The following is a 96,884-nucleotide window of genomic DNA, read 5'->3' as shown; positions in this document are numbered from 1 at the left end:
GGGAGGAAAAAGGGAACACCATACGGGGGAGGGGTGGGGGTCCCCTCCCCCCCCCCCCCCCCCCCCCCCACCCCACCCCCCCCCCCCCCCCACCCCCCCCCCCCCCCCCCTCTCCCCCCGCCGGGGCCACCGCGACCCCCGTACGCGGTGACCCCTTCGACCGCCCGCCGAACCACCGGGACCGGTCCTGGCCTCCGAAGGGCCAGGACGTGGTCCTAGTCGGTGGCGATCGCGTTCAGTACGTTCATCCGGCCCGCCCGGAACGCCGGGATCAGGGCGGCGAACAGGCCCACGAAGGCCGATCCGACGAAGACCCCGATGATGGTCGGCCAGGGGATCTCCAGGACCTTCAGTCCCTCCAGGGCGAGGAGCTGCTGGGCGGTGGCGCCCCAGCCCATGCCCAGACCGAGGCCGAGCAGCGCGCCGAAGAGGGCGATGACCACCGACTCCATCCGGATCATGCGGCGGAGCTGGCGGCGCGAGAGGCCGATGGCCCGCATCAGACCGATCTCCCTGGTGCGCTCGACCACGGACAGGGCGAGGGTGTTCACCACGCCGAGCACCGCGACGATGATCGCGAGGGCCAGCAGGCCGTAGATCAGGTTCAGGAGCTGGCCGATCTGGTCCTTCATGGCCTGCTTGTAGTCGGTCTGGTCGCGGACCTGGTACTGCGGGTAGTCGTGCAGGGAGGACTTCAGGGCCTTGTACGCGCTGTCCTGCTGTCCGTCCTTGGCGGAGGCGAAGACCATCTCGTCCAGCGGCATCTTGTCGGCCGGCACGTACTTGGCGAGCGTGGCGATGGAGATGTACTTCGAGCCCTTGTCGATGACGGCGTCGCTGCTGGTGATGGCGCGGACCGTCAGGTTCGCGGTGGCGCCGTCCTTGAAGGCGATCCTGATCTTCGATCCGAGGTGGATGCCGTGGTCCTTGGCGAACTTCTCGTGGACGGACATCGAGTCGGGCAGGTAGGCGTCCTTCAGATCGCCGGCGACGGTCTTGGTCCGCAGGTCGGTGGCGTACGAGGGGTCGGCCGCCGTGATGTCGGTGTCCTTGAGGGTCTTGCCGTCGGGGGTGGTGTAGTCGCCCTCGGTGACCCGGTACTCGGTGACCCGGGCCAGCCCCGGCGTCTTCTTCACGGCCCGCACGGCCTGCGGGGTGATCGGCTGGCCGCCGTCGTTCTGGATGATGAAGTCGGTGCCGACGGTCTTGTCGAGCTCGTCGGTCGCGGAGGCGACCATGGAGGAGCCGACCACCGACAGGCAGGCGACCAGCGCCAGACCGATCATGAGGGCGGCGCCGGTGGCACCGGTGCGGCGCGGGTTGCGCAGGGCGTTGCGCTCGGCCAGGCGTCCCACCGGGCCGAAGCCCCGCAGCAGGACCGCGCCCAGGACGCGCACCACACCGCTCGCGAGCAGCGGGCCGATGATGACGAACCCGAGCAGGCTGAGCACCACGCCGAGGCCGAGCCACATCGAGCCCTCGCTCGCCTTGGTGGCGTCGGCGGCCAGGTAGAGGCCGAAGCCTCCGGCGCCGGTGAGGAGCAGGCCGAGCACGGCCCGTACGACTCCGGCCTTCGCGTCGGCGGGGGCGCCGGCGTCGCGCAGGGCGGCCATCGGGGAGACCTTGCCGGCCCGGCGGGCGGGCAGATAGGCCGCCAGGACCGTGACGACGATGCCCAGCACCATGCCGATCACCGGGGTCGTCCAGGCCACCGTCAGGTCGTCGGTGGACAGGTTCATGCCGGTCATGCCCATCAGCTTCATCAGGCCGACGGCGATGCCGATGCCCGCGCCGACACCGAGAGCGGAGCCGACCGTGCCGAGGAGCAGCGCCTCGACGAGCACCGAGCGGTTGACCTGCTTGCGGCTGGAGCCGATGGCCCGCATCAGACCGATCTCGCGGGTGCGCTGGGCGACCAGCATCGAGAAGGTGTTGATGATCAGGAAGATGCCGACCAGGAAGGCGATCCCGGCGAAGCCGAGCATCGCGTACTTCATGACGTCCAGGAAGCCGCTCACGTCCTGGCTGTTGGCGTCGGCGGTCTCCTTGGCGGTCTGCACCTTGTAGTGGCCGCCGGTGGAGGCGATCACGTCCTGCTTGAGCCGGGCGTCGCTGACTCCGGCGGCGGCGGTGACGTTCACGTTGGTGTAGACGCCGCTCTGGCCGACGAGCGTCTTCTGGGCGGTCGGCGTGTCCAGGTAGAAGATGGCCGCGCCGGGGTTGGTGACGGTGAAGGTGGCGATGCCGGAGATCTTCGCGGTGTGCGTGCCGACCGCGCTGATCACGCCGATCTCGTCACCGAGCCCGAGGTGGTGCTTGTCCGCGGTGTCCGCGTCGACCATCACCTGACCGGAGCCCTTGGGCGCCGAACCGGAGGTGACCTTCATCGTGCGGGCCTCGTTGGCGTTCCAACTGCCGACGATGGTGGGCGCGCCGCTGGAGGGCGAGAGGTTGTCCTTGTCGGCGTCGACGACGGTCACGGCGCTGGAGAAGACCGCGCCCTCGGCCGACTTCACGCCCGGCGCCTTCCGCACCTTGTCGAGGACCGAGGCGGGCATGACCGGCGGCTTGCCGTTGCCGGACGTCGTCTCGCCGGTGTCCGAGGCGCTCTTCGCGCTCACGGTCACATCGGAGGAGGTGGCGGCGAACAGCTTGTCGAACGTCGTGTTCATCGTGTCGCTGAACACGAGCGTCCCGCAGACGAAGGCCACCGACAGCAGGACGGCGACGGCCGACAGGGCCATGCGTCCCTTGTGCGCGAAGAAGTTGCGCATCGAGGTCTTGAGGACGGTCATGACGTCCGCCCGCGGGAGTCGAAGTCCTTCATGCGGTCCAGGACCTGATCGGCCGTGGGCTGGTGCATCTCGTCGACGATCCTGCCGTCCGCGAGGTACAGCACCCGGTCCGCGTACGAGGCCGCCACCGGGTCGTGCGTGACCATCACGATGGTCTGGCCCAGCTCGTCGACCGAGCGCCGCAGGAAGCCCAGCACCTCGGCGCCGGCCCGGGAGTCGAGGTTTCCGGTCGGCTCGTCGCCGAAGATGATCTCGGGGCGGGCGGCCAGCGCCCGCGCCACGGCGACGCGCTGCTGCTGGCCGCCGGAGAGCTGGGTCGGACGGTGCTTGAGCCGGTCCTTGAGCCCGACGGTCTCCACGACCTGGTTCAGCCAGGCCCGGTCGGGCTTGCGGCCCGCGATGTCCATCGGGAGCGTGATGTTCTCCAGGGCGTTCAGCGTCGGCAGCAGGTTGAACGCCTGGAAGATGAAGCCGATCCGGTCCCGGCGAAGCTGCGTCAGCTTCTTGTCCTTGAGCCCGGTGATCTCGGTCTCGTCGAGGAAGATCTGGCCGGAGGTGACGGTGTCGAGCCCGGCGAGGCAGTGCATGAGAGTGGACTTGCCGGACCCCGAGGGGCCCATGATCGCGGTGAACCGGCCCCGCGCGATGTCCACGTCGACCTGGTCGAGGGCCACGACACGGGTCTCCCCGGACCCGTACGCCTTGACGACCTGTCGCGCCCGCGCGGCGACGGCCGTACGCCCTCCAGTGCCCTCGTGCCTGGGAATGCTTACAGCCGATGTCACGGTATGTCTCCTAAGTCTGCCGACAGGGGGACCTGCCGGGCTGCGAAAGTCTGAGCGGGTGCGACAGGCCGCGGACGTCCACACCGTTGCGGGGCGGTACGCCGGGCCGTGCCTTCAAGTCTGGTGTCGGGAGGGGGTCGGACGCGCTGGTGCACGGCCCCGTCTTCTGCTGGGGAAAACCCCACCCCCGGAGGTGCGGTCCGTACGACCGGAGCGCGACCCCGACGACGTAAAACCAGGTTAAGAACGGCTTCGGCCCGTCTCCTCCTCCGGCGGGACGAACCCTCCCCGACCCCTGGTGGGGAGGTCCCCCTAGGGGTTCTCCACCCTCCGGTGGACAACCCCTCGGGGTCCGGTCCACCCCCGGGCCCACACAGCGTCCACCCTCCCCCGACGTGAGGCTCAAGTGGGAAGCTGGCCGCGGCAGATGGATGCAGGGGGAAGGAATCCCGTGGGCGAGCGGAACACCGGGACACCGGTCGTACGGGAAGACGCCGTCCACGCCGAGCGGACCGAGACCCGGCGGCGGCGCGCCGTCGTCGCCGCGCTCATGCTGGCGATGGGGCTCGCCGCCCTCGACTCCACCGTCGTGTCCACCGCCGTCCCGCAGATCGTCGGCGACCTCGGCGGCTTCTCGGTCTTCTCCTGGCTGTTCTCGGGCTACCTGCTGGCCGTGACGGTCACGCTCCCCGTCTACGGCAAGCTCTCCGACACCTTCGGCCGCAAACCGGTCCTCATGGCGGGCGCCGCGCTCTTCCTCCTCGGCTCCCTGCTCTGCGCCGGCGCGTGGAACATGGCCGCGCTCATCGCCTTCCGCGTCGTCCAGGGCCTGGGCGGCGGCGCCCTCCAGGGCACCGTGCAGACACTCGCCGCCGATCTGTACCCGCTCAAGGAACGCCCGAAGATCCAGGCCAAACTGTCCACGGTGTGGGCGACCTCGGCCGTCGCGGGCCCCGCTCTCGGCGGACTCCTCGCGACCTACGCAGACTGGCGGTGGATCTTCCTCGTCAATCTGCCGGTCGGCGCCGTCGCGCTGTGGCTGATCGCCCGTCATCTGCGCGAACCGCAGCGGACCGTCCCCGGCCGGCGGCCGCGCATCGACTGGGCGGGGGCCCTCGCGGTGTTCGCCTGCGGCGGTGTCCTGCTGACGGCGCTCGTGCAGGGCGGTGTCGCCTGGGACTGGCTCTCGGCCCCCTCGATCGCCCTGTTCACCGCGGGAGCGTGCCTGCTCGCCCTCGTCGTGGCCGTGGAACGGCGCGCCGCCGAACCGATCATCCCCGGCTGGGTGTGGCGCCGCCGGACGATCGCCGCGGTCAACCTGGCGCTCGGGGCACTGGGGCTGCTCATGGTCGCGCCCACGGTCTTCCTGCCCACCTACGCGCAGGCGGTCCTCGGCCTCGCCCCGGTCTCCGCCGGATTCGTGCTCTCCGTATGGACGTTGAGCTGGCCGGTGTCCGCGGCGCTCAGCCAGCACGTCTACCGCCGCATCGGCTTCCGCGACACCGCCGTGCTCGGCATCGGCGCGGCGGCCCTGCTCCTGCTCGCCTTCCCCTTCCTGCCCACCCCGGGCGAGCCGTGGCAGCCCGTCCTGCTGATGCTGCTGCTGGGTGGCGCCCTCGGACTCTTCCAGCTCCCCCTGATCGTCGGCGTCCAGTCCACCGTCGGATGGGCCGAACGCGGCACGACCACCGCCTCCGTCCTGTTCTGCCGGCAGACCGGACAGACCCTCGGCGCCGCACTCTTCGGCGCCGTCGCCAACGGGGTGCTGGCCGCGCGGCTCGGCGGAGCCGGAGACCTCGACGCGGTGACCCGCGCGCTGAACTCGGGCGCCCCGGACGGACGGTTGCGCCACGCGGTCGCCGACGCGGTGCACGCCGTCTATCTGGGCGCCGCCGGTGCCGCCGCGCTCGCCTTCCTGGTCCTGCTGCTCGTGGCACCACGCCGCTTCCCCCTCCTGGACGACCCGACGGACTGACGGCTGAACCCTCGTCGGCCGGTGCTGGAAGGGTCAGGATCACGCACCCGCAGTCGGCATCCGGCGGAAGGGGCCGTGCCGGTACACCGATGCCTGTCGCCACCACGACGCACCCGCAGTCGGCATCCGGCGGAAGGGGCCGTGCCGGTACACCGATGCCCGTCGCCACCGACGCCCACGCCTCACCCAACGGCGACGGGCTGATGCACCGGCACGGCCCCGACCCACCCACCGGACCCGAACCGCGACCACCCACCGGCCGAACCCGACGCCCCCACCGGCCGAACCCGGCCCACCCACCGGCCGAACCCGACGCACCCACCGGACCGAACCCGGCCCTCCGCCCCGCACCCGCTTCCCCACACGAAGACCGGAGAACCTCCAGGGCTGCTCCAGGAGAACTCCACAGGTAAACGCGGGTAACACCCCAGGTCGCCGGAGTAAGCGCGTACCGACCGCCCAGTTCGGCGAAACGGTCGCGCCGCCCCGCTACCTACGAGTAGCGTGCGCGCTGCTCACCCCCCGCTCCCTGCGGTCCCGCCCCGGACCCGAGCCACGCAAGGAGAACCGGGATGCCCGACGCGTTCTCGTCCCCCGAGCACCCAAGGCCACGCCGGCAACAACCGCACCAACGCCCCTACTCACCGCCCCCGTCCCCCCGAGCCCCCCTGTACCAGCCGTACGAGCCCTACGCGGACGACCCCCTGCACCCCGGTTTCCCGCCGCCCGAGCCGACCCCCGACCCCACCCGGCTGACCTACCCCTGGCAGCCCCGGCCCCGCCCGCCCGAGCCCCCGCAACCGCGCAGGCCCCGCCACCGCCCGCTCGGACAGCACAGCGACATCCGCGTCCTGCGCGGCGCCTACCGCCGCCAGCGCCGTGTCGCGACCCTCACCGCCCTCGGCTACTTCACCCTGTTCCTCGTCCTGTCCGCCTTCGCACCGTCCCTGATGACGAGCACGGTCTCCGGCGGCCTGTCGACGGGCCTGCTGCTCGGCCTGCTCCAGGTCCCCGTCACCTGCCTGGCCATCGCGCTGTACGAACACTCCGCGCGCCGGCGCCTCGACCCCATCGCGGACCGGATCCGCAGACAGAGCGAACTGGACGCCAAGCGGGAGGCCGCACGATGACGGGATTCACCACCTCCGCCCAGACCATGTCGCTCGTGGCGTTCACGGCCGTCGCCACGGTCACCCTGCTGCTGTGCGTGATGACCGGCCCGGACCGCGACGACCTGGACGAGTTCTACACCGGCTACGGATCGCTCTCCCCGATGCGCAACGGCCTCGCCATCGCCGGGGACTACATATCCGCCGCGAGCGTGCTCGGCACGAGCGGCGTCATCGCGCTGGCCGGCTACGACGGCGTGGTCCTCGCCCTGAGCACGGCCCTGTCCCTGATGCTGCTGATGTTCCTGCTGGCCGAACCACTGCGCAACGCGGGCCGGTTCACCATGGGCGACGCCCTCGCGCGCCGCATGCCCGGCCGCGCCGTCCGCAACACGGCCTGCGCGGTGACCATCGTGGCCCTGCTGCCCCTCATGCTGGTCCAACTCGCGGGCGCGGGCGACCTGCTGGCGTTCATCCTCGGCTTCTCCGCCGACTCCCTGAAGACCGGCTGCGTCATCGGCCTCGGCGCGCTGATGATCAGCTACGCGGCGATCGGCGGCATGAAGGGCACCGCCCTCATCCAGATCCTGAAGATCGTGATGCTGCTCGGCTCGGGCACCGTGATCGCCGTCCTCGTCCTCCAGCGCTTCGACTGGAACCCCGGCACCCTGCTGGCCGCCGCGGCCGGCCACAGCGGTGTGGGCGACGCCTACCTCCGCTCCGGGCTCCAGTTCGCGGGCGGCGCCAGCCCCCGCCTGGACATGATCACCTCGGAGCTGACGGTCGTCCTCGGCGGTGCCTGCCTCCCCCACATCACCATGCGCATGTACACCGCGGACAGCGCCCGCCAGGTCCGCAGGTCACTGTCCTGGGCGGTGCCGTGCGTGGCCCTGTTCGTCCTCATCGTCAGCGTCGTCGGCTTCGGCGCCACGGCCCTGATCGGCCGTGAAGCGATCGCGACGGCCGACCCGCAGGGCAACACCGCCTACCTGCTGGGCTCCCAGGCCGCCTTCGGCACCTCGGTCTCCGCCGCCGAGACCCTGCTGTTCACCACCGTGACGACAGCGATCTTCCTCACGCTGCTCGCGTCCGTCGCCGGGATGATCCTGGCCTGCGCCAACTCCCTCGCCCACGACGTCTTCGCGCACAGCCGGCTCTTCCGGGGCCGCCGCCGCGACGACGAACTCTCCCCGCGCCGCGAGATGCTCCTCGCCCGCATCTCCGCGCTGGCGGTGGGGGCACCGGCCATCCTGCTCGCCACCCTCGTCCAGCATCACAGCCTTCAGCCCCTGGTCACCCTGTCCTTCTGCCTCGGCGCCTCAGCGATCGCGCCCGCGCTGGTCTACGGGCTCTTCTGGCGCCGCTACACCCGCGCCGGCCTCCTCGCCACCCTCATCGGCGGCACCCTCACCGTCCTGGTCCTCATGCCCGGCACCAACCTCGTCTCGGGCTCCCCCACCGCCGCGTTCCCGGACGCCGACTTCAACTGGTTCCCGTTCACCACGACCGGCATCGTGTCGATCCCGCTGGGCTTCGCCTACGGCTGGCTCGGAACGGTGGCCTCGGGCCGCCGCAAGGCGGGAGAACAACGCAAGCAGTACGAGGCGGTGGAGGGCTGGATCCTGGCGGGGGCGATACGAAGAGGAAGATAGGCCCGCCCAAGACGAGGACCCGGCGGAACTGGCCGGGACGAGGACCCGGCGGAACAGGCCGGGACGAGGACCCGGCGGAAACGGACCGAGACGGCGCCCCGGCGGAAACGGGCCGAGACGACGCCCCGGGGGAAACGGGCCGAGACGACGCCCCGGGGGAAACGGGCCGAGACGGGTGGGCGGGTGGGAAAGGCGCCGCGGAGCGGCGAAGCAACACCGCGGAGCGGTGGAAGCCAGGGGCCGCGGAGCGGCCCGGAACCCCCGCGGAGCGGGGGAGAGAAACCTGGTGTCACCTACTCCGCCGGCGCCCGCCCGGTGAGAGAAGTGAGACTGCTCCGCACATGATCCATGTGCGCCCGCACGTGATCCCACCGCTCCCCGTGCTCCCGCAACACCCGATCCGTCTCCCGGGCGATCCGCTCCTCACTGACCCGCGCCTCGGCGACCAGCTCCGCGGCCCGCGCCCCCGCGTCCTCCTGCCGGTGCCGGTCCCACTCCTTCGCCTCCGCCAGCGCCCGCTCGGCCCGGGCGAGCGTCTCCCCGGCGCGCGCCTCGCGGTCGAGCAGCCCCGCCTCGGCCTCGGCCTCGCGCTCACCGGCGGCCCGCTCGAACTCCGCCCGCCGGGCCGCGTGCTCCGCCTCCTGCGCGGCGACCAAGACCTCCGCCCGCCGCCGCACCTCGCGCAGCGCGGTGAGCACCTCGCCCCGGTCCTCCTTGATCGCGCGCCGCGCGGAGACCCGTACCTCGTCGGCCTCGGCACGCGCGTCGACCAGCCGCGCGAGGGCCCACTCCTCGGCCTCGCCGCGCACCTCGTCGGCGTACGCCCGCGCCGCCTCCCGTACGTCGCAGGCCACCGCCTCGGCCACCTCGGCCTCCGCACGAGCCTCCCGCCGGGCCTCCTCCCGCAGGGTCTCGGCCTCCTCCTCGCCGAGCTCGAAGATCCGCCGCGCGCGCTCGCCGAGTTCCTCGTACGTCTGCGGGGCGAGCCGGGTCACGGCCTCCCGCAGCCGTTCCGTCTCGGCCTCCATGTCCTTGGCCAGCACGGTGAGCCGGGCGGCCCGCTCCCAGGCCGCGTCCCGGTCCCGGGAGAGCGCCACGGCGTACGCGTCGACCTGTTCGGGACGGTAGCCACGCCCCCGTACGGCCACGAAGCCGTGCGGCGACACCCGTGTGCTGCTCATCCTTGGACCCCTCTCCGCCCGACCCACACGAAAAGACGATTTCGCGCACATCTTGATGGATCACGCGGAAGTGTTCATAACGCGACACTCCGCCCGCCCGATCGGCCGAAGACGGGGCACAGGCATGTCATTCGAGGTCGGCGACGGCGTCACGGACGAACGAACGAGGCGCCCGGCCCGTGACCCGGGCCGAGCGCCTCATCCTTACCGCCGTCGTCGTGTCCGTCCCGCGGTCCCGCGGGAGGCCGCTCCTAGAGCAGCCCGTCCCACATCTCCTCCAGCAGGACCGACCACCAGCTCTCCGGCGAGGCCAGGGCCGCCGGGTCGAGCGAGGCGAGCTGGGCCTGGAAGTCGACCGTCCAGCGGCCCGCCTGCTCCTGGTTGAGACCGAACCGCAGCCGCCACATCCGGCCGAGCAGCGCCAGACAGCGCGCGAACTCGGGCAGACCGGTGTTCACGAACTGCGGCGGCACCGGAGCACCCCCGGGACCGGCCTCCACCGGCACCGCGACGATGTTCGCCGTGCCGTACTGGACACAGATCGCCTTGCCGAAGTCGCTGCCCATGACGAGGTACGAGCCCGCGTCCTGGGACGCCGCCACCCCGCGCTCCTGCGCCAGTTCGGCGAGCGTGGGCACCGGACGGCCCGGCTGCGCCTGCGCCCAGAAGAACGGGCCCATGTCGACCGGCAGCCCCGCCACGACGAGGGTGTGCGCCACGATCGGCGGAACACCCTGCCGCGACACGGCCGCGTGGTCGAACCGGAAGACCCCCGGCCCGAACGCCGCCGCCAGCTCCTGCCCGATCGCCTCCGGCGGGACCGGCGGCACGGGCTGCACCGGCGGGATCGGCGCCCGCACCGGCGCCGGACGCGCCGGACCGTCCGCGACCTGGTGCAACTCGCTGTGGTGCGCGAGAAGTTGGTGCATGCCCTGCTGCCGGCTCGCGTGATCGGTGCCGTACGGCGCGATGCTCGTGATCCGGGCCTGCGGGAAGGTCTCCCTGATCATCCGCGCGCAGTAGGCGCCCGGCAGCTCACAGGACTCCAACTCCGTGTGCAGCTCCAGCACTTGCTGCGGCGGCACGTTCATCGCGCGCAGCTCGTGCAGGATCTGCCACTCCGGGTGCGGCATGCCCGGCGCGGACCGCCGGATGAGCTGCTGCTCGGACCCGTCCTGCGCCCGGTAGCGCAGCACGGCCTGATAGCCGGGTCCGACGGTCGGCTGCCCCGTCTGCGGATAGCCGTACGCGGGCTGCTGTCCCCCCATCGGCTGCCCGGGCAGAGGCTGTCCCGGCAGCGGCTGAGGGACGCCCGGCGCCATGCCGGGCCCCTGCGGGGGCTGCGGCGCACCGGGGCCACCGGACGGAGGGGCGAACATCGTCGCCGCGTGGTGCACCTCACCGGGGGGCGAGCCCCCGGGAGCGCCGGGCGCACCCGGCGGCTGCGGCGCACCGGGCCCGCCCACCGGGGGCCCGGCCAGCATCGTCGCGGCGTGGTGCGCACCGCCCGGAGGAGGCGTGGCACCCGGCGGGGCCGGCACACCGGGAGCGGCCTGCTGCCAGGGCGCGCCCGGGGCACCGGGGGCACCCGGCGGCTGCGGCGCACCGGGGCCGCCCACCGCGGGCCCCGCCAGCATCGTCGCCGCGTGGTGGACACCGCCCGGAGGCGGCGTGGCACCGGCAGGCGTGGGCGCGCCGGGAGGCGCCTCGGGCCCGTCAGGCCCGAGCTGGGAGACGAGCTGGGTCGGCACGTAGCCGCCCGCGGGCGCGCCCGGTCCGGGCGGCGGCGGAGGCGTACCGCCCGGCCGCGCTCCGGGCACACCCGGGGCGCTCGGCGGATGCGGCGTGCCCGCGGACCCACCGCGCGCCGCCCGGGGCGGCTGTGCCTTGCTGGTCGCGGCGTCGGCGATGTCCCCCGCGTTCGGCGGCAGCGGCCGCGACGGCACGGCGGGCGGCGGCGTACCGGGGGCAGACGGAGCGCCGGGCGGCGGAGTGCCCGGTCCCGCCCCGGGGCCCTGCGGATAACCGTAGGCCGAGGCGTCCGGCACCCCGTGACCCGAAGAACCACCGGACGGCACGGGCGGGTTGGGGCCTCCGGCGACGGGCGACAGCGTCGTGCGCGGGAGCTGGCTGCCCCCGGACATGAGGGCGGTCTGATCGTGCGCGGCCACCGGCGGCGGAGTGTGCGCGTCGTCGGCGTCCGTCAGCGGCGGCGCGAACACGGTCGCGGGCAGCGGTACGGAACGGTCGTCGCCGGGATCGGCGTTCGTGTCCGTCCCCGCCCACGGGGTCGCGTCGGCGGGAACCGGCGGCCTCATGTCCTGCCGGTCCGGGACCTCGTCGTCGGTCGGGGCGTCCGGCCACGGCGTGGCACCGCCGGGAACCGGAGCGGGAGAGGCGGCGGCCGGCGCGGGCACACCCGGCGTGGTCGGCGGGGAAACGGCGTGCACGCCCGGCGCGGCCGCGGCCGCGTGCTCCCCGGAGTCCCCCGGCGCACCGGAAGGCGAGATCCCGGCCGCGGCGGCCCCGTTCGCGGAACCGCCCGCCGCGGCGGCGGGACGCGACCCGGCCCCGTCGGAGCCGGACGATCCCGACCCGGCACGCCGGTCCGGGATCCCCATCCTGTCCGCGGCCTCCTGCAGCCACTCCGGAGGGCTCAGCAGGAACGACGTCTGGTTCAGATCGACCCGGGCCGCGGGCGCCGGCGCCGGTTCGGGCGCCCCGGCCGGCCCCCCGTACTCCTCCTCGTACCGGCGGATGACCTCACCGACCGGCAGCGCGGGCCACAGCGTGGCCTCCCCGCTGTCCCGGGCGATGACGAGCCGCTGCCCGCCGCCGTCGGAACGCGGTCCCTCGGCGCGGTCCTCCGCCCAGACGACGAAACCGAGTTCGAACTCGCGCACCCGCACCTCGCGGTGCTGGTATCCGGGCACATCCCCGTTGATCCACTCTTCCGCGCGCTCCTGCGCCTGCGCGAAGGTCACCATCGCAACCTCACTCCCCCACCGAAGAGACGGGCACGGCGTACGCGAAGCCGCCGTCCACCATCAGATTCGCCACCGTCTCCAACTCCGGCGGATTGCCGGCGAGCCGCGACAGGAACTGGTCGAAGTCGTCACCGCACGGCAGCAGAAGCCGCTCCACCCGCTCGGCCGCCGGCCACGCGTCCGTGTCACGGGCGTCGTCGAACGCGCAGAACCAGACCGAACCGATCCGGTCGCCCTTCACCTTCACGGCCAGCAGACCGCCCTGCACGAACCCGACACCCAGGTAGTCCTTGGTCAGATGGTCGCGCAGACACTTGTTGACGTACACCAGGTCGTTGACCGCGGCCTCGTCGCGCACGGTGAACAGCGGCTGGTCCACCAGGAGTCCGAGCTCCGCGTCGAGCGCGGCGCCGACCGGCGCGCATCCGCCCGCGGCCTTCAGGAACGACCGGTAGGCGCCGGGCAGCCGGTAACCGAGGTCCTCCTCGACCGCCTGCACCTGCTGCTCGGACACCGCGACCGACGACTTCGGCAGCCCGAAGTGCGCGGGCCGCGTCTCCTGCAACGGCCGCGTCCCCCGCTTGGAATGGTCGACGGCCGCGGTCGCGACACCGCCGTGGTGCCGTAGCAGCGCCTTCACCTCGACCGGCACCAACTCGAGCCGCCGGGTGCCCGCCACGTGGTGCCACGTCCAGCCGTGCGGAGTCGCCACCGCGGGAATCGTGTCCCACAGCTCGTGCCCGGACGCGGCGAGCGCGGCGTTCGCGGAGACGTAGTCCGTGAGCCTCAACTCGTCGACGCCGAAGCCCTCCGGAGGCTCCGCGATCTCCGCCGCGGCACGCGCGTAGAGCGAGAAGTCGGGATAGCCGCGCTCGTCGATCCGCACACCTCTGGGGTGGCGCGCTGCCCGGACCGGATCCGGGAAGTTCACGACTTGCCCGGCGTAGGCCGCGTTCGGCGGCGCGGCTTGTTGCCCGAGCCGACCTGTCGTCATGGCGGTTGCCCCCTGCGGCGTCTTCAGTAGCTGGATGGAGCGCGGATGTCGACAGCCTATTCGGTTGTACGACACCGGTCACCGGGCCTCCGGTTCCGTGACCAGCCGTCACCCCGCCGTGACCGTATGCCGAAGCCCTGGCGTGTCGCGGCGCCCCAGCTACCGCTCCCGCCATGGCATTTGGCAGTCTGTCTCCGCACCGGGGGATGCACGGGAGGGAAAGACGATCATGAACGCCACGCATACGGGCACGTCCGGGGACCCCCGGGTCGGCTGGAGCAGCGCCGAAGCGCTGCACGCCCCCGCCCTGCTGTACCGCCGCGACGGCATACTCCCCACCGTCGCCGCCGCCCTCTCCGTCCGCGGCGCCACCCTCACCGGCACGGCCGCCCGCGGCGACCAGCCACCCGCCCTTCACCCGCTGGTCCAGGACTTCCTCGACACCCTCACGAACGCGCAGCGCGACCGCTTCACCGGCCGCTGCGCCGAGGCCATCCTGATCTCGCGGCAGATCGCCTCCGCCGACGCCGAACGCAGCAAGCGCGCGGGCCGCAAGCCGATGACCAACGGTGAGGCCCGCAAAGCCCTCAAGGGAGCCAAGCTCACCGCGCGCCGCATCCGCGAGGACGGCGACCCGCTGCACGGCAGCTTCGCCCCGCCCTGCCGCTCCTGCACGGCGCTCAGCGGCCACTTCGGCGTACGCGTCGTCGACCCGGCCGCACCGGACGCCTGAACTCCCCCTCCCCCGCACACGTACGCATGACGGCGTCCCGCGACGCCGATGTCCCATCCCTCGACGAACGAAGGGCAGATGCACTCCGAACGCTCCTCCTCCAGCCTCTTCTCCCCTCCCGGGCAGGGGACACCCTCCACCCGTTTCCCCGAACCCGTGGACGCCGTGCTGCGCGCGGCGGGATGGCAGCCTGGACGCTGGGACATAAAGCAGGCCGAGTACTGGGCCGACGAGCTGCGCGGACACGCGTCTCCGGCCGGGCACCGGCACTCCGTGTTCCCGGCGGCGGTCGAGGCGTGGGCGGAGTTCGGGGGGCTGCGGGTCGGCGCCACGGGGCCCGGGCGTCAGGTCGCCCCCGCCCTGCTGCATCTCGATCCCCTGCACGGGCTGCACATGGCCCGCACCCTCGGCGATCTCGGGCGCGCGCTCGACACCGAGGTGTGCCCGCTGGGCGAGGAACCCGACTCCCACGCGCTGCTCGCCATCGACGCCGAGGGCCGTGTCTACACCCTCGACCACACCGGCGACTGGTACCTGGGCCCCCACATCGACGCGGCCCTGACCACCCTCCTCACCGGCACGGCCCCACCCCGCCTGACCACGACCTGACCCCTCCCGGGCTCCGCCCCTCCCCCGGGCCCGGGGCGCCTGCACCGCCTCCGGCCCAGTCACGGGACAGACGTTTCCCGCCCCCTCCGCCCCGACCCGTCCCCTACCTGGGGCTCCGCCCCAGACCCCGCTCCTCAAACGCCGGAGGGGCTGAAAATTTCGCCGGCCGGAGCTGAAAGCTTCGGCCGACCGAGCGGGGAAGCTTCGGCGGGCCGGGGTGGGAACCGCCTGGATCACGCACCCGCAGTCGGCCGCGCGCCGTCGGGGCCGTGCCGGTACATCAATGGCCGTCGGTCGCCACCGACGGTCACTCCTCACCCAACGGCGACGGGCTGATGCACCGGCACGGCCCCGACCCACCCACCGGACGGAACCCGCGCCCGGCGGACGGAAACGGCACCCGGCGACCGCCCGGAGGGCTACGCGGGGATGACCGCCGACACCCGGAACCCACCCGCATCCGTCGGCCCCGACACGAACACACCCCCGAGCGCGGCCACCCGCTCCTTCATCCCCAGCAGCCCGTTCCCCCCACTGGGCAACCCCACGGACGACCCCGCCCCCACCTCCGGCGGACACTCGTTCTCGACCTGCATCGCGATCTCGGACACCCGATGCGCCAGCCGGACATACGTCTTGGCCCCCGCCGCGTGCTTGTGGACGTTCGTCAACGCCTCCTGCACCACCCGGTAGGCGGTCTGCTCGATCTCGCGGGCGTACGCCCGCATGTCCCCCTCGACCGACAGGGCCACGACCATCCCGGCCGCCGCCGACTGCCCGATCAGCTCATCGATCTCGGCCAGACTCGGCCCCTCACCGCCCCCGGCGGAGTCACCGGCCGCCCGCGAGGCGGCGGCGGCCGCCGCGGCCCCCACAGCCGCCAGCGGCACCGACGGCACGCGCGCCGGCACCCCGTCCCCCGTGCGGAGCACACCCAGCATCTCCCTCAGCTCGGTCAGCGCCTGCCGCCCCATGTCCCCCACCAGCGCGGCGTTCTTCACGGCCTTCTCGGGATCCTTCCGCGCGACGGCCTGAAGCGCCGCCGCGTGCACGACCATCAGCGAGACCCGGTGCGCGACGACGTCGTGCATCTCCCGCGCGATCCGGGTCCGCTCCTCGTTGCGCGCCCACTCCGCCCGCTCCTCCGCCCGCTCCGCGAGAAGCTGCAGCTCCCGCTCCAGCGAGTCCGCCCGCTCGCGCAGGCTCTCCATGAGCCGGCGCCTGGCCCCCATGTACAGCCCGAGCAGCACGGGCGGCGCGGTCATCCCGATGGCCGTCGTGATGGAGGCGAAGGGGACGAGCCAGTTCCCCATCGGCACGTCCCCGTCCACGACGCTCTGGTGCGCGCGGACGAACGTGACGATCAGCATGCCGGCGAAGGACATCCCGGCCAGCGCCGCGGTGATGCGGCGCGGCAGCTCGGAGGCGGCGAGTGTGTAGAGCCCGACGAGTCCCATGAGGAAGCCCATCTGGGCGGGCGTGATCGCGATGGACACCAGCACGACCGCGATCGGCCACTTCCGCCGTACCAGCAGTACGGACCCGGCCACCGCCCCGAACGCGACCCCCACCGGAGCGGGCAGTCCCGCGTCGTGCGCGAAGCGGACCCCCTCGCCCCCGCACTCGAACGCGGACGCCAGAGCGAGCCCCGCGTCCAGCACCGCACCGCGCCATCCGACCCACCACCACGGCCCGTTCCCGGCCGCGGTGTGCTCTTCCCCCGTCGTGGTCATGCCTCCAGCCTACGGTTGCACCCCGAACCATTTCCGGTGAGTTTCACCGACTGGCCTACACCACACCCCGCCGGATCCGGCGGCCCCGCGAACACCCTCGGCGCCCGACCGCGCGAGCGCCACCGGCCCCCGGCCGTCCCCGGTCTGCAAGCACAGGAACGCAAACACCGGGCCGCCACGGACGCCTCGGACGGACTCGGGGACCACTCGGTCATCTGCCGCACGGGCAGCACCGAGTTGTACCGTCGCACGGAGGGCATCCGGTACGGCATAGTGTTGGGTGCCGACTCGACGAGCCGACCAAATGTCCGGTTCGATCGAGTTCATTCCCCCGTGGTGTAATTGGCAGCACTGTGGCTTTTGGTGCCATCTGTCCGGGTTCGAGTCCTGGCGGGGGAGCCTTGGTCGATCCGGCCCCTGACAGTGCCATCAGGCCCTCTCCCACATCCCTCCTGATTCGCCCCGGTATCCTGCGGATGTCCACACCCCGCCATCCGAAGCCGAAGGGCAACCCCGTGAGCGCCAATCGCCCGGCAGCCGTCGTCGTACTTGCAGCGGGTGAGGGCACCCGTATGAAATCGGCCACACCCAAGGTTCTCCACGACCTCTGTGGACGCTCTCTCGTCGGTCATGTGCTGGCCGCCGCGCGTGAGTTGGACCCCGAGAACCTGGTCGTCGTCGTCGGGCACGCCCGCGAGAAGGTCGTCGGGCACCTCGGGGAGATCGACCCGGACGTCCGGACGGCGGTGCAGGCCGAGCAGAACGGCACCGGGCACGCGGTACGGATGGGCCTCGAAGAGCTCGGCGGCGGCGTGGACGGCACCGTCGTCGTGGTCTGCGGCGACACCCCCCTGCTCAGCGGAGAGACCCTGCTCGCGCTCGCCTCGACCCACAGCGCCGACGGCAACGCCGTCACGGTGCTGACCGCCGAGGTCCCCGACGCCACCGGCTACGGCCGCATCGTGCGGGACGGCGCCAGCGGCGCGGTCACCGCGATCGTCGAGCACAAGGACGCCACCGACTCGCAGCGCGCGATCCGCGAGATCAACTCGGGCGTCTTCGCCTTCGACGGCCAGCTCCTCGCCGACGCGCTCGGCAAGGTGCGCACGGACAACAGCCAGGGCGAGGAGTACCTGACGGACGTCCTCGGCATCCTGCGCGAGGCCGGGCACCGCGTGGGCGCGGCCGTCGCCGCCGACCACCGCGAGATCGCCGGCATCAACAACCGCGTACAGCTCGCCGAGGCCCGCCGCATCCTGAACGACCGCCTGCTCACGCGGGCCATGCTGGCCGGCGTCAGCGTCGTCGACCCCGCGACGACCTGGGTCGACGTGACGGTCACCTTCGAGCCGGACGCGATCGTGCACCCCGGGACGCAGCTCCAGGGCGCCACGCACGTCGCCGAGGGCGCCGAGGTCGGGCCCAACTGCCGCCTGAAGGACACCCGGGTGGGTGCCGGCGCCCGCGTCGACAACACCGTGGCCGACACCGCCGAGGTGGGCCCGCAGGCGAAGGTGGGCCCGTTCGCCTATCTGCGTCCGGGCACGCGGATCGGCCTGAAGGCCAAGGTCGGCACGTACGTCGAGACGAAGAACGCGACGATCGGCGAGGGGACGAAGATCCCGCACCTGTCGTACGTCGGTGACGCGACGATCGGCGAGTACTCGAACATCGGTGCCGCCAGCGTGTTCGTGAACTACGACGGGCAGGAGAAGCACCACACCACGATCGGCTCGCACTGCCGTACGGGTTCGGACAACATGTTTGTGGCTCCTGTCACGGTCGGGGACGGCGCGTACACCGCGGCGGGCTCCGTCATCACGAAGGACGTACCGCCCGGTTCGCTGGCCGTGGCCCGCGGCCAGCAGCGCAATATCGAGGGCTGGGTGGCTCGCAAGCGTCCCGGAAGCGCCGCCGCGAAGGCCGCGGAGACCGCCTCCCGGGAACCGGAAGGCGAAGGCTGACCGGAAAACGGCACGTCTGGGACGGCGTACCGTGATAAGTGCACACCCGCACCCCTGCTGAGAAGCCCTCTCGCAACCCAGCTGAGAAGGCCTCTCACGCCCACTGAGATGACCTCTGAGGAGACAGTGCTGTGACCGGGATCAAGACGACGACCGGCGAGAAGAAGATGATGTTCTTCTCCGGCCGCGCCCACCCCGAGCTTGCCGAGGAGGTCGCCCACAAGCTGGGTGTCGGGGTCGTCCCGACGAAGGCCTTCGACTTCGCCAACGGCGAGATCTACATCCGCTACCAGGAGTCCGCGCGCGGCGCCGACTGCTTCCTGATGCAGAGCCACACGGCTCCCATCAACAAGTGGATCATGGAACAGCTCATCATGATCGACGCTCTCAAGCGGGCCTCCGCCCGGAGCATCACCGTGATCGTGCCCTTCTACGGTTACGCCCGTCAGGACAAGAAGCACCGTGGACGTGAACCGATCTCGGCGCGTCTGATCGCGGACCTGATGAAGACGGCCGGCGCGGACCGCATCCTCACGGTCGACCTGCACACCGACCAGATCCAGGGCTTCTTCGACGGCCCGGTGGACCACCTGTTCGCGCTGCCGATCCTCGCCGACTACGTGGGCGCCAAGGTCGACAGGTCCAAGCTCACCGTCGTCTCCCCGGACGCCGGCCGGGTGCGGGTCGCCGACCGCTGGTGCGACCGTCTCGACGCTCCGCTGGCCATCGTGCACAAGCGCCGCGACAAGGACGTCGCCAACCAGGTCACCGTCCACGAGGTGGTCGGTGACGTGAAGGGCCGCGTCTGCGTCCTCGTCGACGACATGATCGACACCGGTGGCACCATCTGCGCCGCCGCCGACGCGCTCTTCGCGCACGGCGCGGAGGACGTCATCGTGACGGCCACGCACGGCGTGCTCTCCGGCCCGGCGGCCGACCGTCTGAAGAACTCCAAGGTCAGCGAGTTCATCTTCACGGACACCCTGCCGACGCCGGGTGAGCTGGAGCTCGACAAGATCACGGTGCTGTCGATCGCCCCGACGATCGCCGACGCGGTGCGTGAGGTCTTCCAGGACGGTTCGGTGACGAGCCTGTTCGAGGAGCAGTAGGCCGCACCCCGCGGGCCGGTGACGGACCCCGTCGCCGGCCGGTCGCCTAGATCGATTTCTTGTACGGCCTCCCCGCCCCGTAAGCTGTCACAGTTGCTCGGCGAGGGAGGCCGCACTTTCATGTGCGGCGGTCCGTTATCGACGCGCTCTTCGTAGCAGGCCGATGGTTTGGCCGGGTGACCTTCTTCCCCAGTTCTACGAGGAGTGAACATGTCCGAGGTCAAGCTCGCCGCCGAGTCCCGCACCGAGTTCGGCAAGGGTGCCGCCCGCCGCGTCCGCCGCGAGGGCAGGGTCCCCGGCGTCGTCTACGGTCACGGCACGGACCCGGTCCACATCACGCTGCCGGGCCACGACCTGCTGCTCGCCCTGCGTACGCCCAACGTCCTGCTCTCCCTGGACCTGAACGGCAAGACCGAGCTCGCGATCCCGAAGGCCGTCCAGCGCGACGCCATCAAGGGCTTCCTCGAGCACGTCGACCTGCTCCTCGTGAAGCGCGGCGAGAAGGTCACCGTCGAGGTCTTCGTGCAGACCGAGGGCGAGCTGGCCCCGGGCAGCTTCCTCGTCGAGAACGTGCTCAACACCCTGACGGTCGAGGCCGAGGCCACCCACATCCCGGAGTCGGTCACCGTCTCCATCGAGGGCCTGGAGGCCGGCGCCTCCATCCACGCCAAGGACATCACGCTCCCCAAGGGCACCACGCTGGCGATCGACGAGGACGCGGTCGTCATCCAGGTCCTGTCGGCGCAGGCCGAGGAGCCGGCCGCCGAGGGCGAGGCCGAGGGCGACGCGGCCGCCGAGGCCTGATCCCCCCGGAATCTTCATCTGTGTCAGCCGCCGCTCCTTCTCGGGAGCGGCGGCTGCCGCGTATCAAGGACACATGGGAGACACGGACGTGACGACCGACGCCAACGCGCCCTGGCTGATCGTGGGCCTCGGCAACCCGGGCCCCGAGTACGCCATGAACCGGCACAACGTGGGCTTCATGGTGGCCGACCTGCTGGCCGGGCGGATCGGCGGGAAGTTCAAGCGGGCGGGCAAGGCGCAGGCCCAGGTGATCGAGGGGCGGATCGGGCCGCCCGGTCCGGCGAACCGCCGGGTGATCCTGGCCAAGCCGATGTCGTACATGAACCTGTCGGGTGGCCCGGTGACCGCGCTGCGGGACTTCTACAAGGTGCCGACGGCGAACATCGTGGCGGTCCACGACGAGCTCGACATCGACTACGGCGTGCTGCGGCTGAAGCTGGGCGGCGGCGACAACGGCCACAACGGTCTGAAGTCCATGACGAAGGCGATGGGCGCGGACTATCACCGGGTGCGGTTCGGCATCGGGCGTCCGCCGGGCCGTATGCAGGTGGCGGACTTCGTGCTGAAGGACTTCGGGTCCACCGAGCGCAAGGAGCTGGACTACTTCGTCGACCGGGCGGCGGACGCGGTGGAGTGTCTGGTGATCGAGGGCCTGGAGCGGGCCCAGAGCACGTACAACTCCTGAGGGCCGGGGCCCGCGAGGGCCCGGGGGACGCGGCGGGACTGCGCAGGGCCGGGACCTGTGGTCGACGTACGCGTACAACTGCCGACTTGTCCCCTGCCGGGGTTGACCCAGCGCGCGGCCATGGCCAATGATCCCCGCCATGCGTGCCGTCACCTCACGTCAGAGCGCGTTCGCGGCGCTCCGTTTCGGACAGCTCGCGGCGATGGGCGTGGTCACCGGGCTCATCCTGATCGCGGGTGTGTGGGCCTCCTGGGGCACCGCGCAGCACGTGATGCTGAGCAAGGGCCGGGAGCAGGGCACGATCGCGGTGCGGTCGTGCTCGGGGGACGTCTGCACGGGTCCGTACACCCCGGCGTCGCCCGGTTCGCGGGCGCGGGCCCATGTCGTCATCGACGAGTCGGTGGCGGTGGAGAAGGGCCGGACGTACACGGTCACGGTGAAGCCCGGCAGCGACGAGGTCGTCCGCAGCGGCCCGGCCGGTCTGCTCTACGCGTGGGTCCCGCTCGGGGGTGCCCTGCTGCTCGCCTCGGTGGTGGTGGCGGGCGGTCTGCGGCTGACCCGCGTGGCCTGGCTGATGGCGGGCACGGGGATGGCCCTGCTGACGGCGACGTTCCTGGTCGTGTGAGGGCACGCGCACGCGGACACGGCACGACCCGCGCGCCCCGACACACGGCACGGGCTCGCGCCACCGACGCACGGCACGGACCCGTGCCACGGACATGCCACGGACACACGAAGGCGCCCTCCCCCCTCGTACGGGTACGAGCGGGAAGGGCGCCTTCTCGTCTGTCCGCCGGTGTCCGGCGGCGCCGGCTCAGCCGGTGTTGCGCAGACCCGCCGCCACACCGTTGACGGTCAGGAGCAGGGCCCGCGAGAGCAGCGGGTCCGGCGTCTGTCCGGCCGCGGCCTCGTCGCGCTGGCGCTTGAGGAGCGCGACCTGGAGGTACGAGATCGGGTCCAGGTAGGCGTCGCGGATGGCGAAGGTCTGCTGGAGCACCGGGTTGGTGTCGAGCAGCTTGTCGCCGCCGGTGATGCGCAGCACCTCGCGCACGGTGAGCTCGTGTTCGGCCTCGATGACGTCGAACACGTGCTTGAGCTCGTCGGGGACGAGGGTGTCGACGTAGTGGCGGGCGATCCGCAGATCGGTCTTCGCGAGGGTCATCTCGACGTTCGAGAGGAAGTTCCGGAAGAAGTGCCACTGCTCGTGCATCTCGTCGAGCACGGTGTCCAGCCCGGCCTCGCGCAGTGCCTTGAGGCCGGAGCCGACGCCGAACCAGCCGGGCACGATCTGCCGGGACTGGGTCCAGCCGAAGACCCACGGGATGGCGCGCAGTCCGTCGAGCGAGACGCCCGAGCCGGGGCGGCGGGAGGGCCGCGAGCCCAGGTGCAGGTCGGCGAGCTGGTCCACCGGCGTGGAGGCGAGGAAGTACGTCGGCAGGTCGGGGTCCTCGACGAGCCTGCGGTAGGCGGAGTGGGCGGCGTCCGAGACGACGTCCATCGCCGCGTCCCAGCGGGCCAGCGCCTCGTCGGACTGGCGGGGCGCGGTGTGCAGGGCGGACGCCTGGAGGGTGGCGGCGACCGTCAGTTCCAGGTTCTCGCGGGCGAGCGAGGGGACGAGGTACTTGTCGGAGATGACCTCGCCTTGCTCGGTCACCTTGATCTCGCCCTCCAGGGTGCCCCAGGGCTGCGCGAGGATCGCGTCGTGCGAGGGGCCGCCGCCGCGGCCGACGGTGCCGCCGCGGCCGTGGAAGAGGCGCAGGCGTACGCCGTAGCGGTGGGCGACGTCGCGGAGCCGGCGCTGGGCGCGGTGGATCTCCCACTGCGAGGTGGTGATGCCGCCGAACTTCGAGGAGTCGGAGTAGCCGAGCATGACCTCCTGGACGTCCCCGCGCAGCGCCACGAGCCGGCGGTACGAGGGGTCGGAGAGCATGTCCTCCAGGATGGTGTCTGCGGCCTTGAGCTCGTCGGTGGTCTCCAGGAGCGGCACGATGCCGATCTTGGCCCAGCCGGCGTGCAGGTCGAGCAGTCCGGCCTCGCGGGCGAGGACGGCGGCGGCGAACACGTCGTCGGCGCCCTGGCACATCGAGATGATGTACGACTCGATGACCTCGGGCCCGAAGATCTTCAGGGCCTTCTTGACGGTCTCGAAGACGCCGAGGGTCTTCTGTCCGGCCGCGTCGAGCGGCGCCGGGGTGGGGCCGAGCGGGCGACGGGAGCGCAGTTCCTTGGCGAGGAGCTTGGCGCGGTAGTCGCGCGGCATGTCCACGTAGCGCCAGGACTCCTCGCCGAGGCGGTCGAAGAGCTGGCCGAGGGCGTGGTGGTGGGCGTCCGCGTGCTCGCGTACGTCCATGGTGGCGAGCTGGAGACCGAACGCGGCGAGCGTGCGGATGGTGCGGTTCATGCGGCCGTCGGCGAACAGGCCGCCGCGGTGCTCGCGCAGCGAGGTCTGGATGAGGGTGAGGTCGCGCAGCAGCTCGGCGGTGCCGAGGTAGTCGCGGCCGTCCTGGTGCGGTGTGCCCTTGGCCAGGCGGTCCTTGGTGTTCTCCAGCTTCTGCCGGATGCAGGTGGCCTTGAGGCGGTAGGGCTCTTCGGCGTTGAGGCGCTTGTAGCGGGGGCTGATCTCCGGCAGGCGCTCCAGGTCGCTCTGGAGGGATTCCAGGAGTTCCTCGGTCGCGCCGGTGTAGCGGATGGAGTTCGACAGGAAGCCGCGGAGCTCGTCGATGAGTTCCAGGGCGTCGTTGATGCCGTGCTCGTGCTGGAGGATCAGGACGTCCCAGGTGACGTCGGGGGTGACGTTCGGGTTGCCGTCGCGGTCGCCGCCGATCCAGGTGCCGAAGGTGAGCGGGCGGGTGTCGTCCGGGAGGGCGACGCCGACACGTTCGAGTTCGGCGGTGAGGTCCTCCAGGACGTCGCCGACGGCGCCGGCGTGCAGCTCGTCCAGGTAGTAGATGGCGTTGCGGGCCTCGTCGGCGGGCTCGGGGCGCACGACGCGGAGTTCGTCGGTCTGCCACACGAGGTCGATGTTCTCGGCGAGGCGGGTGTCGTAGCGGCGGCGGTCGGCCTCGATGACCGGGGTCTCGAGGAGCGCGGCGATGCGCCGCAGCTTGTTGAGGACCGAGCGCCGGGCCGCCTCCGTGGGGTGGGCGGTGAACACCGGGCGGACGTTGAGGTTCTTGACCGTCTGGCGCAGGTGCTCGGGGTCGGCGTCCTTGAGCCGGTCGGCCGTCCGGGCGAGGAGGCTGCCCTCGGCGGCGCGCTTGGCGCGCAGCTCGCGGCCGCGGTGCACCTGCTCGGTGACGTTGGCGAGGTGGAAGTAGGTCGAGAAGGCGCGGACCAGCTTGGCGGCGGTCTCCAGCTCGGTGCCGCGCAGCAGCTCGGCGGCGGCCTCGCCGTCCTCGCGGGTCAGGCGGCGGACCTTCTCGACCAGTTCCAGGAGCTCGGGACCCTCCTGCCGTACGAGGGTCTCGCCGAGGAGGTCGCCCAGGCGGCGGATGTCGGCGCGCAGTTCGCTGCTGGTCGTCGTGGTCTGGTCGTCGGCACTGCTCACAGGTGCGGCTCCTTGCAGTGGTGAAGCTCGTCTGAAGAGTGGGGAATCTCGTTCGAAGCTCGTCTGGGAGGGAACCCGGGTGACGACCGCGCGCGGCGGGTGCCGCTTAGGGAGGTGGCATCCGGGAAGAAATCAGAACGGACCGCGCTGTCCGACCGATACCAAGGATAGGTGTCCCCTCGGACGCGCAGGCTCACGGGCTCTTGCCGCCGGGCTACGCGCTGACATACTTACGACGCCGTAGGTTACGGACCCGTAGGTATTCCCGTCGGACGACGGGGGAACCCTGGGTTCGGACCCGGACACCCTTCCCCGTCGTTCCTCACCCTCGAACCCCACAGGGGACGCCCATGACCACGAGTTCCGATGTGATCGACGACGCCCCGCGGGCGGACGGCGACACCTCGCTGCCCGCCGCGACCCTCGGCGGCGAGAAGAAGGGGTCGCTCGAACAGATCACCCTCCTTCTCTTCATCACCGTTCCGTTCCTGGCCCTGCTGGCGGCGGTTCCGCTGGCCTGGGGATGGGGGCTGAGCTGGCTGGATGTCGGCCTGCTGGTCTTCTTCTATTACCTCGGCTGCCACGGTGTGACGATCGGCTACCACCGCTATTTCACCCATGGTTCCTTCAAGGCGAAGCGTCCCCTGCGGATCGCGATCGCGGTCGCGGGGTCGATGGCGGTCGAGGGCCCGCTCGTGCGCTGGGTCGCCGACCACCGCAAGCACCACAAGTTCTCCGACGCGGAGGGCGACCCGCACTCGCCGTGGCGCTACGGCGAGACGGTGCCGGCGCTGATGAAGGGCCTGTGGTGGGCGCACATCGGATGGATGTTCGACGAGGAGCGGACCTCGCAGGAGAAGTACGCCCCCGACCTGGTCAGGGACCCGGTGATCCGGGCGATCTCGCGTCAGTTCATCCTCTGGACGCTGCTCTCGCTGGCGCTGCCGGCCCTGATCGGCGGTCTGGTGACGATGTCGTGGTGGGGCGCGTTCACCGGGTTCTTCTGGGGGTCACTCGTCCGGGTGGCGCTGTTGCACCATGTGACCTGGTCGATCAACTCGATCTGTCACGCGGTCGGCAAGCGTCCGTTCAAGTCGCGTGACCGTTCGGGCAACGTGTGGTGGCTGGCGGTCCTCTCGTGCGGGGAGTCCTGGCACAACCTCCACCACTCCGACCCGACGTCCGCGCGGCACGGTGTGGACCGCGGCCAGCTCGACTCCTCGGCGCGGTTCATCCGCTGGTTCGAACAGCTCGGATGGGCCTACGACGTGCGCTGGCCGTCACGCTCGCGTCTCGATTCCCGCCGCAGCGACGACGGGAACGGCTCCCGACGCAAGACGGAAACCGCCGAAGCGGCATGATTGACGGCGTGGCGACCGACTCCAGCAGCACCCCGAGCAGCAACGAGAAGCCGCGGCGCGCGCGGCGCACCCGCATGACCGGCGCCGAGCGCCGTCAGCAGCTGCTGGAGATCGGCCGCACCCTGTTCGCGGCCAAGGGCTTCGAGGGCACGTCGGTGGAGGAGATCGCGGCCAAGGCCGGTGTCTCCAAGCCGGTGGTCTACGAGCACTTCGGCGGCAAGGAGGGCCTGTACGCGGTGGTGGTGGACCGCGAGATGCGGCGGCTGCTGGACATGGTGACCGGTTCGCTGACGGCGGGGCATCCGCGTGAGCTGTGCGAGCAGGCGGCGTTCGCCCTCCTGGACTACATCGAGGAGTACACGGACGGGTTCCGCATCCTGGTCCGCGACTCCCCCATCCCGCAGTCGACGGGTTCGTTCGCGTCCTTGATCTCGGACATCGCCACCCAGGTGGAGGACATCCTGGGCCGCGAGTTCAAGAGCCGCGGCTTCGACTCGAAACTGGCGCCGCTGTACGCCCAGGCCCTGGTCGGCATGGTCGCGCTGACGGGCCAGTGGTGGCTGGACGTCCGCAAGCCGCGCAAGGCGGAGGTCGCCGCCCATCTGGTGAATCTGGCGTGGCACGGCCTGGACGGTCTGGAGCCGAAGCCCCGGCTGATAGGGCATCGCAAGGCCTAGAAAACGGGCCGGGAGCCCCGCTCCCGGCCCTTCGCGGTTCCTGCTCCGCGGTCCCTGCTCAGCGGTCCCTGCTCAGCGGGGCGCCTAGTCAGGCGCAGCGTCCGGCTCCGGGTCCGGCTCCAGGAATTCGAGGCGGTTGCCGACGGGGTCCTCGGAGAAGAAGCGCCGGTGACCGGGCAGGTCCTCGTCCCAGGTGACGGGGAAGCCGGCGGCCGCGATCCGTGCGGCACAGGCGTCGATGCCGGCGACCCGCAGCCCGGGGTGGGCCTTCTTCGCGGGACGGAAGGAGGCCTCGATCCCCAGGTGCAGCTCGACGGCCCCCGCCCGGAACCAGCAGCCCCCGCGGGCGGCGAGGACGGGCGGCTTGGGCGTCTCGGTCATGCCGAGGGCGTCGACGTAGTACGCGCGCAGCCGGTCCTCGGAGCCCGGCGGGGCGGCGAGCTGGACATGGTCGAGCGCGGTGAGCATCACGCCTCCTTCCGGGCCACGGCGAACAGCCGGCGGAACGGCAGGACCGTGCCGTACGGCCGCGCGGGGTAGGCCTCGCGCAGCAGGTCGCGGTAGGCGCCGAGGAAGGCGTCCGTGGCCTCGGGGTCGTCCGCGAGGGCGGTCAGCACGGGCCGCAGCGCGGTCCCCTTCGCCCAGTCGAGCACGGGGTCGGGGCCGGTCAGCAGTTGCATGTACGTGGTCTCCCAGACGTCCGTCCGGCAGCCGGCGCCCTCCAGCCGGTCCAGGTAGACGAGCGGGTCGTGGACCGAGTCGGCGGGGCGGAGGGTGTCGCCGACGAGGCCCTTCCAGCGCGGGGAGGTGGCGAGTTCGCGCAGGAGGACGTGCAGCGGGGCGTCGGTGTTGTGCGGCATCTGGAAGGCGAGGGTGCCGCCGGGCGCGAGGGCGTCGAGCCAGCCCGGCAGCGAGTCCAGGTGTCCCGGCACCCACTGGAGGGCGGCGTTGGAGGTGATCAGGTCGTACGTCTCGGCGGGTGCCCAGTCGGTGAGGTCGGCGTGGGCGAAGTCGAGCCGTCCGCCGCCGGCGGTGGGACCGGCGTGCTCCTCGGTCCTGGCCAGCATGTCGGCGGAGTTGTCGTAGCCGGTGATGCGGGCGGTGGGCCAGCGGTCGGCAAGCTGGACGGTGACGTTGCCGGGGCCGCAGCCGAGGTCGGCGATGCGGGCGGGCTCGTGGGGAAGATCGGTGACCTGGGCGAGAAGGTCGGCGAAGGGGCGGGCCCGGTGACGGGAGTGGCGCAGGTACTGACCCGGGTCCCAGGTGGGGGTGGCAGCCATGGGTGGCCTCCTCGAAGTCGACGTCGCCGCGGTCGCGGGGGCGCGGGCCGCTGAAGGGCGCGGCGACCGGACCGTTCGGATCTCCAGCCTCACAGGAAATCTATCTCGACGTCAAGAGACTTGCCGTCGAGAAGCTCCACATCAAGAGACTTCATGTCGACACAACCACTACACTGATCGTCATGGAGGACGAGGTCGATCGGCTGGTCGCTGCGTGGCGCCGGGAGCGCCCTGACCTCGACGTGGAACCGCTCGAGGTGCTCAGCCGGGTGAGCAGGCTGGCCCGGCACCTGGACCGTGCGCGTCGGCTCGCTTTCGCCGAGCACGGCCTGGAGCCCTGGGAGTTCGACGTCCTGACGGCGCTGCGGCGCGCGGGATCCCCGTATCAGCTCTCCCCCGGACAGTTGCTGACCCAGACGCTCGTGACCTCCGGCACGATGACGAACCGCATCGACCGTCTGACCAAGAAGGGTCTGGTGGAGCGCCTCCCGGACCCGAGCGACCGCAGGGGCGTGCTCGTCCGCCTCACGGACGAGGGATGCGACCGCGCCGACCAGGCGCTGGCCGGTCTGCTCGACCAGGAGCGGGCGATCCTCGCCGAGCTGAGCCGGGCCCAGCGCGGTGAACTGGCCGGGCTGCTACGCCAGTTGACCGCCCCGTTCGACAACATCCCCGGTTAGGTCCACGGGTCCGACCCCGGCCCGCCTGGCCAGTGCGACGGCGGCGAGGGTGGAGTGCACCCCGAGCTTGCCGAGGACGTTCTGCATATGGGTGCGGACCGTGTGCGGCGACAGGAACAACCGCTCCGCCACCGCCTTGCGCCCGAGCCCGGCGACCATGCACCGCAGCACCTCGCGCTCGCGGGGCGTCAGCGACTCGACGAGCCGCTCGCTCTCGGTGCGGTGCTTGCGCGCGGCGGTGAGCTCGCGCAGCACCCCGGTGAGCAGGGCGGGCGGCAGATGGGTCTCGTCGCGCAGCACACCCCGTATGACGGTGAGCAGCCGCGACAGCGAGCAGTCCTTGGCGACCCATCCGGAGGCCCCGGCCTGCAGCGCGAGCGCGGCCCGGCGTGGGTCGTCCTTCTCGGCCAGCACGACGGTCCGTACGCCCGGCTGTCCCGAACGCACCCCTGCGACCAGCGAGATGCCGTCGACCAGGCCGTCCTCGTTGCTCTCCTGGACGGGCACCGCCGGACGCATGCCGGGCAGATTGCCGCCCAGGTCGGCGTCGACGAGCAGCACGTCGAAACGGCGGCCCTCGGCCGCCGCGCGTTCGAGGCAGCGCAGCGCGGCCGGACCGCTGCCGGCGGCGGACACGTCGACGTCGGGCTCGGCCGCGAGCGCGGCGGCGAGCGACTCGGCGAAGATGCGATGGTCGTCGACGACCAGTACTCGGATGCGAACCACAGAAACCCCCACTGTCGGGGGACGATCCGTACGGGTACGGCGCCCGAGGTGATCCCGGGTCCGCTTGCGACCCGGAAAACGAGGTGCCTCCGCCGCACGGCCGCCGCCGTGCTGGAAGTGCTACCCCCACTACGGGCGTCGTACCCGACTGTCTCGCCCCCTGATCAGCACCGGCCCCCACCGGCACTGTTCATCAGAGTACGGGTGGGGGCGGGGAGCGGAAGGCAATTTGCAGAACTGGTTGGCCAGCGCGTTTATGGTGAGCCGTATGTTTCGTATCGAGACAGGAGACGACAAGGAGCGGCGGGATCTGCTCCGCAGACGGCTGCTGGACACGAACACGGCGGCGTCCCCGGTGCTGCGCGCGCTGCGCGGAACCCCAGGTGAGCGGGAACTTCCGCTCCATGTCTGGGCCTTGGACGAGGACGGCGGCCTGGCCGGCGGTCTGGCGGGCCACACCTGGACGACCTGGCTGCACGTCACCTATCTGTGGGTCGACGACCGCCATCGCGGCACGGGCCTGGGCACGCGGCTCCTGACCGAGGCCGAAGGGGCAGCCACCGGACGCGGCTGCACCGCCGCCCGCGTGGAGACCTGGGACTTCCAGGCCCCGGACTTCTACCGCAAGCAGGGCTACGAGGTGGTGTCCGTGATCCCGGACTACCCCCCGGGAATCACGGAGTACACCCTGACAAAGCGCTGGAACCCGACTCCCCCGGCGACTGGGAATTCCAGCCCCTCCGGCGTTTGAGGAGCGGGGGGTTCGGGGGGCGGAGCCCCCCGAGGACGGGACGGGAAGGGGCGGAGGGGGCGAAGAAGCCGTGGCTCAGCCGATCCGCCGGGCCCCGGCCGAAGGCACAGCAGGAAACACCCGCGGAGCGGTGAAGCCCGCCTCGGCGAAGGCCTCCACCACAGCCTTGGTGACCCCGTCGATGTCGGCGGACTCGACCAGCACGACAGCGGACCCCCCGAACCCACCCCCCGTCATACGGGCCCCCAGCGCACCGCTGGAGTTGGCCGCCGACACGGCGAGATCCAGCTCGGCACACGAGATCCGCAGATCGTCCCGCAGCGAGGCGTGCCCGTCCGTCAGGACCGGCCCGATCGCCCGGACGTCCCCCGCGTCCAGCAGCGAGACGACCTGGTCCACCCGGTGGTCGTCGGAGACGACGTGGCGGACGTAGCGGCGGACCCGCTCGTCGGAGAGCCGGGCGAGCGCCGCGTCGAGCTCCGCGTAGGGGACGTCGCGCAGATGGGACACCCCGAGCTGCCGGGCCCCCTCCTCACAGCCCGCACGCCGCTCGGCGTACGCCCCGTCGCCGAGCGCGTGCTTCACCCGGGTGTCGACGACGAGGAGTTCGAGGCCCTGGGAGGCGAGGTCGAAGGGGATCTGGCGGATGGAGAGGTCGCGGCAGTCGAGGTGCAGGGCGTGCCCCTCGGTGCAGCACGCCGAGGCCGTCTGGTCCATGACCCCGCAGGGCACGCCGACGAAGTCGTTCTCGGCACGCTGGGCGAGCCGGGCCAGCTCGGGCCGGGTGAGCCCGAGTCCGTACAGCTCGTCGAGGGCGAGGGCGGTGACGACCTCCAGGGCCGCCGAGGAGGACAACCCGGCGCCGGTGGGGACGGTGGAGGCCAGGTGGATGTCCGCGCCGCCGACGGCGTGGCCGGCCTCGCGCAGCGCCCACACGACACCCGCCGGATAGGCGGCCCAGCCGGTGTCCGACCGGGGCGTCAGTTCGTCGACGCGCAGTTCGACGACGGGTCCGTCGATGTCCGCCGAGTGCAGCCGCAGCACGCCGTCGGACCGGCGGGACACCGCCGCGACCGCCGTGTGCGGCAGCGCGAGCGGCATCACGAACCCCTCGTTGAAGTCCGTGTACTCGCCGATCAGGTTGACCCGGCCGGGCGCCGCCCACACGCCCTCGGGCGCGGCGCCGTACAGCGCCTCGAAACCCTCACGTACCCCCACCTGCTCCACCCGCTCCACCCGCTATCCCTTCGTCGTGTTCTGTGCGAACTCCCACGCGTCCGCGACGATCCCCGCGAGATCCGCGCGGGACGGGTTCCAGCCGAGCCGCTCCCGGGCGGTCTCGGCCGAGGCGACCAGGACCGCCGGGTCCCCGCCGCGGCGCGGTGCCACGACCTCGGGGATCGGGTGTCCGGTCACCTGGCGCACCGTCTCGATGACCTCGCGGACGGAGAAGCCGTTGCCGTTGCCGAGGTTGCAGATCAGGTGCTCGCCGGGGGTCGCGGCCGAAAGGGCCAGCAGGTGCGCCTCGGCGAGGTCCGCGACATGGATGTAGTCGCGGATGCAGGTGCCGTCCGGCGTCGGGTAGTCGTCGCCGAAGACGGAGATCGCGTCGCGGCGGCCCTGCGCGACCTGGAGGACCAGCGGGATGAGGTGCGACTCGGGGTCGTGCCGCTCGCCGCTCTCGCCGTAGGCGCCGGCCACGTTGAAGTAGCGCAGCGAGACGGCGCCGAGCCCGTGGGCGGCGGCCTCGCCGGTGATCATGTGGTCGACGGCGAGCTTGGAGGCGCCGTAGGGGTTGGTGGGCCGGGTCGGCGCGGACTCCACGATCGGGGTGGTCTCGGGCTCGCCGTAGGTCGCGGCGGTGGAGGAGAAGACCAGCGTGCGCACTCCCGCGTCGCGCATCGCGGCGAGCAGGGCCATGGTGCCGCCGACGTTGTTGTCCCAGTACTTCTCGGGCTTCACCACGGACTCGCCGACCTGCGAGAACGCGGCGAAGTGCAGGACGGCGTCGTACGAGGGGTCCAGCCACTTGGCGGCGTCGCGGATGTCGCCCTCGACGAAGGCGGCGCCGGCGGGCACGCCCTCGCGGAAGCCCGTCGAGAGGTTGTCGAGGACGGTGACCTCGTGGCCCGCCTCCAGCAGGTGGCGCGCGACCACGCTGCCCACATAGCCGGCTCCGCCCGTGACCAGGTACTTCCCACTCATGTACTCGCTACCTCTCGCAGTCGCTGAGCCGCGGTCTCCGGCGGCACGTCGTTGATGAACACGTTCATGCCGGACTCGGAACCCGCGAGGAACTTCAGCTTGCCGGAAGTGCGGCGAATGGTGAAAAGCTCGAGGTGGAGCGCGAAGTCGTCCCGGTTGACGCCTTCGAACTCCTCCAGCGGGCCGAAGGGAGCCTGGTGCCACGCCGCGATGTACGGCGTCGGCGGCTCGCCCGTCCCGTCCTTCCCACCGTCCGGTCCGTCGAAGATCCGGTCGAAGCGCCTCAAGAGTTCCAGATAGACCTGGGGGAACTCTGTGCGCGCGTCCTCGTCGAGGCCGAGCAGGTCGGGCACGCGGCGGCGCGGGTAGAGGTGGACCTCGTAGGGCCAGTGGGCGGCGTACGGGACGAAGGCGACCCAGTGGTCGCTCGTCAGGACGATCCGCGAACCGTCGGCGAGTTCCCGCGCGAGGACGTCGTCGAACAGATTCGCCCCGCCGGCCGCCTCCTTGTGCGCGGCGAGGGATCGCAGCATCAGGGCGGTACGGGGGGTGGTGAAGGGGTAGCCGTAGATCTGCCCGTGCGGGTGACCGAGTGTCACACCGATCTCGGCGCCGCGGTTCTCGAAGCAGAAGACCTGCTGGACGGAGGGGAGATGGGAGAGTTCGGCGGTGCGGTCCGTCCAGGCCTCCAGGACGAGGGCAGCCTGTGCCTCCGTCAGGTCCGCGAAGGACGCGTCGTGGTCGGAGGTGAAGCAGACGACCTCGCAGCGGCCGGAGTCGCCGGCCAGCGAGGGGAAACGGTTCTCGAAGACGACCACGTCGTACGAGGATTCGGGGATCTCGCTCAGCCGGTCGCCCGAGGACGGGCACAGCGGGCATTCGTCGGCCGGGGGGTGGTAGATGCGCCCCTGGCGGTGGGAGGCGATGGCCACCGAGTCGCCGAGCAGCGGGTCGCGGCGCACCTCGGAGGTGGTGACGGTGGGGTCGAGCGGGCGCCGGTCCACCGTGTCGCGCACCTGGTCGTCGCCCGCGTCGTAGTAGATGAGCTCACGACCGTCGGCGAGCCGGGTCGAGGTCTTCTTCACAGTCGGACTCCCCATCAGCACCCGATCAAACCTTCAAACATAACCGAACACAACAAACCACAAGCCACCACCGCAGTCAACGTCACAATCAAACAAAGGTCACCATCAGAGGGTGCATTTGTTGAATGCGGAGGCATAGGTTCCGGTCCGATAGGTTCATGCGACGAAGCGAGTTCTGATGCAGTCCCCCACGTATCCGCCCCAAGCGGGCACCCTGCTCGCCGCCGAGCTGCGTCTCCCCACGAACGCACTCGACTACACAATCCTCGGCATCTACTTCGTGGTCGTCCTGGGCATCGGCTTCGCGGCCCGCCGCTCGGTGCGGACGAGCCTCGACTTCTTCCTGTCCGGACGCTCACTGCCCGCCTGGATCACCGGGCTGGCGTTCATCTCGGCCAACCTGGGCGCCACCGAGATCCTCGGCATGGCCGCCAACAGCGCGCAGTACGGCGTCTACACCGTGCACTGGTACTGGATCGGCGCCATCCCCGCGATGGTCTTCCTGGGCCTGGTGATGATGCCGTTCTACTACGGCTCCAAGGTCCGCTCGGTCCCCGAGTTCCTGCTCCTGCGCTTCGACAAATGGGCGCACCTGCTGAGTTCGGTCCTGTTCGCCTTCGCCGCCGTCCTCATCGCCGGCGTCAACCTCTACTCGCTCGCGATCGTGGTCGAGGCGCTCCTCGGCTGGCCGCAGTGGGTGGCGATCGTGGTGGCCGGGTTCTTCGTCCTGGCGTACATCACCCTCGGCGGCCTCTCCTCCGCGATCTACAACGAGGTGCTCCAGTTCTTCGTGATCCTGGCGGCCCTGATCCCGATCGCCGTGCTCGGCCTGCACCGGGTGGGCGGCTGGGGCGGTCTGACCGACTCCCTCGACAAGACCCACGGCACCGACTTCACGACGGCCTGGGGCGGTACGGGCATCGGCAGCGACAACCCGCTCGGCGCCAACTGGCTGACCATCGTGCTCGGTCTCGGTTTCGTGCTGTCCTTCGGCTACTGGACGACGAACTTCGCCGAGGTGCAGCGCGCGCTGTCGGCCAAGAACCTCTCCGCGGCCCAGCGCACCCCGCTGATCGCGGCCTACCCGAAGATCTTCATCGTGTTCCTGGTGATGATCCCGGGCCTGGTGGCGGCCGTCCTGGTCCCGAAGATCGGCACCCCCGGCTCGGATCTCCAGTACAACGACGCGATCCCTTATCTGATGCAGGAGTTGCTGCCGAACGGTGTCCTCGGCATCGCGGTGACCGGTCTGCTGGCCGCGTTCATGGCGGGCATGGCGGCCAACGTCTCGTCCTTCAACACGGTCTTCACGACCGACATCTGGGCGAAGTACGTGGTGAAGGGCCGCGAGGACTCCTACTACGTGCGCTTCGGCCGGCTGATCACGGTGATCGGTGTCCTGGCGTCGATCGGCACGGCCTTCCTGGCCTCGTCCTTCTCCAACATCATGAGCTACCTCCAGACGCTCTTCTCCTTCTTCAACGTGCCGATGTTCGCGGTCTTCATCATCGGCATGTTCTGGAAGCGGGCGTCGGTGAAGTCGGGCTTCTGGGGCCTGCTGGCCGGGACGACGGCCGCGATGGTGAACTACTTCGTCCTCTACAAGCAGGGCATCATCGGCTTCCCCTCCGACCAGGGCGCCAACTTCGTCTCCGCGATCGTCGCCTTCGTGGCCGGCGGCGTGGTGATGGTCGGGGTCTCGCTCTTCACCGCCCCCAAGCCCGCGCGGGAGTTGGAGGGCCTGGTCTACGGCACCGTGTCCCCGGGCATGGCCGAGCCGCCGGCCGCCGGTGACGACGCCTGGTACCGCAAGCCCGCCCTGCTGGGCTGGGGCGCGATGATCCTGGCCGCCGCCTGCTACATCCCGTTCTCGTTCTGACCTCGTTCCGACGAGCCCCGGCCCACTCCGACGAGGGAGAATAAGGAAACCATGTCCGACTATTCGGAAAGCGACGCGCAGAGCCAGGTCTCGGACCTCGAGAAGAAGTCCGCGACCGCCGCCCGTCTGTTCGACATCCGCCGCATCATCGGCGGCCTGTTCGTGATCTACGGGATCATCGTCACCATCGCCGGCATCACGGCCTCCGACGCCGACCTCGCCAAGGCCGGCGACATCAACATCAACCTGTGGACCGGCCTCGGCATGCTCGCCCTCGGCCTGTTCTTCCTGGCCTGGCTGTGGCTGCGACCCCTGCCGCCGACGGTGCCGGAGACTCCGTCCGAGGAGCAGGCGCCGCCGACGGCCTGACTCCCCCGACCGGGGCCGGAGTTCACTCGGAACTCCGGCCCCGGTGCACGAAAAGCTCCTGGACCTGGCCCTTTACCGTCCCCACACCTCTGTGATCTCCTTCGCCGGGACAGGTACGGACGGCCTCTGGGGAGGGGCCGTGGGGCAGGGGAGAGTCAGCGATGGACACCGCCGCGGTGGAGACGGTTCAGCCATGCCCGGATTGCGGGGCCGAGGTCCGCGGGGACAGCCGCTTTCCTTCGTGGTGCGCCGCCTGCGACTGGAACGTCGATCCGGAACGCCCGGAGGAGAAGCGGGGCCGGCTCGCCGAGGCGCGGCGGGCCCAGGCCCGACGGCACGGTGAGCGTCTGCTGGCCGAACTGGCCGCGGGCGGAACCCTGAAGGCCCGGCGGGACTCCTCGGCCCGTCTCGCCTTCGCGGTCGCGCTCGTCGTCCACGCCCTGACCCTGGCCCTGACCGCGGGCGGTGTCTGGTTGCTGATCGGGAGTTGGGGCGGCTGGGGGATGCTGCCGGGCGCCTTCCTCCTCGCCCTGGGGTGGTCGCTGCGGCCCCGGTTCGGCAGGCTGCCGGAGAACACCTCCGTCCTGCGCCGCGCCGACGCGCCCGAACTCTTCGCGCTCGTCGACGAGGTCGCCCGCGTCGCCGGCACCCGCGGTGTCGACGCCGTCGTGGTCGACGGCGAGATCAACGCGAGCGTCCGGAGCTACGGTCTGCGCGGGCGACGGCTCCTCACCCTGGGGCTGCCCTTCTGGGAAATCCTCACACCGCAGCAGCGGATCGCGCTGCTGGGCCACGAGATGGGCCACTTCGTCAACGGCGACACCCGGCACGGCTTGGTCGTCGGGACCGCCCAGCGTTCGCTGGCGACCTGGTACTACTACTTCGCGCCGGTCGGCGCCGACGCGCTCGACGACACCGACGTGTTCACCGTGATCCTCAACATGATCTACGTCGTACCCCGTCTGCTCGTCCGCGGCATGCTGACCGTCCTCGACGGCCTCACCCTGCGTTCCACCCAGCGGGCCGAATATCTCGCCGACCGGACGGCGGCCCGGGTGGGGTCCACCCGGGCCGCGCTGGAACTCATGGAGCAGACGCTCATCTCCGACTCGGCCGCGGTGGTACTGCAGCGCGAGACCAACCTCTCCGCCCTGAAAGGCCCGCGCGGCGGGCGGGACGGGCGCGAGACCGCCGGCCGGGCGGACGAGCTGTGGCAGCGTCTGGCCGCGGAACTGGCGTCCGTTCCGGAGCGGGAGCGCGAACGTCTGCGCCGGGTGGGCACGCTGCGCGGCCACAGCGTCGACGCGACCCATCCGCCCACCCATCTGCGCCACGCCTGCCTGCTGATCGGGGAAGCCTTGCCCCCCGCGGTCGTGTCGGACGACGAGCGAGAGCACCGGATCGCCGGTGAACTCGCGGACGCCCGTGCGAGAGTGGCCCGGCAGATCCTCCAGGACGGCTACCGATGAGCTAGGCGGCAGCCAATTCGCACCACACGTACTTGCCCGTGTCGCCTCCCTGCCGGAGTGGATGCCAGCCCCAGTCGTCGGCGCAGGCTCGGACCAGGACCAGGCCCCGGCCCGCTTCGGCGTCGGAGGTGACCGGCAGGTCGTACGGCGGCGGCAGCGGGCTCGCGTCCCAGGCTCCGATCCGCAGCACCCCGCCCCGCCAGGCCAGCCGCAGGGCCGCGGGCCCCTTCGTATGCCGTACGGCGTTGGAGACCAGCTCCGCCGCCAGCAGCTCGGCGACGTCCGCGAGGCGGATCAGTCCGTGCAGGGTCAGGACCAGGCGAACGGTGCGACGGCAGACGGTGACGGCGCGGGTGTCGTGGGGGATGTGAAGGGAGTAGGTCCAGGGCTCGTTCGTGGGCATGGCTGAACTCCGGTTCTGGTGTGGGGAGTCGGGAGTTCGCTGGGCGCGCGGGCGGTGGCAGTGTCACAGCCGCCGTGGCAGGACGGAGTGGTGCGCTTCCGGGTACCCCGAGGTTCCGCAGCGTGTGCGTCGCGTCACCGACGGTATGGGTAAAATTTGGGCCCGCGCAAGCCGCTGCCGTAATCTTCCCCTCGAAGGTGTAACTGCCTCCGGGCAGTTGGGGCGAGGGAGGAAGCCATGCCGCGCAGACGGCAGCCAACCGCACGCCAGGAGCGCCTGGGCATCGAGCTGCGGAAACTGCGCGAGGCCGCAGGGCTCAAGGCACGCGAGGCTGCCGCACTCGTCGGGTCGGACTCCGCCCAGATGAGCCAGATGGAGTCCGGCATCGCGGGGGTGAGCGAGGAGCGGGTACGAAGTCTCGCGGCTCACTACTCCTGTGCGGACGGGGAGTTGATCGAAGCACTGGTGCGGATGGCGACCGACCGGACCCACGGTTGGTGGGAGGCGTACCGGGGCCTGCTACCCACGCCGTTCCTGGACCTGGCCGAGTTGGAGCACCACGCCACGCGCCGGCTCGACGTGGAGTTCCTGCACGTCCCGGGCCTCTTCCAGACGGAGGACTATGCGCGTGCCGTCTTCGCGTACCGGGTCCCCCGACTGCCCGACAACGAGATCGAGTTGCGCGTCCGCCATCGAATGGAACGCAAAACTGTCATCGCCGACCACGCCCCCGTCCCCTACACGGCGGTGATCCACGAAGCGGCGCTGCGCATCAGGGTCGGCGACCGGACAACTGCTCACCGTCAACTGGCGGGCATTCTGGAGCTTTCCGAAGCGGACCACATCACCGTGCGCGTCATCCCCTTCGAACTCGACGGCTTCGCCGGAGCCACGAACGCGATGATGTACGTGGGCGGTGCCGTGCCCAAGCTGGACACAGCGGTACGCGACGCACCGCACGGTGTGGTGTTCATCGACTCCGAGGCACAACTGGGCACTTTTCGAACGCTCTTCCATATGGTGGAGGCTGTGTCGCTCGAACCCACCCGTTCGCGTGACTTCATCCACCGGCTGGCGAAGGAACTGTGAGGTCCGCCGTGACCACCCCCGACAACTGGCAGAAGTCGTCCTTCTCGGGAAGCGGCGACGGCAACAACTGCCTGGAACTGGCCACCACCCCCGGCACCGCTCACCTCCGCGAGAGCGACACCCCGGGCACCCGGCTCTCGACCGACCCTGGTGCGCTTGTCCATCTCCTGAACCACATAAAGAACAGGACCGACGGGGAAGGCTGACCCCATGACCGACAAACTCACTGTCAGTGTTCTCGGCACCGGCATCATGGGGGCCGCCATGGCCCGGAACCTCGTGCGGGCCGGGCACGGTGTGCGGGTCTGGAACCGGACCCGGGACAAGGCCGAGCCGCTGGCCGGCGACGGCGCGCACGTCGCGGACACCCCGGAGGAGGCCGTACGGGGCGCCGACGTCGTCCTGACCATCCTCCACGACGGCCCGGCCGCGCTCGACGTCATGCGCCGGGCCGCACCCGGGCTGCGCGCGGGGGCCGTCTGGGTGCAGTCCACGACCGCCGGCACCGAAGCCCTCGGCGAGCTGGCCGAGTTCGCCGACGCGCAGGGGCTCCCCTTCTTCGACGCACCCGTCCTGGGGACACGCGCACCCGCCGAGGCCGGGCAGCTCACCGTGCTCGCCGCGGGCCCGAGCGCGGCCCGCGACACCGTGACACCCGTCTTCGACGCCGTCGGCGCCCGGACGGTGTGGACCGGCGAGGACGGCGCGGCGGGCAGCGCCACCCGGCTCAAGCTCGTCGCCAACAGCTGGGTGCTGGCCGCCACGGCCGCGACCGGGGAGGTGCTCGCCCTGGCCAAGGGCCTCGGCGTGGACCCGGAGGACTTCTTCGGCCTCATCGAGGGCGGCCCGCTCGACATGGGCTATCTGCGCGCCAAGGCCGACCTGGTCCTGGAGGACCGGCTGTCCCCGGCCAGCTTCGCCGTCACCACCGCCGAGAAGGACGCCCGCCTGATCGTGGGAGCGGGAGCGCGGCACGGCGTGCGGCTCGACGTGGCCGAGGCCGCCGCGGAACGCTTCGGCCGCGCCGGTGCCCTCGGCCACGGGGACGAGGACATGGCCGCCGCGTACTTCGCGAGCTTCGAGGAGGGCAAGCCCCCCTCCTCGTAGCACCGCGGACCCGGCTCCTCGGAGCCCCGCGGACCCGCGGAGCCCGTACGTCTCAGCGGGACGTGTCCGCGGGGCCGTGGGGACTCTGGGCCGGGATCGGGCCCGCGCGGTCCAGCAGGCCCGTGCGGGCCGCGAGCGCCGCCGCTTCCAGGCGGGAGCCCACGCCCAGCTTCATCAGGACCCGCTGGACGTGGGTGCGGGCCGTGGACGGGGCGATGCCCATGCCGGCCGCGATGAGCCGGGTGTCCTCGCCGTCGGCGACCCGCACCAGGACCTCCACCTCGCGGGGTGTGAGCATCTGGAGCAGCCGCTGGCCCTCGTCGTCGGGCTGGGCGGCGGGATTGAGCAGTTCGCTGAAGGCGCCCTGGAGCAGTTGCGGGGCCACGGCCGCCTCGCCCGCCCTCGCCTTCATGATCGCGCGCTCGACACCCTCGATGCGCTCGTCATGGCGTACGTAGCCGGAGGCGCCGGCGGCGAACGCGGCCGCGATCCCGCGCGGGTTGGGCACCGGTCCGAGCACCAGGACGGCCACCTGCGGACGCTCCCGCTTGATCCGCACCACCGGGTCGAAGATCCCCGGCTCGGCGGGTGTCGCCGTGCCGATCAGGCACACCTCGGGTGCCCGTGTGATCACCAGCTCCGCCGCCCCCGCGGCGGGCGCCGCCGCGGCGAGCACCCGGTGCCCGCGCAGCTTCAGCGCCGAGGCCAACGCCTCGGCGAGCAGTCGGTGGTCGTCGACCACCATGAGCCGGACTCCCATCAGGCAACCCCCCAGTCCCCCCGAGCATCCCCACTGGTTCCCCGTGGATTAGGAGCCCCCCGGCTCTCCATCACCCGGAAGCTACACGCTTGTTCGACGTTGCGCTTCCCCTACTGGAGAGAAGTGCCCCGGAATATCGAAATCCCACCCAATAGGAAGTGTTGCGGGGTACGCGTGCGGCCCCGCCCCTGAACAGGGACGGGGCCGCACACGGTGTTTCGGCCCGAACAAATCAATCCGGGGAAACGATCACCGCATTCTTTCGAAGATGATCACTTTGGTTCACTCGAAAGGTGACGGTTACTTCGTTCCGAAGGCGATCGCCAGGTACGCCTTGTCCGTCGCGGAGGTCGGCTTGTCCGCGTAGACCTGGGACATGTACAGCCGGCCGTCGGCGTAGAGGATCTCGGCGTAGTCCGGGAGCATGCTCGACTCCGCGTCACGCGTCGACTGGGTGGCCGGGTTCTCCATCAGCTTCGTCTCCTTGAAGGAGGTTCCGTCGATGCTGACGATCTGCCCGCCCTTGTCGTACGGCGGCCGCTTGTACGCGAGGAGGCTGGTGCCGTCCATGCGCAGCGGGGTGATGCTGTAGCCGTCGCCCGCGTCCGCGCGCTGGCCGGTCTGCTTGCCGGTGGCCAGGTCGAAGGCGACGATCTCGTTGGTCCGGCTGTAGTCACCGGAGCCGTCGTGCTCCTCGGTCGGGATGTACAGCTTGTCGTTGCCGACGGCAAGCGACTTGCAGAACTCGATCTTGGTGATGCCGTCGCACTTGGCCGCGTACGTCTTGCCGGGGGCCGAGATCTTCGCCCGCAGCTTGCCGGTCTTGTTGTCGATGGAGAAGAAGTCCGAGATGCCGCTGCCGTCACCGGCGGAGTCGCCGACGTCGGCCGCCACGACCAGCGGGTCGGTGGAGACGACGCTGGCGTACTCGATGCCGGGCGACATCTTGTACTCGGAGATCACCTTCCCGGACTTCGGGTCGATGGTCTGGATGTGGAGCTGGCGCGTGCTGCCGTACTGGCCGCACTTGCGGACCGCGACCAGCTTGGCGCCGCCGCCGTACCCGGAGTCGTAGCAGCTGTCGCCCGTCTTGGGCGCCCACAGGGCCTTGCCGGTGGAGATGTCGAACGCTCCCCCGCCACCCGTGCTGCCCGCGGCGACCGTGTTCCCGCTGATCGTCACGTTGTCGAGGTTGATCACCTGGTCACCGGACTTGATCGTCCGGGTCCAGAGCTTGGCGCCCGCGTCGAGATCGATCGCGGCGAGCTGGGTGCATCCGTGCGAGGGCTGCGCCTTGGTGGGCATGGCCGGCTCGTAGATGATCGCCGAGCGGTTGGCGTCCGTGCTGTGCAGGCTGGCCTGGCACACCGGGCCGGGAAGCTTGATCGTCCAGTTCTTGGCGCCGGTCTTCGGGTCGTAGCCGTTGATCTCGGCGTTGCCGGTCTTGGCGTACACCTTGTCGGTGAGCCAGGAGCCGGACGTGGTCACGCTGGTGACGTCCTTCGGCACGGCCGGCGCGGGGATCTGGAAGAGCAGGTCGGAGTTGGTGTTCGCCGGCACCTTCTCGCCGCCGGTGCCCTTCTTGTCTCCGCCCTTGTCGTCACCGTTGCCGCCGGTGACACCGCCCGACTTCCCGACGTCGTGCTTGTTGCCCCCGTCGGAGCGCTGCGAGTACACGATTCCCGCGCCGACGATCAGCGCGACGGCCACGACGGCCGCCACGATGATGAGCAACTGGCTGTTGACCTTGCGCCCGCCGCTCGCCTGCGGGGCCTGCGGCTGCATCGGCATGGTCTGCGGCTGCGGGTAGCCGTACGGGCTCGGCTGCGCGGCGGGGTTGTACGGGGCCTGGGCGCCGTACGGAGCCTGCGGCTGGCCCGGGTAGCCGTAGCCCGGCTGGCCCGGGGGCGGCGTCTGCGGATAGCCGTACGGCTGCTGCGGGGACGCCGGCGGGGGCGTCTGGGGGTAGCCGTAGCCGGGGCCCGCGGCGGCGGGCGGAGGGGTCGGCGGGCCGAACCCGCCGGCGGGCGGCTCCTGCGGGGCGCCGAAGCCCTGCGCGGGCGCACTCTGCGGGGCACCGAAACCGGGCGCGGGCGCGTCCTGCGGGGCGCCGGGACCCTGCGCGGGCTGCTCCTGCGGGTCGCCGGGCTCGGGGTCTGCCCCGCCCGGAGTCTGCTGAGAGCCCTGGGAGGGTTCCTGCGGTGCGCCGAAGCCCTTCGGGGGCTCGTTCGGCGGCGGGGGCGGCTGGCTCATGACGTGAATACCTCGGGATAAGAAGGGACGGCGGGCCTGTGCGCGTGCGGGACGCGAGGGAACGGGACGGGGGCGTCGGTCACTTGCCGTAGGCCAGCATCAGCTTCTCCTTCGCCTCGTCGTTGCCCGTCAGGCGGGTCGTGGAGATGTAGAAGCGTCCGTCCACGAAGTCGACGGCCTTGGAGTAGAAGCCGGCCTCGATCGCCGCGGTGCCCTGCGGGTTCTGGAGCAGCTTCGTGGGCGTGTGGCCGCTCCCGCCCGTCGGGATCGACACGACGCGGCCGCCCCCGTCGTACGACGCCTCGACGTAGGCGACGAGCGCGCCGCCGTCCGTCTTCATCGGCATCATCGTCGCGTCCGTCGGGGACTTGACGCGCCACTTCTCCTTGCCGGTCGCGAGGTTGAACGCGACGATCTCGTTCGGCCCGGTCTTCGCCTCGGTCGGCAGATAGAGCGTGTCGGCGTCGGCGACGGCACCGAAGCAGCCCGCCAGGTCACGGTCGAGGATCGCGAAGCCGCACTCCGGCGCGAAGCCGTCGTCGCTCTTGAGCTGGGAGCGCAGGTCGCCGTTGTCCTTCAGGACGGTGATGTTGAACTTCTTCTTCGCGTCGTTCGTCAGGTAGAGCACGACCGGGTCCACGGAGTAGGCGCGCCCGACCCGCCAGCCCTTGGGGATCTTCGTCGTCCAACGGGCCTTGCCGGTGGCCGGGTCCAGTTCCTGCACCTCGTCGTGCTCGGTGCTGCTGCCGGCCCCGCAGGCCGAGACGGCCAGCAGCTTGGAGCCGCCCGCGAATCCCGCCGGGTAGCAGCTCGCCCCGTACTTCTTCTTGTCCCAGAGCTTCCTGCCGCTGCCGACGTCGTAGGCCGTTCCCGACATCGAGCGGCCGACCGTCAGCGTCTTGCCGGTGATGGACAGGTCGATCGAGATCGTGCTGTCGAACAGATCGCCCTCCGCGACCTGCGCGGTCCAGCCCTTGGCTCCGGTGTTCAGGTCGACCTGCTGGAGCTGGTTGCACTTCGCGCTGCTGGCGGAGCCGCTCATGTAGGCGACGACGACCTTGTCGTCGGCCGTCTTCTGCGGGGTGACAGCGCAGATCTTCTGCGGGAAGGTCAGCGCGGGCCAGGCCAGCTTGCCGTCACCGACGTCGAACGCGAAGAGCTGCTTGTACGCGGCCTTCACCGCCGCCTTGCCGGTGATCCACATGCCGGGGGCCTCGGCACCCGAACCGGGCGCGTCCGGCGCCGACTTGTACCAGAGGACCTTCGCCTCGCCCGCCTTGCGGCCGGCGTTCAGGTCGTCGTTCTCCTCGCCGCCGTCACCGCTGCCGTCGCCGGGGTTGACCGGATCGTCCGAGGCGGGCGCGGACACGGACGGGCTGTGGCTGGGACTCTCCTTCGCGACGGGCTTCTTGTCGCCCCCGCCGCTGGTGACCGCCCACACGGTGCCGCCGACGACGAGCAGACCCGCCACCGCCGCGGCGACGACGAGCGCGGGCTTTCCCTTGAACGGGTTCTTCGAGCCACCGCCGGGACCGCCGGGCTGCGGGGTGCCGGGACCGCCCGGGTAGGGCGCCTGGGGCGGATAGCCGTACCCCTGCTGCTGCCCGTATCCGTACGGACCGGGCTGGCCGTAGGGGCCCGGCTGCTGCGGCTGCCCGTACGGTCCGGGCTGCTGCGGCTGCCCGTACGGACCCGACTGGGCGTAGGGGCCGGGCTGCTGCGGGTATCCGTAGCCGGGCTGCGGAGGTCCGGCGGGCGGGGTGTTCTGGGGCGCGGGCGCCTGGGGCGGCTGCGCGGGAGGAGCGGGCGTGCCCTGCGGCGCGGGAGGCGTGTTCGGAGGCGTGCCCTGCGGCGGCGGAGGCGTGCTCTGCGGTGCGCCGAAGCCACCCCCCGACCGCGGGTCCGGCGACGCGCCGGCGCCGCCCGTCGGCGGCTGGTCCTGCGGTGCTCCGAAACCGCCCTGCGGTGGCTGACTCGGCGGCTGACTCATCAGCGCGTCCCCCTCTTCACTGATGTGACCCCCCACCGGCGGCGCCCGTTTCGCGCCTCGTCCGGTGGATCTCAGACTGTTCTCAGACCGCTCTTTCTATCACTCCAGGGGGCGTGAACAGGGGGCCGGTGCGCGCCCTGTTCCCAAGGGAGGACCGGGCTGTGATGCCGCCGTTACGCGCCTTCACGCGCCCTTCACGCCGGGCGCGCAAGGCGAGTTCAGCGGCCGGGGACGTCCGTCGCGCGGGGCGCTTTCGACAACTCGGGGGCACCTGGGGGCACTTGCGCGCCCTTCGCGCGGGCCGTGCGCGCCGGGCCCGCACGCCGGGCGGGCGGTGCCTCCGCGACCCGAAGGCACCGCCCGCCTCACAAGGGGCTGTCGCCCCTCGCGCTCACGCGTCTTCCGCCAGCTCCAGCCAGCGCATCTCCAGTTCCTCCCGCTCGCCCGCCAACTCGCGCAGTTCGGTGTCGAGTCGGGCGACCTTGCCGAAGTCGGTGGCGTTGTCGGCGATCTGGGCGTGCAGCTTCGTCTCCTTCTCGGAGATCTTGTCGAGCTGCCGCTCGATCTTCTGGAGTTCCTTCTTCGCGGCACGGGCGTCGGCGGCCGACGCGGACTTCGCCGGGGCGGGAGCGGCGGCGAGCACGGTGGCCGCGGCCGCCTCCTCCATCTTCCTGCGCCGCTCCAGGTACTCGTCGATTCCGCGCGGAAGCATCCGCAGGGTGCCGTCGCCGAGGAGCGCGAACACGTTGTCCGTGGTGCGCTCGATGAAGAAGCGGTCGTGGGAGATCACGATCATGGAGCCGGGCCAGCCGTCGAGGAGGTCCTCGAGCTGGGTGAGGGTCTCGATGTCGAGGTCGTTCGTCGGCTCGTCGAGGAAGAGGACGTTGGGCTCGTCCATCAGCAGGCGCAGGATCTGCAGCCGGCGGCGCTCACCACCGCTGAGGTCCCCGACCGGCGTCCACTGCTTCTCCTTGTTGAAGCCGAACGTCTCGCAGAGCTGCCCCGCGGTCATCTCGCGGCCCTTGCCGAGGTCGACGCGGTCGCGGACGGACTGGACGGCCTGCAGGACGCGCCAGGTGGGGTCGAGTTCGCCGACCTCCTGGGAGAGGTAGGCGAGCTTGACGGTCTTGCCGGTGACGATCCGGCCGGCGGCGGGCTGCTGCTCGCCCTCGGTGCGGGCGGCCTCGGCCAGGGCCCGCAGCAGGGAGGTCTTGCCCGCGCCGTTCACACCCACCAGGCCGACACGGTCACCGGGGCCGAGCTGCCAGGTCAGGTGCTTGAGCAGCACCTTGGGACCGGCCTGGACGGTCACGTCCTCCAGTTCGAAGACGGTCCTGCCGAGCCGGGAGTTGGCGAACCGCATCAGCTCGCTCTTGTCGCGGGGCGGCGGCACGTCGGCGATCAGCTCGTTGGCGGCCTCGACGCGGAAGCGCGGCTTGGAGGTGCGGGCGGGGGCGCCGCGGCGCAGCCAGGCCAGCTCCTTGCGGACCAGGTTCTGCCGCTTGACCTCCTCGGTCGCGGCGATGCGCTCACGCTCGGCGCGGGCGAACACGTAGTCGGAGTAGCCGCCCTCGTACTCGTAGACCGCGCCCTTCTGCACGTCCCACATCCGGGTGCAGACCTGGTCGAGGAACCACCGGTCGTGCGTGACGCAGACCAGGGCGGAGCGGCGCTCGCGCAGGTGTCCGGCGAGCCAGGCGATGCCCTCGACGTCCAGGTGGTTGGTGGGCTCGTCGAGGACGATCAGGTCCTGCTCGTCGATGAGCAGCTTCGCCAGCGCGATACGGCGGCGCTCGCCGCCGGAGAGCGGGCCGATCACGGTGTCGAGGCCCTGCGGGAAGCCGGGCAGGTCGAGACCGCCGAACAGGCCCGTCAGGACGTCCCTGATCTTGGCGTTGCCCGCCCACTCGTGGTCGGCCATGTCCCGGATGACCTCGTGGCGCACGGTGGCCTCGGGGTCGAGCGAGTCGTGTTGGGTGAGCACGCCGACGTTCAGGCCGCCGGAGTGGGTGACACGGCCGGTGTCGGGCTCCTCCAGCCGGGCGAGCATGCGGATCAGGGTGGTCTTGCCGTCACCGTTCCGGCCGACCACGCCGATGCGGTCGCCCTCGCTGACGCCGAGGGAGACTCCGTCGAGCAGTGCACGGGTGCCGTACACCTTGCTGACGGACTCGACATTGACCAGGTTGACGGCCATTTCTCTCCTGAACAACGGGGACGATCGACCGGACGATCGACCCTCAAGGGTAGTCCGCGCGGCGGGTGTCCCCCGCCGCGCGTTCAGCGGCCGCTCAGCCGAGCACGGTCGCACCGGGTGCCGGGGACTGCGTGACGCGCACCGCGCGGCAGGTGCCCGAGTCCTGGAGCGCCCGGCCGACGGCCCGCGCGGACTCCGCGTCCGGCGCGAGGAACGCCGTCGTCGGGCCCGACCCGGACACGAGCGCGGCGAGCGCGCCGGCCGCGCGGCCCGCCGCGAGGGTGTCGGCGAGGGCCGGGAAGAGGGAGAGCGCCGCGGGCTGGAGGTCGTTGGAGACGGTGCGCGCGAGGGCTCCGGCGTCGCCCTTCGCCAGGGCGTCCAGCAGATCCTGCGAGGCGACCGGCTCCGGGACGCGCACGCCCTCGTTCATCCGGTCGAACTCCCGGAAGACCGCCGGGGTCGACAGTCCGCGCTCGGCCATCGCGAACACCCAGTGGAAGGTCCCGCCGACGTCCAGGAGGCGCAGCTTCTCGCCCCGGCCGGTACCGAGCGCCGCCCCGCCCACCAGGGAGAACGGCACATCGCTGCCCAACTCGGCGCAGATGTCGAGGAGTTCTTCGCGCGAGGCGTTCGTGCCCCACAGGGTGTCGCAGGCGAGCAGCGCGCCCGCCCCGTCCGCGCTGCCTCCGGCCATGCCGCCGGCGACGGGGATGTCCTTGGCGATGTGCAGGTGGACGGCGGGGTCGATGCCGTGGCGGCGGGCGAGTTCCAGGGCGGCGCGGGCCGCGAGGTTGGTGCGGTCGAGGGGCACCTGGCCGGCGTCCGGGCCCGCGCAGGTGACGCGCAGCTCGTCCGCGGGGGTGACCGTCACCTCGTCGTGGAGGCCGACCGCGAGAAAGACGTTGGCCAGGTCGTGGAAGCCGTCGGGGCGTGCGCCGCCGACCGCGAGCTGGACGTTGACCTTGGCAGGGACGCGTACCGTCACCCTCTCCGTCACGGCTGGGTCGACTCCTCGTTCTCGGGGGTGTGCCGGGGGGTGCCCGCGTCGTCCCGGTCCGCCGCCGCGCGGTTCTCCGCGATGCGGACGAACTCCTCGACCGTCAGCGACTCCCCGCGGGCCTGCGGCGAGATCCCGGCGGCGACGAGCGCGGCCTCGGCGGCGGGCGCGGAACCGGCCCACCCGGCGAGGGCGGCGCGCAGCGTCTTGCGGCGCTGGGCGAAGGCGGCGTCCACCGCGGCGAACACCTCGCTCTTGGTGGCCGTCGTGCTGATCGGCTCGGTGCGCCGGGTGAGTGCCACGAGACCGCTGTCGACGTTGGGCGCGGGCCAGAAGACGTTGCGCCCGATGGAACCGGCCCGCTTCACGTCGGCGTACCAGTTCGCCTTCACCGACGGCACGCCGTACACCTTCGAGCCGGGCGGCGCGGCGAGCCGGTCGGCGACCTCCGCCTGGACCATCACGAGGGTGCGCTCGATGGTCGGGAAGGTGTCGAGCATGTGCAGCAGGACGGGCACGGCGACGTTGTACGGGAGGTTCGCGACGAGCGCGGTGGGCGGCGGGCCCGGCAGCTCCCGGACCTGCATGGCGTCCGAGTGGACCAGCGCGAAGCGGTCGGCGCGCTGCGGCATGCGGGCCTGGACCGTCGCGGGGAGCGCGCTCGCGAGGACGTCGTCGATCTCGACGGCGACGACCCGGTCCGCCGTCTCCAGCAGGCCGAGTGTCAGGGAGCCGAGGCCGGGGCCCACCTCCACGACCACGTCGTCGGGCCGCACCTCCGCGGTCCGCACGATGCGGCGCACCGTGTTCGCGTCGATGACGAAGTTCTGGCCGCGCTGCTTGGTGGGCCGTACGCCGAGGACGGCCGCGAGTTCGCGGATCTCGGCGGGGCCCAGGAGGGCGTCGGAGGTGGGGCTGGTCACGAGCCAAGGGTACGGGGGGCCGGGCCCGGGCCGTGCAGCCGCGGCCCCGCGGCACGGGTGTCAGCCGTGCCACCGGGGTCCCGCGGTGCCGGGGATGGGCATCCGGCCGGCCGGCGCCTCGGCGCCGGAGTCGGCGTGCGGCCGCGTCGGGGTCAGCGGTGCAGGTGCCTGCCGCAGTGCGGCCACGGGGTCGCCCCGCGGCGCATGTACAGCTTCTTGGCCCTGCTGGTCTGTTCCGCGGCCGGCGCGTCCTGGGGGCGCCCGCTGCCGCCGAGGGTGTGCCAGGTGCGGGTGTCGAACTGGTAGAGGCCGCCGTAGGTGCCGGAGGGATCCACGGCGCCGGGCCGGCCGCCGGACTCGCAGGCGGCGAGGCCCGCCCAGTTCAGGTGGTCGGCGCCGCCGCGGGACGGGGGATGCGGCTTCGTGCCGACCCTGACCGTCCGGGGCTGCGGCTGCCGCACCACCTCGGAGGCCTCCAGCCGGGGCCGCTGCTTGACGCCGTTGACCGTGCGCAGGGTGTAGGTGAGGCGCCGGGCCCCGTACCTGCCGGGGTCATCGACGACCTCGACGCCCTGGAACAGCGAGTCGTCGTCCGCCCGCCGCACCTCGAACGGGATCCGTTCCTCGCGGACCTCCCTGGCCCCGGTGACCCGCAGGACGGTGACGGTCTGCCCGTCCCGCGGGAAGCTCCCGGCCGGTACGGAGGTCATGTCCTGTCCGTGCAGGGTGATCCCGGCCTCCCGCACGGCCTCCGCGACGCTCGCCGCGTTGGTGCGGATCGTCCGGGCCCGGCCGTCGGCCATGATCGTGACCGCGCGTTCGGTCCGTACGTCGAGCTCCAGCCCTTCGCGCCCGATGCGCCGGGAGCGCGAGGCCGACAGATGGGCGCCCTCGGCGCGCACCCCCAGTTGGCCGAGCGCCCCGTCCACGGTGTGCGCCGTGGTCCACACCCTGCGCCGCTCCCCGTCGATGGTGAGGTGCACCGGGCGCCCGTAGCGCACGGCGACCTCGTCCCCGCTGGCGAGGGCGGTGCCGGGGGCCGGCGCGACCATGTCGTGGGGGCCCACCTTCACGCCCTCGTCGGCGAGCAGTTCCGTCACGTCGTCCGCGAAGGTGTGCAGGGTGCGCGGTCTGCCGTCGACGCTGAGCTCGATCGCCTTGTCGTTGGCGACGAACGCGGAGGTGCCGCCGGCCAGGAAGGCCACGACCAGGGCCTGCGGGATCAGCCGGCGCAGGGCCTGGGCCTCGGGGCGCTCGGAGCCCCGCTTGCGCCGGGCCGCGCGCCGCGCCTCGGCCCGGCCGCCCGTACCGCGCCCGGCCTCCCGCCCGCCGGGAGTGCCGTCCCACGGGGTGCCGCCGACCGGGGTGTCCGGCAGCGGGCGCGGCAGACGGGGCTCGGTCGGCGCGTCGGGCGCGACGCGCACGGTGCGGCCACCCCGGGCGCCGGGCACGCCCTGTACGCCGTACGGCGGGGTTCGGGGCGCCTCCGGCACCGCGGGCCCGACGACGGGCGGCGCGTAGGCGGGGCCCCAGGACTCGGGGGAGACGGCGGCGTACGGCTGCTCGTGGGCCGGGTGCTCCGGATGGCCGGTGTGCTCGCCGTACCCTCCGTACCCGCCGGAGAAGCCTTCGCGGCCGGGGTGACCCTCTTGGCCGGGGTGCCCCTGGTGACCGGGGTAGGCCTCCTGCCCGGCATGCCCGGGATGGATGGGATGGACGGGATGGACGGCGCGCGTCTCGTGGTCCGGGTACGCCCGGTGACCGGAGGCCGGCCCCGCCCCGTACCCCCGGTACTCCCCGTGACCGCCGGAGCCGTCCTGGGAGACGGCTCCGGCCGGCCCGAATCCGGCGGACGCGTCAGCCCCGTCGAACACTCCCGGCGGTCCGAACACCCCCGGCGGTCCGAACACTCCGGGCGGTCCGAACACTCCGGGCGGTCCGGCCATGCCGAGCGGGGCCGCCACGGTGGGCGCGCCGGCCACGGCGGCGGCGCCGGTGACGAGGGTCGTGGCCTCGGGGCCACCGTTCGGTCCGTACGTCTTGTACGGCTCGTACCGCGAGCTGCTCACGACGACACGCTCCAGGGTCCGGATCGGGCGACCAGAACCTAGCGGAGCGATCGTCACTCTCCCAAGCAACGCGGCTACGCTGTGTCGCGACACTCCCTCGCCGAAGACACCTGACCGGCCGTGGAAAACCCCCGGAACCGTTACGGGTCAGTAATCGAACGCGCGCGCGGTGTTGGCGGAGATCGAGGTCGCCAGGGTGTCCTCGTCGATCCCCCGCACCGCGGCCATGGCGCGCACCGTGACCGGAATGAGATACGGGGCGTTGGGCCGTCCGCGGTACGGCGCGGGGGTCAGGAAGGGCGCGTCGGTCTCGACGAGGACGAGTTCGAGCGGGGCCACGGCCAGCGCGTCGCGCAGCGGCTGGGCGTTCTTGAAGGTCATGTTGCCGGCGAAGGACATGAAGTATCCGGCGCGGGCGCAGATCTCGGCCATCTCGGCGTCGCCGGAGTAGCAGTGGAAGACGGTCCGTTCCGGGGCGCCCTCCTCCGCGAGGACGCGCAGGACGTCGGCGTGGGCGTCGCGGTCGTGGATGACCAGGGCCTTCCCGTGCCGCTTGGCGATCTCGATGTGGGCGCGGAAGGAGCGCTCCTGCGCCTCCTTGCCCTCGGGCCCGGTGCGGAAGTGGTCGAGGCCCGTCTCGCCGACGCCCTTCACGTGCGGCAGCGCGGCGAGCCGGTCGATCTCGGCGAGCGCCTCGTCCAGGGCCCCGTCGCCGCCCGGTACGCGCGCTCCCTGCCGTGACCAGCCGTCGGGGTCGCCGAGCACGATGCGGGGTGCCTCGTTCGGGTGCAGGGCGACGGTGGCGTGGACGGCGTCGTGCGTGGCCGCCGTCTCGGCCGCCCAGCGGGAGCCCTTCACGTCGCAGCCGACCTGGACGACCGTCGTCACGCCGACGGAGGCGGCCTTGGCGAGGGCGTCCTCGACCGTGCCGGACTGCATGTCGAGGTGGGTGTGGGAATCGGCCACGGGCACGCGCAGCGGCTCGGGGAGCGGCGGCGCGGCGTTCTTGTCGGCGGCGGAGGAGGCGGAAGGCATGCCCCGATCCTACGAAGGGGGCATGCCCGGCCTCACCTCGCGGGGAGCGGGCAGGCCGTCCCTGGAGTACCGCCCGGGAGCAAGCGGGCCGTCCCGGTGGTCCCGCCGCCCAGGCCGGTGGTCCCGCCCGGCGGGGTCAGCCCGCCCGGCGGTGCTGGAACGGGTGCAGCAGGTCCGACAGGTGCCAGTGGTGCGGCTCCTTCGGGGTGTCGGCGGAGGACTCGGCCCGGGTCTCCCCCTCCGCGCCGTCCTCGGACCGGCGCGCGGGCACGGGCTTGCGGGTGCCGTGGGTCGCGGAGCGCATCGAGTCGAGGGCGAAGGACACCTGGCCGGCGCGCATGATGCGCACCACGTGACTGTCGCAGTTCAGGCAGGTGGGCCGGCTGAGCGGAGACGGCACGACCTCGCCGTCCGCCACGTACACGACGTACTCGGAGCCTTCCGTGTCGCGGTGGTGCTCGATCTCGTAGGACTGCTCCCAGCCGTGCCCGCAGCGCATGCAGGCGAAGGAATACGATTCGTGGACGACGGCCGTCGCCGTGCCGCGATGCCTGGTCTGTTCGGTGACCTGACCGGCGGCGCCGCCCCCGGTCCGTCCTGTGGTCTCACTCATGCCAGCCGCTCCTCTTGTCCGCTGGACAAGCACCCCCGTCGGCGAATTCCCCCGGAATTCCACCGGTTCGCCGGAGGCGAGGGACGGGTACGTCCCTTCGTCCAGTGGACGCCTCTCCCGGCCCGAACGCATCCGGCCTGCCGAGTGTTGGAGCCGTCTTGGCCTTTCCTTGTCGGAAGGCTCCTGTCACGCGGCCTGATCTTTGCTTTTCACGATAGTCCTTTGCCCTTCTATGGGCCGCTTCGTTCGGCGTTCTTTGCCGCCACGACCGCATCGAAGACGTCCCGCTTGGGAATCCCCGCTTCGGCGGCGACGGCGGCGATGGCCTCCTTGCGCCGCTCCCCCGCCTCCTCGCGCACCCGCACCCTGCGCACCAGCTCACCGGCGTCCAGTTCCTCGGCGCCCTTCTCGGGGGCGCCCTCGACGACGACGGTGATCTCGCCGCGGACCCCCTCGGCGGCCCAGGCGGCCAGCTCGCCCAGCGGGCCGCGCTTGACCTCCTCGTACGTCTTGGTCAGTTCGCGGCAGACGGCGGCGCGCCGCTGGGTGCCGAAGACCTCCGCCATGGCGGCGAGGGTGTCGTCGAGCCGGTGGGGCGCCTCGAAGTAGACGAGCGTGCGGCGCTCCTCGGCGACCTCCCGCAGCCGGGACAGCCGCTCACCGGCCTTCCTGGGCAGGAAGCCCTCGAAGCAGAAGCGGTCCACGGGCAGGCCGGACAGCGCGAGCGCGGTGAGCACGGCGGAGGGGCCGGGGACGGCGGTGACCTTGATGTCCTTCTCGACCGCGGCCGCGACGAGCCGGTAGCCGGGGTCCGACACGGACGGCATCCCGGCGTCGGTCACCAGCAGCACCCGCGCCCCGCCGACGAGCGCCTCGACGAGTTCCGGGGTCCGGGCGGCCTCGTTCCCCTCGAAGTACGACACGATCCGCCCCGTCGGCTGGACGCCGAGGGCCTGGGTGAGCCGGCGCAGCCTGCGGGTGTCCTCGGCGGCGACGACATCGGCCCCGGTCAGTTCGGCGGCGAGCCGTGGCGGCGCGTCCGAGATGTCGCCGATGGGAGTGCCTGCCAACACAAGGATTCCTGTCACGGTCCCATCCTCGCAGGGGTGCGGCCCGACAAGCTCATCCGACCGGAAGGGGCCCATGCACGGGACTCCCACAGACCTGTTCCCTACGATGGCGCGGTGACCAGTACCGCGTCCTCCACGGACACCCGGCAGGGGCAGGGCCAGGCCGCCGACGCTCGGCGGCCGTCGTGGCAGCAGCGGCTGCGCCGATTCGGCTACACGGCGCCGCCCCGAAGTGATGTGCGCGACCGGCTCGTACCGCCGTACGCCCAGCCAGGCCCGGGTATCTGGGCCGCGCTCGGGCTGCGTCAGGGAGTCGCCGACCGTTTCAACCGCTGGTCGGGCTGGGTGGGCCCGCTCCTGGTGACCCTGCTCGCCGGGTTGCTGCGGTTCTGGAACCTGGGCAGCCCCAAGGCGGTGATATTCGACGAGACGTACTACGCGAAGGACGCCTGGGCACTCTTCCACCGCGGCTACGAGGTCAACTGGACGAAGGACGCCAACGACCTGATCCTTCGGAGCAACGGGCATGTGAAGATCCCGACCGACGCCGCGTATGTCGTGCACCCGCCGATCGGGAAGTACGTCATCGGGCTCGGCGAGTGGATGTTCGGCTTCAACCCCTTCGGCTGGCGCTTCATGACGGCGCTGCTCGGCACCCTGTCGGTGCTGCTGCTGTGCCGGATCGGGCGCCGCCTGTTCCGCTCGACGTTCCTCGGCTGCCTCGCGGGGCTGCTGATGGCGGTGGACGGTCTGCACTTCGTGATGAGCCGCACCTCGCTGCTCGACGGTGTGCTGATGTTCTTCGTGCTGGCGGCCTTCGGCTGTCTGGTGGTGGACCGGGACAAGGCGCGGGCGAGACTGGCGGAGGCGCTGCCGGTCGACGAGAACGGTGTCGTCCGCCCCGACGCCCACATCGCGGAGACGACCCGTCTCGGCTGGCGGCCCTGGCGCTGGACGGCGGGCCTCATGCTGGGCCTGGCCATCGGCACCAAGTGGAACGGGCTGTACGTCCTCGCCGCGTTCTGCGTGATGGCGGTCCTGTGGGACGTGGCCTCGCGCCGGGTCGCGGGCGCCCGGCACCCCTACACGGCGGCTCTGCGGCACGACACCGGCATCACCTTCCTGGCGACGGTCCCGGTCGCCCTGGCCGTCTACCTGGTCTCCTGGACCGGCTGGATCCTGTCGCCGGACAACGGCAAGGGCGGCTACTTCCGCAACTGGGCCGTGACGGACGGCAAGGGCGGCAACTGGACCTTCCTGCCGGACTGGCTGCGCAGCCTGTGGCACTACGAGCACGAGGTCTACAAGTTCCACGTCGGCCTGTCGTCGCCGCACACCTACCAGTCCAACCCGTGGAGCTGGATCGTCGCGGGCCGCCCGGTCTCGTACTTCTACGAGTCCCCGCTGCCCGGCAAGGACGGCTGCCCCGCCGACGCCGGCGACAAGTGCGCCCGCGAGGTGCTGGCGCTCGGCACGCCCCTGCTGTGGTGGGCCGCCTGCTTCGCGGTCCTGTACGTGCTGTGGCGCTGGGCCTTCCGCCGCGACTGGCGGGCGGGCGCCATCGCCTGCGGCATCGCGGCCGGCTACCTCCCCTGGTTCCTGTACCAGGAGCGCACGATCTTCTTCTTCTACGCGGTCGTCTTCGTCCCGTTCCTGTGTCTGGCCGTGACGATGATGATCGGCGCGATCCTCGGCCCACCCGGCTCCGGAGAACGCCGCCGAGTGATCGGCGCAGCAGGAGCCGGCGTCCTGGTCCTCCTGATCCTGTGGAACTTCATCTACTTCTGGCCCCTGTACACGGGCACGGCGATCCCTATCGAACAGTGGCGGTCCAGGATGTGGCTGGACACGTGGGTCTAGCCGGACGGACACACCACGGGGGGCGCGGCCGCGAGCCGCGCCCCCCGTGGCCGTCGGCGGCTAGGGCTTGTCCGCTTCCTGCGGATCGGCGATCTCAGGTCGTCGGCTCGACCGGATCAGCACGGCACCGAGGAACAACGGCCCCGACCCGGTCGCCGGCCCCAACCCGGGGATCGGGTCGGTGAACAGCTCGATGAGGCGCCCGGTCAAGACCATGCTGAGGGCCATCAGCAGCGCTCCCCAGCCGTAGAGGCGAGGGCGCTCGACCCTCGGTCGGATTCTGGGGAGCACCCACCCGAAGGTGATCGCCGCGACGCCGAGGGCGACGCCCACCGACGCCATCAGCGCCATGAATGTCGTGAAGCAGATGAAGAGCAGGTGCACGGTTCCCCCCGTCACGCGCCGAATCCCCGACGAAACGTGGCGCGATCATTACAGCCCTCGGCGCCGCGCGTCCACGCCTCGCGCAGGCCGCCGCCGCACCTGACGCTTCACCGTCGGTCAGCCTCGGACGATCAGCACGGCGATCCTCTCGTCGACCCGACCTCCCGGTGAGGCCGCGGCAAGGGGATCACGGATGTGGCTGGATTCGTGGGTTCCGGGTGGGGTGGGTGGCTGGAATGGGTCCGTGGGACACGTCCGTGAACGGTGTTCGTGGATGCGGCCGTTTTCGTGGCTAACGATTCGGCGAAGGTCTGCACCACCAGCCCCTCCCGCGCCTAGAGTGCAGCATGCACCGACTTTTCTGAACGCGTTCAGAAGTTCGGAGAAGGGGTCACGGGGAGGGGTCGCGCGATGCGCAAGGGGGCCAGGGCTGCCGTCATAGGCAGCGTGTTCGCGGTGATGGTGGGCGGCGCCGGGTACGGCGCCTACAACGTGGTGACGGCGGTCAGCGGGGACGGCGGCACGGGAGCCGGCGGGCCCGCGGCGGTGAAGACCGGGCCGCCGAGCGGCGCCGAGGTCAAGGAGACCAGCCGCGCCTTCTTCGCCGCCTGGGAGAAGGGCGAAGCGGCCAAGGCGGCCGCGCTGACGAACTACGCGACGAACGCCGAGGGCCTGCTCGCCGGCTACCGCGACGACGCGCATCTGACCGACGTGAAGATCACCCCGGGTGCCGCCTCCGGGGCCCGGGTGCCGTTCTCCGTCAAGGCCACGGTGTCCTACGACGGGAAGAGCGAGCCGTTCGCGTACGACTCCGAACTGACCGTCGTGCGCGGCGAGACCACCGGCAAGGCCCTGGTCGACTGGAAGCCCTCCGTCGTCCACCCGGAGCTGAAGGACGGCGACACGCTGGTCACGGGCGAGTCGGCGAGCCCGGCGATCGAGGCCGTGGACCGGAACAACGTTGTCCTGACGAAGGAGAAGTACCCCTCCCTGGGGCCGATCCTGGACGCGCTCCGGGCGAAGTACGGCGACAAGGCGGGCGGCACACCCGGCATCGAGCTGTCGATCCGGCACGGCGCCGAGGGCACCGGCGGCGACACGACCCTGGTCACCCTCGCCAAGGGACGGCCGGGCAGGGTCCGTACGACACTCAGCGCGAACGCCCAGGCCGCGGCCGAGAAGGCCGTCACCCGGTACGCCGAGTCCTCCGTGGTGGCGGTCAAGCCCAGCACCGGAGAGGTGCTCGCCGTCGCCAACCACCGCTCGGACGGCTTCAACGCGGCCTTCCTCGGCAAACTCGCGCCCGGCTCCACGATGAAGATCATCAGCGCGGCGACCCTCATCGACAACGGCATCACGACGGCGAACGGGCCCGCGACCTGCCCCGACACCGCGGTCTGGCAGAGCCAGACCTTCCACAACCTCACCGGCATGAAGCCGCAGGAGAACGCCACCCTCTCCGACAGCTTCTCGCGCTCCTGCAACACCGCCTTCGTGAAGTACGCGGACGACGTGAAGGTCGACTCCCTCACCAACGAGGCCCAGCAGCGCTTCGGACTGGGCCAGAACAACTGGAAGACCGGCATCGAGTCCTTCGACGGCTCGGTGCCCGCCTCCGGCGGCCCGGACACGGCGGCCAACATGATCGGCCAGGGCCAGGTCCAGATGAGCCCGCTGAACATGGCGTCGGTCACCGCCACCGCGATGACGGGCGCGTTCCGGCAGCCGGTCATCGTGCCGCGCTCCCTGGACGGCCGTGAACTGGCCACCGCGAAGGGCCTGTCCTCCGGTACGGTCGCCCAGCTCCGCGCGATGATGAACCGCACGGCCGTCAGTGGCACCGCGGCCCAGGTCATGGCGGGACTCGGCGGCAGCATCGGGGCCAAGACCGGTTCCGCCGAGGTCGACGGCCAGGCCAAGTCCAACAGCTGGTTCACCGGGTACCGCAACGACATCGCGGCCGCCGCCATGACGCAGGAGGGCGGCCACGGCGGGCAGGCGGCCGGCCCGATCGTCGCAGCTGTGCTACGAACGGGCGGCTGAAGTCGCTCCGCACAGGACGGGACCCTAGGGTGGTGCCTCTCGTTGAGGAGCGAGAGGCACGGGGGCATCAGAGGGCACCACGGGGCACCAGGGGACGGCGGAGGACACAGGGCAGTGGGCAAGAGAAGGCGCGTCGCCGAGAGACCGAAGACGAAGCAGCCCGCCGTGCTCGGCGGGGTGATCGCCGTCGCCGTCGTCGGCGTGGCCCTGGGTGCCTACAGCCTCTACGGCAGCGGGGCGTCGGCCGACGAGGGGACCACGGCCACCACCCGCAAGGCCGTCAAGACGGGCCCGCTGTCGGCCGCCGAGGTCACCATGGCGTCCACCACGTTCCTGAAGGCCTGGCAGAGCGGCGACGTCACCCGGGCGGCCGCGGCGACCGACGACTCGGCCGCCGCCACCACCACGCTGACCGGCTTCGGCAAGGACGCCCGCATCAGCGGAGTGACCCTGACCGCCGGCAAGCGCTCGGGCGCCGACATCCCCTTCACCGTCAAGGGCACCGTCACCTACAAGGGCATGACCAAGCCCCTGTCGTACTCCACGAAGCTGACGGTCGTGCGGCGGGCGAAGGACGGCGTGGCCCTGGTGGGCTGGAAGCCGTCCGTGGTCCACCCCGACCTCCAGGACGGCGACCGGCTGGTGACCGGCGAGGCCGGGACGCCGCCGGTCACCGCCATCGACCGGCACGGCGGTGAGCTGACCGCCGCCAAGTACCCCTCCCTGGGCACGGTCCTCGACGGGCTGCGCGAGAAGTACGGCAAGACGGCCGGCGGCAAGGCCGGCATCGAGCTGCGCGTGGTCCGCAAGGCCGCGGCCAAGGGTGCCCAGAAGACCCCCGACAAGACCCTGCTGACGCTCAGCGCGGGCACGCCGGGCAAGGTCCAGACGACACTGAGCCCGACCCTCCAGGCGGAGGCCGAACGTCTGGTGGCCGCCAAGCCGAAGGCGTCGGTGGTCCTGATGCGCCCCTCGACGGGCGAGATCCTCGCCGTCGCGAACAGCGGCCACGGCTTCAACACCGCGTTCCAGGGCTCCCTCGCGCCCGGCTCCACGATGAAGGTCATCACGGCGTCGATGCTCTTCGAGAAGGGCCTCGCCTCGCCCGACAAGCCGCACCCGTGCCCCAAGACGGCGACGTACGGCGGCTGGAAGTTCCACAACGACGACGACTTCGAGATCAAGAACGGCACGTTCAAGGCGAGCTTCGCGCGCTCCTGCAACACGGCCTTCATCACCCAGGCCGAGAAGCTGAAGGACGACGACCTGACCAAGCAGGCCCAGCAGGTCTTCGGTCTGGGCCTGAACAACTGGGCCATCGGCGTGCCCTCGGCGGACGGCTCGGTGCCGGTGCAGAGTGCCGCGCAGATGGCCGCCGAGCTGATGGGCCAGGGCGGGGTCCGCATGAACCCGCTGAACATGGCGTCGGTCGCCTCCACCGTCCAGTCCGGCACCTTCCACCAGCCCTACCTGGTCGCCCCGTCGGTCGACCACCGCACCCTGGCCAAGGCGTCCCGCACGATGTCCGCGACCACGCTCGCCCAGCTCCGCGAGGTCATGCAGTACACGGCCGCCGCGGGCACCGCCGCCGAGGCCATGGCCGGACTCGGCCCCGACTACGGCGCCAAGACCGGCTCCGCCGAGGTCGACAACCAGAAGCAGCCCAACGGCTGGTTCACCGCGTGGAAGGGCGACCTGGCGGGAGCCGGCGTCGTCCAGCAGGGCGGCCACGGCGGCAGCACGGCGGGCCCGATCGTGGCGGCCCTCCTGAAGGCAGGCAACGGCGGCTGACACCCGCCCGCGGAACGCGGCGTCCCTCGTCGGCGCTCCGTTGTGGAGGTTCTGGTGGGACTGAGGCGGGAGTCCGGGCGGACGCTCGGGGCCCGGTCGCATGGGGTGTACACCGACCGCTAGCGTGCCGTGCATGAACGTCACCGATGAGAACGCCGGCGAGGGTCCCTCCTCCGTCGCGAGCGACACCGACCCCCGTTTCGCCGAGGCGCTGCGGGAGCTGGGCCTCGGCGAGGTGATCGGGCGGGTCCGGCGCTTCCCGGACACGGCCCGCACCACCGCCGAGGCAGCCGCGGCGATCGGCTGCGAGCCGAGCCAGATCTGCAAGTCGCTGTTCTTCGCGGCGGACGGGGCCCCGGTCCTGGTGCTGCTGGACGGCTCGGCGCACGTCGGCATGGAGCTCGTACGACGGGAACTGGGCGCCGCGAAGCTCACCCGGGCCGGGGGCCGGCTCGTACGGGAGTCGACCGGATACGGGCCCGGTGCCGTCCCGCCCTTCGGGCACCTCACGGACATCCGTGTCCTGGTGGACCGTTCGGTGCTCGGTCACGACACGGTGTGGACCTCGGCGGGCACCCCGTTCAGCGTCTTCCCGATGGACCCGGAGAGTCTGATCGCGCACGCGGGCGCCACGGTGGTGGATGTGCGCGAGCCGATCGCGTGACGCCGCTCGTCGCCGCGGCCGTCCTGCTGGCCGCGGTCACGCACGCGGGCTGGAACGCGCTCGCGCACCGCATCGAGGACAAGCTCGTCGGCTTCACGCTGATCGCGGGCGGCGGGGTGCTGCTCGGCCTGGCCATGGCGCCGTTCGTCGCGCTCCCCTCGTCCGGGGCCTGGCCGTACCTGCTCGTCTCGGCCGCCATCCACGTCGCGTACATGATGCTGCTGATGCGCTCCTTCCGGCTCGGCGACTTCGGGCTGGCGTATCCGATCGCGCGCGGCTCCGCTCCGCTCGTCGTCACGGTGCTGGCGGCCCTGTTCGCGCACGAGGTGCCCGACCGCTGGGCAGCCTCGGGCGTCGCGCTGTCCTGCGCGGGCCTGACGGGGGTCGCGCTGTGGGGGCTGCGCGGCCGGCGCCCCGACTGGGCCGCGATCGGCGCCGCGCTCGCGACCGGCGTGGCGATCGCCGCGTACACGGTCGTCGACGGCCTGGGCGTGCGCGCCTCCGGGACCTCCCTCGGCTACATCGCCTGGCTGATGACCGCGCAGGGCGTGGCCGTCCCGGCATACGCGCTGTACCGCTGGCGCGGCGGGACGCTCGCACGTCTACGGCCGCACGCCGCCGTGGGCCTCCTCGGCGCCGCGCTCTCGGTCGCGGCCTACGGCCTGGTGCTGTGGGCCCAGACCCGCGCCGCGCTGGCACCGGTCGCGGCGCTGCGGGAGTCCTCGATCATCGTCGGGGCGGCCATCGGCGCGGTCTTCTTCAAGGAGCGGTTCGGCGCGCCCCGGATCGCGGCGGCGGGACTCCTGGTCGTGGGGATAGGGCTGATGCTGCACGCGGGGGCCGGGTAGGCGGTCGCGTGCGGGCCGTTGTCAGTGGGTCCCCGTAGTGTGCGAAGCCGAGGCCGGACGGAGCTGCCCCCGCGCGGGGCCCGCGGCACAGGGGGGTGGGTAAAGGGGTAGCGCCCCGGAAGCCGTCCCGGGCGTGAATCGAGGCAAGCCGCACCCCACCCCCCTCCTCCGGCCGCTGATCCGGCCGGGGCGTGACCGGCCGGCGGCCACACGGCGACTACGCCGCGGTGGCCGCGCGCAGCGCCCGTATCAGGGCCTGGGCCCGCGGGTCCGCCGTCACGCTCTTGCGGAAGCCGTTGGTGACGTAGCCGAAGGCGATGCCGGACTCGGGGTCGGCGAAGCCGAGGGCGCCGCCTCGGCCGGGGTGGCCGAAGGAGCCCGGGGAGAGCAGCGGCGACGCCCCGCCATGGAGCATGTAGCCGAGGCCGAAGCGGGTGTTGACGACGAGGACACGGTCGGGTCCCGCGGACTGCTCCGAGCGCGCGGCCGCCAGCGTCTCCGGTGTGAACAGCCGGACGCCGTCCACCTCTCCGATCAGGGCGGCGTAGAAGCGGGCGAGGCCGTCGGCGGTGGCGATGCCGTTCGAGGCGGGCAGGACGGCGGCGCGGTAGGCGGGGTCGTTCTCGTCGGGCATCGGGGTGATGGCCGCGAAGGCGCGGCGGGTGAGGCTGCCGGGGTCGGCGTAGGCGTCGGAGACCGCGCGCTTGGGGCGGGTCTTGAGGCCGCCCGGCGTGGCCGGTGCCTCGGTCTGCGCGACCCGGCCCACCCGGCCGGCCACCGATTCGGGAAGCCCGACCCACAGGTCGAGGTCCAGGGGCCCGGCCAGCTCGTCCGCGATCCACCGGCCGATCGTGCGCCCGGTGACGCGCCGGACCAGCTCGCCGGTCAGCCAGCCGTACGTCTGCGCGTGGTACCCGTGCTCGGCCCCGGGCTCCCAGGCGGGCGTCTGGGCGGCCACCGCCGCGGCCGTCAGGTCGGGGTCGGCGGCCTCGGCGGGGGTGAGCGGGCGGTCGACGGCGGGGACGCCGGCCCGGTGCGCGAGCAGATGCCGTACGCGCGTGTGCTCCTTGCCGTGGGCCTTGTACTCGGGCCAGTAGGCACCGACCGGGGCGTCCGGGTCGAGCTGTCCCCGCTGGGCGAGCAGCAGGAGTACGGCGGCGGCGACGCCCTTGGTCGCGGAGCGCACGATCTGCGCGGTGTCCCGTTCCCAGGGCTCGGTGCCGTCGACGTCACGGGTGCCGCCCCACAGGTCGACGACCTTGTGCCCGTCGCGGAACACGGTGACGGCGGCGCCCCGGTCCCCCAGCGTCGCGAAGTTGGCCGCGAACGCCTCCCTGACCGGTTCGAAGCCCTCCGCCACCGTGCCGTTCACATCCACGCCCGCGCTCCCTGTCGCCTCACACTGCCGATGGTGAGTCCAACACGCGTCCGCGGCCTTCGATTCCTAGGGAGGGCTAGCCCAGCAGGATCGTGACCTCGATGTTGCCGCGGGTGGCGTTCGAGTAGGGGCAGACCTCGTGCGCCGCGTCCACGAGCTTCGCCGCCACGTCCTCGTCGACGACGGGGAGCGAGACGCTCAGGGCGACCGCCAGTCCGTAGCCGCGCTGCTTGTTGGGGCCGATCCCGACCTTCGCCGCGACGGTGGACCCGGAGAGGTCGAGGCCGGCGCGGCGGCCGACCATGACCAGGGCGTTGTGGAAGCAGGCGCTGAATCCGGCGGCGAAGAGCTGCTCGGGGTTCGTGCCGTTGCCGTCGCCGCCCAGGGCCGGCGGCATCGCGACCTTCAGTTCGAGCTGCCCGTCCTGGCTGGTCACGAAGCCGCTGCGGCCGCCGTGCGCGGTGGCCTCGGCGACATACATGATCTTCGTCGGACGGGTGTCGACTACGGCGCCGTCGATCACGGCAGGACCTCCCCCGGAGCGGGCAACAGAAGCGCACACAGGCGCATCGCGCACAAATGTATCGTGCACAAGGTACCGGCCGGTATGCGCTCCGGGAAGCCTCGGGTGGCGACGAACGCTCAGCGCCCGCGTGCCGCCGCGCCCTCCGCCCGTTCGGCCAGCCGCCGCAGCTCCTCGCGCAGCCGCGCCACGTCGTCCTCGCTCAGCCCGGTCGCCGTCAGCAGCGCCTGCGGTACGTCCTCCGCGCGCTCCCTGAGCAGTTCGCCGCGCCCGGTGAGGGCGACCCGCACCGAGCGCTCGTCGCGCGCCGAACGCTCACGGCGTACGAACCCCGCCGACTCCAGCCGCTTGAGCAGCGGCGACATCGTGCCGTAGTCGAGGTGCAGGGCGGCGCCCAGTTCCTTGACCGTGGTCTCGCCGCGCTCCCACAGGACCAGCAGGACGAGGTACTGCGGATAGGTGAGGCCGAGCTCGTCCAGCAGCGGGCGGTAGGCCGCGGTCACGGCCCGCTGGGCGGCGTACAGCGCGAAGCACAACTGGTCGTCGAGCAGCAGCGACCCGGCCGGTGGCCCGACGTCCTCTTGTTTCGTCACGCCCCCATTGTCACGGAGCGCGGGTCGAACCCGAAGGGAAGCTCCAGACGATGGGTGCGCATGAGCTCGTCGTCGGAGAGCACCTCACCGGTCGTGCCGTCGGCGACGATCACGCCGTCGCTGAGGACGAGGGAGCGGGGGCACAGTTCGAGGGCGTACGGCAGGTCGTGCGTGACCATGAGCACCGTGACGTCCAACGAGCGCAGGATGTCCGCGAGTTCACGCCGGGAGGCGGGGTCGAGGTTGGAGGAGGGCTCGTCGAGGACGAGGATCTCCGGCTCCATCGCCAGCACCGTCGCGACGGCGACCCGGCGCCGCTGCCCGAAGGACAGGTGGTGCGGCGGGCGGTCGGCGAAGGCCTCCATGCCGACGCGCTCCAGCGCGGTGCGGACGCGTTCCTCCAGTTCCGCGCCCTTCATGCCCGCGGCGGCCGGCCCGAAGGCGACGTCCTCGCGCACGGTCGGCATGAAGAGCTGGTCGTCCGGGTCCTGGAAGACGATGCCGACCCTGCGCCGGATCTCCGCCATGTTCCGCTTGCCGACGGGGAGTCCGGCGACCGTCACCGTGCCGGCGCCGCCGGTCAGGATGCCGTTGAGGTGCAGGACGAGGGTGGTCTTCCCGGCGCCGTTCGGGCCGAGCAGGGCGACGCGCTCGCCGCGCCCGATCCGGAAGTCCACGCCGAACAGGGCCTGGTGCCCGTCCGGGTAGGCGAACGCGAGGCCGGAGACCTCCAGAGAAGTTGCGGCAGGCGTCACAGGATCCATCCCAACAGGCATACGACGAGGGCGGCGAACGGAAGGGCGAGGGCGTACGACCACTGTGCCCGGGACGCGGTCACCTCGTCGATGACGGGCATGGAACCGGCGTATCCCCGGCTCACCATGGCCAGGTGCACGCGTTCCCCGCGTTCGTAGGAGCGGATGAACAGGGCGCCCGCCGATTTCGCGAGCACCCCCCAGTGCCGCACCCCACTGGCCTCGAAGCCGCGCGACTCCCGGGCGATCCGCATCCGCCGCATCTCGTCGGTGATGACGTCGCCGTAGCGGATCATGAAGGAGGCGATCTGCACGAGCAGCGGCGGGAGCTTCAGCCGCTGGAGGCCGAGGAGCAGTTCGCGCAGTCCGGTCGTGGAGGCCAGCAGGACGGAGGCGGCGACGCCGAGGGTGCCCTTGGCGAGGACGTTCCAGGCGCCCCACAGGCCGTTGACGCTCAGGGACAGCCCCAGCACGTCCACCCGGTCGCCCTCCGCCACGAACGGCATGAGCACCGCGAACGCGACGAACGGGATCTCGATCAGCAGCCGGCGCAGCAGGACCCCCGCCGGTACGCGGGCCTGGTGCGCGACCACCGCCAGCAGCGCGGCGTACAGCGCGAACGCCCACATCGCCTCGCGCGGGGTGGAGACGACCACGACCACGAAGGCGAGGGTGGCGGCGAGCTTGGTGTGCGGCGGCAGGGTGTGCACGGGCGAGTGCCCGTGCACGTACAGCTTGTGGGCGTGTCCCGCTCCCACGTCAGACGGTTCCCGCCACGGAGGTGGGCGTGGAGTCGGCCGTACGGCGCCTGCGGACCGCCCAGAAGACACCGGTGCCCGCGACGACCGTGACACCGACGCCGATCACCCCGGCGAGACCGCCGGAGAGGCGGGCGTCGGAGATGTCCTTGACGCCGTAGCCGGCGAGCGGGGAGTCCTCGGAGGCGTGCGCCTTCGTCCTGGTGTCGATGCCCTTGTCCTTGGCGACCTTCTCCAGGCCGTCGGGGCTCGCGGAGGCGTAGAAGCTGACGAACCCGGCGAGGACGAGGGAGGTGACCAGGCCGGTGATCCACACCTTCCGGTGCGAGGAGCGGGCCGCGACCGGGGCGGGGGCGGCCGCGGGCGTGTCGACGAGCTCCCCGTTCACCCGCAGCTTGAGGCGCTGCTGGAGGCCGCGGGCGCCGTACACGAGGTCGGGCCGCACCGCGATGACGGCGCCGACGGTGAGCGCCGTGATCACGGCTTCGCCGATGCCGATGAGGACGTGGACGCCGACCATGGCCGTGGCGACCTTGGAGAGCGCGACGTCGGTGGTGCCGCCGATCGCGTAGATGAGGGTGAAGGCGACGGCGGCGGCCGGGACGGAGAGCAGCGCGGCGACGAAGGACGCGACGGTGACCGAGCGCCGCGTGCGGGGCAGCACCTTCACCAGGCCGCGGAAGACGGCGTACGCGACGACCGTGGTGACGATCGCCATGTCGGTGATGTTCACGCCGAGCGCGGTGAGCCCGCCGTCGGCGAAGAGGATGCCCTGCATGAGCAGGACGACGGAGACGCACAGGACGCCCGTGAAGGGGCCGACGAGGATCGCGGCCAGGGCACCGCCGAGCAGATGTCCGCTGGTCCCGGCGGCGACCGGGAAGTTCAGCATCTGCACGGCGAAGATGAAGGCGGCGACGAGGCCCGCGAGCGGCGCGGTCCGTTCGTCGAGTTCGCGGCGGGCACCTCGCAGGCTCACGGCGACGGCGCCTGCGGCGACCACACCCGTGACCGCGGAGACCGGGGCATTGATGAATCCGTCAGGTACATGCACCGTCCGATGATAGTGCCTTGTTGCGAACGACTTGCAAGAGCCAGGAAGTGCGAACAGCTTGCGACAGGCAGGCGTACGGAAGCGGTTCACGGCTGGTGGCCGGGTGTACGGGCGCGGTTCACCGGCTCCGGCGCCTCGGCCCTTCGGGGCGAATGTGGTCCGCGCACACATGCAAGCGCCGTGGCCGGGCAGGCGTCCTCTGAGGGAGGGTCACGGACGGCCGGAGAGCGGTTTCCGCGAGATGTGCGACATTGGAATGGTGACGGAATTCACATCTTCCACATAGGTGACGCAGCGTAAGGAGTCGGTTCATGCACGCCGTCGAACAGTACGCCCGCGCTCATATCGTGACGGACACCGCCGACTCCCTCGACGACGAACACCGGGCCGTCCCGGTGGCCCTCCGGTACGACCCGGAGGCGGACCCCCGCCTGGTCTGCGTCACGCTGCCCGGCCCGCACGAGTGGACCTTCGAGCGCGAGCTCCTGGAACGCGGTCTGCGTGTCCCGGTCGACAGCGGCGAGGTCCGGATCTGGCCGTGCGGCCGGGTCCAGGCCGTCCTGGAGTTCCACTCGGATCACGGGGTGGCGGTCGTGCAGCTCGACACGAAGGCGCTCATGCGGTTCCTCCGCCGTACGTACATGGCCGCCACGCCCGTGGCGCACTGAGGAACGCCGCATACGCGAGAGACCTCGCCGAGGCGTCGGCGAGGTCTCTCGTGTGAACGGTCCGGCCGGTCACGGCGGGAGCCGGGCCGGGCTCCGCGCGAACCGGGGCCGGGCTCGCGGGAGCCGGGGCCTGGCTGCGCGCGGGCCGCGGGTCAGACGCCGACCAGCTCCTTGTCGTGGTCCCCGTCGCGCGGCTTCTCGTCGAGCGCCCGCAGGCCCTCGCCCTCGACATCGACGTTCGGCAGCACGCGGTCGAGCCACTTCGGCAGCCACCAGGCCCGCTTGCCGAGCAGGGCGAGCACCGCCGGCACGAGGGCCATCCGGACGACGAACGCGTCGAAGAAGACGGCGATGGCGAGACCGAAGCCGATCATCTTGATCATCGACTCGCTGGAGCCGATGAACCCGGAGAACACGGCGATCATGATGACGGCGGCGGCCGTGACGACGCGGGCGCCGTGCTTGAACCCGGTGACGATCGCCTGACCGGGCTTCTCACCGTGGACGAAGGCCTCCCGCATGCGCGTCACGAGGAACACCTCGTAGTCCATGGCGAGACCGAAGACCACACCCACCATGAAGATCGGCATCATCGACATGATCGGGCCGGTCTCCTCGACGCCCATCAGGCCGGACAGCCAGCCCCACTGGAACACCGCGACGACCGCGCCGAGGGCCGCCGTCACGCTGAGCAGGAAGCCGAGGGCCGCCTTCAGCGGGACGAGGATCGAGCGGAAGACCACGATCAGCAGCAGGAAGGCGAGGCCGACCACGAGCGCGAGATACGGGATCAGCGCGTCGTTGAGCTTCTGCGAGAAGTCGATGTTCATGGCCGTGGAGCCGGTGACGAGCACGGTCGCGTCCGTCTCGGACGTGATGTCGGCACCGGTGCCGCGGATCTTGTGGACCAGGTCCTCGGTCGTGACGGAGGACGGCTTCGAGTCGGGGATCACCGTGATCATCGCGGTGTCCCCGGCCTTGTTGGGGGCCGCCGGGCTCACGCTCACGACACCCCTCATGTCCTTGATCTCGTCGCGGACCGTGCTGAACGCCGTCTTGGGCGCGTCGCTGGCCTTCGCGTCGACGACGACCATCAGCGGGCCGTTGAAGCCGGGCCCGAAGCCGTCCGAGAGCAGGTCGTAGGCGCGGCGCTGGGTGGTGGACACCGGCTGCGAGCCGTCGTCGGGCAGGCCGAGCTGGAGCGAGGCGGCCGGGACCGCGGCGGCACCGAGGCCGACCACGCCGAGCAGCAGCACCGCCAGCGGGCGGCGGACGACGAAGCTCGCCCAGCGCGTGCCCATGTTCGGCCTGCCCTGCTTCTTGGCGGCACGGCCGCCGCCGAGCAGCTTGCTCTTCTGGCCGGCCGGCTGGACCCGGCGGCCCGCGTAGCCGAGCAGCGCGGGGATCAACGTCAGGGCGATGAGGACCGCGAGGGCGACGGTGCCCGCCGCGGCGACACCCATCTTCGTGAGCATCGGGATGTTGACGACCGACAGCCCGACCAGCGCGATCACGACGGTCAGTCCGGCGAAGACCACGGCCGAGCCCGCCGTGCCGACGGCCCGTCCGGCCGCTTCCTCACGTTCGCGGCCCTCGGCCAGTTCGGCCCGGTAGCGCGAGACGATGAAGAGGGCGTAGTCGATGCCGACCGCCAGGCCGATCATCATCGCGAGGGTGGAGGTGGTGGACCCGAGGTCGAGCGCGCTGGCGAGCGCGGTGATCGTCGAGACGCCGATGCCGACGCCGATCAGCGCGGTCAGCAGCGGGAGTCCGGCCGCGATCAGGGAACCGAAGGTGATGACGAGGACGACCGCGGCGATCGCGATGCCGATGACCTCGCTGGAACCGGTCTCGGGCGTCGCCTGGAGCGCGTCACCGCCCACCTCGACGGTCAGCCCGGAGTGCCGGGCGTCCTCGGCGGCCGCCTTCAGGGCGTCCTTCGAGGCGTCCTTCAGCTCCATGCCGGAGACCTCGTACTTCACCGAGGCGTAGGCGATCGAGCCGTCCTTGCTCACGGCGTGGGCCTTGAACGGGTCGGTGACGGAGGTGACCTCGGAACCGGTGCCGAGCACCTTGACGGCCTTCTTGACCGCCGCCTTGTTGTCCTTGTCCGCCATCTTCTCGCCGGCGGGCGCCTTGAAGACGACCCGCGCGGTCGCCCCGTCGGCGCTCATTCCGGGGAAGCGGCTCTCCAGCAGGTCGAAGGCCTTCTGCGCCTCGGTGCCGGGGATCGAGAAGGAGGACGATCCCGCGACGGGCGCGGAGGCGGCGCCGACACCCGCGAGGGTCAGCAGCGCCACCCATATCAGGGCGGCGAAATGCCGACGCCGGAAGGCGAGTCGGCCGAGTTTGTAGAGGAACGTGGCCACGAGGGCGTACTCCCGGTCAGGTCGTGGAAGGGCAGGGGCTGGTGTGATCACCCGAGTGGGGGCAGGGGGGATCAGCCCGACGACGTGAGCGGCGCGTCAGGTGCGACTGCAGGGATCTGCAGTAAAGGGGTGGTACGGAATCGGGTGCGGGACGTCAGGCGCCGAGAGCGGGGAGGACCACGGCGTCGATGTACGAATGCAGGAAGGCCTGCGTCGGTGGGAGCTCGTCGATCATGGTGCGGGCGGCGAAGGCGCCGATGAGCATGTGCATCACGTACTCCATCGCCGGGTTGTCCGCACGGATCTCACCTCGGTCGACACCGCGCTGGAGCACCTTGCGCAGCTCTTCCATCTCCGGCTCGATCAGCCATTCCCGGAACGCCTTCAGCAGATCCGGGTTCCCGTGCGCCGCCATGGCCAGGCCTCGCATCAGCGCGGAGTCCTGCTCCATCTGGCAGTCGTCCTGCCGGAGGGTCAGCGCGTGGAAGTCGCCCCGCAGGCTCCCGGTGTCCATGTCGCCGAACTTCAGCGGCTTCTGGTGCCGCAGGGCCTTCACGACGAGCTCGGCCTTGCCGCCCCACTGGCGGTAGAGGGTGGCCTTGCTGGAACGGGTGCGGGTCGCGACGGCGTCCATGGTGAGGGCGTCGTAGCCGACCTCCCGAAGCAGGTCGAGCACGGCCGTGTACAGCTCGGCCTCACGCTCGGGCGTGATCCGACTGCGACGCGCCGTCGCGGCTTCAGTCATCCCACTCACCTCTCCCGCTTCGAACGACACGGATTCGTATGTCCCTGAAGATACCCCCCGACACCAGCGAAACGAAACCGTTTCGTACGTGTGCTGGGTCACGCCGGGACGAGGCGGGGCGCACGGCGGGGGCGGGCTGGGTTCGTGCGGGGCGCGGGCGGTCCTGAACGCGCCCCACGCGCCCCTCTCGTACCGCGCCCGCGCCCCCGTCCCACAACGCGCCCCCGGTGCCACGAGTTGCCGGGGCCCCTCCAGCGGAAAAGCATGGGGAGGTGAGCCACGAGTACGAGAACGCGACGACGGACGAGAACTCCCCCGGCTATCTGCGCTTCCCGCACCTGAGCGGCGACCGGCTGTGCTTCGTCACCGAGGACGACCTGTGGCTGGCCCCGCTCGACGGCCGCGGGCGCGCCTGGCGGCTCACCGTCGACCGTACGAAGGTCGGCCACCCCCGCTTCTCCCCCGACGGCCGGCGGATCGCGTACACGAGCTGGCGCAGCCTCGTCCCGGAGATCCACCTGGTGCCGGTGGACGGCGGACCGGGCCGCCGGCTCACGTACTGGGGCAGCGCCGACACCCAGGTGTGCGGCTGGTCCCCCGAGGGCGACATCCTCGCCGTCGCCTCGCACGGCCAGCCCTTCTCCTACTTCACCTGGGCCTACTCCGTCTCCACCGACGGCGACCCCGGCCGCAAACAGCCCTGGGGCCCGGTCTCGGACATCGGCGTCGCCGACATCGCGGGAGAGCGGAAGACCCTGCTGCTCACCGGTACCCCGCCGCACGAACCGGCCGCCTGGAAGCGCTACCGGGGCGGGGCCATGGGCCGCATCTGGCTGCACGGCAGACAACTCGTCGCCGAACTGGGCGGCCACCTCGCCTGCCCGATGTTCGTCGACGGGCGGATCGCGTTCCTCTCCGACCACGAGGGCATCGGCAACCTCTACTCGTGCACGTACGAGGGCTCCGACCTGCGCCGCCACACCGATCACGACGCCTTCTACGCCCGGCACGCCTCCTCGGACGGCACCCGGATCGTCTACCAGTGCGCGGGCGACCTGTGGATCGTCGACAACCTCTCCCCCGAGTCGGTCCCCCGCCGCCTCGACGTCCTGCTGGGCGGTCCGCGCGCGGGACGGCGTACGTACCCGGTGCCGGCCGCGCAGCACGTGGACAGCATCTCCGTGGACGAGACGGGCCGGGCCAGCGCCGTCGTCGTCCGCGGCAGCCTGTACTGGCTCACCCATCGCGACGGGCCCGCGCGCACCATCGCGGACACCCCGGGCGTACGGGTCCGGCTGCCGGAGATGCTCGGCTCGGGCGGCCAGGTCGCCTACGTCACCGACGCGGAGGGCGAGGACGCCGTCGAGATCGCCTACCTGCCCCGCGCGACCGGCGCCCGCGAGCCGCGCCGCCTCGCCTCCGGCCGGTTGGGGCGCGTGCAGGAACTGGTGTCGGACCCGCAGGGCGAACGCCTCGCCATCGCCTCGAACGACGGACGCCTGCTGCTGCTCGACGCCACGGAGGAGCCGGGGGAGGCCGCCGAACTGGGCGGGCTGGAGGACCTCGACGAGGTCGATGAGGTCGATGGGGTCGGAGGGGCCGATGGATCGGGGGCCGCTGGGGAGGGTGATGCGGCCGGGGCGGCGCGAGCCGAGTCCGAGGACGGGGCGGGGGCCGGGACGGAGGCCGGGGACCGGGCCGGGACGGCGGCCACGGAGGCCGGGGAAGGGGAGGGAACAGGGGACGGGGACGCGACAGGGGCCGAGGCGGGATCCGGGGTGGAGGCGGGGTCCGGGGTGGAGGCCGGGGGTGTCCCGACGAGCGCGGCGGGTGAGGTCACCGAGCTCATCCGGTCCATCAACGGGCCGGTGACGGACCTCGCCTTCTCGCCGGACGGCGCCTGGCTGACCTGGTCGCACCCCGGGATCGGACGTTCCCTGCGGCAGATCAAGATGGCCCGCATAAAGGACCGCCTCGTCGTCGACGTCACCAACGGCCGCTTCGAGGACGAGAACCCGGTGTTCACGCGGGACGGCCGCTATCTCGCCTTCCTGTCCTGGCGCGGCTTCGACCCCGTGTACGACGTGCACACCGGCGACCTGTCCTTCCCCCTCGGCTGCCGCCCCTACCTCGTCCCCCTGTCCTCCGCCACCCCGTCCCCGTTCGCGCTGAACCCCGACGGGCGGCCGGTCGCCGGGGGGCTCGACCCGGTCGAGGACGGATCCGGCGACGGCACCGCGACGACCGTCGAGCTCGAAGGACTGGAGAGCCGGGTCACGCCCTTCCCGGTCACCGCCTCCAAGTACTCAGCGCTGCGCCCGGTCGCGGGTGGCGGCCTGGTCTGGCTGCGCTGGCCCATTTCCGGAGCGCTGGGCGAGACGTTCGCCAACCCGGACGACACGACCGGCCGGCCGACCCTGGAGTTCTTCAACATCACCAAGGCGAAGAAGTCCGAACTCGTCGACCACCTGGACTGGTTCGCCGTGAGCGGCGACGGGTCCCGGCTGGTCGTCGTCGACGAGGGAGACCTGCGCGCCGTCCCGTCCACCGAGTCCGGCGACAGCGACTCCACCGTCTGGATCGATCTGCGCCGCATCCTGCACGAGGTGAACCCGTGCGCCGAGTGGCGCCAGGCCTACGCGGAGGCCGGCCGCATCATCCGCGCCTACTACTGGGACCCGGACATGTGCGGCATCGACTGGGCCGCCGTCCTGGAGCAGTACCGCCCGCTGGTCGAACGGGTCTCCTCCCCCGACGAGTTCGCGGACCTGCTGCGCGAGGTGCTCGGCGAACTCGGCACCTCGCACGCGTACGTGAGCCCGGCCCGCCGCAACGAGGGACCGCCCCACTACCAGCGCTGGCAGGGCCTGCTGGGCGCCAACTTCGTCTGCCGTGACGGGAACTGGATGCTCAAGCGCATCCTGCCCGGCGACTCCTCCGACTCCAAGGCACGTTCCCCGCTGGCCGGTGCCGGCATCCGCGAGGGCGCGGTCCTCACCCATGTCGACGGGCGCCCGGTGGACCCGGTCACCGGACCGTATCCGCTGCTCGCGGGCGCGGGCGGCACGACGGTGGAGCTGACCTTCACCCCGGCGGAGGGCGAGGGGCGCTCCCGCCGGGTGGCCGTGGTCCCGCTGATCGACGAACGCCCTCTGCGCTACCAGGACTGGGTGGCCAAACGCCGCCAGGTGGTCCGGGAGTTGAGCGGCGGTCACTGCGGCTATCTGCACATCCCGGACATGGGCGGCTCCGGCTGGGCCCAGTTCAACCGCGATCTGCGGATGGAGGTCTCGCGCCCGGCCCTCATCGTCGACGTGCGGGGCAACGCGGGCGGCCACATCAGCGAACTCGTCGTCGAGAAGCTGACCCGCACGATTCTCGGCTGGGACCTGACCCGTGACGCCCAGCCGGTGTCGTACGCCTCCAACGCCCCCCGCGGCCCGGTGGTGGCCCTGGCCGACGAGGCGACGTCGTCCGACGGCGACATGATCACCGCGGCCTTCAAACTGCTGAAACTGGGCCCGGTGGTGGGGCAGCGCACCTGGGGCGGCGTCGTCGGCATGACCGGCCGGCACCGCCTCGGCGACGGCACGGTCATCACGGTGCCCATGAACGCCGCCTGGTTCGACGCGTACGGCTGGTCCGTCGAAAACTACGGTGTCGCACCGGACTTGGAGATCCTGCGCACCCCGCTCGACTGGGCGGAGGGCCGCCACGCCCAGTTGGACGACGCCGTACAGCTCTCCCTCGACATGTTGCGCACCCACCCCGCGGCCTCCCCGCCGGACCACTCGGACGTGCCCGACAGACGACGGCCGAAGCTCCCCCCGAGACCGAACTGACCCACCACCGCCCCTGACCCGCCACCGCCCCTGACCCGGCACCGCCCCTGACCCGACCCTCACCCGCCCGAAGCGGCGCCCGTCCCTTCCCTCGGCTCCACCGAGCGAACCGGCCCCCGGCTCCACCGAGTCGGGGGCCGAACCGGTGACCGGCCCGGCCCGAGGGCGGCCCGAGGGGCACGAGCGCCGGACACGCGGACAGGGCGCCCTCCCGGAGGAGGGCGCCCTGTTCATTCAGGCCGAGCACAGGCACTTCGGTCAGGCGTCGTAGTCCTGGTCGAAGCGGTCCTGGGCCTCTCGGCGAGCACGCTCGGCCTCCGGCATCGCGCCGTCACGGCCGGCCGGGGCACGACGGCTCGCCTCGTCCTGGCGGCCTTCGGGGTGGCGGGCTTCGGGGCGCGTCTTCGTCTTGGCCTGCTGCTTGCCCTGCTGCTTCATCCGCTCGGCCTTGTCCTTGAACTGGTCCTGCATGCTCATGAGATTCACTCCTGTTGCGGGTGAGGGATTCGGCCCTCGATCTCCCCCTGGGAGTGGGGGAGGTCCGGGCCTCGACCAGACTGACACGCAGGAACACAGCACGCATTTCGGTCAGTCACTCACCGTGAGACACGCCGGTAGGACGCGTTCCGGAGGCCCGCCGGAACCCCTCGGGAGGCCTCTTGGCGGCTTCCGGGACACCTCCGGGGGCGCCCCGCCCGCCTCAGGGAGCGGTCGACTTCCGCTCCTGCTCGTCGGCCGCGCCGCCCGCCCCGACCAGCCCGGTCCGCACCTCGCCCAGGCGCGGCTCGAACCGCCGCATCTCGCGCTGCCCGACCGAGCCGATGACACCGGGCAGGTATCCCCGGACGCCCTGCATCCCGCGCAGCCACCACTGCGCGTACACATGGCTGGAGCGGCGCTCGATGCCCGCCACGATCCGGTCGACGGCCGGCCCCAGCGGATAGGTCTTGTTGGACGGCCACGGCAGCCTCTGCCGCAACTCCCGCATCACGTCGTCCTGATCGGCCCCGCGCACCATGTCGGTGTCGGTCCAGGACAGATAGCCGACGCCGACACGGACGCCCTTGTGGCCGACCTCGGCGCGCAGGCTGTGCGCGTACGCCTCCACACCCGACTTGGAGGCGCAGTAGGCCGACATCATCGGGGCGGGGGTCATCGCGGCCAGCGAGGCGATCTGCAGCAGGTAGCCCCGGCTCGCCGTCAGCGCCGGCAGGAACGCCCGCGCGGTGACGGCCGATCCGATCAGGTTCACCTCGATCACCCGCCGCCAGGCGACGGGGTCGGAGTCCATGAAGGGCCCGCCGCTCGCGACACCGGCGTTCGCGACGACGATGTCCACCTTTCCGAACCGCTGCTCGACCTCCCGGGCCACCCGCGCCATCGCCTCGTGGTCGGTGACGTCGGCGTACCAGTGGTCGCTCTCGCCGGTCAGCCGCTCCGAGACCCGCTTGAGCTCGTCGGCCTCCAGTCCGACCAGCGCGACCTTCGCCCCGCGCGCGGAGAGCTTGCGGGCGAGGAGCTCGCCGACACCGCGCGCCGCCCCCGTGACGACGGCGACCTGCCCTTCCAGGCTCACCTTGCTCATGCGCCCTCCTTGATCTCTGCGACCTGCTCGGCTTCCGCGGACTTCACGGCGTACGTGGCGACGAGTTCCCTGATCCGGGCGGTCACCAGGTCCGGCGCCTCCACCGGGGTCATGTGCCCGAGGCCCGGCAGTTCGGTGCTGCCGACACAGTTGGGCAGCGCCGCCACGAGGGCGCGCGCGTGCACGACCGGCGTCATGCGGTCCACGCTGCCCGCGATCACCGCGGTCGGCACCCTCAACTCCCGCACTCCCGCATCGAGATCGAGGGTGGAGAGCACGGCCGACCAGGCGTGGCGCACACCCCGCGGACAGGCGTGCACGATCCGCGCACAGGCCTCCACCATCGCGGGCGACGAACCGGGGCCCATGGTCGCGTACTTGAGGATCCGCCGGGCGACGGGCGTGACGGGCCCGAGCGGCGCGCGCGAGCCGAGCACGGCCCCGGTGAGACGGGTCCGCAGCCGTCCGGCACGCCACGGCAGCACCCGGGACTCCTCCACCAGTCGCGTGCTCCCCGTGCTGCACAGCAGCGCGGCCGCGGCGTGTTCGCGGAACCGCGGCCGCGCCGAGGCCGCCATCAGCGTCATCCCGCCCATGGAGTGGCCCGCGAGCACGGCCTTCTCGCCCGGCGCGAGGGTGGCGGCGAGCACCGCCTCCAGGTCGTCGGCGAGCGCCTCGGTGCTGCACGCGTCGCTCGCGGGACTGCGTCCGTGTCCGCGCTGGTCGTAGGCGATGACGCGGTGGTCGGCGGCGAGGTCCCGGATCTGGGCCGCCCAGAAGGCGGTCGAGCAGGTCCACCCGTGCGCGAGGACGACGGCGGGCGCGTCCTCGCGGCCGTGCACCTCGACGTGCAGTCGGGCGCCGTCCGCGGAGTGCGCGATCAGTTCCCGCGCCGGTACGGGGGGCGCGTACGTCCCTTGCGCCTCGTGCGTCAGTCGGCTCACGCGCCTGCCTCCACCTTCTTCTCGCGGGTGCTCTTGGTGCGCGGCTCGGGCGCGGCTTCCGGCGCTTCCCCCGGTGCGGGTTCCACCGTGCGCAGCACGTCGTACTCCCCCAGGTCGACGCGGCGCGTGGCGCCCCGGAACTCGGTCGTCGTGCCGGGCCACACGGTCGTGTTGACGCCGTTGGCGTCCAGGTACCAGCTCGTGCAGCCGCCGGTGTTCCACACCGTGCGCTTCATGCGTTCCTGGACCCGGTGGTTCCAGGCGTCGACGGCGCCGGGGCGGGCGTCGAGTGCCACGCGCCCCCCGAGGACACCCAGTTGCCGTACGAAGTCCGCCATGTAGTTGAGCTGGGACTCGATCATCAGGATCATCGAGGAGTTCCCGAGACCGGTGTTCGGTCCGATGATCGTCATCCAGTTGGGGAAGCCGGCCGCGGTGGCTCCGCGCAGCGACTTCATGCCGTCCTTCCACGCCTCGGCCAGCGTCCGGCCGTCCGCCCCGACGACCCGATCGGCGATCGGCATGTCGGTGACATGGAAGCCGGTCCCGAACACGATGGCGTCGACCTCCGCCCTGGTGCCGTCGGCGGCGACGAGCGTGGAGCCGTCGATCTCGGCGAGCCCGGAGGCCACCACGTCCACGTTGGGCCGGGTGAGCGCCGGGTAGTAGGCGTTCGAGAGCAGGATCCGCTTGCAGCCGATCCGGTAGTCGGGCGTCAGCTTCGCGCGCAGCTCCGGGTCCTTGACGGCGCGTGAGATGTTCCGCTTGGCGAGCCGCTCGACCAGGCCGAGTTCGTCGGGCCGCTTGGTGAAGGCCTGCACCTGGAGTTCCCGGATGCCCCAGAGCAGTCCGCGCCGGGCCTGCGCGGTGAAGGGCAGCCGCCGGTGCAGCCACCGCTCGGGGCCGCTGATGGCCCGGTCGACTCGCGGCATCACCCACGGCGGGGTGCGCTGGAACAGCGTCAGCCGGGCGACGTCCGGCTGGATCTCCGGCACGATCTGGATGGCGGAGGCGCCGGTGCCGATCATGGCCACGCGCTTGCCGCGCAGGTCGTAGTCGTGGTCCCAGCGGGCCGAGTGGAACACCTTTCCGGTGAAGGTGCCGATCCCCGGGATCGCGGGGATCTTGGGGTCGGAGAGCGGTCCGGTCGCGGACACCACGACGTCCGCGGTCAGGAAGCCGCTGCTGGTCTCGATGCGCCAGTGGAGCTTGTCGGTGTCCCAGGTCATCATCGTGACCTCGGAGTTGAACCGCAGGTGCGGCCGGAGCCGGAAGACGTCCGCCACGTGCTCCAGGTACGCGCGGATGTGCTCCTGCCCGGAGAAGGTGCGCGGCCATTCGGGGTTGGGCGCGAAGGAGAACGAGTACAGATGCGAGGGGACGTCGCAGGCGCACCCCGGATAGCTGTTGTCGCGCCAGGTGCCGCCGACGCCGCCGGCCCGTTCCAGGACCACGAAGTCGGTGATCCCTTCGCGTCGCAGCCGTACGGCGGCGCCCAGCCCGCCGAACCCGGACCCGATCACCGCCACCCGTACATGCTCGTGCTCGGTCATCCCGACGCCTCCCTGGTCCGCGCGACCCTGCCAGTGAACACTGGCACAATCGGGAGGGTAGAGCAGCTTCGTACTCATGGGTAGGGGTCGCGACCGGGAAAGTTACCGGGGGTACGACGTAGGGTGCGGACGTGGCCGAGGGATCAGGAATGCGCGGAGCGGAGACGCGGACAGAGGGCGCGGCAACGCGAAAGCCCGGCGAACACCGCCGGGCCGCGCCGCCCGAACCCCCGAACCCCACCCCCGGCACCACCCGCCCCAGGACGGAGCCCGGCGCAGCCGCCTCCGCACCGGAACCCGGAACCCCCCGCTCCACACCGGACCCCGGCACCACCCACCCCGCGCCGGATCCCACCACAACCCGCTCCACACGGGAGCCCGCCGCCGCCAACTCCGCACCGGAGCCCGGTCGCCGCGAGTACCGCATGGAGGAACTGGCCGAGAAGGCCGGCATCACGGTGCGCACGCTGCGCTTCTACCGGGAGCGCAAGCTCATACCGCCGCCCCGGCGCGAGGGCCGCATCGCCTGGTACGACGACACCCACCTGGCCCGGCTGCGCACCATCTCGGCGCTGCTGGAACGCGGCCACACCCTGAACGGCATCGCCGAACTGGCCGAGGCCTTCGACCACGGCCGTGACGTCGGCGAACTGCTCGGGCTCGGCGAACCCAGCGAGGAGACCCCGGTCCGCCTCTCCCCCGAGGAACTGGCCGACGTCTTCGCGGGCCAGGTGACCGGCGAGAACCTCGCCGCGGCGCTCGACCTCGGCTATCTCGGCACGGACGGCGGCGAGATCGTGCACATCAGCCGCCGCCTCCTGGACGTCTCGGCGGCCCTGGTCCGCGAGGGCATCCCGCTCGCGGACGTCCTGACGGCGGCCCGCCGCGTACGCGAACACACCGAGGCCCTGGCAGAACTCTTCACCACCCTGGTCCTCACCGAGGACCGCACCTCCGACGACCTCCAACGCCTGCGCCCCCTGGCCAAGAGCGTCGTGGAGGCGGAACTGTCGATGGCGATGGACCGCCGGCTACGGGATCACCGCCCCTAGTCCGTGCCCGGGGAGGGCTGCTGGGTTGGCCGGTCGTCAACCCAGCGACGGATCCCGCCGCCCTCCCGCGCAGAGCACTGGACGGCAATACAGCACTTTCAGGGCGGCCCTCGAAACGCCGCCGGAACGCAGAACCCACCGACGCTGGGTTCACCCCATCGAAGTACTTTCCGATCAATGAAAGACAGACGCGTGTTCGCAGCCCGAGAGTGAGGCCGAAGAAACCCCGGCGACTGTCCTACCAGTCCCGGGGCACGGCCGACACTTTCGAGGAGTGCCAACATGCCCAAGCCTAGATCCCCCCAGGCTCCGTCCGCCTCACGTTCCATCAAGCAACAGGGGGCTCTGGCCGCCCTGCGCCTCAGCCACATGACCGACGTGACCACTGCGCCCGATCGGCAGCGCACCACGATCCAGCAGTGTGCCGACCAGCTCGGCTTCATCCTGATCGGTGAAGCCTCGGACTTCGGGGTCTCCGCCCGCTCGACGTCACCGTTCGACAGGCCTTCCCTGTCATCCTGGCTACGGCGCCCGCAGCAGTACAGCGCCATCATGTGGTCCCGTGTGGACCGGGCTGTACGTTCTGTGGCACACATGGCCGAGTTGATCGCCTGGGGGCGCCGGCATGACCGAACTCTGGTCTTCGGAATGCCGGAGCCGGACCGTCCGCTCGTGGTGCACCCGCAGACAGACAGTGGCACGATCGGCCACTGCATGGATCTGGCGTATGCCGCTGAGCAAGAAGGCCACGCCATCTCCAGTCGGCTCACCGACAGTCACCAAGCGCTACGAGCGGCGGGTCGCTATGGAGGTGGCCTGGTCCCCTTCGGCTACGTGAAGGCACCTCACCCCTCGGGCAGTGGATGGTGCCTGGAACCCGATCCGGAGACCGCCTCAGTCATTCGGGGAATCGTGGCAGAAGTACACGCGGGGCGGTCCCTGATCGCGATTGCACGCAGCCTTGACGAACGAGACGTGCTGGTGCCGCGTGACCGACATGCCCAGCTCCAGGGGCGCCCTCTTGGCGGCCATCGCCACGGACGGGACTTCGAGCAGTTCCGCTGGACGTCCGGAACGCTGTCCAAGGTGCTACGCAGCCCGTCGTTGATGGGCCACCGCGTACATCGGCAGCAGACTGTTCGTGACAGCGAGGGTGCACCGGTACTGATCGGAGCGCCCTTGCTCACAGAGGACGAATTCACCACTCTGCAACAGCTCTTGCTGTCACGTTCGAATGGAACTCGAACCAAGCGCGGAACGACCATCCCGCTACTCACCGGAGTGGCGCACTGCGCGGGATGCGGAGGCCGCATGTACTTCGCCGCGCGGAAGGGATACCCACACGGCGACTACGCGTGCCGCGCCTCCGCCCGCGGTGACGTGTGCTTCTCGGCTGCCGCCATGCGATCCGACTGGCTCGAGGAGTACACGATCGCCCTCTACCGCGAAGCAGCCCCCACGAAAGCCGAGGTAACCCGGGAACGCCTTCTCGGCAGCGCTGCCCGCGTCACTGTCACAAAAGGGCGCTCTGGAGGCGGCCCCGCACGCCTGAAGGGTCCGGACACCTCGCGGCTCGCCTTCACCATGGGGGAGATTCCCGGCGTACGACGAGGCGACTGAGCGCCGGGGTGGCGTGCCTCACTCGATCGTGACGGCACGCCACACCAGGCCGGGGCGGATCAGGCTTCGAAGACCACGGTGACAGGAGCATGGTCCGACCAGCGCTCCTCATGGGTGGCGGCTCGCTCCACGTACCCCTTGACCGCACGCCGGGCGAGCCCAGGCGTGGCGACGGCAAGGTCGATCCTCCAACCTGAATCGTTGTCGAAGGCCCGCCCCCGGTAGGACCACCAGGTGTACGGGCCCTCCTCGTCCGGGTGCAGGGCGCGTACGACGTCTGCGTAGCCGCCGTCCTGCGCGTCGAGGACCCGGCCGAGCCACTCGCGCTCCTCCGGGAGGAAGCCGGAGTTCTTCTTGTTGGCGCGCCAGTTCTTGAGGTCGGCCTCCTGGTGGGCGATGTTCCAGTCGCCGCAGACGACGACCTCGCGTCCGTCGGCGGCGGCGCGCACCCGAAGCTCCTTGAGGTGGGCCAGGAACTCGCCCATGAACCGGACCTTCTCGTCCTGCCGGTCGGTCCCGACCTCGCCCGAGGGCAGGTAGAGGCTCGCGACGGTGACACCGGGCAGGTCCGCCTCGACGTACCGTCCGGCGGAGTCGAACTCCTCGGACCCGAAGCCGACGCGGACGCTGTCGGGCTCGCGGCGTGTGTAAAGGGACACACCCGCCCGGCCCTTGGCGGCGGCGGGAGCGTGCACGACGTGCCAGCCCTCCGGCGCGCGCACCTCCTCGGGAAGCTGCCCGGGCTCCGCCCGTACCTCCTGGAGGCACAGCACGTCCGCGGAGGTCGCCGCGAGCCACTCCACGAAACCCTTCTTCGCGGCGGCGCGGAGCCCGTTCACATTCACAGAGGTCACAGTCAGCACCCCGGCACGATACTTAATCCGTGCGGCCGTCCAGAACTCGATCTTTATCGGCGGGGCCGGCCCCGGCATCACCCGTCCACCCATTCGCCTATCGCATAGATGTACGGTATTACGCATGAATTTCCGTCCGGTTCCTTTCGACCACCCCGACGCCCTGAAGCTCAACGACCAGGTTCAGGCCGAATACGCCGTGCGCTACGGCGACGGCGGTGACGCCACGCATCTGGACCCGCGGATGTTCGCCCCGCCGGCCGGCCTCTATCTGATCGCGTACGACGAGCTGGACCGCCCGGTGGCCACGGGCGGCTGGCGCACCCAGGACGAGAACGACGAGGGCTACGCGGACGGGGACGCCGAGCTCAAGCGCATGTACGTGGTCCCCGAGGCCCGCGGTCTCGGCCTCGCCCGGCGCATGCTGGCCGCCCTGGAGGAGGACGCCCGCGCGGCCGGCCGCACCCGCATGGTCCTGGAGACCGGCTCCAAGCAGCCCGAGGCGGTCGCCCTCTACGCGTCGAGCGGCTACGAGCCGTGCGCCAAGTTCGGCTACTACCGCTTCCACGAACTGAGCCTCTGCTACGCCAAGGCCCTCTAGCCACCGGGGCGGTGGCCCTCCGGCGCTGCCCGGACCGGCCGCCGCCCCGGCATCGGCTCCCCCGCGGCCGGACGCCGTCCGAAGGACCGCCAGCCCCGGGGCCACCGGCGGGAGTTGCCGCCGCCTGTTTCCGGACATGGCAAGAGGCCCGCTCCCACGGATGGGAACGGGCCTCTTTGCTGCGGTGGACCTGTGGGGATTTGAACCCCAGACCCCCTCGATGCGAACGAGGTGCGCTACCAGACTGCGCCACAGGCCCTTGCAACGAGTGAAACTCTAGCATCCCGATCGAGGTGCTTGGTAATCCGTTCCTGCCTGGTCAGCCGGACCGCCGCGGACACCCGTCGCCCCACCCGTCACTCGTTGGCCGCGCGCGGCCGTTCACCGTCCTCGTACTGGTCGAACAGCGGCGTGCGGCCGCGCTCGCGGGCGCGCCGCGCGGACGCGGCCCGGCGGGCGTCGCTGCGGGTGTCGTCCGCCGCCCCGGTGCCCTCGGCACCGTCGGAGAGGTCCTCGTCGGCCGGCTCGGCCTCGTGCGCGCTCGGCTCCACCGCGCTGGAGCGCGCGGAGCTCCACGCGTCCGGCGCGCCCAGGTCCACGCTGGACGTCGCCCGCGGCGCGACCGGCGCGGTCACATAGGTCGGCAGCGGAACCGGCACCGGGTCCCAGCTCTCGCCCTGCGACGGCCCGCACTGGCGCTCCCGCTGCTGGTCGACCCACTCGGCGTGGTCGGTCTGCTCGACGAGGGCGCGACGGTCGGCGGCGAGGGCCAGGAGGCCGGGGTCGGTGTCGGGCGCGGAGCCCTCCTCCGGTTCGTCCGCCACGGCCTCGGCGGCCGTCCGCCGGCGGGGCTGCCGCTCCCGGAGCCGCTGCGCCGCGGCCTCGGCCCGGCGGCGGTCCATGGTGTAGGTGAAGCGCCGCCGCTCCTTGGCGCGCAGATGCACGATGTACGAGCTCAGCATCACGGCCGGCACGCCGGGTGCCCACAGGAACGCGAGCCCGCCCACGGCCGCGACGACCGCGCCGAGGGTGAAGGCGAGGAAGAGCAGGACCGTCGTGCGCCGACGGCGCGCGAGGACCTTGGTGCGCCGGGCCCGCGCCGCGGCCTCCGCCGATGCCGCCCGGCGCGCGCCCGGCGTGGCCTGCGCGGCCTGCTGCGGCGCGGACTTGGCCGCGGGTCTCGGGGCGGGCGGGCCCGCCTGGTGCGGTACGGACCGGGCGGTGCCCGAGGTCTCGTACGCGCCGCTCTCCTTGCCGGTCGCGCGTGCGCCCGGTCCCTGTTCCGCCTGGGCCGGCTCCGGCACCTGCACACGTTCCTGTACGTGCGGACGGTGCCGGTCCGTCGCCTGGGGCCGGGGCGGGGACACGGCGAAGGCCCGGACGTCCACCGAATCGGTGACGCCGTCCGGGTCGGCGCTGGGCTCCTCCTCCTCGGCGGAGCGTGCGCGCAGGTCCTTGGCGTATCGACGCTCCATGGCCGCCCGTCCGGACAGCAGCCGGATGGCGGTGCTGAAGCGTTCCGTCGGACGGGCTTCGTTCAGCTCGTCCTGCCTACGGAGCCACATCGGCACCAAGTAGGCGGCCCAGGCCCCGACGATGACTGCGTAGATGAGGCCGCTGCTGCTCACGCCTCACACGGTAGAGGGGTTTGTATGAGGCCATCTGCCAATTGCGCCGGTGTGTCGCACGATCCGGCTGATATTTCGACCTTTTTTTGTGACCGATGCGATCAGCAGGCCACCGCGAGCGTGAATTTAATGCCCTGGCGCGATCGCCTGCCGATCATTTTCGAACACCTATTTCATTTTCCGGGGTGTCCGCGCTTGCTCGGGTTCTGTGAACCGGCCTGCTCCGATCCGACCTGATCCGAGCGTCCCGGCGCCGGACGCGTCCGCCTCCAGCGTCCGAGCAGTCCCTCGGGGACTTCCTCCGCGGTGAGCGCGAAGACGAGATGGTCGCGCCAGGCACCGTCGATGTGGAGATAGCGCGGGCGCAGCCCTTCCTCCCGGAATCCGAGCTTTTCCACGACCCTGCGGCTGGGCCCGTTCTCGGGGCGAATGCAGACTTCGATGCGGTGCAGTCCGACGGTGCGGAAACAGTGGTCGCTCACCAGCGCCACGGCCGTCGGCATCACGCCGCGGCCCGCCACCGACTGGTCGACCCAGTAGCCGATGTGCCCGGAGCACATCGAACCCCAGGTGATCCCGGCGACGGTGAGCTGACCGACCAGGCGCCCCTGGTACTCGATCACGAAGGGCAGCATCCGGCCCGCGTTGGCCTCGGCACGCAGGTGCCGGACCATCTGCCGGTACGTCGGCCGGTGCGCGATCGGGCCGCTCGGCGTGGGTGGCGGGATCGTCGCCTCCCAGGGGCGCAGCCAGTCGCGGTTGCGCCGGTTCACCTCGCGCCAGGCCCGCTGGTCGCGCAGCCTTATCGGCCGGAGGACGACGTCGCCGTCCACCAGCTCGACCGGCCAGGATGGGCTGTTCAGCTCGCACCCCCAGTGCCGCTGGGTCTCTGGTGGTCGCCGCCGCGGATCTGGTCGACGGCGTGGATCAGGAGGGGGTCGAGAACGGCCAGTCCGTCCCTGACCCCGCCGGTGGAGCCCGGCAGGTTGACGATCAGCGTCGCCCGGGCCACTCCGGCGAGTCCCCGGGAGAGCGCCGCGGTGGGCACCTTGTCCCTGCCGAACGCCCTGATGGCCTCCGGGATTCCGGGGATCTCGCGGTCGAGCACGCGCAGCGTCGCCTCGGGGGTCCGGTCGGTGGGCGAGATGCCCGTGCCGCCGGTGGTGACGATGACGTCGTAGCCCGCCTCGACCCCGGCGCGCAGCGCCTCCTCCACGGGGTCCCCGTCGGGGACGACCCACGGCCCGTCGACCGCGAAGCCGGACTCCGCGAGGCCAGCGGCGACCAGGGGGCCGCCCTTGTCCTCGTAGACGCCGGCGGCGGCGCGGTTGGAGGCGGTGACGACCAGCGCGCTGTAGCCGGCGGTCAGTGCCGCGCCGATGACGGTGCCGCCGCTCATGCCCTGCTCCAGTCGCCCGACTTCCCGCCGGTCTTCTCTTCCACCCTCACGTCCGTGATGACCGCCCCCTTGTCGACAGCCTTGACCATGTCGATCACGGTGAGGGCCGCCACGCTGACCGCGGTGAGGGCTTCCATCTCGACGCCCGTGCGGTCGGTCGTCTTCACGGTGGCGAGGATCTCGACGGCGTCGTCCGCGACCGACAGGTCAATCTTGACACCGGACACCGACAACGGGTGGCACAGCGGGATCAGGTCCGGCGTGCGCTTGGCTCCCATGATCCCGGCGATGCGGGCGGTCGCGAGGGCGTCGCCCTTGGGGACCCCTTCGCCGCGCAGCAGCTCCACGACGCGCGGCGAGACCAGGACCCGGCCGCTCGCGCGCGCGGTGCGGGCGGTCACGTCCTTCCCGGACACGTCGACCATGCGCGCGGCGCCGGCCTCGTCGATATGGGTCAGCCGGTTCTGCACAGGTGCTCCGGAGGTCTCCCCCCGGGACGGAACAGTCATGCGTGGGCGCTCCCGGTCAGGGCCCGTCGCGGTGCGGCGCGTGGGCCTGGTGTGCGCGACACGTTACCGCCCGTCCGTCCGCCGCCGAATCGCCGTGAGGGGCCGTTCGCCCCCCGCCCGACCTGGGCGCCCCCGCGGTGGACCCGGGGCGGGCGCCCGCCCCGGGTCGCCGGTCAGCCGAGGAGGACGACCTCGACCTCGCTGCCGGGCTCGACCGAGGTGTCCTGCTCGGGGACGACGATCAGCGCGTCGGCGTGCGCGAGGGCGGCGACCAGGTGCGATCCGGCGCCGCCGACGGGCGTCACGGTGCCGTCCGCGTAGGTGCCGCGCAGGAACTGCCGGCGGCCCTTCGGCGAGGTCAGCGCCTTGTCCGCGGAGAGCTTCGCCCTGGTCGTGGACCGGTGGACGTCCGGCAGTCCCATCAGGGTCCGGATCGCGGGGCGTACGAACAGCTCGAAGGAGACGTACGAGGAGACGGGGTTCCCTGGGAGCGCGAGCAGCGGGGTGTGGTCGGGGCCGATGGAGCCGAATCCCTGGGGCTTTCCTGGCTGCATGGCGAGGGTGCGGAAGTCGATGCCGCCGCCCTCCTCGTCCTCGTCGCCGACGGACGAGAGCGCTTCCTTGACGACGTCGTAGGCGCCGACGCTCACCCCGCCGGTCGTGACCATCAGGTCCGCGCGGACGAGTTGGTCCTCGATGGTCGAGCGCAGGGTCTCGGCGTCGTCGGCGACGGCGCCGACGCGGTAGGCGATGGCTCCCGCGTCGCGGGCGGCCGCGCACAGGGCGAAGCTGTTCGAGTCGTAGATCTGTCCGGTGCCCAACTGCTCGTCGGGCTGGACGAGTTCGCTGCCGGTGGACAGGACGACGACGCGCGGGCGGGGGCGCACGCGCACGGTGCCGCGGCCGATGGCGGCGAGCAGGCCGATCTGCGGCGGGCCGAGGATGGTGCCCGCTTCGAGGGCACGGTCGCCCGCCTTCACGTCGCTGCCCTGCGCGCGGACGTGCGCGCGTGCCTCGGCCGGGCGGTGGACGTGGACCTGTCCGTAGGAGCCCTCGGGGGAGGCGCTGTGCGCGCGCATCCCGGAGACCGGCCCCTCGCCGAGCCCTCCGTCCGTCCACTCGACGGGGACGACGGCTTCGGCGCCCGGCGGGAGCGGGGCGCCGGTCATGATGCGGGCGGCCTGGCCGGGGCCCACGTAGGGCTGGTCGGCCTGGCCGGCCGCGACATCACCGACGACCGTCAGGACCGCCGGATACTCCTCGCTCGCGCCCGCCACATCCGCGACCCGGACCGCGTACCCGTCCATCGAGCTGTTGTCGAACGGTGGCAGGGAGACCGGCACCGTGACGTCCTCGACCAGGACACAGCCCTGGGCGTCGAGGAGTTGCAGCTCGATGGGTTCGAGGGGGCGGACGGTCGTGAGGATGTCCTCCAGGTGGTCGTCCACCGACCAGAGGTGTTCCTGGCCGGTGGTGCGGGTCGCGGCGCTGCTCAAATCCCTACATCTCCTCGGCTACGTAACTGCGAAGCCAGGTCCGGAAGTCCGGGCCCAGGTCTTCACGTTCGCATGCGAGTCTGACAATGGCACGCAGGTAGTCGCCGCGGTCGCCGGTGTCATAGCGGCGGCCCTTGAAGACGACGCCGTGCACGGGGCCGCCGACCTTCTCGTCCGCGGCGAGCTGCTGGAGGGCGTCGGTGAGCTGGATCTCGCCGCCGCGGCCCGGCTCGGTCTTGCGCAGTATGTCGAAGATGTGCGGGTCGAGGACGTACCGTCCGATGACGGCGTAACTGCTGGGCGCGTCCGCCGTGTCCGGCTTCTCGACCAGACCGGTCACCTTGACCAGGTCGCCCTCGCCGGTGGCCTCGACGGCGGCGCATCCGTAGAGGTGGATCTGCTCGGGCGCGACCTCCATGAGCGCGATGACGCTGCCGCCGTGCTGCTCCTGGACCTCGACCATGCGGGCGAGGAGGGGGTCGCGGGGGTCGATCAGGTCGTCGCCGAGGAGTACGGCGAAGGGCTCGCGGCCGACGTGCGGGGCGGCGCACAGGACGGCGTGGCCGAGGCCCTTGGGGTCGCCCTGGCGCACGTAGTGCATGGTCGCGAGGTCGCTGGACTCCTGGACCTTGGCGAGCCGGCTCGCGTCGCCCTTCTTCTGGAGGGCGGATTCCAGCTCGTAGTTGCGGTCGAAGTGGTCTTCGAGGGGGCGCTTGTTGCGTCCGGTGATCATCAGGACGTCGTCAAGACCCGCCGACACGGCCTCTTCGACCACGTACTGGATCGCCGGCTTGTCGACGACCGGCAGCATCTCCTTGGGAGTGGCCTTGGTGGCCGGCAGGAACCGGGTGCCGAGGCCTGCCGCCGGAATGACAGCCTTGGTGATCCTGGGGTGTGACTCAGTCATGTCCGCAACCATAACCGGTTGCTATGTGCAGAATCTGTGGCTCCGGTTAATTCACGGTCATATGAACTGATTAAGAGAGCTACAGGAGTCGCCTGTGAGACACGTCGGACGCGAACCAGAGCCTGACAAGCGAATGTTGCGGCGAGGACTCCTCCTGGTGAGAAACGGGTTGACGGCCGGTGACGTGCGGGAAACGGCCGCCGCGCTCGCCGCCCGCGCCCTGGAACTGCCCGAACTGGCGCGGGCCCGCACCGTCGCCGCCTATGTGTCCGTGGGGAGCGAGCCGGGCACCCTCGCGCTCCTGGACGCGCTCCACGCGCGCGGGGTGCGTGTCCTGCTGCCGGTCCTGCTCGCGGACAACGACCTGGACTGGGGCGCGTACACGGGGCCGGACTCCCTCACGGAGGTACGGCACGGCGGGAAGATGGCCCTCCTGGAGCCCGCGGGCGAGCGGCTGGGACCCGAGGCCGTCCAGGACGCCGACGCCGTTCTGCTGCCCGGTCTGGCCGTCGACGCCCGCGGGATGCGGCTGGGGCGCGGCGGAGGCTCGTACGACCGCGTGCTGGCCCGTCTGGAGCGCTCGGGCGCCGATCCGGCACTGGTGGTGCTTCTGTACGACACCGAAGTCGTCGACCGGGTCCCGGAGGAGGCGCACGACCGGCCCGTCCACGCGGTGGTGACCCCTTCCGGCGTCCGCCGCTTCCGCTGACGCGGGGGGGCCGGACGGCGGGCAGCGGGCTGCGGGCCGCGGAGGACGAGGCCCCGGAGCCGCGAACGCGAAGTGGCCCTCCACGCACGCGTGGAGGGCCACTTTCGTCGGGCACCAGCATCCGGCCGCCGAAGCGTCAGGGCTTCAGGGCTTCAGGACCAAGGTGTCGGTCGTCTTCTTGTCGACGGCCTTCTTGCTGAAGGCCCACGGCAGGAGTTCTCCCTTGGCCCACAACTCCGTCTGGTCGGTGTAGTGCGCGCTGTAGGCGTGCCCCGAGGCGCCCGTGAGGTTGATCCACTTGGACTTGTCGAGGTCCTGGAGGTTGACGACCATCCGCATCGAGGGCACCCAGACCACCCCGTAGCCGCCCGCCGCGTTCCAGCCGGTCGCGTTGACCGTCGCCTCGCCGCCGCCGAGGTTCCAGGGACCGCGGTTGAGCATGTACTGCAGGAAACCGGGGCCTTCGGTACCGAGGGTCTGGTTCTTCAGGAACAGGCGGTGCAGCCGGCCCCAGCTCCAGGTGTCGATGTCCTTGCCGAGCTTGGCGGTCAGCTCCCAGCGGGCGTCGCCCATGGCCCGCAGGAAGAGGTCGTCACGGCTGGTGCTCGCCTCTTCGGTGCGCGTCCTGGGCAGCTTCCACCAGTCGTTGTGCTCGTCGTCGATGATCTTCCGGATCACCTCGAACCAGCGGTCGCCGCCGTCCGGCTGCGCCTGGTCCGGCTCGCGCTCGCCGCACTCGCGCACCGTCTGGTCCTCGTCCGCGGGACCGGTGGTGTCGACCCGCTCGACCGACAGGCACTGGCCCTTGACCCGCAGCTCCTTGGGCAGCTTGTTGCCGAAGGCGAGCTTGAGGATGTTGCGCCAGGTGGCGTTGAAGTACGCGGCCGCCGCGGAGTCGGCGTCCTGGGTGTAGTCCCAGCCCTCCAGGAGCTTCTGCGCCTCGCGGACGTCCTTGTCGGGCACGTCGATCTTGAGCAGCTTGGGCACGATCAGCTTGGCGATCTCGCTGCTGTTGTCGAGCTGCATCTGGCGCATGTCGTCGGTCGAGATCTTGGCGCCGCCCCGGGTCTTCGACTCGATCAGGTCGGTGATCCGCTGGCTGCGGGTGCCGTAGCCCCAGTCCGTGGTGAGCGTGTAGGGGTACTTGTCCGGGTCGACGACCGCCTGGTTGGCGGTGACGATGTAGCCGCGCTTGGGGTTGTACTCGTAAGGAAGGGCGGACTGCTTGATGTAGCCGGTCCAGCGGTACTTCGAGTCCCAGCCCGGCGCGGGCAGCGAGCCGTCGTCGCCCTTGGCGCGCGTGGGGATCTTGCCGGGGAGCTGGTAGCCGATGTTGCCGCTCGCGCCGGCGCCGTCGGCGTAGACGAGGTTCTGGGAGGGCACCTCGAAGGACGCGGCGGCCTTGCGGAACTCGCTCCAGTCGGAGGCCTTGTCCATCGCGAAGACGGCGTCCATGGTCCTGCCCGGGTCCAGCGCGGTCCAGCGCAGTGCTATCGCGTACCCGTCGCCCCGATCGGGCGCCTCCGCGTCGACCGTGGCCTTCTTGCCGACCTGGACGAGTTCGTCGTCACGGTCGGAGAGCAGCGGCATCCCGTCCTGGGTCTGCCGGACGACGATCGTCTTGGCGGCACCGCCGGCGACCTTGATCGTCTCCTTGCGGGTGGTGAAGGGCAGCACCTTGCCGTCGTACTCGTAGCCCTGGCCGGTGATCTTCTCCAGGTAGAGGTCGGTGACGTCGACCCCGGAGTTGGTCATGCCCCAGGCCATATCGGCGTTGTGGCCGATGACCACGCCGGGCATGCCCGCGAAGGTGTATCCCGAGACGTCGTACTGGCACTTCGCGGAGACCGCGGTGCAGTGCAGGCCCATCTGGTACCAGACCGAGGGCAGCGACGCGGACAGGTGCGGGTCGTTGGCCAGCAGCGGCTTGCCGGTGATCGTGTGGCTTCCGGCGACGACCCAGGAGTTGGAGCCGATGCCGTTGCCGTTCACGCCGACGGCGGTGGGCAGGTCGTCGAGGACCTTGTAGAGCCCCGAGAGCTGGCTCTGGAACCCGGACGGCGTCGCCGTACCGCCCGCGAGCCCCGTGCCCGCGCTCGACGCCGAGGTGGTGTCCGAGGGGCCGTACGTCCCGGTGACACTGTCGTACGAGCCCGTCTGGACGATCGTCTTGTTCCGGCTGTACGGGTACTCGGGGTAGAGGTCCGCGATCTGCTTCGGGCCGAGCCGGCTCGTCATCAGCGAGCGGTCGATCTCCTCCTGCATGTTGCCGCGCAGGTCCCAGGCCATCGCCTTGAGCCAGGCCACCGAGTCGACCGGGGTCCACTCGGTCGGCTTGTAGTCGTTGGTGAAGCCGAGGGCCGCGTACTCCAGGGAGATGTCCTCGGAGCTCCGGCCCTTCAGGTAGGCGTTGACTCCCTCGGAGTACGCCTGGAGGTACTTCTTGGTGGAGGCCGACAGCTTGGTGTCGTACTCCTTCTTCGCGATGCGGTCCCAGCCCAGGGTGCGCAGGAATTCGTCGTTCTTGACCTGACCCTCGCCGAACATCTCGGACAGCCGGCCCGAGGTCATGTGGCGGCGCACGTCCATCTCGTAGAACCGGTCCTGCGCCTGGACGAAGCCCTGGGCCATGAACAGGTCCGCGTCGGACGAGGCGTAGATCTGCGGAATCCCGTTGCCGTCGCGCTGCACGGTCACGGGCCCGGACAGCCCGTCCATGCGGATGGATCCCTTGGTCTGCGGGAAGGAGGCCCGCACCGTGCTGATGCTCCAGTACGCGCCGAAGGCGATGCCTCCGATGATGGCGAGAACCAGGACAATCAAGAACAGTCGGGCTTTGCGCCCCTTCTTCCTGCCGGACTTGCCGGGCTGCTGGCCGGAAGAGGCGGTGGTGTTGGGGGGCATCGCTGTCCTTGCTGTCCTAACGCGAGCGGCAGGCGGTCCTGGAGTGCTGGGGCAACCATAGGCGCAGGGCCAACCGCGCCTTGACGCGGAGTAGGAAACCGGGAAGCACGACTGTTCGATCTTGCCTCCGGGAACGTCAAGAAAACGTCAAGAGTTAGGTAAGGTAACGAAGTACTTGCACTGAAGTGGCCGGCTTCCGGTGCTCGGATCCGGACGTCGCCCCCGCGGCACCGGATCGGCGAGAAAGGAACAGCCCCTGACTGTCCACCACCTCAACCAGCTCCTGCTCGTGTGCTCGCTCGTCCTCCTCGTCGCGGTGGCGGCGGTCCGGATCTCCTCGCGCAGCGGGCTTCCCACGCTGCTCGTCTACCTGGGAATCGGCGTCGCGATCGGCCAGGACGGAGTCGGCGACGTCCAGTTCAGCAACGCCGAACTGACCCAGGTCATCGGATACGCGGCCCTGGTCGTGATCCTGGCCGAGGGCGGACTCGGCACGAAGTGGAAGGAGATCAGACCGGCCCTGCCGGCGGCCTCCTCGCTGGCGACGGTGGGCGTCGCGGTGAGCGTCGGCGTCACGGCCGCGGGCGCGCACTATCTGATCGGCCTGGAATGGCACCAGGCGTTCATCATCGGCGCGGTCGTCTCCTCGACGGACGCCGCGGCGGTCTTCTCGGTCCTGCGCAAGATCCCCCTCCCCACGCGCGTGACGGGCATCCTGGAGGCCGAATCGGGCTTCAACGACGCCCCGGTGGTCATCCTGGTCGTCGCGTTCTCCACCGCCGGCCCCGTGGAGCACTGGTACACGCTGCTCGGCGAGATAGCGCTGGAGCTGAGCATCGGCGCCGCCATCGGTGTCGCGGTCGGCTGGCTGGGCGCGTACGGACTGCGGCACGTGGCGCTGCCGGCCTCCGGCCTCTACCCGATCGCCGTGATGGCGATCGCCGTCGCGGCCTACGCCGCCGGCGCGCTCGCCCACGGCAGCGGCTTCCTCGCCGTCTACCTCGCCTCCATGCTTCTCGGAAACGCGAAGCTGCCGCACTGGCCCGCCACGCGCGGCTTCGCCGAGGGGCTCGGCTGGATCGCCCAGATCGGCATGTTCGTGCTGCTCGGCCTGCTGGTCACCCCGCACGAGATGGGCGACGACATCGTCCCGGCCCTCGTCATAGGCCTGGTGCTGACGATGGTGGCGCGGCCGCTGAGCGTGGTCGCGGGCCTGCTGCCGTTCCGCATCCCCTGGCAGGAGCAGGTGCTGCTGTCCTGGGCGGGCCTGCGCGGCGCGGTGCCCATCATCCTGGCCACGATCCCGATGGTGAGCGGAGTCGCGGAGAGCGAGCGGATCTTCAACATCGTCTTCGTCCTGGTCGTCGTCTACACCCTCGTCCAGGGCCCGACCCTGCCGTGGCTGGCCCGCAAGCTCCGCCTCGGCGCGTCCGCGGGGGCCTCCGACCTGGGCATCGAATCGGCGCCCCTGGAGCGGCTGCGCGGCCATCTGCTGTCCGTCGCCATCCCCAAGGGCTCGCGCATGCACGGAGTCGAGGTGGGCGAGCTGCGGCTGCCCCCGGGCGCGGCCGTCACCCTCGTCGTCCGTGAGTCGAAGTCCTTCGTGCCCATGCCGACGACGGTGCTGCGGCTCGGCGACGAACTGCTGGTCGTGGCCACCGACCCGGTCCGCGACGCGACCGAGAGACGTCTGCGCGCGGTGGGCCAGGGCGGCAAGCTCGCCGACTGGCTGGGCGTCGACGACGGCGGCAGGGAACACCGGACCCAGCACCGAACGGGTCTGTGACACACCACGACCGCCGCGCGGTCGGCCGGTTCTTACGAAACCCGGGACACGCTTCTTGAGAAGACCCCGCCGGGCTTACGACACATCGAACGAAAACGCGAAGACGAAGGGCAATCACAGGCTCACGGCGGCGGAGTGCTCTTTTTCACAGGCCCGGCCCGACGGCCACCCCCTGTACGATGAAGGCACACCTTGATCGAACCAACTCTGCCTGACGCAGAGCTGGCGCGACCGTATGGCGGCCGTGACGTCCTTCCGCAGGGGGCGCCGGTATCTACCGCAGATCCGCGCAAGAGGACAGCTCTCGGCGCCCCCCGCACGGGCGCGCTACCAGGCGGCAGAAAGGCACGGGCCGTGGCATCCACGGTCACCTCCCGCCCTGGATACGGACAGTTGCTGCGCACCCGCGGCGCCTGGACGTTCCTGCTCCCCGGCTTCGCCGCCCGTCAGCCGTTCGCCATGCTGACGATCTCCATCGTGCTGCTCGTGCAGCACACCACCGGCTCGTACGGGGCGGCCGGCGCCGTCGCGGCCGTCACCGGTGTCTCCATGGCACTGTTCGCGCCCTTCACCGGACGTCTGGCCGACCGGCACGGACAGCGGGCGGTCCTGCTCCCCGGTGTCCTCGTGCACGCCGTGGCCGGCTTCTCCCTGACCGCGCTCGCGCTGGCGGACGCCCCCCTGTGGGTGCTTTTCGCCGCCGCGGTGCCCACCGGCGCCTCGGTGCCGCAGGTCGGCCCCATGGTGCGGGCCCGCTGGGGCGTGAAGCTCCAGGGTTCGCCCCTGATGTCGACCGCCGCCGCCTTCGAGTCCGTCACCGACGAGCTCACCTTCGTCTTCGGCCCGCTGCTCGCCACCGCGCTGTGCACGGCCGTCGCCCCCGCCGCGGGCCTGCTGACCGAGGCGTCGCTGACCCTCGTCGGCGGTCTGCTGTTCGCCGCGCAGAAGAGCACGCAGCCCGCGGTCTCGGCCGCCGGACACGCCCGCGTGGAGCACGGTTCCGCCCTGCGGATCCCCGGAGTGCGCGTTCTGATCATGACCTTCCTGGGCATCGGCTCCGTCTTCGGCGGCATGCAGGTCTCGCTGGCCGCGTACAGCGAGTCGATCGGCGAGCCCGGCATGAACGGTGTCCTGTACGGCGTCTTCGCGGCCGGCAACATGCTCTCGGGCATCGTCTGCGGGGCCATCGCCTGGAAGGTGGCCCCGCAGCGACGGCTCGTCGTCGGGTACGCCGCCCTCGCGCTGGCCGCCTCCGGGCTGTGGGCCGCGAACTCGGTGATCGTGCTCGCGGGCCTCGGCCTCGTCGTCGGCATGTGCATCGCTCCGAGCCTGATCACCGGCTACACCCTGGTCGAGAGCCTCGTCCCGCAGGGCGCCCGCACCGAGGCCTTCACCTGGCTCACCGGTGCCGTCGCCCTCGGCCAGGCCGCGGCCGTCACGGTCGCCGGGCAGCTCGAGGACAGGCTCTGGGACGGCGCCGGGTTCCTGGTGCCGATGGCCGGTACGGCACTGGCTCTGGCGACCCTGGTGGCACAGCGTTCGCGCCTCGCCGCACAGGCCCCGAGCCGTGCCGTCGCACGTGGCGTCGGTCACCGCGTGCCGGTGACAGTGGACTGATCTCGCGGAATACGTCAGTATGGACCGTCGTTAGCACTCACTGAGTGAGAGTGCCAGGAGGAAGACAAGTGCCGACCTACCAGTACCAGTGCACCGAGTGCGGCGAGGGCCTCGAGGCGGTGCAGAAGTTCACCGATGACGCCCTGACCGAATGCCCGAATTGCAACGGCCGCCTGAAGAAGGTGTTCTCGGCCGTCGGCATTGTCTTCAAGGGCTCCGGCTTCTACCGCAACGACAGCCGCGGCTCCTCGTCGAGCAGCTCGCCGGCGTCGAAGCCGTCCACGTCCTCGACCTCGGACACGAAGTCCTCGTCGTCCGCCTCGTCGTCCTCGGACACGAAGTCGTCGAGCGCGAAGTCGTCGGGCACCGGCTCCGCCGGCAGCTCCGCCGCCTAGGACTCCTCGGCCCGCGGCCGGGGCTCCCCCCGGCCCGGCCCGGCCGCCGTGGCCCACGGCCCGCAGGCCGCACAGGTCCGTTTCCGCGGAAGACCCCGTCGCCCTTCGACGACGGGGTCTTCCGCGTTCCTTCACCGGGACAGCCCGTAGGGTGCCGTTCATGGCGAACACGGAGAACTCACAGACCCCGGACGGGGAGCAGCCGACGGCATCGGCCGAGATCGGCGTCATCGGCGGCTCGGGCTTCTACTCCTTCCTCGACGACGTGACCGAGCTGCGGGTCGACACCCCTTACGGGCCGCCCAGCGACTCCCTGTTCCTCGGCGAGATCGCCGGCCGGCGGGTCGCCTTCCTGCCCCGCCACGGCCGCGGCCACCATCTGCCACCGCACCGCATCAACTACCGGGCCAACCTGTGGGCGCTGCGCTCGGTCGGCGCCCGGCAGATCCTCGGCCCCTGCGCCGTGGGCGGGCTGCGTCCCGAGTACGGGCCCGGCACCCTGCTCGTGCCCGACCAGTTCGTGGACCGTACGAAGTCACGGGCGCAGTCCTACTTCGACGGGCTGCCGCTGCCCGACGGCACGGTGCCGAACGTGGTGCACGTGTCGCTGGCCGACCCGTACTGCCCCGTCGGACGGAAGGCCGCGCTGGAGGCGGCTCGCGGACGTGACTGGGAGGCCGTGGACGGCGGCGCGCTCGTGGTCATAGAGGGCCCGCGGTTCTCCACCCGCGCCGAATCGCTGTGGCACCAGGCGCAGGGCTGGTCGGTGGTCGGCATGACCGGACATCCCGAGGCCGCGCTCGCCCGCGAACTGGAGCTCTGCTACACGTCGTTGACGCTGGTCACCGACCTGGACGCGGGCGCCGAGACCGGCGAGGGCGTCTCGCACGACGAGGTGCTCAAGGTGTTCGCGGCGAACGTGGACCGGCTGCGGGGCGTGCTGTTCGACGCGGTCGCGGCGCTGCCGGAGAACGGATCACGCGACTGCCTGTGCACGAAGGCCCTCGGCGGCATGGACCCCGGCTTCGAACTGCCGTGACGCGAACGGGCGTGGCCTGAGCCTCCGTGGCGCGAACGGGCGTGGCTGAACCTCCGCGCTCCGCGCCGGGGTGGCCCGCGCCTCTGTGGGGCGGGGTGGCCCGCGCCTCTGTGGCGCGAACGGACGCGGCCTGGACTGCTGTGAAGGGAACGGACGCGGACGGGGCTGCCGTGAAGCGAGCTGCCGTGCCCCGAGTCGGCGTGACCGGGCTGTCGTGACGTGTGCCCGGGCGGGGTGGAACCTCCCGTTCGGGTGAGGGAGTTGTCCACAGTTCCCGGGCCGTCCACGGGTGCCTGCGGACTTCGGCGCGAGACCTCATCGTGGGATCGCAAGCCGGTCCGTCGTGGCCGGTCCCTCGTAG

80 protein-coding genes and 2 tRNA genes are annotated in these 96,884 nt (G+C 71.5%); 36 read left to right on the top strand and 46 right to left on the bottom strand.

The genetic code is table 11. The features are described 5' to 3' along the window. Positions 1-215: 215 nt before the first annotated feature. A complete protein-coding gene (locus ACZ4TO_RS27895; RefSeq protein ID WP_385044561.1) occupies positions 216-2,795 on the bottom strand; it encodes an ABC transporter permease in 2,580 nt (859 codons plus the stop codon). Continuing rightward, positions 2,792-3,580 carry an ABC transporter ATP-binding protein gene (locus tag ACZ4TO_RS27890; RefSeq protein ID WP_037628177.1) on the bottom strand — a complete coding sequence of 263 codons (789 nt, stop codon included), beginning with the start codon at positions 3,578-3,580 and terminating at the stop codon, positions 2,792-2,794. Before ACZ4TO_RS27890 ends, ACZ4TO_RS27895 begins: the two co-directional genes overlap by 4 nt. Positions 3,581-4,007: 427 nt before the next feature. Between ACZ4TO_RS27890 and ACZ4TO_RS27885 the strand changes: the two genes are divergently transcribed. From ACZ4TO_RS27885 to ACZ4TO_RS27875, 3 genes are all read left to right on the top strand, one after another. Beyond that, positions 4,008-5,555, top strand: coding sequence for an MFS transporter (locus tag ACZ4TO_RS27885; protein ID WP_468025513.1), 1,548 nt, complete (start codon positions 4,008-4,010; stop codon positions 5,553-5,555). 572 nt (positions 5,556-6,127) lie between these two features. Continuing rightward, positions 6,128-6,685, top strand: coding sequence for a DUF485 domain-containing protein (locus tag ACZ4TO_RS27880; RefSeq protein WP_382791768.1), 558 nt, complete (start codon positions 6,128-6,130; stop codon positions 6,683-6,685). Beyond that, the gene (locus tag ACZ4TO_RS27875; protein ID WP_382791765.1) at positions 6,682-8,316 is read left to right on the top strand and encodes a sodium/solute symporter; all 1,635 of its coding nucleotides are present in this window, start codon (positions 6,682-6,684) and stop codon (positions 8,314-8,316) included. The genes ACZ4TO_RS27880 and ACZ4TO_RS27875 overlap by 4 nt, the downstream gene beginning before the upstream one ends. Before the next feature lie 293 nt (positions 8,317-8,609). On the opposite strand, the gene ACZ4TO_RS27870 is transcribed toward ACZ4TO_RS27875, so the two are convergent. The 3 genes from ACZ4TO_RS27870 to ACZ4TO_RS27860 all read right to left on the bottom strand — a co-directional run bounded on the left by ACZ4TO_RS27870 (position 8,610) and on the right by ACZ4TO_RS27860 (position 13,478). After that, positions 8,610-9,497: a cellulose-binding protein gene (locus ACZ4TO_RS27870; RefSeq protein WP_468025512.1), complete on the bottom strand. Its 888-nt coding sequence runs from the start codon at positions 9,495-9,497 to the stop codon at positions 8,610-8,612. A gap of 251 nt (positions 9,498-9,748) precedes the next feature. Further along, positions 9,749-12,484: an SUKH-4 family immunity protein gene (locus tag ACZ4TO_RS27865; RefSeq protein WP_468025511.1), complete on the bottom strand. Its 2,736-nt coding sequence runs from the start codon at positions 12,482-12,484 to the stop codon at positions 9,749-9,751. Positions 12,485-12,491: 7 nt separating this feature from the next. Next, a complete protein-coding gene (locus tag ACZ4TO_RS27860) occupies positions 12,492-13,478 on the bottom strand; it encodes an SMI1/KNR4 family protein (protein WP_385044576.1) in 987 nt (328 codons plus the stop codon). A gap of 229 nt (positions 13,479-13,707) precedes the next feature. On the opposite strand from ACZ4TO_RS27860, the gene ACZ4TO_RS27855 reads away from it, so the two are divergent. Next, positions 13,708-14,211, top strand: coding sequence for a YwqJ-related putative deaminase (locus ACZ4TO_RS27855; protein ID WP_382791754.1), 504 nt, complete (start codon positions 13,708-13,710; stop codon positions 14,209-14,211). Positions 14,212-14,289: 78 nt separating this feature from the next. Then, entirely contained in the window at positions 14,290-14,820 is a 531-nt protein-coding gene (locus ACZ4TO_RS27850) for an SUKH-3 domain-containing protein (protein WP_382791752.1), read from the top strand. A 419-nt stretch (positions 14,821-15,239) separates the two neighbouring features. Here the strand turns inward: ACZ4TO_RS27850 and ACZ4TO_RS27845 are convergent, their stop codons facing one another. Continuing rightward, complete coding sequence (locus tag ACZ4TO_RS27845; RefSeq protein ID WP_382791750.1) at positions 15,240-16,553, bottom strand: sensor histidine kinase; 1,314 nt, start codon at positions 16,551-16,553, stop codon at positions 15,240-15,242. A gap of 327 nt (positions 16,554-16,880) precedes the next feature. On the opposite strand from ACZ4TO_RS27845, the gene ACZ4TO_RS27840 reads away from it, so the two are divergent. The 6 genes from ACZ4TO_RS27840 (at position 16,881) to ACZ4TO_RS27815 (ending at position 21,740) form a co-directional block, all read left to right on the top strand. Beyond that, a tRNA-Gln gene (locus ACZ4TO_RS27840) sits at positions 16,881-16,952 on the top strand. A gap of 116 nt (positions 16,953-17,068) precedes the next feature. Further along, positions 17,069-18,517 carry a bifunctional UDP-N-acetylglucosamine diphosphorylase/glucosamine-1-phosphate N-acetyltransferase GlmU gene (gene glmU / locus ACZ4TO_RS27835; RefSeq protein ID WP_468025510.1) on the top strand — a complete coding sequence of 483 codons (1,449 nt, stop codon included), beginning with the start codon at positions 17,069-17,071 and terminating at the stop codon, positions 18,515-18,517. 131 nt (positions 18,518-18,648) lie between these two features. Beyond that, the gene (locus ACZ4TO_RS27830) at positions 18,649-19,626 is read left to right on the top strand and encodes a ribose-phosphate diphosphokinase (protein ID WP_385044588.1); all 978 of its coding nucleotides are present in this window, start codon (positions 18,649-18,651) and stop codon (positions 19,624-19,626) included. 210 nt (positions 19,627-19,836) lie between these two features. Beyond that, positions 19,837-20,430 (top strand): 50S ribosomal protein L25/general stress protein Ctc, encoded by a 594-nt coding sequence (locus ACZ4TO_RS27825; protein ID WP_382791742.1) that lies wholly within the window; start codon positions 19,837-19,839, stop codon positions 20,428-20,430. 73 nt (positions 20,431-20,503) lie between these two features. After that, positions 20,504-21,115: an aminoacyl-tRNA hydrolase gene (gene pth / locus ACZ4TO_RS27820; protein ID WP_382791739.1), complete on the top strand. Its 612-nt coding sequence runs from the start codon at positions 20,504-20,506 to the stop codon at positions 21,113-21,115. Between the two features lie 127 nt (positions 21,116-21,242). Next, on the top strand, positions 21,243-21,740 hold the full coding sequence (locus ACZ4TO_RS27815; protein ID WP_382791737.1) for a hypothetical protein: 498 nt from the start codon (positions 21,243-21,245) through the stop codon (positions 21,738-21,740). 189 nt (positions 21,741-21,929) lie between these two features. On the opposite strand, the gene ppc is transcribed toward ACZ4TO_RS27815, so the two are convergent. After that, entirely contained in the window at positions 21,930-24,662 is a 2,733-nt protein-coding gene (gene ppc / locus ACZ4TO_RS27810; RefSeq protein ID WP_382791734.1) for a phosphoenolpyruvate carboxylase, read from the bottom strand. 350 nt (positions 24,663-25,012) lie between these two features. Here ppc and ACZ4TO_RS27805 point away from each other — a divergent pair, with 350 nt between their 5' ends. Together ACZ4TO_RS27805 and ACZ4TO_RS27800 are read left to right on the top strand one after the other, a co-directional pair. Next, positions 25,013-26,023 carry an acyl-CoA desaturase gene (locus ACZ4TO_RS27805; protein WP_382791731.1) on the top strand — a complete coding sequence of 337 codons (1,011 nt, stop codon included), beginning with the start codon at positions 25,013-25,015 and terminating at the stop codon, positions 26,021-26,023. Further along, on the top strand, positions 26,020-26,700 hold the full coding sequence (locus ACZ4TO_RS27800; protein WP_355761080.1) for a TetR/AcrR family transcriptional regulator: 681 nt from the start codon (positions 26,020-26,022) through the stop codon (positions 26,698-26,700). The genes ACZ4TO_RS27805 and ACZ4TO_RS27800 overlap by 4 nt, the downstream gene beginning before the upstream one ends. An 84-nt stretch (positions 26,701-26,784) precedes the next feature. On the opposite strand, the gene ACZ4TO_RS27795 is transcribed toward ACZ4TO_RS27800, so the two are convergent. Then, a complete protein-coding gene (locus ACZ4TO_RS27795; RefSeq protein ID WP_385044594.1) occupies positions 26,785-27,168 on the bottom strand; it encodes a VOC family protein in 384 nt (127 codons plus the stop codon). Beyond that, complete coding sequence (locus ACZ4TO_RS27790; RefSeq protein WP_382791725.1) at positions 27,168-27,980, bottom strand: trans-aconitate 2-methyltransferase; 813 nt, start codon at positions 27,978-27,980, stop codon at positions 27,168-27,170. The genes ACZ4TO_RS27795 and ACZ4TO_RS27790 overlap by 1 nt, the downstream gene beginning before the upstream one ends. Before the next feature lie 182 nt (positions 27,981-28,162). On the opposite strand from ACZ4TO_RS27790, the gene ACZ4TO_RS27785 reads away from it, so the two are divergent. Beyond that, positions 28,163-28,660: a MarR family winged helix-turn-helix transcriptional regulator gene (locus ACZ4TO_RS27785; protein WP_103553555.1), complete on the top strand. Its 498-nt coding sequence runs from the start codon at positions 28,163-28,165 to the stop codon at positions 28,658-28,660. On the opposite strand, the gene ACZ4TO_RS27780 is transcribed toward ACZ4TO_RS27785, so the two are convergent. Then, positions 28,619-29,386, bottom strand: coding sequence for a response regulator transcription factor (locus ACZ4TO_RS27780; RefSeq protein WP_326787288.1), 768 nt, complete (start codon positions 29,384-29,386; stop codon positions 28,619-28,621). The genes ACZ4TO_RS27785 and ACZ4TO_RS27780 overlap by 42 nt on opposite strands. A gap of 256 nt (positions 29,387-29,642) precedes the next feature. Between ACZ4TO_RS27780 and ACZ4TO_RS27775 the strand changes: the two genes are divergently transcribed. Then, entirely contained in the window at positions 29,643-30,137 is a 495-nt protein-coding gene (locus tag ACZ4TO_RS27775; RefSeq protein ID WP_385044616.1) for a GNAT family N-acetyltransferase, read from the top strand. 75 nt (positions 30,138-30,212) lie between these two features. Here ACZ4TO_RS27775 and galK read toward each other — a convergent pair whose 3' ends face one another. The 3 genes from galK to galT are packed head-to-tail and all read right to left on the bottom strand — an operon-like array spanning position 30,213 to position 33,427. After that, positions 30,213-31,355, bottom strand: coding sequence for a galactokinase (gene galK, locus ACZ4TO_RS27770; RefSeq protein ID WP_468025509.1), 1,143 nt, complete (start codon positions 31,353-31,355; stop codon positions 30,213-30,215). A 21-nt stretch (positions 31,356-31,376) separates the two neighbouring features. Continuing rightward, complete coding sequence (gene galE, locus ACZ4TO_RS27765; RefSeq protein WP_382791721.1) at positions 31,377-32,342, bottom strand: UDP-glucose 4-epimerase GalE; 966 nt, start codon at positions 32,340-32,342, stop codon at positions 31,377-31,379. Next, complete coding sequence (galT, locus tag ACZ4TO_RS27760) at positions 32,339-33,427, bottom strand: galactose-1-phosphate uridylyltransferase (protein WP_382791718.1); 1,089 nt, start codon at positions 33,425-33,427, stop codon at positions 32,339-32,341. Before galT ends, galE begins: the two co-directional genes overlap by 4 nt. Positions 33,428-33,605: 178 nt before the next feature. On the opposite strand from galT, the gene ACZ4TO_RS27755 reads away from it, so the two are divergent. The 3 genes from ACZ4TO_RS27755 (at position 33,606) to ACZ4TO_RS27745 (ending at position 37,144) form a co-directional block, all read left to right on the top strand. After that, on the top strand, positions 33,606-35,306 hold the full coding sequence (locus ACZ4TO_RS27755; RefSeq protein ID WP_382791715.1) for a sodium:solute symporter family protein: 1,701 nt from the start codon (positions 33,606-33,608) through the stop codon (positions 35,304-35,306). Positions 35,307-35,357: 51 nt separating this feature from the next. Continuing rightward, on the top strand, positions 35,358-35,675 hold the full coding sequence (locus tag ACZ4TO_RS27750; protein ID WP_382791712.1) for a hypothetical protein: 318 nt from the start codon (positions 35,358-35,360) through the stop codon (positions 35,673-35,675). 161 nt (positions 35,676-35,836) lie between these two features. Then, entirely contained in the window at positions 35,837-37,144 is a 1,308-nt protein-coding gene (locus ACZ4TO_RS27745) for a M48 family metallopeptidase (RefSeq protein WP_468025508.1), read from the top strand. 1 nt (position 37,145) lies between these two features. Here ACZ4TO_RS27745 and ACZ4TO_RS27740 read toward each other — a convergent pair whose 3' ends face one another. Then, a complete protein-coding gene (locus tag ACZ4TO_RS27740; RefSeq protein ID WP_382791706.1) occupies positions 37,146-37,547 on the bottom strand; it encodes an ATP-binding protein in 402 nt (133 codons plus the stop codon). Positions 37,548-37,784: 237 nt separating this feature from the next. Between ACZ4TO_RS27740 and ACZ4TO_RS27735 the strand changes: the two genes are divergently transcribed. From ACZ4TO_RS27735 to ACZ4TO_RS27725, 3 genes are read left to right on the top strand one after another with little or no spacing between them, the layout of a single operon-like run. After that, the gene (locus ACZ4TO_RS27735) at positions 37,785-38,636 is read left to right on the top strand and encodes a helix-turn-helix domain-containing protein (RefSeq protein ID WP_385042480.1); all 852 of its coding nucleotides are present in this window, start codon (positions 37,785-37,787) and stop codon (positions 38,634-38,636) included. A gap of 8 nt (positions 38,637-38,644) precedes the next feature. Beyond that, positions 38,645-38,842: a DUF397 domain-containing protein gene (locus tag ACZ4TO_RS27730; protein ID WP_385042479.1), complete on the top strand. Its 198-nt coding sequence runs from the start codon at positions 38,645-38,647 to the stop codon at positions 38,840-38,842. 4 nt (positions 38,843-38,846) lie between these two features. Then, entirely contained in the window at positions 38,847-39,743 is an 897-nt protein-coding gene (locus ACZ4TO_RS27725; RefSeq protein ID WP_468025507.1) for an NAD(P)-dependent oxidoreductase, read from the top strand. A gap of 52 nt (positions 39,744-39,795) precedes the next feature. On the opposite strand, the gene ACZ4TO_RS27720 is transcribed toward ACZ4TO_RS27725, so the two are convergent. From ACZ4TO_RS27720 to rsmI, 10 genes are all read right to left on the bottom strand, one after another. Continuing rightward, on the bottom strand, positions 39,796-40,503 hold the full coding sequence (locus ACZ4TO_RS27720; RefSeq protein ID WP_382791696.1) for a helix-turn-helix transcriptional regulator: 708 nt from the start codon (positions 40,501-40,503) through the stop codon (positions 39,796-39,798). A gap of 300 nt (positions 40,504-40,803) precedes the next feature. Continuing rightward, complete coding sequence (locus tag ACZ4TO_RS27715; protein ID WP_468025506.1) at positions 40,804-42,756, bottom strand: outer membrane protein assembly factor BamB family protein; 1,953 nt, start codon at positions 42,754-42,756, stop codon at positions 40,804-40,806. Between the two features lie 79 nt (positions 42,757-42,835). Further along, the gene (locus ACZ4TO_RS27710) at positions 42,836-44,746 is read right to left on the bottom strand and encodes an outer membrane protein assembly factor BamB family protein (RefSeq protein ID WP_468025505.1); all 1,911 of its coding nucleotides are present in this window, start codon (positions 44,744-44,746) and stop codon (positions 42,836-42,838) included. Positions 44,747-45,137: 391 nt separating this feature from the next. Next, positions 45,138-46,943 carry an ABC-F family ATP-binding cassette domain-containing protein gene (locus ACZ4TO_RS27705; RefSeq protein ID WP_385042475.1) on the bottom strand — a complete coding sequence of 602 codons (1,806 nt, stop codon included), beginning with the start codon at positions 46,941-46,943 and terminating at the stop codon, positions 45,138-45,140. A 94-nt stretch (positions 46,944-47,037) separates the two neighbouring features. Next, positions 47,038-47,940, bottom strand: coding sequence for a 4-(cytidine 5'-diphospho)-2-C-methyl-D-erythritol kinase (locus ACZ4TO_RS27700; RefSeq protein WP_468025504.1), 903 nt, complete (start codon positions 47,938-47,940; stop codon positions 47,038-47,040). After that, positions 47,937-48,863, bottom strand: coding sequence for a 16S rRNA (adenine(1518)-N(6)/adenine(1519)-N(6))-dimethyltransferase RsmA (rsmA, locus tag ACZ4TO_RS27695; RefSeq protein WP_382791685.1), 927 nt, complete (start codon positions 48,861-48,863; stop codon positions 47,937-47,939). Before rsmA ends, ACZ4TO_RS27700 begins: the two co-directional genes overlap by 4 nt. 152 nt (positions 48,864-49,015) lie before the next feature. Further along, positions 49,016-50,356 (bottom strand): ubiquitin-like domain-containing protein, encoded by a 1,341-nt coding sequence (locus tag ACZ4TO_RS27690; RefSeq protein ID WP_468025560.1) that lies wholly within the window; start codon positions 50,354-50,356, stop codon positions 49,016-49,018. 723 nt (positions 50,357-51,079) lie between these two features. Further along, a complete protein-coding gene (locus ACZ4TO_RS27685; protein WP_468025503.1) occupies positions 51,080-51,967 on the bottom strand; it encodes a TatD family hydrolase in 888 nt (295 codons plus the stop codon). Positions 51,968-52,103: 136 nt separating this feature from the next. Further along, the gene (locus ACZ4TO_RS27680) at positions 52,104-52,580 is read right to left on the bottom strand and encodes a protein kinase family protein (protein WP_382791678.1); all 477 of its coding nucleotides are present in this window, start codon (positions 52,578-52,580) and stop codon (positions 52,104-52,106) included. A 230-nt stretch (positions 52,581-52,810) separates the two neighbouring features. Then, positions 52,811-53,668, bottom strand: coding sequence for a 16S rRNA (cytidine(1402)-2'-O)-methyltransferase (gene rsmI / locus ACZ4TO_RS27675; protein ID WP_382791675.1), 858 nt, complete (start codon positions 53,666-53,668; stop codon positions 52,811-52,813). 96 nt (positions 53,669-53,764) lie between these two features. Here rsmI and ACZ4TO_RS27670 point away from each other — a divergent pair, with 96 nt between their 5' ends. After that, the gene (locus ACZ4TO_RS27670; protein WP_468025502.1) at positions 53,765-55,510 is read left to right on the top strand and encodes a dolichyl-phosphate-mannose--protein mannosyltransferase; all 1,746 of its coding nucleotides are present in this window, start codon (positions 53,765-53,767) and stop codon (positions 55,508-55,510) included. A 60-nt stretch (positions 55,511-55,570) separates the two neighbouring features. Here the strand turns inward: ACZ4TO_RS27670 and ACZ4TO_RS27665 are convergent, their stop codons facing one another. Further along, a complete protein-coding gene (locus ACZ4TO_RS27665; protein WP_468025501.1) occupies positions 55,571-55,894 on the bottom strand; it encodes a hypothetical protein in 324 nt (107 codons plus the stop codon). A 411-nt stretch (positions 55,895-56,305) separates the two neighbouring features. On the opposite strand from ACZ4TO_RS27665, the gene ACZ4TO_RS27660 reads away from it, so the two are divergent. The 4 genes from ACZ4TO_RS27660 (at position 56,306) to ACZ4TO_RS27645 (ending at position 61,240) form a co-directional block, all read left to right on the top strand. Then, on the top strand, positions 56,306-57,937 hold the full coding sequence (locus tag ACZ4TO_RS27660) for a penicillin-binding transpeptidase domain-containing protein (RefSeq protein ID WP_468025500.1): 1,632 nt from the start codon (positions 56,306-56,308) through the stop codon (positions 57,935-57,937). 114 nt (positions 57,938-58,051) lie between these two features. Then, on the top strand, positions 58,052-59,728 hold the full coding sequence (locus ACZ4TO_RS27655; RefSeq protein ID WP_468025499.1) for a penicillin-binding transpeptidase domain-containing protein: 1,677 nt from the start codon (positions 58,052-58,054) through the stop codon (positions 59,726-59,728). Positions 59,729-59,861: 133 nt separating this feature from the next. After that, complete coding sequence (locus ACZ4TO_RS27650; RefSeq protein ID WP_382791661.1) at positions 59,862-60,392, top strand: YbaK/EbsC family protein; 531 nt, start codon at positions 59,862-59,864, stop codon at positions 60,390-60,392. Then, a complete protein-coding gene (locus tag ACZ4TO_RS27645; protein WP_382791658.1) occupies positions 60,389-61,240 on the top strand; it encodes an EamA family transporter in 852 nt (283 codons plus the stop codon). Before ACZ4TO_RS27650 ends, ACZ4TO_RS27645 begins: the two co-directional genes overlap by 4 nt. A 217-nt stretch (positions 61,241-61,457) precedes the next feature. On the opposite strand, the gene ACZ4TO_RS27640 is transcribed toward ACZ4TO_RS27645, so the two are convergent. From ACZ4TO_RS27640 to ACZ4TO_RS27615, 6 genes are all read right to left on the bottom strand, one after another. Then, positions 61,458-62,618: a serine hydrolase domain-containing protein gene (locus ACZ4TO_RS27640; protein ID WP_468025498.1), complete on the bottom strand. Its 1,161-nt coding sequence runs from the start codon at positions 62,616-62,618 to the stop codon at positions 61,458-61,460. Positions 62,619-62,694: 76 nt separating this feature from the next. Continuing rightward, positions 62,695-63,099 carry an organic hydroperoxide resistance protein gene (locus ACZ4TO_RS27635; protein ID WP_382792071.1) on the bottom strand — a complete coding sequence of 135 codons (405 nt, stop codon included), beginning with the start codon at positions 63,097-63,099 and terminating at the stop codon, positions 62,695-62,697. Between the two features lie 161 nt (positions 63,100-63,260). After that, a complete protein-coding gene (locus ACZ4TO_RS27630; protein ID WP_468025497.1) occupies positions 63,261-63,734 on the bottom strand; it encodes a MarR family winged helix-turn-helix transcriptional regulator in 474 nt (157 codons plus the stop codon). Further along, positions 63,731-64,498 (bottom strand): energy-coupling factor ABC transporter ATP-binding protein, encoded by a 768-nt coding sequence (locus ACZ4TO_RS27625; protein ID WP_382791650.1) that lies wholly within the window; start codon positions 64,496-64,498, stop codon positions 63,731-63,733. Before ACZ4TO_RS27625 ends, ACZ4TO_RS27630 begins: the two co-directional genes overlap by 4 nt. Beyond that, positions 64,486-65,247 (bottom strand): cobalt ECF transporter T component CbiQ, encoded by a 762-nt coding sequence (gene cbiQ, locus ACZ4TO_RS27620; protein WP_468025496.1) that lies wholly within the window; start codon positions 65,245-65,247, stop codon positions 64,486-64,488. Before cbiQ ends, ACZ4TO_RS27625 begins: the two co-directional genes overlap by 13 nt. Position 65,248: 1 nt before the next feature. Then, complete coding sequence (locus ACZ4TO_RS27615) at positions 65,249-66,301, bottom strand: energy-coupling factor ABC transporter permease (protein WP_468025495.1); 1,053 nt, start codon at positions 66,299-66,301, stop codon at positions 65,249-65,251. A gap of 311 nt (positions 66,302-66,612) precedes the next feature. Here ACZ4TO_RS27615 and ACZ4TO_RS27610 point away from each other — a divergent pair, with 311 nt between their 5' ends. Beyond that, complete coding sequence (locus ACZ4TO_RS27610) at positions 66,613-66,969, top strand: SsgA family sporulation/cell division regulator (RefSeq protein ID WP_382791642.1); 357 nt, start codon at positions 66,613-66,615, stop codon at positions 66,967-66,969. A 152-nt stretch (positions 66,970-67,121) separates the two neighbouring features. Here ACZ4TO_RS27610 and ACZ4TO_RS27605 read toward each other — a convergent pair whose 3' ends face one another. Both ACZ4TO_RS27605 and ACZ4TO_RS27600 read right to left on the bottom strand, forming a co-directional pair. Further along, positions 67,122-69,338: an MMPL family transporter gene (locus ACZ4TO_RS27605; RefSeq protein ID WP_468025494.1), complete on the bottom strand. Its 2,217-nt coding sequence runs from the start codon at positions 69,336-69,338 to the stop codon at positions 67,122-67,124. Positions 69,339-69,492: 154 nt separating this feature from the next. Then, on the bottom strand, positions 69,493-70,083 hold the full coding sequence (locus ACZ4TO_RS27600) for a TetR/AcrR family transcriptional regulator (RefSeq protein WP_382791637.1): 591 nt from the start codon (positions 70,081-70,083) through the stop codon (positions 69,493-69,495). A 272-nt stretch (positions 70,084-70,355) separates the two neighbouring features. On the opposite strand from ACZ4TO_RS27600, the gene ACZ4TO_RS27595 reads away from it, so the two are divergent. Further along, complete coding sequence (locus ACZ4TO_RS27595; protein WP_468025493.1) at positions 70,356-73,925, top strand: S41 family peptidase; 3,570 nt, start codon at positions 70,356-70,358, stop codon at positions 73,923-73,925. 258 nt (positions 73,926-74,183) lie between these two features. Here the strand turns inward: ACZ4TO_RS27595 and ACZ4TO_RS27590 are convergent, their stop codons facing one another. The 4 genes from ACZ4TO_RS27590 to ACZ4TO_RS27575 all read right to left on the bottom strand — a co-directional run bounded on the left by ACZ4TO_RS27590 (position 74,184) and on the right by ACZ4TO_RS27575 (position 78,007). Then, positions 74,184-74,402 carry a hypothetical protein gene (locus ACZ4TO_RS27590; protein ID WP_382791632.1) on the bottom strand — a complete coding sequence of 73 codons (219 nt, stop codon included), beginning with the start codon at positions 74,400-74,402 and terminating at the stop codon, positions 74,184-74,186. Between the two features lie 223 nt (positions 74,403-74,625). Next, on the bottom strand, positions 74,626-75,510 hold the full coding sequence (locus tag ACZ4TO_RS27585; protein ID WP_382791629.1) for an SDR family oxidoreductase: 885 nt from the start codon (positions 75,508-75,510) through the stop codon (positions 74,626-74,628). Then, complete coding sequence (locus ACZ4TO_RS27580; RefSeq protein ID WP_385042463.1) at positions 75,507-76,454, bottom strand: alpha/beta fold hydrolase; 948 nt, start codon at positions 76,452-76,454, stop codon at positions 75,507-75,509. The genes ACZ4TO_RS27585 and ACZ4TO_RS27580 overlap by 4 nt, the downstream gene beginning before the upstream one ends. Beyond that, the gene (locus ACZ4TO_RS27575) at positions 76,451-78,007 is read right to left on the bottom strand and encodes a flavin-containing monooxygenase (protein ID WP_468025492.1); all 1,557 of its coding nucleotides are present in this window, start codon (positions 78,005-78,007) and stop codon (positions 76,451-76,453) included. Before ACZ4TO_RS27575 ends, ACZ4TO_RS27580 begins: the two co-directional genes overlap by 4 nt. 425 nt (positions 78,008-78,432) lie before the next feature. Between ACZ4TO_RS27575 and ACZ4TO_RS27570 the strand changes: the two genes are divergently transcribed. Beyond that, complete coding sequence (locus ACZ4TO_RS27570) at positions 78,433-79,059, top strand: MerR family transcriptional regulator (RefSeq protein ID WP_468025491.1); 627 nt, start codon at positions 78,433-78,435, stop codon at positions 79,057-79,059. 369 nt (positions 79,060-79,428) lie between these two features. Next, a complete protein-coding gene (locus tag ACZ4TO_RS27565) occupies positions 79,429-80,679 on the top strand; it encodes a recombinase family protein (RefSeq protein WP_468025490.1) in 1,251 nt (416 codons plus the stop codon). A gap of 59 nt (positions 80,680-80,738) precedes the next feature. On the opposite strand, the gene ACZ4TO_RS27560 is transcribed toward ACZ4TO_RS27565, so the two are convergent. After that, positions 80,739-81,542 (bottom strand): exodeoxyribonuclease III, encoded by an 804-nt coding sequence (locus ACZ4TO_RS27560; RefSeq protein ID WP_468025489.1) that lies wholly within the window; start codon positions 81,540-81,542, stop codon positions 80,739-80,741. A gap of 115 nt (positions 81,543-81,657) precedes the next feature. Here ACZ4TO_RS27560 and ACZ4TO_RS27555 point away from each other — a divergent pair, with 115 nt between their 5' ends. Further along, positions 81,658-82,134, top strand: coding sequence for a GNAT family N-acetyltransferase (locus ACZ4TO_RS27555; RefSeq protein WP_382791618.1), 477 nt, complete (start codon positions 81,658-81,660; stop codon positions 82,132-82,134). A gap of 185 nt (positions 82,135-82,319) precedes the next feature. Here ACZ4TO_RS27555 and ACZ4TO_RS27550 read toward each other — a convergent pair. From ACZ4TO_RS27550 to galU, 7 genes are all read right to left on the bottom strand, one after another. Further along, a tRNA-Ala gene (locus ACZ4TO_RS27550) sits at positions 82,320-82,393 on the bottom strand. Between the two features lie 97 nt (positions 82,394-82,490). After that, positions 82,491-83,762 carry a divisome protein SepX/GlpR gene (sepX, locus tag ACZ4TO_RS27545; RefSeq protein WP_382791615.1) on the bottom strand — a complete coding sequence of 424 codons (1,272 nt, stop codon included), beginning with the start codon at positions 83,760-83,762 and terminating at the stop codon, positions 82,491-82,493. Between the two features lie 173 nt (positions 83,763-83,935). Next, positions 83,936-84,595, bottom strand: coding sequence for a GNAT family N-acetyltransferase (locus ACZ4TO_RS27540; RefSeq protein ID WP_382791611.1), 660 nt, complete (start codon positions 84,593-84,595; stop codon positions 83,936-83,938). Positions 84,596-84,621: 26 nt separating this feature from the next. Continuing rightward, a complete protein-coding gene (locus ACZ4TO_RS27535; protein ID WP_385042459.1) occupies positions 84,622-85,161 on the bottom strand; it encodes a MogA/MoaB family molybdenum cofactor biosynthesis protein in 540 nt (179 codons plus the stop codon). Next, on the bottom strand, positions 85,158-85,670 hold the full coding sequence (moaC, locus tag ACZ4TO_RS27530; protein ID WP_382791605.1) for a cyclic pyranopterin monophosphate synthase MoaC: 513 nt from the start codon (positions 85,668-85,670) through the stop codon (positions 85,158-85,160). Before moaC ends, ACZ4TO_RS27535 begins: the two co-directional genes overlap by 4 nt. Before the next feature lie 173 nt (positions 85,671-85,843). Then, complete coding sequence (glp, locus tag ACZ4TO_RS27525) at positions 85,844-87,166, bottom strand: molybdotransferase-like divisome protein Glp (protein WP_382791602.1); 1,323 nt, start codon at positions 87,164-87,166, stop codon at positions 85,844-85,846. Between the two features lie 4 nt (positions 87,167-87,170). Next, positions 87,171-88,073, bottom strand: coding sequence for a UTP--glucose-1-phosphate uridylyltransferase GalU (gene galU, locus ACZ4TO_RS27520; RefSeq protein ID WP_382791599.1), 903 nt, complete (start codon positions 88,071-88,073; stop codon positions 87,171-87,173). A gap of 133 nt (positions 88,074-88,206) precedes the next feature. Here galU and ACZ4TO_RS27515 point away from each other — a divergent pair, with 133 nt between their 5' ends. Next, the gene (locus tag ACZ4TO_RS27515; RefSeq protein ID WP_382791597.1) at positions 88,207-88,782 is read left to right on the top strand and encodes a 5-formyltetrahydrofolate cyclo-ligase; all 576 of its coding nucleotides are present in this window, start codon (positions 88,207-88,209) and stop codon (positions 88,780-88,782) included. A gap of 144 nt (positions 88,783-88,926) precedes the next feature. Here the strand turns inward: ACZ4TO_RS27515 and ACZ4TO_RS27510 are convergent, their stop codons facing one another. Further along, positions 88,927-91,686 carry a penicillin acylase family protein gene (locus ACZ4TO_RS27510; RefSeq protein ID WP_382791593.1) on the bottom strand — a complete coding sequence of 920 codons (2,760 nt, stop codon included), beginning with the start codon at positions 91,684-91,686 and terminating at the stop codon, positions 88,927-88,929. Between the two features lie 199 nt (positions 91,687-91,885). Between ACZ4TO_RS27510 and ACZ4TO_RS27505 the strand changes: the two genes are divergently transcribed. The 4 genes from ACZ4TO_RS27505 to ACZ4TO_RS27490 all read left to right on the top strand — a co-directional run bounded on the left by ACZ4TO_RS27505 (position 91,886) and on the right by ACZ4TO_RS27490 (position 96,523). After that, positions 91,886-93,472 (top strand): potassium/proton antiporter, encoded by a 1,587-nt coding sequence (locus ACZ4TO_RS27505; RefSeq protein WP_385042458.1) that lies wholly within the window; start codon positions 91,886-91,888, stop codon positions 93,470-93,472. A 354-nt stretch (positions 93,473-93,826) separates the two neighbouring features. Next, complete coding sequence (locus tag ACZ4TO_RS27500; RefSeq protein WP_382791588.1) at positions 93,827-95,089, top strand: MFS transporter; 1,263 nt, start codon at positions 93,827-93,829, stop codon at positions 95,087-95,089. 68 nt (positions 95,090-95,157) lie between these two features. Next, entirely contained in the window at positions 95,158-95,484 is a 327-nt protein-coding gene (locus ACZ4TO_RS27495; RefSeq protein WP_382791586.1) for an FmdB family zinc ribbon protein, read from the top strand. A gap of 160 nt (positions 95,485-95,644) precedes the next feature. Beyond that, positions 95,645-96,523, top strand: coding sequence for an S-methyl-5'-thioadenosine phosphorylase (locus tag ACZ4TO_RS27490; protein WP_468025488.1), 879 nt, complete (start codon positions 95,645-95,647; stop codon positions 96,521-96,523). Positions 96,524-96,884 lie beyond the last annotated feature (361 nt).

Source organism: Streptomyces sp. NPDC028298 (assembly GCF_055565895.1).
This window is presented reverse-complemented; position numbering and strand designations above follow the sequence as displayed.

What these genes read in the sequence shown, in the direction of transcription:
- ACZ4TO_RS27895 (WP_385044561.1), bottom strand. Translation starts at nt 2,795, where the DNA reads ATGACCGTCCTCAAGACCTCGATGCGCAACTTCTTCGCGCACAAGGGA.
- ACZ4TO_RS27885 (WP_468025513.1), top strand. Translation starts at nt 4,008, where the DNA reads ATGGATGCAGGGGGAAGGAATCCCGTGGGCGAGCGGAACACCGGGACA.
- ACZ4TO_RS27880 (WP_382791768.1), top strand. Translation starts at nt 6,128, where the DNA reads ATGCCCGACGCGTTCTCGTCCCCCGAGCACCCAAGGCCACGCCGGCAA.
- ACZ4TO_RS27875 (WP_382791765.1), top strand. Translation starts at nt 6,682, where the DNA reads ATGACGGGATTCACCACCTCCGCCCAGACCATGTCGCTCGTGGCGTTC.
- ACZ4TO_RS27870 (WP_468025512.1), bottom strand. Translation starts at nt 9,497, where the DNA reads ATGAGCAGCACACGGGTGTCGCCGCACGGCTTCGTGGCCGTACGGGGG.
- ACZ4TO_RS27865 (WP_468025511.1), bottom strand. Translation starts at nt 12,484, where the DNA reads ATGGTGACCTTCGCGCAGGCGCAGGAGCGCGCGGAAGAGTGGATCAAC.
- ACZ4TO_RS27860 (WP_385044576.1), bottom strand. Translation starts at nt 13,478, where the DNA reads ATGACGACAGGTCGGCTCGGGCAACAAGCCGCGCCGCCGAACGCGGCC.
- ACZ4TO_RS27855 (WP_382791754.1), top strand. Translation starts at nt 13,708, where the DNA reads ATGAACGCCACGCATACGGGCACGTCCGGGGACCCCCGGGTCGGCTGG.
- ACZ4TO_RS27850 (WP_382791752.1), top strand. Translation starts at nt 14,290, where the DNA reads ATGCACTCCGAACGCTCCTCCTCCAGCCTCTTCTCCCCTCCCGGGCAG.
- ACZ4TO_RS27845 (WP_382791750.1), bottom strand. Translation starts at nt 16,553, where the DNA reads ATGACCACGACGGGGGAAGAGCACACCGCGGCCGGGAACGGGCCGTGG.
- ACZ4TO_RS27825 (WP_382791742.1), top strand. Translation starts at nt 19,837, where the DNA reads ATGTCCGAGGTCAAGCTCGCCGCCGAGTCCCGCACCGAGTTCGGCAAG.
- pth (WP_382791739.1), top strand. Translation starts at nt 20,504, where the DNA reads ATGGGAGACACGGACGTGACGACCGACGCCAACGCGCCCTGGCTGATC.
- ACZ4TO_RS27815 (WP_382791737.1), top strand. Translation starts at nt 21,243, where the DNA reads ATGATCCCCGCCATGCGTGCCGTCACCTCACGTCAGAGCGCGTTCGCG.
- ACZ4TO_RS27805 (WP_382791731.1), top strand. Translation starts at nt 25,013, where the DNA reads ATGACCACGAGTTCCGATGTGATCGACGACGCCCCGCGGGCGGACGGC.
- ACZ4TO_RS27800 (WP_355761080.1), top strand. Translation starts at nt 26,020, where the DNA reads ATGATTGACGGCGTGGCGACCGACTCCAGCAGCACCCCGAGCAGCAAC.
- ACZ4TO_RS27795 (WP_385044594.1), bottom strand. Translation starts at nt 27,168, where the DNA reads ATGCTCACCGCGCTCGACCATGTCCAGCTCGCCGCCCCGCCGGGCTCC.
- ACZ4TO_RS27790 (WP_382791725.1), bottom strand. Translation starts at nt 27,980, where the DNA reads ATGGCTGCCACCCCCACCTGGGACCCGGGTCAGTACCTGCGCCACTCC.
- ACZ4TO_RS27785 (WP_103553555.1), top strand. Translation starts at nt 28,163, where the DNA reads ATGGAGGACGAGGTCGATCGGCTGGTCGCTGCGTGGCGCCGGGAGCGC.
- ACZ4TO_RS27775 (WP_385044616.1), top strand. Translation starts at nt 29,643, where the DNA reads ATGGTGAGCCGTATGTTTCGTATCGAGACAGGAGACGACAAGGAGCGG.
- galE (WP_382791721.1), bottom strand. Translation starts at nt 32,342, where the DNA reads ATGAGTGGGAAGTACCTGGTCACGGGCGGAGCCGGCTATGTGGGCAGC.
- ACZ4TO_RS27755 (WP_382791715.1), top strand. Translation starts at nt 33,606, where the DNA reads ATGCAGTCCCCCACGTATCCGCCCCAAGCGGGCACCCTGCTCGCCGCC.
- ACZ4TO_RS27750 (WP_382791712.1), top strand. Translation starts at nt 35,358, where the DNA reads ATGTCCGACTATTCGGAAAGCGACGCGCAGAGCCAGGTCTCGGACCTC.
- ACZ4TO_RS27745 (WP_468025508.1), top strand. Translation starts at nt 35,837, where the DNA reads ATGGACACCGCCGCGGTGGAGACGGTTCAGCCATGCCCGGATTGCGGG.
- ACZ4TO_RS27740 (WP_382791706.1), bottom strand. Translation starts at nt 37,547, where the DNA reads ATGCCCACGAACGAGCCCTGGACCTACTCCCTTCACATCCCCCACGAC.
- ACZ4TO_RS27735 (WP_385042480.1), top strand. Translation starts at nt 37,785, where the DNA reads ATGCCGCGCAGACGGCAGCCAACCGCACGCCAGGAGCGCCTGGGCATC.
- ACZ4TO_RS27725 (WP_468025507.1), top strand. Translation starts at nt 38,847, where the DNA reads ATGACCGACAAACTCACTGTCAGTGTTCTCGGCACCGGCATCATGGGG.
- ACZ4TO_RS27720 (WP_382791696.1), bottom strand. Translation starts at nt 40,503, where the DNA reads ATGGGAGTCCGGCTCATGGTGGTCGACGACCACCGACTGCTCGCCGAG.
- ACZ4TO_RS27715 (WP_468025506.1), bottom strand. Translation starts at nt 42,756, where the DNA reads ATGAGCCAGCCGCCCCCGCCGCCGAACGAGCCCCCGAAGGGCTTCGGC.
- ACZ4TO_RS27710 (WP_468025505.1), bottom strand. Translation starts at nt 44,746, where the DNA reads ATGAGTCAGCCGCCGAGTCAGCCACCGCAGGGCGGTTTCGGAGCACCG.
- ACZ4TO_RS27705 (WP_385042475.1), bottom strand. Translation starts at nt 46,943, where the DNA reads ATGGCCGTCAACCTGGTCAATGTCGAGTCCGTCAGCAAGGTGTACGGC.
- ACZ4TO_RS27685 (WP_468025503.1), bottom strand. Translation starts at nt 51,967, where the DNA reads ATGCCTTCCGCCTCCTCCGCCGCCGACAAGAACGCCGCGCCGCCGCTC.
- ACZ4TO_RS27680 (WP_382791678.1), bottom strand. Translation starts at nt 52,580, where the DNA reads ATGAGTGAGACCACAGGACGGACCGGGGGCGGCGCCGCCGGTCAGGTC.
- ACZ4TO_RS27660 (WP_468025500.1), top strand. Translation starts at nt 56,306, where the DNA reads ATGCGCAAGGGGGCCAGGGCTGCCGTCATAGGCAGCGTGTTCGCGGTG.
- ACZ4TO_RS27650 (WP_382791661.1), top strand. Translation starts at nt 59,862, where the DNA reads ATGAACGTCACCGATGAGAACGCCGGCGAGGGTCCCTCCTCCGTCGCG.
- ACZ4TO_RS27635 (WP_382792071.1), bottom strand. Translation starts at nt 63,099, where the DNA reads ATGTATGTCGCCGAGGCCACCGCGCACGGCGGCCGCAGCGGCTTCGTG.
- ACZ4TO_RS27625 (WP_382791650.1), bottom strand. Translation starts at nt 64,498, where the DNA reads ATGGATCCTGTGACGCCTGCCGCAACTTCTCTGGAGGTCTCCGGCCTC.
- ACZ4TO_RS27610 (WP_382791642.1), top strand. Translation starts at nt 66,613, where the DNA reads ATGCACGCCGTCGAACAGTACGCCCGCGCTCATATCGTGACGGACACC.
- ACZ4TO_RS27600 (WP_382791637.1), bottom strand. Translation starts at nt 70,083, where the DNA reads ATGACTGAAGCCGCGACGGCGCGTCGCAGTCGGATCACGCCCGAGCGT.
- ACZ4TO_RS27590 (WP_382791632.1), bottom strand. Translation starts at nt 74,402, where the DNA reads ATGAGCATGCAGGACCAGTTCAAGGACAAGGCCGAGCGGATGAAGCAG.
- ACZ4TO_RS27585 (WP_382791629.1), bottom strand. Translation starts at nt 75,510, where the DNA reads ATGAGCAAGGTGAGCCTGGAAGGGCAGGTCGCCGTCGTCACGGGGGCG.
- ACZ4TO_RS27575 (WP_468025492.1), bottom strand. Translation starts at nt 78,007, where the DNA reads ATGACCGAGCACGAGCATGTACGGGTGGCGGTGATCGGGTCCGGGTTC.
- ACZ4TO_RS27570 (WP_468025491.1), top strand. Translation starts at nt 78,433, where the DNA reads ATGGAGGAACTGGCCGAGAAGGCCGGCATCACGGTGCGCACGCTGCGC.
- ACZ4TO_RS27565 (WP_468025490.1), top strand. Translation starts at nt 79,429, where the DNA reads ATGACCGACGTGACCACTGCGCCCGATCGGCAGCGCACCACGATCCAG.
- ACZ4TO_RS27555 (WP_382791618.1), top strand. Translation starts at nt 81,658, where the DNA reads ATGAATTTCCGTCCGGTTCCTTTCGACCACCCCGACGCCCTGAAGCTC.
- ACZ4TO_RS27535 (WP_385042459.1), bottom strand. Translation starts at nt 85,161, where the DNA reads ATGAGCGGCGGCACCGTCATCGGCGCGGCACTGACCGCCGGCTACAGC.
- moaC (WP_382791605.1), bottom strand. Translation starts at nt 85,670, where the DNA reads ATGACTGTTCCGTCCCGGGGGGAGACCTCCGGAGCACCTGTGCAGAAC.
- galU (WP_382791599.1), bottom strand. Translation starts at nt 88,073, where the DNA reads ATGACTGAGTCACACCCCAGGATCACCAAGGCTGTCATTCCGGCGGCA.
- ACZ4TO_RS27515 (WP_382791597.1), top strand. Translation starts at nt 88,207, where the DNA reads ATGTTGCGGCGAGGACTCCTCCTGGTGAGAAACGGGTTGACGGCCGGT.
- ACZ4TO_RS27510 (WP_382791593.1), bottom strand. Translation starts at nt 91,686, where the DNA reads ATGCCCCCCAACACCACCGCCTCTTCCGGCCAGCAGCCCGGCAAGTCC.
- ACZ4TO_RS27490 (WP_468025488.1), top strand. Translation starts at nt 95,645, where the DNA reads ATGGCGAACACGGAGAACTCACAGACCCCGGACGGGGAGCAGCCGACG.